The 115,343-nt window shown below is 46.9% G+C and carries 101 protein-coding genes, 1 other RNA gene, 1 pseudogene and 1 other annotated feature (2 of these 104 only partly in view); of the genes and pseudogenes, 90 read left to right on the plus strand and 13 right to left on the minus strand.

Annotation, left to right across the window (positions count from 1 at the left end; all coding sequences use genetic code 11):
• Positions 1–761, minus strand: partial view of an alpha/beta hydrolase gene (locus tag ACEN8J_RS05480; RefSeq protein WP_029515398.1) — the 5' portion only. It extends 214 nt beyond the left edge of the window; 761 of the gene's 975 nt are visible here — the first part of the coding sequence; the start codon lies at positions 759–761; the stop codon falls past the left edge of the window.
• Entirely contained in the window at positions 758–1,387 is a 630-nt protein-coding gene (locus ACEN8J_RS05485; RefSeq protein WP_029515397.1) for a TetR/AcrR family transcriptional regulator, read from the minus strand. Before ACEN8J_RS05485 ends, ACEN8J_RS05480 begins: the two co-directional genes overlap by 4 nt.
• Before the next feature lie 222 nt (positions 1,388–1,609).
• On the opposite strand from ACEN8J_RS05485, the pseudogene ACEN8J_RS05490 reads away from it, so the two are divergent.
• Positions 1,610–1,768, plus strand: a pseudogene (locus tag ACEN8J_RS05490) (sigma factor); the annotation flags it as partial.
• Positions 1,769–1,892: 124 nt separating this feature from the next.
• Entirely contained in the window at positions 1,893–2,354 is a 462-nt protein-coding gene (locus tag ACEN8J_RS05495) for a 2-thiouracil desulfurase family protein (RefSeq protein WP_049816884.1), read from the plus strand.
• A gap of 103 nt (positions 2,355–2,457) precedes the next feature.
• Here ACEN8J_RS05495 and ACEN8J_RS05500 read toward each other — a convergent pair whose 3' ends face one another.
• Positions 2,458–3,207 carry a YdcF family protein gene (locus tag ACEN8J_RS05500; protein ID WP_495594328.1) on the minus strand — a complete coding sequence of 250 codons (750 nt, stop codon included), beginning with the start codon at positions 3,205–3,207 and terminating at the stop codon, positions 2,458–2,460.
• Between the two features lie 216 nt (positions 3,208–3,423).
• On the opposite strand from ACEN8J_RS05500, the gene ACEN8J_RS05505 reads away from it, so the two are divergent.
• From ACEN8J_RS05505 to ACEN8J_RS05525, 5 genes are all read left to right on the plus strand, one after another.
• On the plus strand, positions 3,424–4,311 hold the full coding sequence (locus tag ACEN8J_RS05505; RefSeq protein WP_029515395.1) for a DMT family transporter: 888 nt from the start codon (positions 3,424–3,426) through the stop codon (positions 4,309–4,311).
• A gap of 143 nt (positions 4,312–4,454) precedes the next feature.
• Positions 4,455–5,645, plus strand: a complete 1,191-nt coding sequence (locus tag ACEN8J_RS05510) for a copper amine oxidase N-terminal domain-containing protein (RefSeq protein ID WP_029515394.1) — start codon at positions 4,455–4,457, stop codon at positions 5,643–5,645.
• 207 nt (positions 5,646–5,852) lie between these two features.
• On the plus strand, positions 5,853–6,848 hold the full coding sequence (locus tag ACEN8J_RS05515; protein WP_029515393.1) for an ABC transporter permease: 996 nt from the start codon (positions 5,853–5,855) through the stop codon (positions 6,846–6,848).
• An 18-nt stretch (positions 6,849–6,866) separates the two neighbouring features.
• Positions 6,867–7,760 carry a carbohydrate ABC transporter permease gene (locus ACEN8J_RS05520; RefSeq protein WP_029515392.1) on the plus strand — a complete coding sequence of 298 codons (894 nt, stop codon included), beginning with the start codon at positions 6,867–6,869 and terminating at the stop codon, positions 7,758–7,760.
• A gap of 111 nt (positions 7,761–7,871) precedes the next feature.
• Complete coding sequence (locus ACEN8J_RS05525; RefSeq protein WP_029515391.1) at positions 7,872–9,413, plus strand: extracellular solute-binding protein; 1,542 nt, start codon at positions 7,872–7,874, stop codon at positions 9,411–9,413.
• 76 nt (positions 9,414–9,489) lie between these two features.
• Here the strand turns inward: ACEN8J_RS05525 and ACEN8J_RS05530 are convergent, their stop codons facing one another.
• Positions 9,490–11,751, minus strand: coding sequence for a helix-turn-helix domain-containing protein (locus tag ACEN8J_RS05530; RefSeq protein WP_069010441.1), 2,262 nt, complete (start codon positions 11,749–11,751; stop codon positions 9,490–9,492).
• A 266-nt stretch (positions 11,752–12,017) separates the two neighbouring features.
• Here ACEN8J_RS05530 and ACEN8J_RS05535 point away from each other — a divergent pair, with 266 nt between their 5' ends.
• Together ACEN8J_RS05535 and map are read left to right on the plus strand one after the other, a co-directional pair.
• Positions 12,018–12,737, plus strand: a complete 720-nt coding sequence (locus tag ACEN8J_RS05535) for a TetR/AcrR family transcriptional regulator (RefSeq protein WP_241113378.1) — start codon at positions 12,018–12,020, stop codon at positions 12,735–12,737.
• A gap of 26 nt (positions 12,738–12,763) precedes the next feature.
• Positions 12,764–13,510, plus strand: a complete 747-nt coding sequence (gene map / locus ACEN8J_RS05540; RefSeq protein ID WP_029515388.1) for a type I methionyl aminopeptidase — start codon at positions 12,764–12,766, stop codon at positions 13,508–13,510.
• A gap of 262 nt (positions 13,511–13,772) precedes the next feature.
• Here the strand turns inward: map and exlX are convergent, their stop codons facing one another.
• On the minus strand, positions 13,773–14,486 hold the full coding sequence (gene exlX, locus ACEN8J_RS05545; RefSeq protein ID WP_029515387.1) for an expansin ExlX: 714 nt from the start codon (positions 14,484–14,486) through the stop codon (positions 13,773–13,775).
• Between the two features lie 478 nt (positions 14,487–14,964).
• Between exlX and ACEN8J_RS05550 the strand changes: the two genes are divergently transcribed.
• Positions 14,965–15,681 (plus strand): metal-dependent hydrolase, encoded by a 717-nt coding sequence (locus ACEN8J_RS05550; protein ID WP_495594329.1) that lies wholly within the window; start codon positions 14,965–14,967, stop codon positions 15,679–15,681.
• Between the two features lie 98 nt (positions 15,682–15,779).
• Here ACEN8J_RS05550 and ACEN8J_RS05555 read toward each other — a convergent pair whose 3' ends face one another.
• Positions 15,780–16,859 carry a M42 family metallopeptidase gene (locus ACEN8J_RS05555; RefSeq protein WP_069010446.1) on the minus strand — a complete coding sequence of 360 codons (1,080 nt, stop codon included), beginning with the start codon at positions 16,857–16,859 and terminating at the stop codon, positions 15,780–15,782.
• 185 nt (positions 16,860–17,044) lie between these two features.
• Here ACEN8J_RS05555 and spoVAC point away from each other — a divergent pair, with 185 nt between their 5' ends.
• The 15 genes from spoVAC to ACEN8J_RS05630 all read left to right on the plus strand — a co-directional run bounded on the left by spoVAC (position 17,045) and on the right by ACEN8J_RS05630 (position 29,874).
• Positions 17,045–17,551 (plus strand): stage V sporulation protein AC, encoded by a 507-nt coding sequence (gene spoVAC / locus ACEN8J_RS05560; protein WP_029515384.1) that lies wholly within the window; start codon positions 17,045–17,047, stop codon positions 17,549–17,551.
• Positions 17,548–18,570, plus strand: coding sequence for a stage V sporulation protein AD (gene spoVAD / locus ACEN8J_RS05565; protein ID WP_029515383.1), 1,023 nt, complete (start codon positions 17,548–17,550; stop codon positions 18,568–18,570). Before spoVAC ends, spoVAD begins: the two co-directional genes overlap by 4 nt.
• Positions 18,567–18,923, plus strand: a complete 357-nt coding sequence (gene spoVAE / locus ACEN8J_RS05570; protein WP_013311204.1) for a stage V sporulation protein AE — start codon at positions 18,567–18,569, stop codon at positions 18,921–18,923. The genes spoVAD and spoVAE overlap by 4 nt, the downstream gene beginning before the upstream one ends.
• 215 nt (positions 18,924–19,138) lie before the next feature.
• The gene (locus tag ACEN8J_RS05575) at positions 19,139–20,098 is read left to right on the plus strand and encodes an AAA family ATPase (protein WP_039272322.1); all 960 of its coding nucleotides are present in this window, start codon (positions 19,139–19,141) and stop codon (positions 20,096–20,098) included.
• A gap of 3 nt (positions 20,099–20,101) precedes the next feature.
• Positions 20,102–21,349 carry a DUF58 domain-containing protein gene (locus ACEN8J_RS05580; RefSeq protein WP_318627844.1) on the plus strand — a complete coding sequence of 416 codons (1,248 nt, stop codon included), beginning with the start codon at positions 20,102–20,104 and terminating at the stop codon, positions 21,347–21,349.
• Positions 21,346–23,556, plus strand: a complete 2,211-nt coding sequence (locus tag ACEN8J_RS05585) for a transglutaminase TgpA family protein (protein ID WP_029515380.1) — start codon at positions 21,346–21,348, stop codon at positions 23,554–23,556. The genes ACEN8J_RS05580 and ACEN8J_RS05585 overlap by 4 nt, the downstream gene beginning before the upstream one ends.
• A gap of 108 nt (positions 23,557–23,664) precedes the next feature.
• The gene (locus ACEN8J_RS05590) at positions 23,665–24,195 is read left to right on the plus strand and encodes a YqeG family HAD IIIA-type phosphatase (protein ID WP_013311200.1); all 531 of its coding nucleotides are present in this window, start codon (positions 23,665–23,667) and stop codon (positions 24,193–24,195) included.
• Positions 24,188–25,315 carry a ribosome biogenesis GTPase YqeH gene (gene yqeH, locus ACEN8J_RS05595; RefSeq protein ID WP_069010449.1) on the plus strand — a complete coding sequence of 376 codons (1,128 nt, stop codon included), beginning with the start codon at positions 24,188–24,190 and terminating at the stop codon, positions 25,313–25,315. The genes ACEN8J_RS05590 and yqeH overlap by 8 nt, the downstream gene beginning before the upstream one ends.
• Before the next feature lie 110 nt (positions 25,316–25,425).
• A complete protein-coding gene (gene aroE / locus ACEN8J_RS05600; protein ID WP_495594330.1) occupies positions 25,426–26,295 on the plus strand; it encodes a shikimate dehydrogenase in 870 nt (289 codons plus the stop codon).
• A gap of 68 nt (positions 26,296–26,363) precedes the next feature.
• Complete coding sequence (gene yhbY / locus ACEN8J_RS05605; RefSeq protein WP_013311197.1) at positions 26,364–26,660, plus strand: ribosome assembly RNA-binding protein YhbY; 297 nt, start codon at positions 26,364–26,366, stop codon at positions 26,658–26,660.
• A 17-nt stretch (positions 26,661–26,677) separates the two neighbouring features.
• The gene (gene nadD, locus ACEN8J_RS05610) at positions 26,678–27,268 is read left to right on the plus strand and encodes a nicotinate-nucleotide adenylyltransferase (protein WP_318627846.1); all 591 of its coding nucleotides are present in this window, start codon (positions 26,678–26,680) and stop codon (positions 27,266–27,268) included.
• On the plus strand, positions 27,252–27,848 hold the full coding sequence (yqeK, locus tag ACEN8J_RS05615) for a bis(5'-nucleosyl)-tetraphosphatase (symmetrical) YqeK (RefSeq protein ID WP_029515376.1): 597 nt from the start codon (positions 27,252–27,254) through the stop codon (positions 27,846–27,848). Before nadD ends, yqeK begins: the two co-directional genes overlap by 17 nt.
• Complete coding sequence (gene rsfS / locus ACEN8J_RS05620) at positions 27,845–28,192, plus strand: ribosome silencing factor (protein ID WP_013311194.1); 348 nt, start codon at positions 27,845–27,847, stop codon at positions 28,190–28,192. The genes yqeK and rsfS overlap by 4 nt, the downstream gene beginning before the upstream one ends.
• Positions 28,189–29,097 (plus strand): CvfB family protein, encoded by a 909-nt coding sequence (locus ACEN8J_RS05625; protein ID WP_029515375.1) that lies wholly within the window; start codon positions 28,189–28,191, stop codon positions 29,095–29,097. Before rsfS ends, ACEN8J_RS05625 begins: the two co-directional genes overlap by 4 nt.
• A gap of 3 nt (positions 29,098–29,100) precedes the next feature.
• Positions 29,101–29,874, plus strand: a complete 774-nt coding sequence (locus ACEN8J_RS05630; protein WP_029515374.1) for a class I SAM-dependent DNA methyltransferase — start codon at positions 29,101–29,103, stop codon at positions 29,872–29,874.
• 71 nt (positions 29,875–29,945) lie between these two features.
• Here the strand turns inward: ACEN8J_RS05630 and ACEN8J_RS05635 are convergent, their stop codons facing one another.
• Positions 29,946–30,335: a tautomerase family protein gene (locus ACEN8J_RS05635; RefSeq protein ID WP_165148965.1), complete on the minus strand. Its 390-nt coding sequence runs from the start codon at positions 30,333–30,335 to the stop codon at positions 29,946–29,948.
• Positions 30,336–30,519: 184 nt separating this feature from the next.
• Positions 30,520–30,777 (plus strand) — a binding site (T-box leader).
• Positions 30,778–30,838: 61 nt separating this feature from the next.
• Here ACEN8J_RS05635 and leuS point away from each other — a divergent pair.
• Positions 30,839–33,277 carry a leucine--tRNA ligase gene (gene leuS, locus ACEN8J_RS05640; RefSeq protein ID WP_165148967.1) on the plus strand — a complete coding sequence of 813 codons (2,439 nt, stop codon included), beginning with the start codon at positions 30,839–30,841 and terminating at the stop codon, positions 33,275–33,277.
• Here leuS and comER read toward each other — a convergent pair.
• Positions 33,258–34,103, minus strand: a complete 846-nt coding sequence (gene comER, locus ACEN8J_RS05645; RefSeq protein ID WP_165148970.1) for a late competence protein ComER — start codon at positions 34,101–34,103, stop codon at positions 33,258–33,260. The genes leuS and comER overlap by 20 nt on opposite strands.
• 294 nt (positions 34,104–34,397) lie before the next feature.
• On the opposite strand from comER, the gene ACEN8J_RS05650 reads away from it, so the two are divergent.
• From ACEN8J_RS05650 to holA, 8 genes are all read left to right on the plus strand, one after another.
• Complete coding sequence (locus ACEN8J_RS05650; RefSeq protein WP_165148973.1) at positions 34,398–35,045, plus strand: ComEA family DNA-binding protein; 648 nt, start codon at positions 34,398–34,400, stop codon at positions 35,043–35,045.
• A gap of 89 nt (positions 35,046–35,134) precedes the next feature.
• Positions 35,135–35,653, plus strand: coding sequence for a deoxycytidylate deaminase (locus ACEN8J_RS05655; RefSeq protein WP_069010453.1), 519 nt, complete (start codon positions 35,135–35,137; stop codon positions 35,651–35,653).
• 178 nt (positions 35,654–35,831) lie between these two features.
• Complete coding sequence (locus tag ACEN8J_RS05660) at positions 35,832–35,984, plus strand: hypothetical protein (RefSeq protein ID WP_238794850.1); 153 nt, start codon at positions 35,832–35,834, stop codon at positions 35,982–35,984.
• Positions 35,914–38,487 carry a ComEC/Rec2 family competence protein gene (locus ACEN8J_RS05665; protein WP_340887098.1) on the plus strand — a complete coding sequence of 858 codons (2,574 nt, stop codon included), beginning with the start codon at positions 35,914–35,916 and terminating at the stop codon, positions 38,485–38,487. The genes ACEN8J_RS05660 and ACEN8J_RS05665 overlap by 71 nt, the downstream gene beginning before the upstream one ends.
• A 126-nt stretch (positions 38,488–38,613) precedes the next feature.
• On the plus strand, positions 38,614–38,826 hold the full coding sequence (locus tag ACEN8J_RS05670) for a hypothetical protein (protein ID WP_069010454.1): 213 nt from the start codon (positions 38,614–38,616) through the stop codon (positions 38,824–38,826).
• A gap of 403 nt (positions 38,827–39,229) precedes the next feature.
• Positions 39,230–39,778 carry an RNA polymerase sigma factor gene (locus ACEN8J_RS05675; protein ID WP_013311184.1) on the plus strand — a complete coding sequence of 183 codons (549 nt, stop codon included), beginning with the start codon at positions 39,230–39,232 and terminating at the stop codon, positions 39,776–39,778.
• Positions 39,775–41,232: a zf-HC2 domain-containing protein gene (locus tag ACEN8J_RS05680; protein WP_165148979.1), complete on the plus strand. Its 1,458-nt coding sequence runs from the start codon at positions 39,775–39,777 to the stop codon at positions 41,230–41,232. Before ACEN8J_RS05675 ends, ACEN8J_RS05680 begins: the two co-directional genes overlap by 4 nt.
• Positions 41,233–41,445: 213 nt before the next feature.
• Positions 41,446–42,477, plus strand: coding sequence for a DNA polymerase III subunit delta (holA, locus tag ACEN8J_RS05685; protein WP_029515366.1), 1,032 nt, complete (start codon positions 41,446–41,448; stop codon positions 42,475–42,477).
• Between the two features lie 143 nt (positions 42,478–42,620).
• Here holA and rpsT read toward each other — a convergent pair whose 3' ends face one another.
• A complete protein-coding gene (gene rpsT, locus ACEN8J_RS05690) occupies positions 42,621–42,893 on the minus strand; it encodes a 30S ribosomal protein S20 (protein ID WP_013311181.1) in 273 nt (90 codons plus the stop codon).
• Between the two features lie 198 nt (positions 42,894–43,091).
• Between rpsT and gpr the strand changes: the two genes are divergently transcribed.
• The 16 genes from gpr to ACEN8J_RS05770 all read left to right on the plus strand — a co-directional run bounded on the left by gpr (position 43,092) and on the right by ACEN8J_RS05770 (position 62,022).
• Entirely contained in the window at positions 43,092–44,093 is a 1,002-nt protein-coding gene (gpr, locus tag ACEN8J_RS05695; protein ID WP_029515365.1) for a GPR endopeptidase, read from the plus strand.
• 222 nt (positions 44,094–44,315) lie between these two features.
• Positions 44,316–45,575: a stage II sporulation protein P gene (locus tag ACEN8J_RS05700; RefSeq protein ID WP_069010456.1), complete on the plus strand. Its 1,260-nt coding sequence runs from the start codon at positions 44,316–44,318 to the stop codon at positions 45,573–45,575.
• A gap of 28 nt (positions 45,576–45,603) precedes the next feature.
• On the plus strand, positions 45,604–46,119 hold the full coding sequence (locus ACEN8J_RS05705) for a hypothetical protein (RefSeq protein WP_029515363.1): 516 nt from the start codon (positions 45,604–45,606) through the stop codon (positions 46,117–46,119).
• Positions 46,120–46,190: 71 nt separating this feature from the next.
• Complete coding sequence (gene lepA, locus ACEN8J_RS05710) at positions 46,191–48,005, plus strand: translation elongation factor 4 (protein WP_029515362.1); 1,815 nt, start codon at positions 46,191–46,193, stop codon at positions 48,003–48,005.
• Between the two features lie 335 nt (positions 48,006–48,340).
• The gene (gene hemW / locus ACEN8J_RS05715) at positions 48,341–49,528 is read left to right on the plus strand and encodes a radical SAM family heme chaperone HemW (protein WP_029515361.1); all 1,188 of its coding nucleotides are present in this window, start codon (positions 48,341–48,343) and stop codon (positions 49,526–49,528) included.
• Between the two features lie 156 nt (positions 49,529–49,684).
• Positions 49,685–50,161, plus strand: a complete 477-nt coding sequence (locus ACEN8J_RS05720) for an N-acetyltransferase (protein ID WP_029515360.1) — start codon at positions 49,685–49,687, stop codon at positions 50,159–50,161.
• Between the two features lie 743 nt (positions 50,162–50,904).
• Complete coding sequence (hrcA, locus tag ACEN8J_RS05725) at positions 50,905–51,936, plus strand: heat-inducible transcriptional repressor HrcA (protein ID WP_029515358.1); 1,032 nt, start codon at positions 50,905–50,907, stop codon at positions 51,934–51,936.
• A gap of 121 nt (positions 51,937–52,057) precedes the next feature.
• The gene (grpE, locus tag ACEN8J_RS05730) at positions 52,058–52,630 is read left to right on the plus strand and encodes a nucleotide exchange factor GrpE (protein ID WP_341071011.1); all 573 of its coding nucleotides are present in this window, start codon (positions 52,058–52,060) and stop codon (positions 52,628–52,630) included.
• Between the two features lie 177 nt (positions 52,631–52,807).
• Positions 52,808–54,652: a molecular chaperone DnaK gene (gene dnaK / locus ACEN8J_RS05735; RefSeq protein WP_029515356.1), complete on the plus strand. Its 1,845-nt coding sequence runs from the start codon at positions 52,808–52,810 to the stop codon at positions 54,650–54,652.
• A gap of 247 nt (positions 54,653–54,899) precedes the next feature.
• Positions 54,900–56,030 carry a molecular chaperone DnaJ gene (dnaJ, locus tag ACEN8J_RS05740; RefSeq protein WP_029515355.1) on the plus strand — a complete coding sequence of 377 codons (1,131 nt, stop codon included), beginning with the start codon at positions 54,900–54,902 and terminating at the stop codon, positions 56,028–56,030.
• A gap of 155 nt (positions 56,031–56,185) precedes the next feature.
• Positions 56,186–57,841 carry a DcuS/MalK family sensor histidine kinase gene (gene dcuS / locus ACEN8J_RS05745; protein ID WP_495594331.1) on the plus strand — a complete coding sequence of 552 codons (1,656 nt, stop codon included), beginning with the start codon at positions 56,186–56,188 and terminating at the stop codon, positions 57,839–57,841.
• Complete coding sequence (dcuR, locus tag ACEN8J_RS05750; RefSeq protein ID WP_495594332.1) at positions 57,834–58,541, plus strand: two-component system response regulator DcuR; 708 nt, start codon at positions 57,834–57,836, stop codon at positions 58,539–58,541. Before dcuS ends, dcuR begins: the two co-directional genes overlap by 8 nt.
• Positions 58,542–58,662: 121 nt before the next feature.
• Positions 58,663–60,009, plus strand: coding sequence for a 2-hydroxycarboxylate transporter family protein (locus ACEN8J_RS05755; RefSeq protein ID WP_165148994.1), 1,347 nt, complete (start codon positions 58,663–58,665; stop codon positions 60,007–60,009).
• Positions 60,010–60,072: 63 nt separating this feature from the next.
• Positions 60,073–61,269 (plus strand): NAD(P)-dependent malic enzyme, encoded by a 1,197-nt coding sequence (locus ACEN8J_RS05760; protein WP_495594333.1) that lies wholly within the window; start codon positions 60,073–60,075, stop codon positions 61,267–61,269.
• Between the two features lie 168 nt (positions 61,270–61,437).
• Complete coding sequence (locus ACEN8J_RS05765) at positions 61,438–61,812, plus strand: hypothetical protein (protein WP_069012560.1); 375 nt, start codon at positions 61,438–61,440, stop codon at positions 61,810–61,812.
• A gap of 24 nt (positions 61,813–61,836) precedes the next feature.
• Positions 61,837–62,022 (plus strand): YfhD family protein, encoded by a 186-nt coding sequence (locus ACEN8J_RS05770; RefSeq protein WP_029515349.1) that lies wholly within the window; start codon positions 61,837–61,839, stop codon positions 62,020–62,022.
• An 84-nt stretch (positions 62,023–62,106) separates the two neighbouring features.
• Here the strand turns inward: ACEN8J_RS05770 and ACEN8J_RS05775 are convergent, their stop codons facing one another.
• The gene (locus ACEN8J_RS05775; RefSeq protein WP_152526671.1) at positions 62,107–62,505 is read right to left on the minus strand and encodes a hypothetical protein; all 399 of its coding nucleotides are present in this window, start codon (positions 62,503–62,505) and stop codon (positions 62,107–62,109) included.
• A gap of 39 nt (positions 62,506–62,544) precedes the next feature.
• Here ACEN8J_RS05775 and prmA point away from each other — a divergent pair, with 39 nt between their 5' ends.
• The 5 genes from prmA to ACEN8J_RS05800 all read left to right on the plus strand — a co-directional run bounded on the left by prmA (position 62,545) and on the right by ACEN8J_RS05800 (position 67,042).
• A complete protein-coding gene (gene prmA, locus ACEN8J_RS05780) occupies positions 62,545–63,510 on the plus strand; it encodes a 50S ribosomal protein L11 methyltransferase (RefSeq protein WP_165148997.1) in 966 nt (321 codons plus the stop codon).
• Between the two features lie 2 nt (positions 63,511–63,512).
• A complete protein-coding gene (locus ACEN8J_RS05785; protein ID WP_029515346.1) occupies positions 63,513–64,205 on the plus strand; it encodes a site-2 protease family protein in 693 nt (230 codons plus the stop codon).
• A 188-nt stretch (positions 64,206–64,393) separates the two neighbouring features.
• Positions 64,394–65,158 carry a 16S rRNA (uracil(1498)-N(3))-methyltransferase gene (locus ACEN8J_RS05790; protein WP_029515345.1) on the plus strand — a complete coding sequence of 255 codons (765 nt, stop codon included), beginning with the start codon at positions 64,394–64,396 and terminating at the stop codon, positions 65,156–65,158.
• Position 65,159: 1 nt separating this feature from the next.
• The gene (mtaB, locus tag ACEN8J_RS05795; protein WP_029515344.1) at positions 65,160–66,503 is read left to right on the plus strand and encodes a tRNA (N(6)-L-threonylcarbamoyladenosine(37)-C(2))-methylthiotransferase MtaB; all 1,344 of its coding nucleotides are present in this window, start codon (positions 65,160–65,162) and stop codon (positions 66,501–66,503) included.
• Between the two features lie 104 nt (positions 66,504–66,607).
• Complete coding sequence (locus ACEN8J_RS05800; protein WP_029515343.1) at positions 66,608–67,042, plus strand: NUDIX hydrolase; 435 nt, start codon at positions 66,608–66,610, stop codon at positions 67,040–67,042.
• Here the strand turns inward: ACEN8J_RS05800 and ACEN8J_RS05805 are convergent.
• Positions 67,032–68,054, minus strand: coding sequence for a Na/Pi cotransporter family protein (locus ACEN8J_RS05805; protein ID WP_069012562.1), 1,023 nt, complete (start codon positions 68,052–68,054; stop codon positions 67,032–67,034). The genes ACEN8J_RS05800 and ACEN8J_RS05805 overlap by 11 nt on opposite strands.
• Before the next feature lie 394 nt (positions 68,055–68,448).
• Here ACEN8J_RS05805 and ACEN8J_RS05810 point away from each other — a divergent pair, with 394 nt between their 5' ends.
• From ACEN8J_RS05810 to rnpB, 33 genes are all read left to right on the plus strand, one after another.
• Positions 68,449–69,828: a class I SAM-dependent rRNA methyltransferase gene (locus ACEN8J_RS05810; RefSeq protein ID WP_495594334.1), complete on the plus strand. Its 1,380-nt coding sequence runs from the start codon at positions 68,449–68,451 to the stop codon at positions 69,826–69,828.
• A 236-nt stretch (positions 69,829–70,064) separates the two neighbouring features.
• On the plus strand, positions 70,065–73,631 hold the full coding sequence (addB, locus tag ACEN8J_RS05815; protein ID WP_495594335.1) for a helicase-exonuclease AddAB subunit AddB: 3,567 nt from the start codon (positions 70,065–70,067) through the stop codon (positions 73,629–73,631).
• Positions 73,628–77,647, plus strand: a complete 4,020-nt coding sequence (gene addA, locus ACEN8J_RS05820) for a helicase-exonuclease AddAB subunit AddA (protein WP_495594336.1) — start codon at positions 73,628–73,630, stop codon at positions 77,645–77,647. The genes addB and addA overlap by 4 nt, the downstream gene beginning before the upstream one ends.
• Before the next feature lie 28 nt (positions 77,648–77,675).
• Positions 77,676–78,860 carry an exonuclease SbcCD subunit D gene (locus ACEN8J_RS05825; RefSeq protein ID WP_165149015.1) on the plus strand — a complete coding sequence of 395 codons (1,185 nt, stop codon included), beginning with the start codon at positions 77,676–77,678 and terminating at the stop codon, positions 78,858–78,860.
• Entirely contained in the window at positions 78,857–82,252 is a 3,396-nt protein-coding gene (locus ACEN8J_RS05830) for an AAA family ATPase (protein WP_495594337.1), read from the plus strand. The genes ACEN8J_RS05825 and ACEN8J_RS05830 overlap by 4 nt, the downstream gene beginning before the upstream one ends.
• A gap of 260 nt (positions 82,253–82,512) precedes the next feature.
• The gene (locus tag ACEN8J_RS05835) at positions 82,513–82,917 is read left to right on the plus strand and encodes a hypothetical protein (RefSeq protein WP_029517802.1); all 405 of its coding nucleotides are present in this window, start codon (positions 82,513–82,515) and stop codon (positions 82,915–82,917) included.
• Between the two features lie 328 nt (positions 82,918–83,245).
• On the plus strand, positions 83,246–84,589 hold the full coding sequence (locus ACEN8J_RS05840) for an aminotransferase-like domain-containing protein (RefSeq protein ID WP_029517801.1): 1,344 nt from the start codon (positions 83,246–83,248) through the stop codon (positions 84,587–84,589).
• Positions 84,590–84,751: 162 nt separating this feature from the next.
• Positions 84,752–85,111, plus strand: coding sequence for a histidine triad nucleotide-binding protein (locus ACEN8J_RS05845; protein WP_025722131.1), 360 nt, complete (start codon positions 84,752–84,754; stop codon positions 85,109–85,111).
• Between the two features lie 171 nt (positions 85,112–85,282).
• Positions 85,283–85,456: a 30S ribosomal protein S21 gene (gene rpsU, locus ACEN8J_RS05850; protein ID WP_005547957.1), complete on the plus strand. Its 174-nt coding sequence runs from the start codon at positions 85,283–85,285 to the stop codon at positions 85,454–85,456.
• Between the two features lie 16 nt (positions 85,457–85,472).
• A complete protein-coding gene (locus tag ACEN8J_RS05855; protein ID WP_013311146.1) occupies positions 85,473–85,916 on the plus strand; it encodes a GatB/YqeY domain-containing protein in 444 nt (147 codons plus the stop codon).
• Between the two features lie 279 nt (positions 85,917–86,195).
• Positions 86,196–87,563, plus strand: a complete 1,368-nt coding sequence (locus ACEN8J_RS05860) for an NfeD family protein (protein WP_029517800.1) — start codon at positions 86,196–86,198, stop codon at positions 87,561–87,563.
• A gap of 43 nt (positions 87,564–87,606) precedes the next feature.
• Positions 87,607–88,608, plus strand: coding sequence for a flotillin-like protein FloA (gene floA / locus ACEN8J_RS05865; protein ID WP_029517799.1), 1,002 nt, complete (start codon positions 87,607–87,609; stop codon positions 88,606–88,608).
• A gap of 44 nt (positions 88,609–88,652) precedes the next feature.
• On the plus strand, positions 88,653–89,231 hold the full coding sequence (locus tag ACEN8J_RS05870; protein WP_069010261.1) for a YqfB family membrane protein: 579 nt from the start codon (positions 88,653–88,655) through the stop codon (positions 89,229–89,231).
• Positions 89,232–89,652: 421 nt separating this feature from the next.
• Complete coding sequence (bcaP, locus tag ACEN8J_RS05875) at positions 89,653–91,062, plus strand: branched-chain amino acid transporter BcaP (protein ID WP_165149027.1); 1,410 nt, start codon at positions 89,653–89,655, stop codon at positions 91,060–91,062.
• Between the two features lie 381 nt (positions 91,063–91,443).
• Complete coding sequence (gene yqfC, locus ACEN8J_RS05880) at positions 91,444–91,737, plus strand: sporulation protein YqfC (RefSeq protein ID WP_029517796.1); 294 nt, start codon at positions 91,444–91,446, stop codon at positions 91,735–91,737.
• Entirely contained in the window at positions 91,734–92,927 is a 1,194-nt protein-coding gene (yqfD, locus tag ACEN8J_RS05885) for a sporulation protein YqfD (protein WP_495594338.1), read from the plus strand. The genes yqfC and yqfD overlap by 4 nt, the downstream gene beginning before the upstream one ends.
• A 6-nt stretch (positions 92,928–92,933) precedes the next feature.
• A complete protein-coding gene (locus ACEN8J_RS05890; RefSeq protein ID WP_029517794.1) occupies positions 92,934–93,905 on the plus strand; it encodes a PhoH family protein in 972 nt (323 codons plus the stop codon).
• Between the two features lie 95 nt (positions 93,906–94,000).
• A complete protein-coding gene (locus ACEN8J_RS05895) occupies positions 94,001–96,247 on the plus strand; it encodes an HD family phosphohydrolase (RefSeq protein ID WP_165149033.1) in 2,247 nt (748 codons plus the stop codon).
• Between the two features lie 55 nt (positions 96,248–96,302).
• Positions 96,303–96,800 carry an rRNA maturation RNase YbeY gene (gene ybeY / locus ACEN8J_RS05900; protein WP_029517792.1) on the plus strand — a complete coding sequence of 166 codons (498 nt, stop codon included), beginning with the start codon at positions 96,303–96,305 and terminating at the stop codon, positions 96,798–96,800.
• Positions 96,800–97,174, plus strand: a complete 375-nt coding sequence (locus tag ACEN8J_RS05905; RefSeq protein ID WP_025722122.1) for a diacylglycerol kinase family protein — start codon at positions 96,800–96,802, stop codon at positions 97,172–97,174. The genes ybeY and ACEN8J_RS05905 overlap by 1 nt, the downstream gene beginning before the upstream one ends.
• 49 nt (positions 97,175–97,223) lie before the next feature.
• Positions 97,224–98,126, plus strand: a complete 903-nt coding sequence (gene era / locus ACEN8J_RS05910; protein ID WP_029517791.1) for a GTPase Era — start codon at positions 97,224–97,226, stop codon at positions 98,124–98,126.
• A 508-nt stretch (positions 98,127–98,634) separates the two neighbouring features.
• Positions 98,635–98,772: a YqzL family protein gene (locus ACEN8J_RS05915; RefSeq protein WP_080658633.1), complete on the plus strand. Its 138-nt coding sequence runs from the start codon at positions 98,635–98,637 to the stop codon at positions 98,770–98,772.
• 42 nt (positions 98,773–98,814) lie between these two features.
• On the plus strand, positions 98,815–99,567 hold the full coding sequence (recO, locus tag ACEN8J_RS05920; RefSeq protein ID WP_013311133.1) for a DNA repair protein RecO: 753 nt from the start codon (positions 98,815–98,817) through the stop codon (positions 99,565–99,567).
• A gap of 404 nt (positions 99,568–99,971) precedes the next feature.
• Positions 99,972–100,859, plus strand: coding sequence for a glycine--tRNA ligase subunit alpha (gene glyQ, locus ACEN8J_RS05925; protein WP_023989480.1), 888 nt, complete (start codon positions 99,972–99,974; stop codon positions 100,857–100,859).
• The gene (gene glyS / locus ACEN8J_RS05930; RefSeq protein ID WP_495594339.1) at positions 100,852–102,927 is read left to right on the plus strand and encodes a glycine--tRNA ligase subunit beta; all 2,076 of its coding nucleotides are present in this window, start codon (positions 100,852–100,854) and stop codon (positions 102,925–102,927) included. Before glyQ ends, glyS begins: the two co-directional genes overlap by 8 nt.
• Before the next feature lie 115 nt (positions 102,928–103,042).
• The gene (locus ACEN8J_RS05935) at positions 103,043–103,519 is read left to right on the plus strand and encodes a YaiI/YqxD family protein (protein ID WP_029517787.1); all 477 of its coding nucleotides are present in this window, start codon (positions 103,043–103,045) and stop codon (positions 103,517–103,519) included.
• Positions 103,512–105,386 (plus strand): DNA primase, encoded by a 1,875-nt coding sequence (dnaG, locus tag ACEN8J_RS05940; RefSeq protein ID WP_029517786.1) that lies wholly within the window; start codon positions 103,512–103,514, stop codon positions 105,384–105,386. Before ACEN8J_RS05935 ends, dnaG begins: the two co-directional genes overlap by 8 nt.
• A 43-nt stretch (positions 105,387–105,429) precedes the next feature.
• Entirely contained in the window at positions 105,430–106,563 is a 1,134-nt protein-coding gene (rpoD, locus tag ACEN8J_RS05945) for an RNA polymerase sigma factor RpoD (RefSeq protein ID WP_007431230.1), read from the plus strand.
• 87 nt (positions 106,564–106,650) lie between these two features.
• A complete protein-coding gene (locus ACEN8J_RS05950; protein WP_495594340.1) occupies positions 106,651–107,490 on the plus strand; it encodes a hypothetical protein in 840 nt (279 codons plus the stop codon).
• Entirely contained in the window at positions 107,487–108,248 is a 762-nt protein-coding gene (locus tag ACEN8J_RS05955; RefSeq protein ID WP_029517784.1) for a tRNA (adenine(22)-N(1))-methyltransferase, read from the plus strand. The genes ACEN8J_RS05950 and ACEN8J_RS05955 overlap by 4 nt, the downstream gene beginning before the upstream one ends.
• Positions 108,224–109,339 (plus strand): Nif3-like dinuclear metal center hexameric protein, encoded by a 1,116-nt coding sequence (locus ACEN8J_RS05960; RefSeq protein WP_165149059.1) that lies wholly within the window; start codon positions 108,224–108,226, stop codon positions 109,337–109,339. Before ACEN8J_RS05955 ends, ACEN8J_RS05960 begins: the two co-directional genes overlap by 25 nt.
• Before the next feature lie 61 nt (positions 109,340–109,400).
• Positions 109,401–109,967, plus strand: coding sequence for a flavin reductase family protein (locus tag ACEN8J_RS05965; protein ID WP_029517782.1), 567 nt, complete (start codon positions 109,401–109,403; stop codon positions 109,965–109,967).
• Positions 109,968–110,046: 79 nt separating this feature from the next.
• Positions 110,047–110,445, plus strand: an RNA gene (gene rnpB / locus ACEN8J_RS05970) — RNase P RNA component class A.
• Between the two features lie 415 nt (positions 110,446–110,860).
• Here rnpB and ACEN8J_RS05975 read toward each other — a convergent pair.
• Positions 110,861–112,081, minus strand: coding sequence for an aminotransferase-like domain-containing protein (locus ACEN8J_RS05975; protein WP_029517781.1), 1,221 nt, complete (start codon positions 112,079–112,081; stop codon positions 110,861–110,863).
• Between the two features lie 116 nt (positions 112,082–112,197).
• Here ACEN8J_RS05975 and pdxR point away from each other — a divergent pair, with 116 nt between their 5' ends.
• Together pdxR and ACEN8J_RS05985 are read left to right on the plus strand one after the other, a co-directional pair.
• Positions 112,198–113,673, plus strand: a complete 1,476-nt coding sequence (gene pdxR, locus ACEN8J_RS05980; RefSeq protein WP_029517780.1) for a MocR-like pyridoxine biosynthesis transcription factor PdxR — start codon at positions 112,198–112,200, stop codon at positions 113,671–113,673.
• Positions 113,674–113,761: 88 nt separating this feature from the next.
• Positions 113,762–113,992 (plus strand): hypothetical protein, encoded by a 231-nt coding sequence (locus ACEN8J_RS05985; RefSeq protein WP_080658632.1) that lies wholly within the window; start codon positions 113,762–113,764, stop codon positions 113,990–113,992.
• 57 nt (positions 113,993–114,049) lie between these two features.
• On the opposite strand, the gene ACEN8J_RS05990 is transcribed toward ACEN8J_RS05985, so the two are convergent.
• Positions 114,050–115,343, minus strand: the 3' portion of a protein-coding gene (locus ACEN8J_RS05990; protein ID WP_495594341.1) for a S8 family peptidase. It continues 587 nt past the right edge of the window; only the last 1,294 of its 1,881 coding nucleotides appear in the window; its start codon lies off the right edge, out of view — the gene reads right to left on this strand; the stop codon is at positions 114,050–114,052.

Below are 115,343 nucleotides of genomic sequence, written 5' to 3' on the forward strand. Positions count from 1 at the left end.
TTTTTTACCGCATCCATAGGAGATATGGAATCAAGATCAACCTTAAAGGCCCAATTTGCCATCCATGTCGATGTATAACTGAATGGAAACGCAGGTAAACCTGAAAAGAAGGGCAAACCCTCTCTCAGAAATAGACCAGCATTACGAAAAGGACTATCCGCAATTACGGCTTTGATGTCATCACTTTCACTTGCGGCTAGCAAAGAAGTAGCAGCACCCATTGAAAAACCGATAACTCCAATGTTATCACCCGTATGGTCTCTCGATTTTAAATAGCTTACAGCTCCTAGCAAATCATATTTTTCATTGAGGCCCAGCGTAATCAAATCACCATCGGACTTACCTTGTGAACTGAGGTCAAATGCCAATACATTGTAGCCTTTCGGAACGAAGTGCTCTACTAACTTTTGGGTCCGCCCTTTGACTAAACGATTGCTCGTATATCCATGGACGACAATAATCGTTTTACTACTTGATTTACCAGAAAGACCACTTGCAGGAAAGAAGGAACCTCTAATCGTATTATCATTTTTTTCACTCTTGAACTCGACCTCTTCATAGGGAGTTTTATCGATATTCAATCCGTAGCTGACATTAGTGTCTCTAGGATGGTGCAACAAGGTGTCTACTACTTTATAAGATATAAAAAATACAAGAGCCGTCACAAGCAAAAGCACGATCCCTAGGCTCCATAAAATTTTCTTTCGTTTTTTCACACGAACGTTAAATGTCAGATCGGGTTGTAATGATGCTTGACTCATTCAGACTCCTCCAGTTTTTCTTTAGGTTGTATGGGTGCGAACAAATAAAAGGCATGCCCCTTCAGATTTTCCCACTCGGGATGATGAATAATACTTTCTCCAAGAGTTAAGCCCACTCCATTTAAGAAAGAGATATAGGCACGAGAGATCATTGCTGGAGAAAAGCTTTTGTTGAATTCTCCCATTAACTGTCCCTTGGCATAGACGCATTCGATCGCATCTGTCATTACCTTTATACTTTCAAGGACCTTCTGTGTAAGTTCGGGGAATTTTACTCGTTGTCCTAAGACAGATTGAACAAGCCGCAATTCATTTATATAGGAGTAGATATGGTTGAATTGTTCTGTCACCATGCTCTTAATCAATACGCCCGGCGTCCCCTCTTGTTGTAGACAAGCAAGCGATTTCGCCTGAATATCAGCCAGCGGCTCAAGGACAGCGGCGTAGTATAAAGCTTCTTTGCTGGGGAAATATTGAAAAATGGTTCCAGGAGTCACTCCCACACTCTGCGCTATGATCGCCGTTGTGGTGTTAGAATATCCACTTTCTGCGAACAGGACAACAGCTTCTTCTAGGATACGTTTACGCCGCTCCAGTCTTTTTTCTTCATTGATGGGTCTTGCCAAATGTATTCCCCTCTCTTTAAATTAATTAAATGATCGATTATTTAATTAATAATATATCTTAAATTATGACATATAGCAAGAGTGATTTTATCTTACTTACGAGCAGGATGAACCTCAACATATAAAAATAAGCCGGAGGCTGCTCAACATGCGCCTCCAGCTTGTTTGTTAGGTTATTTTGGATGAGTACACGCTCCGCCTTTCTTAAATTAATAAAACAATGAATATTTGGAGGATCTCATATCCTTCGGTACCATCGGCCTGATGAAGGACATTGAAAGCTTTCAGACTGGGAAAGGCACCAAGCTGGCAACATTTGCAGCCCGTTGTATAGAAAATGAAATCCTGATGCATTTGCGATCTCTGAAGAAACACGCAAAAACGTATCACTCTTACGGAACGCGGACGTAGAGGCGAGTCAAAATTTTCGTACGATGACTCTACGAGGAAATTTGTTTATACTTTAACTACTTAATAGGAATACAATGGATATGAGGTGGAACTAATGATTCTGGTAAGTTCGTGTTTGGCAGGCATGAAGGTACGATATAACGGGACGGATAGCCTGGATGTACATATTCAGAAGTTGGTAGAGGAAAAGAAAGCTGTGACAATCTGTCCTGAGCTTTTGGGGGGCTTTGTGACTCCGAGAGAGCCTGCTGAGATTGTTGGAGGGACAGGCGAGGATGTGCTGAACGGCACAGCTAAGGTGGTCGAGTTTTCAGGCAACGATGTCAGCGATATGTACATTAGGGGTGCGTACGAAGCCTTGAATATAGCCAGAGAGGTTAACGCAACGCATGTTGTTTTAAAAGAAAACAGCCCGTCCTGCGGATCAGCAGCAATATATAATGGGTCATTCGAAAATCGTAAAATAGCTGGTAACGGGGTAACCTCGGCTTTGTTAAAAAAGGAAGGATTTAAGGTCATATCGGAAGAACAAATTTCGGATATTTTCTTGGATTAGAATATGTAATGGTAGATCAAGCGCCTTGCTAGCTTACAGGCTTATACCTGCGAGCGCAAGACGCTTGTTTGTGCTGTGTGATGCTATACGATTAGACATCATATTATTTAAGCTTTAATGCAAGGATTCCCAGGTATTCCTTGAAGGCTGTTCCGGTTGTAGACATGGCCCCAGCAGACGGCGAGAGTTTGCCAGCATACAGTGACAGCTCTTCACTTGCCAGATAGTCGGTAGGATAAGCTACGACCTGCATGTCTGCACGCTGAAATTCCAGTGCAGCACGTGGCATATGGAAAGCGGAGGTCACCAGAACAGGCCTAGTGAGTTGATGTTTTTTTAAAATTTGCGATGTATATACGGCATTTTGCTGTGTGTTCAAAGAACGGTTTTCGATCAGAATGTCCTTTGCCGGAATACCGAGTCCTAGCAACTGCCTTTGTGCAATATTCGCCTCATTACCACTGTCTCCAAACACTTGCCCGCCGGAGAAAAGAATGGGTAAGCCTGTTGCTTCATGCAATCTGGCCGCAGTGAGCAGTCGATTGGCCGCAGATCCTAGCAGATTACCTTGTCCATTGATGTCGGGGGTTCCTTCTGTGGCTCCGCCCCCAAGTACGACAATGACATCGCCTTGAATGGTACGGGGCTGTGGGTACTGTTTTTCTAAGCTACTGATTAACAAATCTCCAGCCAAATTGGTCGAGGAAACATACAGCAGCAATATGACAAGAAGCAGTACGACCGCAGGTTTACGTGCCCTTTTCCATAGCCAAATCACGAGCCCTGCCATCACGAGGATGAACAAACCGGGAGGGAGCACAAAGCTGTACAAAAATTTGATAATATAAATCAAGTGCAGACAACCTCCTATCCTTATAAGCCTTATCTGTCTTTTTGGTATATTGTAACATAGGCAACTGACTGGATTCCTCTGTCCGAAGATATGCCTCGATGAACAAGCGGGCATGAAAGGTGAGCTTTCCACTACATATTTTTTGTTTGATAAAGTTGTTCTGTAGGCGTAGTATATAAAGTCTAGTGATTTTTTTCATAGAGGAGCGATAGCGTCATGGGAGAGTTAACGACAGCCAAGCGGATGATGATGATCGCGCTACTGGTTGTATTGTGGGGCATTTCTTGGCCCATTTATAAAGTTGCATTGGAATTCACACCTCCACTATTGTTTGCAGGACTACGTACACTGCTGGGCGGTCTGCTATTGGGAGTGATTTTAGTACCGAGATGGAATCGCATTCGTTGGAAAGAAAATTGGCGGGTGTATGCTATTTCAGGTATTTTTAACGTGGTATTGTTTTATGGTCTGCAAACGGTGGGACTGATGTACGTCCCCTCTGGCTTGTTTTCTGTGCTGGTATATCTCCAGCCTGTACTGGTCGGCATTTTTGCATGGATGTGGCTAGGGGAAGCGATGTCCAGACTTAAAGTGCTTGGATTGGTCATCGGATTTTTGGGCGTTGCGGCTGTCAGTGTCGGCGGATTTTCAGGACATGTGGCTGTGGCAGGTGTAATCCTCGCCATTATTACAGCCGTGAGCTGGGCATTGGGAACGGTATATGTGAAAAAGGTAAACCAGCGTGTGGATTCGCTGTGGCTGGTTGCATTTCAATGTACACTGGGAGGCATCGTGCTGACGGGAGCTGGAACGGTGACGGAAAGCTGGGCGGATATCGTATGGAATGTCCCGTATGTGTCAGGGCTGATATTCGGCACGGTGCTGGGAATTTCACTTTCCTGGTTACTGTATTTCACACTTGTTAACTCAGGCGATGCGAGCAAGGTTGCATCTTATACGTTTTTGGTGCCTGTGATCTCGGTGTTTGTCAGCTCGTTGGTGCTGGGCGAAGCGATCACGGCTTTCCTGCTGATCGGGTTGATCTTAATCGGGCTTAGCATTTATTTGGTTAATCGCAGAGTGAGAGTAGTACGGCAAGCTTGAAAATAGGATATGGTACAAGCAAGGACTCTGCGCAGGTAGCAGGGTCCTTTTTTAGAGGATTTTAACACCTGTCCGGCGAATTTTTAGGAAGAATGAAACGGGTTCGGCTGAAACGAATTTGATCTATAAGGAGGGGGTCAAGCATGATCCAGCTTCAAAATGTCAAACGGTATAAGTCTGCCAAGCGGATAATAGTTGCATTTGTTTTATTGGCAAGTGTGGCAATCGGACTGAACGATGGAGAGTTTGCTCAGGCAGCGGGAACTTCTGCATCTATAAAGCAAGGTCAGAGAACTGCAAGTGTCCGTGTTTATTTTAACGGAAATATGATGTCGTTTCCCAAAGGAGAGTCATTCATAAACAAGGGACAGGTCATGATTCCTATTACAGATGCTGCTCTGCCAGGAATAGCCACGGATTATGACCCCAAAACACAGACGCTTACACTTACCAATGGTATAGCCAGTCTGGGTTCCGGTCGAATAAAGGCTAACTCCAATATAGGTTTTGTACATAACAGGAAGGTTACTTACGACGTTTCAGCCAGTAGCATTCGTGGAACGCTTTATGTTCCTCTGGCATTTATCAGTGATGTGGTCGGAGGCAAGCTCGAATGGAAGAAAAACGAACGAATGGCTAGCATAAGCTATCCTCAGTTGGTTGGGGAATCGGAGGAAAGCAAGGGCTATTTGCTGGATGCAAGCAGCGGAGTATTGTACCATAAAGAGGATGGCGGCCGTATCCGTGCGCTTAGTCCAACAAATATTAAATTGAAAGAAGATTATTTTGGCATGACGAAAATCATATCAACCAAGGTTACGGAGGATGCAGATTTGGTTACGGTATGGCAAGCGTATGGCGAGCCCATGATTAATGACGATTTTTATACGCTGTTCGTCCAGAAAGGCAAGGTACTTCGTCAGGCAAAGGCTCATTATTGGAATTTTAATGCCAACAATATCAAGCTTTATAATGGTAAAGCAGTCATGAACGATGGACAGACCGTTCGCCTGATTGGCGCTAATGGTTCTGTAAAAGAAATATGGAATATGGGGAAGCTTTCCGGTCGTTTGAAGGACAGCTTTGCGGTGGAAGGCATGGGCGAGGGGTTTATTCTTGCCAGATCGAATGATGAGGGCTTTTTAATATTAATTAATCTTAAAACCCACCAGTCATTGTTGGTGTATGAGTTGCTTCAATTAGCTCCTGAGCAACTGAACGGATTCAGGGAAGATGGTATTAAGTTTATCGGTCAGAACAAAAATGACGGTGAACTGCGCTTCGAGCTACATGATAGTAAAGGACGGCCTCAAACGTTCAAATATGCTTTGTGAATGGGTTTAAGGCGTCGATCAGACGCCTCATATTACATAAAACTTCACAAATATCCGAATTGTTCACTCCTCAGGTCACTCCTTTGTTCATGAAGCATGAGAGGCTTCACTTTTTATTTTGAATGCGCTTACATAAAATATAGTTATACGGCGGCAGTGCTACAAACCTTGCTGTCGGCAACGTATACAGAGGGGGAGTGACTCACATTGAATCAGCCTATGCCCAAAAATTCTGCAATGCTTACAGCGGATTCCCGCCTGAACGGTAAGAGGCTGGGAACGGGTAGAAAACACGGTTTTTTCTATGAACTGTTCCGCAATCGAGTATTATTTCTGATGTTGTTGCCCACTTTAATTTTTTTCTTCATTAATTCCTACATTCCTATGGTGGGTATTTATTATGCATTTACCCAGTTCGACTTTAATACCAGTCTGTTTGATGCCAAGTTCGTCGGACTCCAAAATTTTCGCTTTTTATGGCAATCCGGCACGCTGACAAAACTGACATTGAATACGGTCGGATACAACGCAGCGTTTATTTTACTTGGTAACGTGTTAGCGATTGTTCTCGCTATTTTACTAAATGAGCTGCGAGGCCGCTACTTTAAAAAGATCGCTCAATCTGTGATGTTCCTGCCTTATTTTGTTTCTTTCGTTATTCTAAGTGTCATCGTGTATAACATATTTAATTATGATAATGGTTTTCTGAATACGCTGCTGCTGCAACTTGGTGGTGAACGCGTGGATGTATACAACAAACCATGGGTATGGATTTTCCTGATTATCCTGTTCTATTTATGGAAAAATCTTGGCTACAGTATGGTGATCTATCTAGCAGCGATTACAGGTATCAGTGACGAATATTATGAGGCAGCTAAAATGGATGGAGCCAACATTTTTCAACGAATCTGGTACATTACCGTTCCTATGCTTAAATCGACATTCGTTGTGCTGCTGTTGTTTGCGCTTGGTAGTATTATGAAAGGACAATTTGATCTTTTCTATCAGTTAATCGGCAACAATGGGGTGCTGTACAATACGACGGATATTTTGGACACTTATGTGTACCGATCGCTGAAAGTGACTTTTGATGTGGGTATGGCTTCGGCGGCAGGCGTATACCAATCATTGTTCGGCTTTGTACTGATCATGACCGTGAACTATATCATCCGTAAGTTGAACGACGAGTATGCCTTATTCTAGAAAGGAGGACCCAAACGGATGGCGATCAAAGAGGATGTATACACTCGAATTTTTAAAATTATCTCTTATGTGATTATCATTATGGCTTCCATTGCTTGTTTACTCCCGTTCCTACTTATTATTTCGGCTTCACTGACCAGTAATGAATCGATTATCAGGGATGGATATCACTTTATACCACAGCAATTCTCACTGGAAGGTTACCGGACGGTGTTCACCTTTCCTGAAGAGGTGTTAAGGGCGTACGGGGTGACGATTTTTACCACGGTTGTAGGTACGACGTTGGGCCTGTTCCTGATGACGATGGCAGGATATGTGCTGGCACGCAAAGATTTTAAATACCGCAATGCGTTTTCCTTCTATATTTACTTTACGACGCTGTTCGGGGGCGGGTTGGTACCTTGGTACATTATGCTGACGAAGTATTTAGGATTGCTTGATACGTATACAGTGCTTATTTTTCCGGGATTGATGACTCCGTTTCTGATCATTTTAATGAAAAACTTCATTCGTTCTTCCATGCCGGAAGAGCTGTTCGAGTCCGCTAAAATAGATGGTGCAGGTGATTTTAAAATTTACTATCGAATTGTACTGCCTTTATCCACACCGGGTATTGCCACTGTGGGGCTGTTTCTGGCCTTGGCTTACTGGAATGACTGGTTCTCATCCTCACTCTTTATTAACGATCCGCATAAATACCAGTTGCAATATTATCTGTATAATGTAATTAACTCCATGCAATTTATCGCTCAAATGGGTGCAGGTACTGGCGTATCCCTTTCCAGTGATATGCCGACAGAATCGACGAAAATGGCAATGGCGATCGTGGTTACTGGACCCATTTTGCTGCTGTACCCGTTCATTCAGCGTTACTTTGTCAAGGGGCTGACCATTGGCGCGGTAAAAGGCTGAAGCGACACTAACGGGCTGAGATGGCATAACGTGCTGACGGTATGCCATCAAAGCAGCACTTTTTGTAAGCGTTTTATTTAAACAGACTACCATTTCAAAGGGAGGATTCACATGACATTCACAAAGAAAAGAAAACAACGCATGTCCATCCTGATTGCAGTAATGGTCATCATGGCGCTATTAGCCGGATGTGGAGGCGGTAGCGGAAACAGCGCACAAAAAGCAAATGGAGAGGATGATAAATCCCAAAAAGTGCAGCTGCAATTTTATATGCTGGGTGATGCTCCTAAGGATCTGTCTACCATTGAGGCAGAGATTAATAAGTTGGCGGAAAAAGATCTGAATGCCACCGTCAAATTTAACTATACGACGTGGACAGACTGGGATCAAAAATATAAGCTGTTATTGTCTTCGGGTCAGCCTATCGACCTGATATTCACTGCAGATTGGACGCAGTATCAGGCCTATGCCAAGAAGGGCGCATTCCTGCCGCTAGACGATCTGCTGCCTAAGGCCGCACCTGCCCTGCAAAAATTTGTGCCTCAGGACATGTGGGATGGAGTTAAAATCGGAGGCAAAATTTATACCGTGCCTGGCACGTATAAAGAGTATGTCACTAACGGCTTTGTATGGCGTGAGGATTTACGAGAGAAGTACAATTTGCCTAAACCGACAGATATCAAAAGTTACGAGGCTTATATGGATGGGATACGTCAGCATGAACCAAATATGAAAACCGTATCTCTGAACAGCGATATCAAGGGAAATCTACATGACCGATATACCGAATTAGTAACGAAGAGTATAGGTGCCTTGCCTTATGGCATTGGTATTAAATATGAAAAACCAACAGAGGTTTATAAATTTTGGGGCTCGGATGAGCAAAAAGAAGAGCTGAATACTTACAAACGCTGGGCCGATAAAGGATTCATTCCCAAAAATGTATTAAACGTAAAAGATACGCTTCAGGATCAAGTGACTTCTGGTAAAGCAGCGAGTATTTTCGGTGACAATCCAACCCGGTTTAATGATATGGTCATTAAGCTCAAAGCATCTCACCCGGACTGGAAGCTCGAGTATTACCCATTCCCTTTGACGACAGGTTATGCAACTCCAGTGCATCCGATTCATAACGGCTTTGCAATTCCAAAAAGCAGCCCAAATCCGGCGCGCGCATTAGCTTTTTATGAAAAGCTTGTGACGGACAAACGCTATAACTTGCTCACGCAATATGGTATTGAAGGCAAAAACTACGAAGTCAAAGATGGTTACTACCATATGATAGGTAGCGGCAGTTCTAATGGATTTTCACGCGAAGGTATGAACAGTTGGGCTTGGCGTAACCCGGAATATATGCTGTTTGATTCAGGCTTTGACCGTGTGAAAAAGATTTTTGCTGAGCTGGATAAAATTCAGAAGCCTGACCTGTTTACCGGCTTTGCAGAGGACTACACAACCTACCAAGCAGAAAAAGCAGCTCTAGAACAGGTTGAGAAGCAATATCTGTATCCACTCCAAGCTGGACTGATCGACAATGTAGATCAAGGCTTGCAGACCTTCTTGCAAAAGGCAAACCAAGCTGGTTTGGAGAAAATTCAAACCGAATATACAAAACAATGGGAAGCTTATGTAAAGGAGAAGGGGATTAAATAAAACCTAAAGAATTGTGATAAAGAAGAAAAGCAAGTCTCCAGAAAGTTGGAGGCTTGCTTTCTTGATGTCAGTTTACTTATTGCGCATTTGCTCTAGAACGGCGAAAATCTGTCGGTGTTACGCCCAAGCTACGTTTGAACATGCGATGGAAATAAGAGCTGCTTGCAAATCCGGTTTGTTCTGCTACGTCAGCCACGGACCAGTCGGTCTGTTCCAGTAACTCACAGGCCTTGCGAATACGGAGTTGTTGGATGACGTCCACGATAGTAGACATGGTCTGTTGCTTATATAGCCTGCTGACATAGATCGGCGACATATCCAGCTCTTCCGCAATCTGATTGAGACAAAAATTGGGATCCGTATAGGCCTGCTCCATTCGTTCATTAATTTGTCGCACCAAACGTTCCTGTTTCGTGTTTCGTTTTTCCGATAGACTGGAGCGAATATGATCAAAGACCAATTGATAATGATCAATAAGGTTTTCAGCGGTCTCTAACCGATCTGCGGATGGTAATTCAGGTTTAGATTCTATAGCAAATCCATTGAGCTCACTGATATGCCGAACAGCATTATTCACACTCATGATGAGCCGGGATATCGCCTCTCGAATAGAGGAAAACGGATATTTTTCCATATGCATCAATAATTCTTTGATCATACTGTGTGCATCCTCCGTATGACCAGACAGTAGCATATCCAGCATTTTTTTCTCTTTATCGGCTGGATATACGTAAGTATTTTGGATATCTTCGTCTGTAGTGTTTTGCGCATTAATAATGCAGCCATGTCCCTGAAAAAATCGGTGCATAGATGCGTCTTGTACCTGGCGGTACAGCAAATGTAGCCGTTCTGGTTGACTCGTGATGGCACTGTAAGTCAGTGAAACGCTCAGCTTCAAATATTCAAAGCAAGCTTCGCGTATTTGGCGTAATAAAGTTTCTAGTAGTACAGTGTCTGTATGTTCTGCGGGATCGAGAATGTTAAGCATCAGCAGTACACTGTCCTCATCCATATCAACAGTCTCCACCCGGTACGTCTGTCCGCATATTTCAGAAGCAATGTTCATAATTGCAAACTTATAGGGTAGCAGATCAGGTCCACGTTCGCTTTGCCATCGGGTATATTCATCTATGCGTAGCAGCACAAGGCGGTAGTCTTTGTCGAACTGGAACGTAATCCCAAGCTCGCGCAATCGTTCCGGTTCTTCACTGGCAGGGATATTTTGAATTCCCCGAATCACATTTCTTAAAATGTTTTGCCGGATCGTGTACATACTGTTTCGTTTCTCCGATTCCAGTGAATTCATATGCACAACGATTTGGCCAATAGGCGTATACAGCATTTTGGACAGCAGCCACGAAGCCACGAATCCTGCCAATGCAATGATGGCGGCTATCAGTAACATCGCATTACGAATAACACTCGCCATTTTGATAACGCTTTCATATGGTGTGACACTAATATACTGCCAACCTAGTCCGTCCGGGGAGGTGTAGGAAATGAGTGATCTTTTACCATGAAAGTCTTCTACAAAATAGCCTGTTTCTTGTTTTTTGACTCTCGTATGCAACCATAGCTGCTCTTTTTCGTTCAAAGTTTCGTCTGTCAATGTTGTACCAGACAACAGCCTGCCCTGATCGTCTAAAATATAAGCGGTCCCGCCTGAGATTGGATTCGCCGCCATTTCCTTGTTCATCCAGGCCGCCGACACATTCACAATCACAGCCGAATTTATCGCTTCGTTCGAGTTAATTGCGTCATAACATAAATACGTATAGGCTGCGATATCTGGGCTTGCTTGCTCTACTCCAGCTCTGGAGTCTGAGGCAGTCAGCAGCGGATACGTGCGTGGAATAGGCGTAAAGGGTTTATAGTCCTGATAATGATCCAGTACGCGAATGATATCTGTATCAGCCAGTTCATGTTTGCTAAATAACCCGTTTTGACCTTGTGAAGACGCAATGTAGAAGGTGCCGCTTTTAGGGTTAAACACGTAGATGGATTCGATATACGGCATGGAGTTAAGATAATTGTTCAATTCGGTCATGGCGGCGGTTACATCATATACATTAGGTTTGGGATAATACAACAACTTGGATAGGGTACTGCTGCGATACATTTGGAATGCCAACGATTGAGCGATAGATGTCATGTTAATAACCTCTCTGCTTCTCAACGTCAAGCTGTTGTGATTGGCCTCGAATGCCTGCTCCTTTTCCACACGAATATAGTAAAAATAATACACAGTGGTGGATACCAGCAACGTTAGCGTAATACATAACGTAATGCTGACCAGCAATTTGCTGTGAAGCTTATGATGCTTTTTGAAATTGCTCATTTGAACAGGCCTCCTGTCTGTGTGCACGTAGCTGTAAAGTACACCCTATTTATGTATTCATTATACGTGTGATCTTGTGAACAGGACAGTGAACAAACCGATTCTTTGTGAAAAATAATGATTTTTCGTTAAGCAGCTAACCCGTTGGTCAAGTACCGATTTCTAGGTTGAGCCGGAAATCCTTCAGCTAATCTCTTGTTATTTGCATGCCAATGTTTTATATTGACATAATAGTAGGTCAAAAATAAAAGAGGTGAACGGACGAGATGAGTCCACGCACGAAGGAACAAAACGAAGAGATTCGACTGCGGCGTCTGGAGCAAATCCGGAAATCCGCTGCCGATGTATTTTTGAATAAAGGGCCTTTACTGGAAATCCGCGATGTGGCTGCGCAGGCAGGACTCGGCTATGGCACGGTATACCACTATTACAGCAATAAGGGCAATTTGCTCTACGATCTGCTATGGGATGCGTTGGAGCGGGCCGGGGGATGGCTGGAGGCCTCGTTAGAGGCTCCGCTGAAGGTTCCGCCGGAGGTCCCGCACGTTTCGGCTTCGGGGGAGGCGCCGGCGGGCGGGCATTTTGGCTTGGCTGATGCGGCGGACACTGGGAACTTGGCTGTCGCAGAGCTTGGCCCCGTTGCCGCTGCCAGCGTCCGGCTGCTGCAGCTTTGGGCGGAGGACCACGCCCTGTACCTGCTGAATAAGCTGGCCGGTGAGGGCTTTGCCTCGCTACCTGAAGCGCGCTCGGCCCCGCTCTCGGCCGCCTTTCTCCGGGAGGTGCTCGCGCCGTTTGCCGCGCTGCTGGAAACCGGGTGTGTGGCGGGCGGGTCTACCGCTTCCGGCGAAAACGCGACGGAGCCGTCGTATCGGCTACAACGCGCGGAAATGCTGCTGGCCGCTTTGGTCGGTTGCGCCGCGCTTTCGCTTCGCCGCGGAAAGCTGCACGAGGAGGCCAGGGATATCGTCCGACTTTTAAAATTATAGAATGGATAAGGAGCGAACAAACAAAGATGATTATTTTAAAATCACCTAGGGAAATCGAAGAGATGAAGCCGGCGAGCCAAATCGTTGCGGACTGCTACCGCGAGGTGGCCAAACTGATCGAGCCTGGGATCACCACCCGGGAAATCAATGACTTTGTTGCCAGACACATCACCAAGCTGGGCGGCAAGCAGTTTACGAAAGGGTACAACGGTTTCCCCGCCGAAACCTGCATTTCGGTCAATGATGTGGTGGCTCACGGCATTCCTTCGAACCAGATGCTTATGGACGGCGACTTGCTGAAGCTCGACATCGTCGTGGAATACGGCGGATGGTTCGGCGATTCGTGCTGGTGCTATGCGGTGGGCAATATCCGGCCGGAGGCGCAAAAATTAATGAAGGTGACAAAGGAATGCTTGGATCTGGGGATCGCCCGGGCCCTCCCTGGGGGCCGGCTCGGCGACATAACGTCGGCGATTCAACAGCATGCGGAAGCGAACGGGTTTTCGCTCGTACGCGATCTGCTGGCCCACGGGATCGGACGGAGCCTGCATGAGGAGCCGAGCTACGAGCATATCGGCGTAGCCGGCAAAGGCATTCGGTTAAAGGAAGGCATGGTGTTTACGATTGAACCGATGGTCAACGAAGGTACGTTTCGTATCACGATCGACGACGATCAGTGGACGGCGAGGACGGCCGACGGCAAGTTGTCAGCGCAATATGAGCATACGATCGCAGTCACGCCGGACGGACCGCTGATTTTAACGGCCCAGTAAGAATAAAGGCGAACGGACGGGAATGCGTCATTTCAGGAAATAAGTCGCCAACCCGGCCTGTTTGGCCTGACGAAAGTTCGTAATCCGAAACCACGAAAAAGCGCTGGGCCTACCTGGATCAGCGCTTTTTTTGCCTGGTTTGAAACTTTTACCGATTTACGGAAAACCGTTTCCCCGGGGAAAATGGCCTAGAAGTAAAACACTCCCATTAGCCTAGGGGATCGATCCTGAAATAACGTAAGCAAAGAGAGGCAGTACTTCATCAGTCTGGAAATTGAACGTTACCTTTAACGATATAGGCTTGGCCTGTGCCACTTTCCGCTAGAGCTGGGATGGTATCGTTGAGCACGGCACCACGAATGTCCGTAATCCTTATTTTCAGAGGCTGTTTTCCTAAGTTGGTACCCAAAAAGTGGTTGTAATCCTGTTTTTCGAGATTGAGCCATTGTCCGTTTTGTTGGACTTCCATCTTCAAGACCGGATATTTATGATTGCGTACTTGAATGGCTGCCCACCATTGGCTGCTGCCTTCTTTGATACGGTAGGAGACATTGCCGCTAACAGGAGCTTTGACAACTTTCCACGAAATATTAATTTTTCCGTCTAATTGATTGCCAATCAGGTTGAACGCGTTCGGGGACAGATCGAGTGCGCCACTTGGACCTTCGGGGTAAAGATCAGTTACATATACGGTTGTTTTCCCTTTGGGACCTTGAACTTCCAAATAGGCTCCGGCTAATGCAGCTTTGATTCCGTTATAATTCAGTTGTGTGCGGTTAAGCGCTGTGATTTTGGCATCCGAAGGGATGGGATCAAGTAGTAATGCCCCTCCAGAGTAACCTGATCCCGTATATGTGGCGTAGCCTGTGTATGTATCATTCCAAGCAGCTGAAGCGGGAAGGGCGAATAATACAAGACTTAACAACGATGTCAGACCGAGGGTTTTGAACTTTCGGAACGTCGATTTTTTTTGCATAATCATTTCCTCCTTATTCATTTAATAGATTCATATAGTAAATATAAACACTATATTACCTAATATTTCAAATTGTACAATAGGACTTTAAGGCAAAAAGAAAATATTGAAGATGTTTGTCAACTTACTCATAGGCCATATGTCTTGTTTTTTTGAATATGGTTGAACAGTGCTCTTTTTCGCAGAAAGTTTGCAGGGCAGCCGATAAGTTCAGGAAGATGTATCCTTATAACACAGGACAGGGCTGACTGGAGAGTAAGGACAGAGGAGGGGGTTAATAATAAGGACGAATGTCTTCTATGCACCGCCAGTAAAATACTTTAGAGCGATTAAACTAGGACTTTTGAATGAAGTCTTTTAAATAGAATAAGCGAACTATTGTTCTCCTTTTGTTTGTCGTATACAATCGAATCATGCTGATTCAAATGGAGTGATGTTGAACTCTGTTGTATGCTGCAACGAAAGGATGTTTTGCACCATGATGGGAAGAGCCCATTTGATTATTGGAACCGGGGTCTCCCTGTCGGTATTAGCTCTAAGTGGATACGAAGTGACCCCGGCTGCCGTGGCAGCTGCTGTGGTCGGTTCACTGTTGCCGGATATTGACGAGCCTAACTCCATGCTCGTGAGCCGTGCGCTGCCAACCAAAATGCTTAGATTCGTACAGCTTCTAATGATTGGGGCTGCTGGTTGGGTATTTTTCACCCGTTTGGCTCCGCCGCCATGGAATCTTGTTCTGGCTTTGCTGATGATTAGTGCTTCTTTTATGCCTTCACGAGCCATGCGCAAGGTTATTATCTTTCTAATTGGTATCGGCCTCGCCTGGTATGGAGAATCATATGCACCGTGGAATTATATCGCTGGGTGTCTGCTGATCATTTGTACGCTAGTCCCACACCGGGGGTTAACTCATACGGTATACGGGACAGTCGCATGGACTGCGCTGCTTTATGGTACAACACGTTTGCACGGTGACAGCATATGGCTGGCTGGAGGTATGGCGTACTTGCTGCATTTACTGGCAGATTCCTTGACGAATAATGGAATTAAACCTTTGCCGCCGTTCAAATGGAAGCTGCGATTTAAATTGATGAGTACCGGAACCCGGAAGGGAGCTAAGGTAGAAAACGTCTGCATTGCTCTAACTGCTGTACTTGTAGTGATTGCTTTGCTTCGTTATAAGCATTTGATTTGAAATGTTCTATCTTTTGTTTCTATTAAATTAAAAAAACAGTCAATGCACGTTGTACGTGTCTTGACTGTTTTTTATAGATAGCGATTCTCTATTACACCTTAAGCTCGTTCAATAATGGTATTCAGCGTTGTACGATCCAGGTTTTGAACCAGCTTGATGATCAGCTCTTTGGCTGCATCATAATCATCAGTGTGAATAATAGACGAGGAAGTATGGATGTATCGTCCACAGATGCCTATGACGGTGGATGGCACGCCAATTCCGCTCAAGTGCACTTGGCCTGCATCGGTTCCCCCTGTGGAGATGAAATATTGATACTTGATTTTGTGAGTTTCCGCCATGTCTTGCACGTATTCCACAATCCCGCGGTGTGTAATCATACCCGGATCAAATACCCGCAGCAGTGCGCCTTTACCGAGGTGTCCGTAAGCATTCGGGTCACCGCCCATATCATTGGCTGCACTGCAATCCAGTGCAAAGAAAATATCGGGCTGAATCAGATTGGCCGCTGTGCGTGCACCGCGCAGTCCTACTTCCTCCTGAACAGTGGCCCCCGCATACAATGTATTGGGAAGCTTGTCTTTTTCTTTATGTAACGCTTCAAGCAGTTCAATAGCCAAGCCTACACCGTAGCGGTTATCCCACGCTTTAGCCATGATTTTTTTAGGATTTGCCAGTGGTGTGAAATCACAGATTGGCGCTATGGCTGTTCCTGGTACGATCCCCAGATCCTGAGCTTCCTGTCTGCTGTCTACGCCAATATCCAGATACATATGCTTGATGTCCATAGGTTTACTGCGTTGCGATTCATCCAGCAAATGAGGCGAGATAGAGCCAACTACACCGATAACTGGGCCTTTTGGAGTCAATACTTGAAGACGTTGTGACATGATGGCTTGACTCCACCAGCCTCCAACCGGCTGAAAACGAATCATTCCATTTTCCGTAATACCATTCACGATAAAACCGACTTCATCCAGATGGCCTGCCACCATTACACGTGGTCCACTCTCTTGACCGCGTAGCACCCCAAAAAGACTGCCCAATCGATCTTGCACGATTTCATCGGTATAGCCGGATATCCGTTCCTTAACCCATGCCCGTAACTCTCGCTCATGCCCAGGAATGGAAGGAAACTCCGTTAAGGTTTTAAACAATTCCAATGTTTTTGATTCCATGATGTATACCTCACTCCTTATTAATTAACCAGTGGTCGTCATGTATTTAGTATGAATGGATTTGTACGGAATGTCCACGATATCATTTTCCTGACATAACATTTCTCCAAAAAGCTCATAATGAAAAAGACCCAAGCAATTCGAACCGCCAAGCGCGAAAACTTACAGATAAGGGGTGGTGAATGATGCCAGCTAAATCCGGGCAGCGCGGTTTTCGTACCAATACGTCGCCGCTGTCCATAAATGAGAAGGACTATCAGAATATTTCACAAAAGCATGAGCCCTCGAGAAAAGTATTTGCCAATTGTGTGCGCGCTTTTCTGGTTGGAGGCGGGATCTGTGTGATTGGACAGGCGATTCAGGAGGCTTTTATGGCAGGGATGCACATATCAGCCAAGGAGGCCGCCCCGCCGACCTCATCTATGATGATCTTGCTGGCGGTCATATTAACCTGTATCGGGGTTTACGATAAGGTTGCCCAATGGGCGGGAGCGGGAACCGCTGTGCCAATTACAGGCTTTGCTAACTCCATGTGTTCGGCTGCATTGGAATATCGTTCTGAGGGGCTGGTGCTCGGAGTGGGCGCGAATATGTTCAAACTGGCAGGCTCGGTTGTCGTATTCGGGGTGGTGGCTGCATTTATCATAGGCGTTATATATGCCATCCTTGGTGTAGGAGGCAATCACTTATGAGAAGACAGGGAGGACAAACCTGGAAGTTTGAATCGAGACCACGCATCATTGGAAGTGCCACTGTTGTGGGCCCGGATGAAGGAGAGGGGCCGTTGTCCACAGATTTTGATTATATTTATGACAATATAGAAATCAACGAGAAAACGTGGGAAAAAGCGGAACGTAGATTGATTGAGCACTCTACAGAGCTGGCGCTAATTAATGCCAATTTGAACAAAGAAGAAGTGCAGTTTTTTATTAGTGGTGATCTGATGAATCAGATTGTCAGTAGCTCCTTCTCGGCTAGCAAGCTGGCCATTCCCTATTTGGGTGTTTTTGGAGCATGCTCAACATCCATGGAAAGCTTAGCCTTAGCCGCACTTATTGTGGACTCAGAGGCCGGTGACTACGTGATGGCGGGTACGACTAGCCATAATTGTACTGTGGAAAAACAATTCCGCTATCCTAATGAATACGGATCGCAGAAGCCTCCTACGGCTCAGTATACTGTTACCGGTTCCGGCGCCGCAATAGTGGGCCATGCCAAGTCAGGGACGGTGGTGGATTGTGCTACCATTGGACGTGTAATGGACATGGGCATTAAAGACCCCTTTAATATGGGTGGAGCCATGGCTCCCGCGGCTGCGGATACGCTGTTGTCTCATTTTCGAGATACTGGCCGTGACCCTAGTTACTATGACCTCATTGTAACGGGCGATTTAGCCTCTGTGGGGCTGCCGATTGCCAAGGAGTTGCTCAAAAAAGATGGGTTTGATATGAATCAGACGGAATTTAATGATTGCGGTTTACTGATTTACGACATTAATAAGCAAAAGAAAGTCATTTCAGGAGGCAGTGGTTGTGGCTGCTCGGCTGTTGTAACCTACGGGCATTTGTTGAAGCGGATCGAAAAAGGAGAGCTACAAAAGGTACTGGTGGTGGCGACTGGAGCGTTATTATCTCCTTTGACTACACAGCAGGGTGAGAGCATTCCTTGTGTTGCACATGCTGTAGCTTTTGAGGCGGGAGGAACAGTATGATATTTCTATGGGCTTTTTTAGTGGGTGGTGCCATTTGTGTCGTGGGCCAATTGATGATGGATGTGTTCAAAATGACGCCGGCACATACGATGAGTACGTTGGTAGTTGCAGGTGCAATTGCTGATGCTGTTGGGATATACGATCCGCTTATTAAATTTGCAGGGGCGGGTGCGACCATTCCAATTACCAGTTTTGGTAACTCACTTGTACACGGCGCATTAACCGAATTGGAGAAGGACGGATGGTTGGGTGTCATTACAGGGATTTTTAGTCTGACAAGTGCAGGGATTTCCTCTGCGATTATTTTCTCTTTTCTGGCATGCTTGTTTGTTCGTCCAAAAGGAAGCATATAAAAGCAGCGTACTTTAGATTTGACATCGTAAGATAAATAATTGTATACATGTGCCCTTCGGATCTAATGACCGAAGGGTTTTTAATTGTTCTGCACATGAGAGATCGAAAGAAGGATGGAGTTTGAATAATATGGGCAGGGGGTTGAGTGTACTCTGTGCCTACCTTCATGTACAATAATAGGAAACAGGTTGCTATCTAGGAGGTTTACAGAGCTATGCCCGTACGTCAAGAATCTGTGCAGATTGTATCTGCAATCCGTTCTAATCTGGAATCATGTATATTAGGTAAATCCTTTGAAATAAAATTACTGCTTACGGCTATGCTGGCGGGTGGACACATTCTGATCGAGGATGTTCCGGGTACGGGAAAAACGCAAATGATCAAGGCTCTTGCCAAATCCATGCGCGGTGATTACCGCCGTGTTCAATGTAATCCTGATATTCTCCCGAGTGATATTACAGGGGTATCCATATTTCATCCACGGGACGAGCGTTTTTATTTCCGTCCGGGTCCTGTGATGACTAATATTTTGCTGGCGGATGAAATTAACCGAGCGACGACGAAAACCCAGTCAGCTCTGCTGGAGGTTATGGAGGAACGCAGTGTGACGGTGGATGGGGACACTCATATGTTGCCTCATCCTTTTATGTTGTGTGCGACACAAAACCCGATTGATTTTGAAGGCACTTATATGCTGCCGGAAGCACAGTTAGATCGTTTTATGCTCAAAATCAGCTTGGGTTATCCTGATATGGAGACGGAGCGAAACATGCTGCTCCATCATCAGGCAGGCCAGCCAGCAGATCGTCTGGAGGCTGTAGCTCATATGGAGCAGATTGCTGACATCCAGCAGGAAATTAGAGGGATTTATATGGACAAAGCAGTGACGTCCTATTTACTTGATATCGTACGTGCGACAAGAGAACATCCATCTGTGCTGCTGGGAGCTAGCCCTCGGGCGGCCCTTGCTTTTGTAATGGCTGCGAAGGCATACGCTTTTCTGGACAACCGTGACTATGTGCTGCCTGATGATGTGAAGGCGCTGGCACCTTATGTGCTAACGCATCGTTTGTTGCTGCGTCCCGAGGCGCGCCTGGATAGTTCCAATGCCCAGTCCGTGCTGGAGGCTGTCCTTCGGCAGGTACATGTACCCGTACGAATGGAGCGTCCTTAGGTAATGAATATGGTCAAAAGGAAGCGCAGGCTTCCCCGGCTGTCAGGCCGCATCTGGCTTCTGATGGTCATATGGGTGGTGTGCCTGCTATATTTGTTGTTTCAGGGCGGCAAGACGTCGGTCATGCTGTTGTCTATGGTTACGCTGTTAATCGTTTATTTATGGATCGTTGGTCTGAGCGGAGTTCGCCGTGTGCAAGGCTCCCGGCAGCTTTCGCAAGGCTCGGATTTTGGAGAACTGCTGCATGCAGGAGATCAGGTGCATGTAAAGCTGAGCCTCAGCATTCCTGGATTTCTTCCGTTACCCTATGTCATTGTCCGTGAGGTCCTTAAGCGACATACAGGTGAGTCCTGGTCGTTTGAGGATAGTGTCATTCCCAGTCTAAAAGGGGGCGGTAAGCTTACATTTCAGACTCCCGCTTTAGAGCGAGGAAGCTATCACTTTGAGGAAACGGAATGTGTGAGTGAGGACATCTTCGGTCTGTTGGAGCACAAAGGCAGCTTGAACGCACGCGGTGAATTTCGGGTTCTGCCCCGAACGGTATTCATTCCGTATTGGCAGATGAATGACCGTCGCTCAAGGATGTCTGGACCGCAGACCGTTCAAACTCGTACGCGGCGTGAAACGACACAAATTAACGGTGTACGGGATTATGTATATGGAGATCGGTTTTCGCGCATCCACTGGAATGCGACGGCGCGTACAGGTAGCTGGAAATCCAAGGAATTTGAGCATGAGACCGTTCCTAAAACGATGCTTGTGCTGGACGTACACATGAAGCATTATGTGAACGCCGAACAGTTTGAGCTAGCTGTATCCTCTACCGCTTCATTGCTGGAATATGGTGGACGGGAGCGAATGGGGGTTGGATTGTGCACAGCTGGAGAGAAAGGCACCGTCTTTCAACCAAGTGAGCAGACAATGGAACGACAACGAATGATGCATCACTTGGTAGACATACACACCACTTCACAAGGTAGCTTGAAATCCGCTGTAGAAAGCAGTGTGCGCCAGTTTCCGCAAGGCTGTTATTTTATACTGATTAGTCCGCTGAAGGATTATCAGGCGATGGAGCTTCTTCGCTGGGCCGATACCCGGGGGATGACTCCGTGCCACGTTTATATCGGAGAAGGTTCTGCTGAGGGAGAAGTTGAAGAATGGATGAGCATGCTTCGTGCAAGGGGAATTAAGGGCTACGATGTTGAGAGCCTTGAAGAGCTCCCGGCTGTAATGGGGGGAGGGACACTATGAAGAGCTGGTTACAATCGTTAAAGGGTTCCTGGGTCCCCGCTTTTACATTTTTATGGATTATTATTATTGCCATGCAATGGGTTTCTTTTGCTTCCGAATTATGGTTGGAAGAGACAAGAGCACTCGTACTAATGACCATTACAATGCTGGCTCTGGTGAAGATTGTACTACCAGTTCGTCCCTGGATTGAATTTATTGTTAAGGCGGCGGCGCTGTTTTTTATTTTGTATCGGACATTGGTGTCTTATTCAATCATTATCCCCTTCGGAGGGGTAGCCAATCGCCTGGACCAGTTTATTTCCAATATGTCACCTTATATTTGGTTTTCCCTCATTGCTTGGCTAGTTATTGAAATGGTGCCGCTCATCGTTACAACGAAGCAGCGGATTCTTGTTTTTGTGGGTATTAACATTGCCGCGCTGGCAGTACTTGATTCCTTCACGCCAACTGTGCTGTGGGAGGAGGTTGCTTGGATCGTCTTTGCTGGTATGGGTTGGCTGGTGACACAGCATCTGCAGTATTTTCGGCAGCATTATCCTCAAGGATGGAAGCATATTCGGCGCTATCCATATAAAATAGCAGCCAATATTGCGGTCATTTTTGCGCTCATTATTATGGCTGGTGTCAATATGCCCGAGGTACAGCCCGCTTTGACGGATCCCTATACAGCGTGGACCCAGAGAAATAGCTCAACTACCGCCGGGATCAACAATGGATCTGGGGCACTGGATCAGCGGATGAACACTGCATCGGGTTATAGTCGCCAGGATAATCGGTTGGGGGGAGGTTTTAATTTTGACTATTCTCCTGTCATGACCATCACGACCACTCAACGAAGCTATTGGCGGGGGGAAACGAAACGAACCTATTCCGGTACAGGCTGGAGTGACAAGGGCAACGATGATCAAACGTTAAATGATGTTCCAATGACCGCAGAGCTTGAAAACACACAAGAAACGCGGCATTCGACTGAGCAGGTCGTTCAGACCATTACGATGCAAAACGACCAAAGCTATCCTGTTCTATTTGGCGCTTATTCGGTGCAGCGTGTTCAATCGGTGGACAGAGATTCACGGGCAGACGGGTTACGTTGGAAGCCGGAACAGGCGGAACTGCTTTGGAATCCATCCTCCCGAAGAACTGCTTATCCTAAAACGTATACTCTGGTATCGCATGTCCCTGTGATCCCTGAGAAAGAGCTACGCACAAAAACTTTTAATGAGTTGTACGGAAAAAACAAACAGGAAGCCTATCTACAAATTCCAGATGAGTTGCCACAGCGGGTTCGTGATTTGGCTCAGAACGTAACGTCAACGGCGAAAACGCCATATGAAAAAGTCGGATTACTACAGCAGTATTTGCAGCAAAATTATGCATATACGAACAATCCGGATCTCTCACGGAAAAGAAGCAGAGATTTTGTGGATGCCTTTCTGTTTGAGATTCGGGAGGGCTATTGCGATTATTATTCCACCTCATTAGTCATGATGGCTCGCTCCGTTGGGGTTCCGGCCCGTTGGGTTAAAGGGTATGCACCTGGTCAGCAGACGTTTTCAGATGATGCAACAACGGGTGAAGGTGACGAAAATATGTCCTCTTACTCCGTGACAAATGCGGATGCTCATTCCTGGGCGGAAGTATATTTAGGTGAATACGGTTGGGTTCCTGTAGAAGCAACGCCTGGCTTTGATATGCCGCTGCTTACGGAACAGGAGGATTCAAAGACTCCAGAAGCCCCAGAGGTTAAAGATCAGTCTGAACCGGAACAGCCTGAGCAGACCCCGCAGACTAATCCGGAGGAAGCTTCAAAGATTCATCCTGTAATTATAGGTTCTGCTGCTGCAATTCTGCTGTTGTGGGCTGCTTATGTCGTCTGGCGTAATCGGGCAGACCTTCACTTTTACCTGCTGCGTTTACGCAGAGGTAAGCCGTTGACTCCGGATGAAAAGGTGGTCGTCGAAACTGAGCACTGGTTAAGGTACATGCGAAGAAGGGGATTTGTCCGCGCCAGTCACGAAACACTGAGGGAATCAGTTGATAGATGGTCGCTAGAAGTACCGGAACAGGCTTCAATTTTACATCAGCTGCTTGGACGATTTGAACAGGCGCGTTATAGTCCCTCATCCGTAACCGCAGAAGATTGGCATATGGTTCGCAAGCAAGCCTCTCTGTTACACAAAGAAGGCTGGATAAAACGTCTATTTTAATCTTTAGCTATATATTTAGTGAAAAAGCTGTCCGTTTGTTGCGGATAGCTTTTTACTAAGCCATAGTAATATGGTATAGTTTGTCGTATGAAACTGAGGTGACCGACGTTGTTTGAAATGCTGATGCCCAAATTACGGGTGAATACCGTCTTTGATATTGATCTTGAAGGCTTATATGCTCAAGGATATCGCGGCATTATTACGGATCTGGATAACACGCTGGTCGGCGCAAAAGCGCCGAATGCAACTCCCGAGCTGGTGGCCTGGTTTGAGAAGGTCAAACAGGCGGGTTTTAAGCTTGTCATCGTGTCTAACAACAATATGGACCGTGTATCCGTGTTTGCTACGCCTTTGGACATTGAATTTATACATGCCGCACGGAAGCCCTCCAACTCGTCTTTTCGTAGAGCCATCCGTATGATGGGGCTGACTCCGGAAGAAACTATTATGGTCGGAGACCAAATGTTGACGGACGTATTGGGAGGTAACCGACTGGGGTTGCATACGGTGTTGGTGCTACCGATATCCATTCATGATGAAGGAGTCATGACTCGATTTAATCGGCGGTTGGAGCGAATCGCGCTCACAAGGTTACGTAAGAAAGGCTTATGGCTTGAGGAGGAAAAGAAGAATGACTGAAAGACCTGACGGCGGCACTGCCGTCAAATGTAGTGGTTGCGGTATAACCGTGCAGACCACTAGCCCGGAGCTTCCGGGATTTATTCCTGAAAAATTGCTTACTCGCGAACCTGTCATCTGTCAGCGTTGTTTCCGAATCAAAAACTATAATGAGACGTCTTCAGTGACGGTGGATCAAGATGAGTTTTTGAAGCTGCTCAGCCAGATTGGCGACAAGGATGCACTCGTTATCCACATTGTAGATATTTTTGATTTTGAAGGCAGCTTGATTTCCGGTCTGCAACGCTTTGTAGGCTCTAATCCGGTTATACTGGCTGTAAACAAGACCGATTTGCTGCCTAAGGTAACGAATTGGAACAAGATACGTAACTGGGTACAAAAGCAAGCGAAGGAACAAGGGCTTCGCACGGAAGAAATCGTACTGTGCTCAGCTAAAAAAAATCAGGGCTTTGACCGTCTTTTGGATGTGGTATCTGAGCTCCGTGGTAACCGCGATGTATATGTGGTTGGAGCGACAAATGTGGGTAAATCCACGCTCATTAACCGTTTGATTCGTGATTATAGCGACATGGAGCAGGAGCTCACAACGTCCCGTTACCCGGGAACTACACTCGATATGGTGAATATTCCGCTCGACGACGGCAAGCACATTATTGATACTCCGGGTATTGTATACCCTTGGCGATTCAGTGAGATCGTCTCCCGTCAGGACTTGAGCGCTATTATGCCGGACAAGCCGCTGAAGCCTGCTGCGTATCAGCTTGATGCCGGACAAACATTGTTTTTCGGCGGTATGGCCCGATTTGATTTTGTCGACGGTCAGCACCAATCTTTTACCTGCTACATTAACGGTGGTCTTAAGATACATCGCACGAAGCTGGAGCGAGCTGATCAGTTGTTCGCTGATCATGCCGGGGAATTGTTATCTCCGCCAACACGCGATCAATTGGCAGAGATGCCGGAATGGACAAGACATGAGTTCCGCGTGCCACGCAAGTCTCCATCGGACATCTATATTTCCGGCTTGGGATGGATCAGGGTAAATAGCGAGAACGGAGCTCTGGTTGCGATTCATGCTCCTCGGGGAGTCCGTGTGCTTTTGCGGCCTGCGTTGATATAACGTTGCTGTAACCATGTTATAGGGCGGCAAGGAACAGGTACTGTACTGGTTCCTGCCGCCATTCATGTATTTGTGCGGCCTAATATTTTGCAATATGGGGGAGAGCGACGATGAACAGCGGGGAGTCTGAAGCGACTGAACAAGGTCTTGTACTATTGGGCGTATTGGGTGATCCAATCAAGCACTCCAAATCGCCTCTTATGCATAAAATAGCTTTGCAGGCAGCGGCGATTGAAGGAGATTTTGTACCTCTTCATGTAAAACCGGATCAGCTGGAAGATGCCATGAAGGGGATTCGCGCTTTGCATTTCCGCGGAGTCAATGTGACGATTCCCCATAAAGTCGAGGTTATGAAATATCTGGATGAGATTGATGAAGGTGCCAGACTCATTGGCGCTGTCAATACGATAGTAAATGATAATGGACGGCTTAAGGGGTATAACACGGACGGAATTGGCTACGTACGTTCCCTCAAAGAAGAGACTTCTGTTGAGTTGAATGGAGCAAGAATTGCTGTGCTTGGAGCCGGAGGGGCTGCTCGTGGCGTGATTCATGCTCTGTTGGAGGAGCAGCCGGAATCGGTCATTATTTTGAACCGAACACGTGACAAAGCTGAGCAACTGGCATTAGAGTGGACGACGGAAGCGATCCCAGTGAGGGGTTATTCCAACGAGGATGCCAAGAGCGTGCTCGCCACAGTGAATGTTTTGATTAACACAACCTCGGTGGGAATGTCTCCTTTATCGGATGAACTTCCACTGGAAACGAGCTTGATTCCGGAGGGAATCATTGTGAGTGATTTGATCTACAACCCGTTGGAAACGAGACTTTTACAGGAAAGCCGTGAACAGCGCGGCTGCACTGTACATGGGGGCTTGGGCATGTTCGTGTACCAGGGGGCTGTGGCTTTTGAGTATTTTACAGGGGTTGTCCCTGCTGTAGAGCAAATGAGAGCGGCTGTGCTGAGTAGCCTGTCGTAAGTAAGAGGGTACATTAAAATTATGGAAATGCTGCATTGCATATGTGGCGACGAAGGGGTTAAATATACATGTTAACAGGTAAACAAAAAAGATATCTGCGCTCAATGGCGCATCATTTGGACCCGGTTTTTCAAGTAGGCAAAAACGGTACGAATGAGCATCTTATGCGTCACATCAACGATGCGATTGAAAAGCGTGAGCTGATGAAAGTACAAATTTTGAACAACTGTTTGGACGACAAGCATGAAATTGCGGAAGAACTGGCCGCGGAGACAGGTTCTGAGCTTGTACAGATCATCGGGAGCACTATTATTTTGTACAAAGAATCCCGTGACCATAAGGAAATTGAGTTGCCTAGAGGATAACATGCGGGGAGAAAATTATGAAAATCGGTATTATGGGTGGTACATTTGACCCGATTCATATTGGACATCTGCTGGCTGGAGAAGCGGCAAGAGATGCCTATGGGCTAGATCAAGTATGGTTTATGCCTTCTCATATTCCTCCGCACAAGCATCAGGCGGGGGCGAGCGGTAAAGAGCGTCTGGAGATGACGAGTGAAGCGGTGGCGGGTCATCCTGCTTTTGAAGTGCTGGATATTGAAGTGCTTCGCGGGGGAGTATCCTATACCATTGACACGATCAAGGAGCTTCAGGAGTTGCATTCTGCTGTGGATTTTTATTTTATTATTGGTGCGGATATGGTGAACTACTTGCCTCATTGGCAGGGAATTGAGGAACTGGTGCAGCGAATTTGTTTCATTGGTGTTCGGCGCCCAGGATTCCAGCTTGCAATGGATGAGTTGCCACAATATTTGCAGGACAAGGTACTGCTGGCAGATATGCCAGTGGTGGACATTTCGTCCACGGATATTCGAGAGCGTGCTGCGGAAGGGCGCACTATCCGTTATCTTGTGCCTGATCGAGTGCATGACTATATTACAAGGGGCGGTTTGTATGAAGTACAGCCGTGAGCAATTAATGGAAGCCGTATCTGGTCAAATGCCTGAAAAACGCTGGAAGCACACACTAGGTGTTATGCATACCTCAGTGGAGCTTGCGAAGCGTTATGGAGTAGATCCGGATAAGGCCGAACTGGCGGCTATTTTGCATGATGTAGCGAAATATTGGCCTGTTCAGCAGATGGAAGAGGTGATTCGCAGTCATCCCGAATGTGATCAGGAGCTTTTGGAACATGACAAGCAGCTCTGGCATTCAGAGGTAGGATACTGCGTTGCAGCAAGAGATTACGGAGTGGATGATTCTGAAATAAGGAATGCGATCCGCTGGCATACGTCAGGACGCGTAGGTATGAGCCTGCTGGACAAAGTCGTGTGTCTCGCTGATTACATCGAACCGGGACGGGATTTTCCCGGGGTTGAGCATATCCGTAAACAGGCAAAGAAAAGTTTGGAGCAGGGCCTTGTCGCTGGATTTGACTCCACAATTTCATTGTTGCTGGAGAAGAAAAAGGTTATTTTTCCACTGACAGTCTTGTCGCGCAATGACTTGATTCAACAACTAAAACAGAGAAAAACGGAGGTTCATGAATGACCCTAACTAATGAGCAATTAATGCAAACAGCGGTTGATGCCGCAAATGATAAAAAAGCAATGAATATTGTCGCACTGGATTTGCGGGGAATATCACTAGTAGCTGATTATTTTGTCATCTGCCACGGTAATTCGGATACACAGGTACAGGCGATTGCAACAGAAATTCGCAAACGCGCTCATGATGAAGGTGTAACTATCAAAGGAATCGAAGGGATGGATTCCGCCCGTTGGGTTCTAATGGATTTGGGGGATGTCGTAGTGCATGTCTTCCATCGCGACGAGCGCGAATATTACAACATTGAACGACTCTGGTCGGATGCTAAGGTTGTGGAAAAGGTATGAGTTTGATCGCCGGTACTTATGTCACCATTATGGTGGATCGTGAGGTATCTCCTTTCGGCTACTTTCTCACTGTTGGTGAGCAGGATGTGCTGCTGCACTATACGGAGCTGACACGTGAAATTGAAGTTGGTGAACGGTTGGAGGTATTTATTTTTCACGATACAGAGGACCGTTTGGCCGCAACCATGAAAAAGCCGTTCTTGTCGTTGGGCGAAATGGCTAAGCTTGAGGTGGCCGATGTGCATCCGCGTTTGGGTTGTTTCCTGGAGATGGGATTGGGTCGTCAGCTTTTGCTGCCGATTCGTGAGTTGCCAGAAAACCGAGATTTGCATCCTCGGGTGGGCGACTACGTGTATGCCATTATGGAGCATGACAAGCAAGGCAGATTGCGGGCTAAGCTGGCAGGGGAACAGGAACTGGCTCCGTTGTGCTTCCACGCCCCTGATTCGTGGCTGAATACGTGGGTGCAGGCGACTGTGTACAAGCCGCTTCAAATGGGCACATTCGTTCTGGTGGACGGAGGGGTGCTTGGTTTTGGCGCGATTGGGATGATTCACTCCTCAGAACGCAACCGGATGCTTCGCTTGGGCGAAGAGGTTAAGGTACGGGTCACGCTTGTTCGCGAAGACGGTCGGGTCAATCTGGCAATGTCGCCACGCAAGGAAGTGGGCCGTGATGAGGATGCGGATCGATTGATTGCTTTTCTGAAAGAGCGTCCGGGCGGCGGTATGCCTTACTCCGACGCAACACCGCCGGATATTATCAAGCAACGGTTTGGTATTAGTAAATCCGCCTTCAAGCGTGCGATGGGCAAGCTGATGAAGGAAGGAATGGTTACACAAAAGGAAAACTGGACCTACCTGGTGGAGAAAATGCCGAAACCGAAGGACGGGAATGGGGAATAAAAAATGGCTTCTTACCGGAAGTTTGCCTATGTGTATGATGAGCTGATGCAGGACATGCCGTACCCGGACTGGTTGCGCTTTGCACGGCAGGCTTGGGATCAGTACGGGATGCCGCATACAGTGGCCGAGCTGGGCTGCGGAACGGGTTCAATTACGATTCCCCTGGTTAACTCAGGGTTCGAAGTGGCTGGAATCGACTTATCCTCTGACATGCTGGCAGTAGCCCGTCGCAAAATGGAAACCACTCCACAGGGACAGCGATTGTTTCGTGAGGGAAGCGTTCGCTGGATACAGCAGGATATGAGAGAATGGATTTTACCCGAGCCTGTGGATTCTGTAATTTCTTTTTGCGATTGTCTGAATTACTTGTTGGAGGAAGAAGATATCATTTCTACTTTTCGCAGAACGCATGTTGGTCTGAAGCCTGGCGGAACCTTTTTGTTCGATGTGCATCATCCCCAGACGTTTTTACGTTATGATGAAGAGCAGCCTTTCGTACTGGACGAACGCTCTATCTCATATATCTGGACATGTGCGTTGGACACTCCCCGTTGTGAAATTGAGCATCATCTTAGTATCTTTGCGAAAGCAGAACATGAAGGACGCGATCTATACCAGCGTTTCGAGGAAATACATGTACAACGTGCCTATGACCCAGACTGGATGAAGGCAGAATTGTCCAAAGCGGGTTTTCGCGATGTGAAGGTATATGCGGATTTTGAATGGGTAGAAGCAGAAGATGACGCGGCGAGACTGTTTTATGTTGCTGTAAAATAGCAAAGATTCATTGAACGAATATGGGAAAAAAAGACGCTTTTCATGATGACATGAAGGGCGTCTTTTTGCACTTATATATTCACTTTATAGTTCAACTGAAGCTCATCACCCGGTACACCTCGAATGCCCCAGTTCTGTTTGGGTGTTTCAAATATAGTAATCTCAAGATCCTGTGGAGAAATACCCAAAAGATCGTTAATTCTTTGGAATAACAGGCTAATGAGTTGCTTCTTAGCTTCTATCGTTCTGCCTTCAAAGATACTGATTTCAATAATGGTGTACGCCTCAGAGCGACCATCGGCATATATAAAATCTTCCTGATCCATAGGAAAAAAACGATGAAACCTCTTGTCAGGAGGATATTTGAGCGCATCCATCACAGCAGAATGAATCACCTCTGAAAGTTGCTTTTTGATTGGATTTAGAGTCTCTTTTATTCCGTAAATTTTAATCTGTGCCATTTCTCAGCTCACCTTTCTTATCTCAACTCATCTCAATTTGAAGCGATTTAACTCGGAATTATTATAAAACATTCGTATGCATGTGTCATGAACAATTAGTATGGAGAGGGCTCTTAACACCAAAGGTAGTCCTTATTTGACTTTTTTCGCGGTTTTCAATATAATAGTGCCATTATTAACGGTTAAACAATCGCTGATGAGGAATAGTAGCTTTGTCTGGACATGTAGAGAGCCGGCGGGTGGTGCAAGCCGGTTGACAGCACAAAGTGAACTCGCCTCGGAGATATGCGTCCAACGCAGGAACGCCCTATACTGGTGCTTGTATCCTGTTATTAACCCGCATCGGATCACCTCCGTTATCAGGTGCAAAGGGAGTAGAACGCGAAGAACGCTTTCTGCTAACTAGGGTGGTACCACGGGAATATAACCTCTCGTCCCTAGCGCTGACACGCTACGGGATGCAGAGGTTTTTTTGTTGCATACCGTTTGAGGAGGAAAAGACAATGACAGACACACAGCCGAAGCACGGCTATCAACCGCAAAGTATTGAACCAAAATGGCAGAAATATTGGGATGAGAACAAGACGTTCCGCACCGGGGAAGAACCGGGCAAACCGAAGTTTTATGCTTTGGATATGTTTCCGTACCCATCTGGAGCCGGCCTGCATGTAGGCCACCCGGAGGGCTACACAGCTACGGATATTGTTTCACGTTATAAAAGAATGCGCGGCTACAACGTACTGCATCCGATGGGTTGGGACGCCTTCGGTCTGCCTGCGGAGCAGCATGCGCTGGATACAGGGGAGCACCCACGCGAAATTACGGTGAAAAACGTAAATAACTTCCGCCGTCAAATCAAATCGCTCGGCTTCTCCTACGACTGGGATCGTGAAATCAGCACGACGGATCCTGATTATTACAAATGGACACAATGGATCTTCATCCAGCTGTACAAGCGCGGCCTTGCATATGTAGCTGAAGTACCTGTGAACTGGTGCCCAGCGCTGGGAACGGTGCTGGCGAATGAAGAAGTTATTGACGGTAAGAGTGAGCGTGGCGGTCATCCGGTCGTCCGTAAACCAATGCGTCAATGGATGCTGAAAATTACGGAATACGCGGATCGTCTGCTGGATGATCTGGAGGAACTGGATTGGTCTGAGAGTATTAAGGATATGCAACGGAACTGGATCGGTAAGTCTACCGGGGCAGAGGTTCGTTTTCCGATTGAGGGCTATGACGAGCAACTCACAGTATTTACAACTCGCCCAGATACACTGTTCGGCGCAAGCTACTGTGTGCTGGCACCAGAGCAGGAATTGGTGGATATTATCACTACGCCTGAGCAAAAGGATGCTGTACAACAGTACCGTGAACAAGCTGCTCGTAAAAGCGATCTGGAGCGTACGGATCTGGCCAAGGATAAAACAGGCGTATTCACAGGAGCTTATGCAGTGAACCCAGTGAACGGCGAAAAGCTGCCGATCTGGATTGCTGACTATGTACTGGCAGGCTACGGAACTGGAGCGATTATGGCTGTACCTGCTCACGATACGCGTGACTGGGAATTTGCCAAGCAATTCGGATTGAATATCATTGAGGTTGTCCAAGGTGGAGATGTGGCTAATGAGCCATATACTGAGGATGGACCGCACGTGAATTCAGGCCCGCTGAATGGACTTACCAACGAGGAAGCGATTCCGAAGATGATTGAATGGCTGGAAGCCGAGGGCAAAGGACACGGCAAAGTCACCTACCGCCTGCGTGACTGGCTGTTCAGCCGTCAACGCTATTGGGGCGAGCCGATTCCGGTAATTCATCTGGAGGATGGAACGATCAAAACGGTTCCTGAGGACCAACTTCCGCTCGTACTGCCGGAGATGGACAATATTAAGCCTTCAGGTACAGGTGAATCCCCGCTGGCGAACGCAACAGATTGGGTGGAAACCATTGATCCTGAGACAGGTATGAAAGCACGTCGCGAGACGAATACAATGCCGCAATGGGCAGGAAGTTGCTGGTATTACCTGCGCTTTATTGATCCGAAAAATGACAAAGAGCTTGTATCCAAAGAGAAACAACGTGAATGGATGCCTGTTGATTTGTATATTGGCGGAGCTGAACATGCGGTTCTTCACTTGCTGTATGCCCGTTTCTGGCATAAGGTATTGTATGATATCGGCGTAGTGGAAACGAAAGAGCCTTTTTATAAGCTGGTCAACCAGGGTATGATTTTGGGCAACAACAATGAAAAAATGAGTAAATCACGCGGTAATGTCATTAATCCTGATGATATTGTCAATACGTTTGGCGCCGATACGCTGCGTATTTATGAGATGTTTATGGGGCCGCTGGAAGCGACCAAGCCATGGAATGAGAATGGGGTAGAGGGAGCACATCGTTTTCTGTCCCGCGTATGGCGCCTGTTTGTTTCCGAGGATGGTAGCCTGAACGATAAAATTACAAATGACGGCGGTAGCGATGAGTTCAATCGTACTTGGCATAAAACGCTGAAAAAAGTAACTGAAGATCTGGATGCACTGCGCTTCAATACAGCGATCAGCCAGCTGATGATCTTCACCAACGATGCATATAAAGCAGACCTTCTGCCGCGTGCAGCAATGGAAAACTTCGTGCAAATGCTGTCGCCGCTTGCACCCCATCTGGCCGAGGAATTGTGGCAGCTGCTGGGGCACAATGATAGCATTACCTACGCGGCTTGGCCTGCTTATGATGAAGCATGGACGGTGGACGCCGAAGTGGAAATTGTTGTGCAAGTGAATGGTAAAATTGTGCAGCGTGCAACGATTGCCAAGGATCTTGATGCTAAAGCGATGGAAGCATTCGCTGTGGCGTTGGACAATGTTCAGCAGGCACTGGCCGGCAAAACGATCCGCAAGGTAATTGCTGTTCCAGGTAAGCTGGTTAATATTGTTGCCGGTTAATTGGCTTTAATCCGAAGGAGACATCTATCTTTTGCATGTCCTCTTCATATTTGTTGTGCGTTACCTGTATCAGCTCGGGAAAGACACTATGCAGGCTGATGTCCAACAGTGCGAGAGCTTCGGCGGTAATACCTCCGGGAACCGCTACTCTGGCCTGTAACTCGGCTGGTGTCATCCCGCCTTCCGTGAGCAGCTTTCCAGTGCCGATGATCATTTCACCGGCCAGAGCGCATAGCTCCGTACGGTCCATACCTGTAGCTTGAACTGCGGCTTGAATCCACTGGTCCATAAAAAAGGCCAAGAAAGCAGGACCGCAACTCGAAAAATCCGACGTGATCCGAGTATAAGATTCTTTAACCCGAATCGGCCTGCTGATGTGGGACATAAGCTCTTCCAGAAGGAAGCGGTCCTCCTCTGTAATCCGGCTTCCATGGATGCATAGTGAGGCTCCGCTGCCTACTTGGTGGGTGATACTGGGGATAATTTTGGACACTTTAGCTTTCATTGCATGCTCTAAAATACGAATCTGCACCGGGCTTGTGATAGATACGACGATTTGCTCTTCTGTAATGACGTTGCGTATTTCATCCGTTACGGCTTTTGATTCCAGCGGCTTCACACAGATAAACAGAACATCGCTTTCCGCTGCCGTTTCACGGTTGCTTTGGGCTGCATGCAAACCTGGATAACGACGGGCTAGCTCGGTTACCTTGGAATGCGTTCGATTACTTGCTGATATTTGCTGCGGCTTGAGTGCGTTAGAATGAATAAAAGACTCAATTAGCAGACTTCCCATGCTGCCAGTCCCGATAAATCCAACTTTCATTGTTCAACGTCCTCCTTTCATACTTTGCGGTATAGACGCTGTGCTGTCAGCTGTCATTCTTCTTAGTGTATGCGCCTGGTCTTGGCCGACATGACGAATTTTATGTCTGAGCATGTTAGATCGTGCCCGGGGTCGTACCACTTTATTGTAAAAATGCTCTCAGCGAGACCGTATGGAGGTTGTTTACACCCTCCGGCTAAACGGGAATTGGACAGACTTGCTCTGTTTGATAGAGGCGGTGTTTTCAGTCGGCTCAATTTCTCGAATCCATGTGGAGTAGGGGACGATACGGAAATGAAACGCGTATGGACAGGAACAGCGATAACGCTTGCTGTAATCGGCAGTGGACTTATTTTATTTGCCGGAGGACAGCGTTCTGAGCCGCAAGAAGAGTGGACTTTACTTAACCATAAGGTGGAGCAGGCTGTGGCGATGGATTCAGAGCCAAATGAGTCGCAGCGCAGCAGTGACTTTGCCCAGGAAAAGCCTGCTGTAAAAGAACCTTCAGACAAAGCTGAGCGTAGTAGGATTGCTGAAACCGCTGATAAAGTGATACGCGATACTGTGCAGATTTCTACTGGTGCATCTGCTGCTGTGAGCGAAAACTCTATTGCGGGAAATTCGAATACCGAGAAGCAGTCAGGTGTTGCAGATCCAAGCTCAGACACAGGTATTGTCAGTTCGAGTGGTGCAACGACGAGTAGGACCAATACGGTAAGTGATTCGGTTACTACACCCGTTTCCGGCGAAAAAAAGGTAAACATCAACACGGCGACTGCTGCTGAGTTAATGGAGCTACCAGGGGTTGGGGCTAAAAAAGCCGAGGCTATTTTAAACTATCGTAATCAACATGGGGTGTTCAAACGTGTGAACGATTTGGATCATGTAAAGGGAATCGGAGCTAAAATGTTGGCGAAAATGAAGCCGTATGTCAGCTTGTAACTTATATAAGAATTACAATCTACAGGCTCTGAGAACGGCAATAGCGGAAATGTTTTACGTTTTAACTTGTTTATACGGGAGAGATGGAAATGAGTGCAGATGTACGCAAGGACTGGGACACCTACTTCATGGATATCGCTTATATGGTATCCACCCGTTCGCGCTGCGCGCGGCGTCATGTTGGAGCCGTACTTGTACAAGGTAAAAAGCTCTTGGGGACGGCCTATAATGGAGCACCATCGGGGGTGCCTGACTGTTCAGAGGCAGGTTGTATGATTTCAGAGGAGTATGAGGTCGTTCACCGTGATGGGCACGAGGAAATGGTTAAAAAGCAGCGTTGTATTCGCACTATTCATGCAGAGCAGAACCTGCTGCTGTTTACTGACCGAATTGATCGTGAAGGCTCTTCAGTATATGTCACCGACCAGCCATGCTGGACGTGTGCCAATATGTTGGCGAACAGCGGTATTGTGGAGATTGTATACCACCGACCTTATCCCAAAGATGCCGACAAGGTTCGTGCTATGATGGAGGAAAAGGGCATCGCTTTTCGCATGCTGAAGACCTATCATCCACCAAAAGAAACGCTGATGGATGTTATGAATTAAAAAGTAAACGAGGAAGAACCTCTGACGAATGCTATTTTGTCAGAGGTTCTTTTTGTTTTGTGTTTTTAAACAGAAAGCAATGTTTGCTACCGGAAGGTGATCGTATTCAAGCTAAGCTTGTGTTAACTAGACCTATATTGACCCTTACTGTTTGTTGGATTACAGGAAGTGCAGGAGCATGTCTGTATTCTGGACGTATGCTTTTGTTACTCTGGGCGGGGATTACTCTGATCTTTCCGCTTATAGCTTTATTGATGAAAATCCCCATCCGGCATATGGTGTTACTTTGGCTTGTATTCAGCGGAGGTGGATTTCATTGGTTTTGGCATGATATGCATAATGTTAGCAGTATTCCCGATGCTCTTCATGTATCGTCATCTATGGTGGAAGACATGCCTGTTCAAGCAGCAGGGTTTATCGCTTCTGAAGTGCAGGTAGATGGTGATCGAACACAGTTTGAGATGAGAGTTACTTCAATCAATCACTTCGGAAATCATTCGAACAAGGACGAGAATCGTGCACCAATTTCTGAACAGGTCATTGTTCATATCAAGTTGGCTGCCAAGCAGGAACAGCAACTTGCGGCAGCATGGCAACGTGGAGATGCGATCCTACTGCGTGGCACCTTAAAGGCTCCTGCAAAAGCGGGGAACTTTGGTGGCTTTGATTACAGTGAATACCTGCACACACAGGAAATCCACTGGTTTTTCAAAGGCGATGGGGCAGCCTCGTTACAGAAGCAGGATGCTTCACTATGGAACCGCTACACTTTGTTCAGGTGGAATGACCAGCTTAGGGAGCAGCTAGGACAGAGAATGGAACTGGCATTTACATCGCTTCATCACGCAGGATATATGAAAGGACTGGTACTTGGGGTAACAGATGAGTTGGACCCAGCAACCTATAACGAGTTTACGCAGCTTGGTTTAACGCATATTTTAGCAATATCGGGCATGCATGTGGCGGTATATGCAGCTACACTATTATATCTACTCAGGCTGTTACGAGTTAGCCGCGAGACATCTCTTACGGTCGTGATGATACTCATTCCGGCTTATGTCCTGCTGACTGGTGCTTCTGCCTCTGTTGTGAGGGCAGGAATTATGGCGATGATCGGCTTGTTTGCAGCCCGACGAGGGTTGCTCAAAGACGGACTTAATATTCTAAGTATATCCGCGCTGCTCATGCTGATTTGGAATCCATATTATCTACTTAGCGTCAGCTTTCAGCTTTCCTTTTTGGTGACAGGTGGGTTGCTCATTTATATGCCGCTTATGAAGCCGTTTTTCGCCAAATGGCCTTTCCTGATCGGCGGTGAAGTTGCGATTACAATTACGGCACAGCTTGTTTCGTTTCCAATGACGGTATTCTACTTTAATCAATTTTCGCTGCTATCATTTGCGGCCAATTTTGTGCTTGTACCTCTTATTACATATATCGTGCTTCCATTGGGTACGGTGGCGATGGGAGTTGCCTTTTTGTGGGGGGATGGGGCTCGCATTTTTGCTTGGCCGGCAGAGCAATTGAACGATTTGACCTTTTTACTAGTAAAATGGCTGAATGTGGATGATGCTTATGTGAGTATTTGGCCGTCTTCCTCCATTCTGTGGGTCATAGCGTATTACGTAGCTTTGTACAGTGTTTTGTACTGGCTCACAACATGGCTGACATCCCGCAGAAAAACGAACGACATTACCGTCTTGGACTCTACTCCCAATTCATCAACTATCTATACAGGATTAGCAGCTTCTTCAGAGTGGGCGGCTATATTGCATACGGCTCTTGAACCTGAGGGAGCAGGGAGATTTGCGCGTCGACAGTGGAATGGTTATCGTCATTTGGCACTGGCTCTAAGTGTTATTGCTTGGCTTGGAATATTGTATACAGGTTACCAATCTCCTGGTGAGGGGAATACGGGAATTGTTCAATATCTGGATGTGGGCCAAGGTGACAGCATTTTAATCACAACGCCGGGCGGGAAACATATCTTGGTTGATGGCGGGGGAACAATGGACTTTGCAACAGGGAAAAATGCTTGGCGCAAGCGTGCAGATCCCTACGAGGTAGGTAAAGATACGCTTGTACCCTTACTAAAGCAACGAGGTGTGCATCGACTAGATGCTGTCATTTTAACACACGGAGATCATGATCATGCCGGAGGATTACAAGCTGTGCTTGACCAGATTCCCGTATCTACCTTGTTTTTTAATGGTACCCTGACAGATAAAGCTCCATTCCGTAAGCTGTTGAACACGGCTTTAGATAAGCAGATCAAGCTGTACGGGGCACATCATAGCATGGAATGGGAACCAGACCAGGCTACGAAAATCCGCTTTCTCTATCCGTTTACGCTACCGGATAACGAATCTGAACAGCTGCCTGTTATGAAGGAACAAAATCATTACTCTGTTGCCATGATATTGGAGATGGAGGGAGCCTCCTTTTTGTTCACAGGAGATATGGATGATGCAGCAGAGTCATTGTTGCTTGCTGAATTAACCCCTTCTTCATTCCGTTTGAAAGATGAGGGAGCAACGGGAGGGGCAAGGAATGCTATAGATGTCATGAAAATAGCACATCACGGCAGCAAGTATTCTACCTCGGAAGAGTGGTTATCCTACTGGCGACCGAGAGTATCTGTCATTTCGGTCGGTGCGACCAATACTTACGGACATCCGAATGAAGCGGTATTGGAACGTTTGTCAGCAGTTGATTCTGCTATATATCGAACCGATACGATGGGAGAGATACAGATTCGAGCACAGCAAGGAAAACTGAGTGTGCGGTACCAACGCAAACAGTACAAAACAGATACGAATACAACAACACACTAAAACGGGTGCTCACTCTTAGGAGTGTGTTGTTTGCTTTGAATCCAATCTACATGGACAGTAGCTGTAAGCTTTGATAGAATCAAATGAGTTATGAAAATGAGAATCATTATTAATAGGGGAAATATTGTGAGTTATTTTAAATTTAGAGCTTCAGCTTGTTTGTTCATCATTTCGTTAATGCTGGTATTGAGCGCAATGCTACAAGTGGGGGTGAGACTGCAACGGAAAGCGGTCAATCGGCTGCTGCCAAGACCACATCAACTGGAGATGAAGCTGCCACGCGTACATATGAAAGTGATAAAGGTACAATTACTCTTCTTATTTAATGTTGGGTATTAGAGGTGATGGAGCAGCCAAGGAAAAGATATTTTATCTAAAAGCGTGTGAAGAACCTTTCTGCCGTTAAATCAGGTAAAGTATATCAATACTCAATCGAAGATTTTTATTTTCAAGATCCGATTGCTCTGACTTATCAATTAGAATGCATATCGGATTTTTTGATTTCCAAGAAGTAACAATATGATCTTGCAGCTCGATAGGCTAGCATTTAGATGTAGTAGGAGCTAAGGGAAGGTGACTACCTTCCCTTTTTCTGTTATTCTAAGGGAGGATACGCTGGGGATTCTGGGCTTTTTGGTATAATTTTTTTTGTTGAAAAAATAAAATTAGTGTCAGACGTCTATCCTGCAACAATTTGTAAAAGGGATACGTCTGTAATATTGCAGGGAGAGGGGGATCCTTTGTGGTAGAGCAGGGACTCATTCGAGCCGCTCAATCGGGCGATCGCGACGCTCTCATTACCCTATTAAGAGAGATAGAACAGCATGTGTACCGTACGGCATATTACATTCTAAACAATGAGCAGGACGCCATGGATGCTTCACAAGAAGCCCTCATACGGATCTATTCCAAAATTAACTCTTATGAGGAAAAAGCGCAGTTTAAAACCTGGGTCCAACGCATTGTAACGAATATATGCATCGACAAATTCAGAAGAACGAAGCCCTCGGTTTCCATTGACGAGCACGACATGATATTCAACGATCCCCAAAATGTGGAGGTCGAGGTGTTGACCTCTTACATGGCACAGGATGTTCGTGAGGCTATACAACAGCTTCCGGAGCACCACCGGACGGTAATTGTCTTAAGATATTTGCAGGATTTCTCCTATAACGAGATTGCAGATTCTCTGGATTTGCCGCTAAATACGGTCAAGTCATACTTATATCGTGCAAGACAGCAATTGCAAGGGCTACTTCAGGAATATCAGAAAGGTGGTGTATCAGGATGAAGTGTGGGGAAGAGGTGATGGATTGGATGCAGCGTTATGTGGATCATGAGCTGGGCGAAGAAGAGACGTCCCAATTAATGAACCATATTGCGACTTGCCCGGACTGTGCGGAAAAATTTCTTATTCTTCAGACACTCTCTCGCGAGCTGGAGGAATTGCCTGCGGTTTCCCCGGCGTTCAGCCTGGTGGATTCCATCCTGCCTCAGCTTGATGCCATTGACCGCGCACGTGAAGAGCAGGGAAGTGCGCTTCAGGAAATGCAGCCTGTGGCTGTAGAGCCTGGACCAGTGCCTAGACAACGTACCCAGCCTATACCTTGGTGGAATCGAATGGCTGGGCGCGCTGCTATAGGCGTGGCTGCCGCTGCTGTTGTACTGGGGATTGTAGTATTTAACTTCGAGCCTAAAACAGTACAAGATGCGGAAGGCATACTTACTACCCAGTCGCCCGAAGTGACGAATCCGCAGAATCAGACGGAAACTCTTCCAGGTACAGCCAATGGCAGTGGAGGACATGATACAGCCATTGGTTCGGATTCTACAAAGCAGCCGTCAGAGCAGGGGCAAGAAACGGATGCATCTCAGCCACCTGCGGATAAAGATCCTGGCCTGAGCAAACAAGGTGCAACTAATGCAGACGATGAAAAGAACTCTTCCAAACGGGATGCTGGGGAACGTGACGATCAGCGAGCTGGGGAGGAAGATTCGACGAAGTCTGCACAAGCCGAACATTCTTCTCGTCAGGATGAAGGGCATGGACAGCTACGTACGGATCGTCAGGTGACAAAGGAAAATCCGTCTGCTGGAGATGCTCCTAAATCTGAGGACAAACAGCTAAGTCAGGAAAAATCTGATCAATCCACGATTGCTCCTGATGAACAGTTGGAACCGAAAATGGAAAAAGCACCCCTAGCGGGTACTGCTCAGGACGATAATAATGGTAACACAAGTACGAATGATTCATCTTCGTCGCTTAGTCAGGATTTGAAGGTACAGGATCGAATTGCGTCAAATGAAGCGTCGAAAGAAGCGACTTCCAGAAGCATCACCAAGGATTCGGGCAATGCCTTGGGAACGGATAGCAGCAATGCAGCTTCTAATGATCAGCAATCATCCGTGTCACAAGACCCGGTTCGTAAAGAAGGCTTTGTATCTAATTCACTGGTCTCTCCGGACAACAATAATGCCTCCAACTATAGTGCCCAATCTGTCTCTACAGATCAGCTCAACTCGCCTGATGGTAGCTATGCGGTGGCTATTGAGGGCAAAAAGCTGAAAGTGTATAAGCTTTCCGATAACGGTGTAGACCGAACAACACTGGAAGTCCGTACTCTAAAAGGTGCCTGGGTCAAAGGAAGCTGGTCGGAAGACAGCCAGACCTTTATGTATGAGACGGAGCAGGATGGGACTGCAAGTAAATATACGTACACCGTTCCGCGCAGCACTGGAAAATAGTTTCCCGAAGTTGACACACTTTTAAAAACAGGGAATAAACTATATGAACCGACGTCGTATCCCGACGGCCGAAAGTTTCTAGAGCTTTCTGCTGCCGTGTTGATATAGATGGTGGTGAAGGGATCCTGCCTATAGGTAGGGTCCCTTCGTTTGTGTCATGACTTGCCTTCCGCTCGGATGTCAGGTACGATCAGTGGGTGGGGGGAACGGAAAATGGATGTAAAAACAGCCTCTAAGGCTATTCGCAAAGGCGACATTTCGCCAGTGTATTTGCTATACGGTAGTGAAAAATACCAAATGAAGCAGTTTGTTGAGATGCTTAAAGAGAAAGTGGTGGAAGAGGAGCATCGTGACTTCGCCATCATTCCTTATGATTTAACCGAAACGCCAATTGAGGTGGTTGTGGAGGAGGCGGAAACAGCGCCTTTTCTGGTACCAAAGAAGCTGATTATTGTACGGGATACCAGTGTATTTGCAGCAGGCAAAGATAGCGGTAAGATAGAGCACCGGCTTGAGACGCTGTTGACTTATATGGATAACCCGACTGACTATAGCGTCATCGTTTTTACGGTTCAGGCTGAAAAGTTGGATGAACGGAAAAAGATTGTCAAAAAGCTAAAAAGTGATGCTTCGGTTATTGCCTTTGCTCCAATGGGTGGAGATGATCTTGTGGCTTGGATCCATAAGCGTGCAGGAGAAAGAGAAGTGCAATTGGCTGCAGGAGCTGCTGAAAGCCTCATTCAATTCACAGGTACTGGGCTGCAATCCTTGGCTGCCGAGATAGACAAGCTGTGTTTATACGCAGGAGCACAGGGAACGATTTCATCCGCTGATATTGAATCCCTGGTGCCTCGTAACACAGAGCAAAACGTATTTGCGATGGTTGAGGATCTGGCTAATTTGCGGCTGGATAAGGCGCTCAGTATTTTTTATGAGTTGCTTAAGCAAAAAGAGGAACCGATCAAGATTGCCGCTTTGATCACGCGACAGTTCCGTATTATGTTGCAGGTCAAAGAACTGGCAGGTCAAAGCTATTCCCAGCAACAAATTGCGAGTCAGCTTAGTTTGCATCCTTATGGGGTGAAAGTTGCGGGGGACCAAGCGCGGAGGTTCCGCCCTGAGCAGCTACGTCAGCTTCTCTACGAATTGGGCGAGCTGGATTATCATATGAAAACAGGTGTCGTTGACAAGGTACTGGGACTGGAGCTATTTTTGATGAAAATGGGTGCGGGGGCTTCGATCTAATTCCACTCATGTGCTGCTAATAGAGTCAGCTTATGTAGCGCAGAATGCTGATGCTGTAAACGAATAAAAGTTATAAACTAAAAAAACCTGATCAGCCAAGGCTGGTCAGGTTTTTTTCATTAACGTATGAAAGTAGCTCTTGCTTACGCTTGAGCTGTAAGAGCGTTAAGTTTTTTCGCCAAGCGAGATTTCTTGCGAGCAGCTGCATTTTTGTGGATCAGACCTTTAGTTACAGCCTTGTCCAGCTTTTGGGAAGCTACTTTGAAAGCAGCAGCAGCAGTTTCAGCTTCGTTACCTACCAACGCTGTATCGGCAGCTTTTACTGCTGTACGAAGCGCGGATTTTTGGGAAGCGTTCAACGCACGGCGTTTGTCGCTAGTTTTAACGCGTTTGATAGCGGATTTGATGTTTGGCATTACATTCACCTCCTGTAAAGGCATTACTTATGAACACAAACGTTTCACAACTTAAAATATTTTAGCATGCCACACCTCAAATTGCAATAAGAAAACATTCTGAGGCGATGCGAATTACAGGATGAAAATGGATGTGCATAAACCTGTTGGGTGTCTCGCACACTATAGTCAAAGATGGCATCCAAGGAGGCTCAAAAGATGGATCTGGATTTGCAGAAGTACGCGGTACGCACGGATTTGGCATTAGAGGCAAGAGAATTGGCCGAACGGGATCAGCCTGTACCTCTGGCGGGCATCAGTGAGAACGTGGAGGAAGATGACGGAATCAAAATCACACGGCTGGATGTACTGAATGAAGAAGGAGCCAACCGTATTGGGCGGGTACAAGGGCATTACGTCACACTGGAAGTACCCGGCTTGCGTGAAGGCGATACGGGGCTCCAGCAACGTGTAGCTATTGCATTTGCAAAAGAAATGGAGCATTTTATACAAAAAATAGGGATTTCTAATACGGCAAAGGTACTGGTGGTAGGTCTGGGCAACTGGAACGTCACTCCCGATTCACTGGGTCCGCTTGTCGTTGAGAATTTGATGGTGACTCGTCAATTTTTTGAACTGACACCTGATCAAATCAACCCGGGCTATCGGGATGTGAGCGCAATTGCGCCGGGCGTCCTGGGTATTACGGGGATTGAGTCCAGTGAAATCGTTCAAGGCATCGTGGATCGCACAAAGCCAGAACTGATTATTGCCATTGACGCACTGGCGTCACGTTCACTGGAGCGTGTCAATACGACCATTCAGGTGGCCGATATCGGGATACATCCGGGTTCAGGTATTGGCAACAAGCGGCGCGGTATCACCAAGGATATTATGGGTGTTCCGTGTATCGCTATCGGCGTTCCAACGGTATGCTACGCTTCGACCATTGTCAATAACGTAATTGAACTGATGAAAACACATTTTACCAAAGAAAAGGCTTCTACAAAAGCAATCCTGGGGATGCTGGACGATATTTCAGAACCTGAGAGACTTGGGCTGGTGAGAGAGGTACTGCAACCGCTGGGACATGATCTGATTGTGACTCCTAAAGAAATTGATGAATTTATTGAAGATATCGCGAACATCATTGCTACTGGATTGAACGCTGCTCTGCACGAAGCTGTGGATCCTGGCAATGTCGCCGCATATACGCATTAATCAAGGGTTGATAAAATCGTATTTCCCACAAAAGTCTCTATTTAACAGGAATCTAATCTCTTTCAAAAAGGGAGGTGATATACCTGTGGTAGAGATTTTTTGTGTTCTAGTAATTGTTCTCCGTTCATAGAGTTGAAATATAAGAGATTTCCGCAGCAGATAGGAACCCTATGTTCCAAGTATAAAGCGGGTTTCGACGGGACGAAGGAGGACAAGGCTCACATGAAAAAAATTCAGACCTGGAACGTCGGAAGATGGAGAAGAAAAGGGATCGAAATTTTGGCGATGGGACATACGCTTGTGCTGCTGATCATGGGCTCGGCGCTTTTATTTGTCATTTTGGGGCTAGGGGGATTGGCAGAAAATCGTCTACAAACATCTCCTGTTTCTTCGATGAAAGGATTGGCAGGCTCGGTGTCCAGCGGTTTTTTTGCGGATATGCTAGGTATGGAAGTACCTCATTTGGCACAAAAGAAGCAGCAATCTTCGTTGTCGGGTGAACAATGGTCGCCTTTTGTTTTTCAGATGCTTACAGGCATTAATCCGCAGGATCCCAAAAGTCTCATTTCTCGTGAGATTCCTGGCATGTCTGCAGGAGCACCTGTCTTGCTGCGCAAGGGTTCGGGGAACATCAAGGTAGAGGGTCCTACGGATTATCAGCCCGATCAGGGAACGACGGATGCTCCTGGTGGCTCAGATGCATCTGAGAACCCACCGACTAACACGCCGAATATTCCGACAACGCCGGAAACAGATCCGGTACGTGAGGATCATCCAGGTGATACGGCCAAAGGGGACAAGCGCATATTAATCTACCATTCTCATCCCAGAGAAGCATATAACCCACTACTCAGCAAAACTAGTTCCAATCCCAATTCAGGTTCTAAATCAGCGAATGTGTCAAGGGTAGGGGACTTTGTAAAGAAGAGGCTGGAAAAGCAAGGGATATCCACACTGCATATAAACAAGGATTATGCTACTACAGTTCAAAATTACAATTGGAACTATTCCTATAAATATTCACGCGAAACGGTTAAGGAAGCTTTAGCTGGAAATAAAGGTTTAACTTATTTGCTTGATATCCATCGGGATTCACAACGTCATGGAAAAACAACAGCAACCATTAATGGACTTTCTTATGCCAAGGTGTATTTTATTATCGGACATGACAACAAAAATTGGCGCGAAAATGAAGCTTTTGCTGCTCGTATTCATGAAAAGCTGGAAAAATCGTATCATGGCGTATCACGTGGTGTATGGGGGAAAGATGGTGGCAAAGGCAACAACGGTGAATACAATCAAAGCTTGTCTTCGCATAGCATTTTAATTGAAATCGGGGGTATTGATAACACCGAGGAGGAGTTGAAACGGACCTCGGACGTTTTGGCGGACATGATCGGTGAAGTGTATTGGGAAGATCAGAAAGCTCAGAAAGCGGGCACTAATGTATCGGATACAAAAAAGAGCAACAGCGATAATTAAATGAGGTAGCAGTAAGGGGGGGAAGGTAATGTCTGGACATTTTCGTAAGAAAGCACTTGGATTTGTACTGCTTATGGGGGCAGGTATTCTTCTTGGTATGCAACTGGCAGGATCTGGTCTGCGTTCAGTGTATGGGCCGGAATGGAACGGAGGGAATACGATTCAATCGGTAAATCAACAGAAAGTTGGATATGAACAGACGATTATTGAGGACACACCCGCAGCTAACACTCGTGCATATAGCGGTACGTATAGCACAAGTGGAGAAGTTAAGGTTGAGCCGAAAACGGAAGCGGGTATAAATGAAGCTGGTGGAAGGGAAGAAAATGAGGAACAGACGCAGCTCGGAGCATCCAGATGGTATTCGACGACTGCGCAACATGTCAATACTCAGGGTCTGGAGACACCGCGTGAACTGCTAGCCGTCAAGGGACAGCAAGCCTCGGTGGATACTATGGCGGACAAAACAGCTGGGTTGCTTCAAAACCTGTCGAGACAGGGCATTCGATGGGTCGTATCTGTATTTGATGGAGTAACAGAATAGAAATATTGCTGACCCCCCTTACAACTGCTATAATAAGCTGATTGACACTAGGCATTGTGTGGGGGTAAGGCATGACTGACATTTTGGCAAGACAACGTAAAATTCGGAACTTTAGTATCATTGCACATATAGACCATGGTAAATCCACGCTGGCTGACCGGATTCTAGAATATACCGGTGCACTCACTTCCCGTGAAATGCAGGAGCAAGTGCTTGACCAGATGGAGCTGGAACGGGAGCGCGGAATTACGATCAAGCTCCAGGCAGTGCGACTCACTTATAAGGCCGATGACGGCGAAGAGTACATTTTGAATTTGATTGATACACCGGGACACGTCGATTTTACGTATGAGGTATCCCGTAGTTTGGCAGCCTGTGAAGGTGCTTTGCTGGTAGTAGACGCCGCGCAGGGAATCGAGGCACAGACGTTGGCTAACGTATATTTGGCGTTGGACAACAATCTGGAGATTTTGCCTGTGCTTAACAAGATTGATTTGCCAAGTGCTGATCCTGAGCGGGTAAAGCAGGAAATCGAGGATGTTATCGGCTTGGATACGAGCGAGACCGTACATGCCTCAGCCAAAGCTGGAATCGGCATCAAAGAAATTTTGGAACAGGTGGTCAGAAGTGTGCCTGCTCCGCAAGGTAATCCGGATAATCCGCTCAAGGCACTCATTTTCGATTCGCACTATGATCCTTATAAAGGCGTTATCGTATATGTTCGCGTTGTGGATGGTAGTATCCGAGCCGGTTCGAAAATTAAAATGATGGCGACTGACAAAACGTTTGAGGTTATTGAAGTTGGTGCTTTTATGCCGCGTATGAACATCGTGGACGAGCTGAACATCGGTGATGTTGGCTTTATCGTTGCCGGTATCAAGCATGTGGGTGATACGCGTGTCGGGGATACAGTGACAGATGCAAAAAATCCAACATTAGAACCGATGCCAGGTTATCGGAAAATTAATCCGATGGTATATTGTGGCTTGTATCCAATCGAAACATCGGAGTATAACGATCTACGTGAGGCGCTTGAAAAGCTACAACTGAACGATGCTTCGCTCAGTTTTGAGCCGGAAACATCAAGCGCGTTGGGTTTTGGCTTCCGTTGCGGCTTCCTTGGTCTGCTTCATATGGACGTTATCCAGGAACGGATTGAACGTGAATTTAACATTCCGCTGATTACAACGGCACCAAGTGTTATTTACCGCATAAAGTTGACGAATGGGGAAACGATCCAGATCGACAATCCATCGAATTATCCGGAAATCGGACGGATTGAACATGTGGAAGAGCCCTATGTAAAAGCAGGCATTATCGTCCCTAATGATTACGTGGGTACGGTGATGGAGCTTTGTCAAACCAAACGTGGTGAGTATGTAAATATGGAATACCTGGATACGACACGGGTAACCATTACGTATCAAATTCCACTGTCTGAAATCGTATATGATTTCTTCGATCAGCTTAAATCAAGTACCAAAGGCTATGCTTCCTTTGATTATGAGATTTCAGGCTATCGCCAGTCCAACCTGGTGAAAATGGATATTTTGTTGAATGGCGAGCAGGTCGATGCACTGTCGTTCATCGTGCATAGAGATCGGGCTTATCATCGCGGACGTATTATCTGTGAGAAGCTGCGCGAGCTAATTCCGCGTCAAATGTTTGAGGTGCCGATCCAGGCATCTGTAGGAACAAAGGTTGTGGCGCGTGAAACCGTTAAGGCGATGCGTAAAAACGTCTTGGCCAAATGTTATGGCGGCGATATTTCTCGTAAACGGAAGCTGCTTGAAAAGCAAAAAGAGGGCAAAAAGCGTATGAAGCAGGTCGGTAACGTAGAAGTACCTCAGGAAGCATTTATGGCAGTACTGAAAATAGATGAGTAAAGTTGTTTGAAGTATTCGTCCATTCTTTCATGGGGCATTTGCCGTGCATGGAGAATGGACGTTATTTATTTGAGCAAGCTATCCAGAGATGGAGTGTTTGTTATCTCAGTTGCAAAAATAGTATAACAACAGTATCTTTAGCGTATTTCTATAGATGCTTTACTCTTACTGCAACACCTACATTACAAAAAAATGATCGATGGTGGTAGGCAGCAGCGGAGTGGTCCATTTGAATCTGGAGTAACAGCGATCAGAAGATCAAATGGAACACGAAGCGGTTGTCGAGACCTCGGCGCATTTTTTCACTATTCCCTGAATTGACAAGGAGGATCGGTATGACCGCATCCATACAAAAACATGAACATTCATCCGCGCCTCAAGCGGTTTACCTGCATATACCTTTTTGCACGAATAAATGCTTTTACTGTGATTTCAACTCTTATGTGCTCAAGGATCAACCTGTTATGGAATATCTGTATGCACTGGAACGGGAGATGGAACATACAGTTAAGCTTCACCCACCAGGAGAGATTAAAACTATTTTTGTCGGGGGTGGAACACCAACTACCCTAAATCCGAAAGAAATGGAATATTTCCTGAAGAGCGTCCGAACCTACTTCCCGCATTGGGCGGAAGATATTGAGTTCTCCATGGAAGCTAATCCAGGTACCACTGATTTTGAAAAACTCTCTGTGATGAAAGAAGGCGGCGTCAATCGACTCAGCTTTGGCGTACAGGCTTTTCAGAATGAGCTACTCACAGGCATAGGTCGTATTCACAGTACAGATGACGTATATCGTAGTTTGGAAAACGCACGTAAGGTTGGCTTGGACAACCTGTCGATTGACCTGATGTTCGGTTTGCCGAATCAAACAGTGGAGATGCTGCATGAAAGCGTCAGTAGAGCGCTAGAGTTGGAGCTTCCTCATTACTCTATCTACAGTTTGAAGGTTGAAGAAAACACGCTCTTCCACACGCTGTACCAGAAAAATCAGCTACCGCTTCCACATGAGGATGACGAACTGGAAATGTACTTACTCCTCATGCGTCGCATGAAAGAAGCGGGCTATGAACAGTATGAGATTAGTAATTTCGCAAAACCAGGCTTGGGGAGCAAGCACAACATGACCTATTGGCGAAATGAGGACTATTACGGTCTCGGAGCTGGGGCACATGGATATGTTGGCAGAGAGCGCCATATGAACATTAAGGGCATTAACCCTTATGTGGAGGCTAGTCGTAATGGTTTGCCGCGTCTAGATAGCTTTGAGGTGCCAGCGGCGGAAGCCATGGAGGATTTTCTTATGGTCGGTTTGAGAATGCTAGAGGGCGTTTCCAAGTCTCGCTTTGAAGCTCAATTCGGTCAGGCGTTGGAGGATACGTTTACTGCTCCTCTTGGAAAAATGCTCAATGCGGGGTTAATCGAATCGATTGAGGACGGTTATCGTTTGAGTGAACGTGGCATTTTATTCGGAAATGATGTATTTGCAGAGTTTATTGGTTCAATCACGGTAAATTCATAAGTCGTAGCTTCAATACAGCGCGTTTCAACTTCGTAAGCTGGGACCATCATTTTATTACACCATTCTGTCACAGCAGGGTAAATGGAGTATTGCGATTCTATGCGTGATGTTGTATATTTATTCATTATATGCGGCAAGCGGTAGGAGGAGAGCAAGATGGCTTCAGTGTGTAAAGATGTATTGTGCAGAAGTGCGGTTCCTGAGGATGTGGAGCCTTTATATCAAATGATTAGCGGCTATGCAGAGCGGGGGATTATGCTGCCACGTTCGAGGGAAGTGCTAACGCGCCAACTGGAGCTGTTTATTGTTGCAGAGGTGGACGGCGAAGTTGTTGGTTGTGGTTCTTTATGCAAATTGGGCGCTGACCTGGTAGAGATTCGCTCCCTTGGCATCTCTGAGGGACACAAAGGTATGGGTATTGGCTCTAAGCTCGTGGAGGGCCTTATGATAGAAGCACGGCGGCAACGTATTCCTAAAATTATGGCATTGACCTACGAGGTCTCCTTTTTTATAAAAAACGGTTTTGATGTAGTAAGCAAAGAGATTTTCCCTGAAAAGGTATGGACCGACTGCATTCACTGTAGTAAACAAAACAATTGTGATGAAATCGCAGTGTTGAAAGTACTGAACTGACCTGTCAATAATGAGGTCAGTTCTTTTTTCATCAGGACCTAATCATGCGTATATTATACAGCCTACATTGTTTAATGCGGGTTTATTTCTCATATGTTTTGAGCAACCACCAAATGAATTGATGATGAGGCTCCAGCTCGGAAGGTATTCCATTCAGGCTTCTTATGGGATGGTCCTTATGATAATCAGTATCATTATAAAAATATGCAGTGCCGTCTAATGGAACTCGGTGTTTATATTTATACAAGGCGACAACATATCTTTCAGACTCTCCGCTTCTGCTTGGACTATGTGTATATCCTTCCCAATCGGCTAGTGTTAAATCATCGTAATGTTGCATTGCCGATCTGAAACATACAAATTGTAGGTAAAAGTGCGATCGATGCGTATAAAAGGTTGCGGCGATTAGTTCTCAAATTTAATTCCTCCTCAAGGACAAAGAAGTTATAATGGTATGGAGACATAGTCTCGAATTTTTCTATTTTCTGTGTCACTATACATAAATACGGTTTTTATACACTGGATATTGAGGTTTTTCGTGAAAAAGTGTAAACGTTCTGGATTCATTCCAGTAAACTAAACTGTTGTGATAAATCTTGTTTATTGAAAATACTGATCTGACTTGACAATGATCAGGTCGGTTTGGTATTTTTGTATTATCGGTTAGCACTCAACGCGAACGAGTGCTAATGATTCCATTTAACAATCATGCTATTATGGATAAACAACAAGGGGGGATTCGCTTGTTAACCGAACGTCAGAGACTCATTCTGAATGCGATTATTGATGACTACATTCGTTCGGCTGAGCCAGTGGGTTCCCGCAGCATATCCAAAAGGCAGGATGTCGGATTCAGCCCGGCCACGATCCGTAATGAAATGTCGGATTTGGAGGAACAGGGCTATCTGGAGCAACCCCATACTTCTGCGGGACGCATCCCGTCTCATAAAGGCTATCGTTATTATGTGGACCATCTGGTACCACTGAATACACTGAAGCCTATGGAAATGCGGGAACTGAAAGCCTTTTATGCCGAAAAGCTGAATGTAATGGAGCAAGTGATCCAGCATGCGTCAGGCATTCTGTCCCATATGACCAATTATACTTCCATCCTGCTTGGGCCGGAGGTTTTTCATACTTCATTGCGTCATTTTCAGCTACTGCCGCTCAACGAAACGACGGCTGTGGCGATAATCGTGACCAATACCGGTCAGGTGGAGAATAAAACGGTAGATATTCCACCGGGAATTTCGATTTCCGAGATGGAGAAGGTTGTGAATTTACTGAACAGCAAGCTGGTCGGTGTGCCGATTTATCAGCTTAAATCACGCCTTTACACCGCACTTGGTCAGGAGATGGAGAAGCATGTGTCTCATTTTGAGGACGCTATGAAGGTGCTGGATAAAGCACTGGATAATGAATCGGATCAGCGCTTGTATTTGAGCGGTGCGACAAACATGCTTAATCAACCTGAATTTAAAGATGTAGAAAAGGTTAAACATATTCTCGATCTGCTGGAGGAAACACCAACGCTGCTTAAACTAATGACACCTGTTGTCGGGGCACCTGAAATTCAAGTCCGCATCGGCACTGAAAATGATCATGAGGCGTTTGCCAATTGCAGCCTGATTACTGCTACGTATGCAGTAGACGGAGAAGCGTTGGGCACTATAGGCATACTGGGTCCGACACGGATGGAATATGCGAGAGTTATTAATATTTTGGGTATCCTGTCTAAGGATTTGACCGCAATGCTAACGCAGCGGTTTAAATAGAACAAAGCCGCATAGGTTGCGGTACTACATGTTCCGCGTCTGGATACGGTTCGTATCCTGCGCGGGTGCATTGTTGCGTGTTTTTGTAAAGGTAGTTATGACTTGAAGGAGGTGAAACATTTTGAAGGAAGAACAAGCGTTCCAAGAAGAAAAAAAACAAAATGTAAGCACAGAGGAAGCCGCCGAAGCGAGCCAGCAGGAAGAGCCGGTTAATGAAGCGGCGGCACTGGAAGACCAAGAAAGCGAAACAGAGCTGAATAAGCTTCGCGCTCAGGCGGAAGAGCATCAGCAACGGTTTTTACGCGCTCAGGCGGATTTTGATAATTTTCGCCGTCGTACGCTGAAAGAAAAAGAAGACCTTGCCAAATATGCATCTATGAAGCTGGTTACCGAGTTGGTGCCTGTTTTGGATAACTTCGAGCGTGCGCTGGCAACGGCACCGCAAGGAGCGGAGTCTGAGTCATTCAGCAAAGGCGTGGAAATGATTTTCCGCCAGTTTGAGAGTGTGCTCCAGGCAGAAGGAGTAACGGCCATGAATTCGGTGGGACAACCGTTTAATCCTGACTTCCATCAGGCTATTATGCAGGTGGAGAGCGAAGAGCATGAGGAAGGCATTGTTGTTGAAGAGGTACAAAAAGGGTACATGCTGAAGGACAAGGTGCTTCGTCCAGCGATGGTAAAAGTGAGCATGTAGCTTTTTCAATATACATGAGGATTTTGCAAAAATCCCATAAGCGACTTTCAATGAACAATATTGCACTTTGGAGCGACTGGAATCGAATTTTGCAAAATTATGACATTAGAAATACATCATTTTGATTCAACCATTCTGGCCTGCGGGCCTCGTATATACAGAAGGAGGAATTGTCCGATGAGCAAAGTAATCGGTATTGACTTAGGTACAACCAACTCTTGTGTGGCTGTTATGGAGGGCGGCGAAGCAGTCGTTATTCCAAATCCGGAAGGCGCACGCACAACCCCTTCCGTTGTTGGTTTCAAAAAAGATGGAGAACGTACTGTAGGGGAAACAGCAAAACGCCAAGCAATTACAAACCCGGATCGTACAATCATGTCCATCAAGCGTCACATGGGTACAAATCATAAAGAAAGCATCGACGGCAAAGAATATTCCGCACAGGAAATTTCCGCTATGATTTTGCAAAAGCTGAAATCCGATGCTGAAGCTTACCTGGGACAAACCGTTTCTCAAGCTGTTATCACTGTTCCAGCTTACTTCAATGACGGTCAACGTCAAGCAACCAAGGATGCAGGTAAAATTGCCGGTCTGGAAGTTCTGCGGATTGTCAATGAGCCAACAGCAGCTGCATTGGCATATGGTATGGAAAAATCCGAAGACCAAACGATCCTGGTATATGACCTGGGTGGCGGTACATTCGACGTATCCATTCTGGAACTGGGCGACGGTTTCTTCGAAGTTAAAGCAACAAGCGGCGATAACAAGCTGGGTGGCGATGACTTTGACCAAGTGATTATTGATTACCTCGTAAATGAGTTCAAAAAAGATCAAGGCATTGACCTGAGCAAAGATAAAGCTGCTGTACAACGTCTGAAAGACGCAGCGGAAAAAGCGAAAAAAGAACTGTCTGGCGTACTGACAACGACGATTTCTTTGCCGTTTATCACAGTAGCTGATGGCGTTCCACAGCATTTGGAGTTGAACCTGACTCGTGCGAAATTTGAAGAATTGTCTGAAGGTCTGGTAGAACGTACTTTGGGACCTACTCGTCAAGCGATGAAAGATGCAGGCATGAGTGCCAGCGACATCGACAAAATCGTTCTGGTCGGCGGTTCCACACGTATTCCGGCTGTACAAGAAGCAATCAAAAAGCTGACAGGTAAAGAGCCTCACAAAGGCGTAAACCCTGATGAAGTGGTAGCTTTGGGCGCGGCAGTTCAAGCGGGTGTACTGACTGGTGATGTGAAAGACGTCGTTCTTCTTGACGTAACTCCACTGTCCCTCGGTATTGAAACCGCAGGTGGCGTATTTACTAAAATGATTGATCGTAACACGACGATCCCTACGAGCAAATCGCAGGTATTCTCGACATATGCCGACAATCAGCCTAGCGTAGAAATTCACGTGCTGCAAGGTGAACGTGAAATGGCAGCAGGCAACAAAACACTGGGTCGCTTCCAATTGGGAGATATCCCTCCAGCACCACGTGGTGTACCGCAAATCGAAGTTACCTTTGATCTGGATGCGAACGGTATCGTGAACGTATCCGCTACAGATAAAGGCACAGGCAAAAGCCAAAAGATTACGATCACATCTTCCAGCGGCTTGAGCGACGAGGAAGTAGAACGTATGATGAAGGATGCCGAGTTGCATGCGGAAGAAGATAAAAAACGCAAAGATTTGGTAGAAGCGAAAAACGCTGCGGATCAACTGATCTACTCTGTAGACAAAACGATTAAAGATCTGGGCGAAAAAGCGGATGCAGGCGAAGTCGAAAAAGCAAATGCAGCAAAAGAAAATCTGCAAAAAACGCTGGAAACCGACAACCTGGAAGATATCAAAAAGGCTACTGAAGAACTGACTGAAATCGTTCAGCAATTGTCAGTAAAGCTGTATGAGCAAGCTGCTCAAGAAGCACAGGCTCAACAAGGCCAAGACGGCGCAGCAGACAGCAAAGGCCGTGACAATGTGGTTGACGCGGACTATGAAGTTGTTGACGAAGACCAGAAGAAAGACTAAGTTACGGATCGGGTAGTGGTAGCTTTACGGTACACCGATGCGTTATGATATACTGAATAGTAATTGCAGCGTAGCTGCCTTGATAAATAACAATTAGCCGAAGGGTAAGAGTTATTTCCAAGATAAATAAGCATATTACGGGTTGTACTGCCTTGAAATGATGGGAAGGTCAAAGCCGGGTCATCCCGTGCCTTTGGCTTTCCTTTTATATGTAGTGCAGACACGTTGTAGGCATGGGGGTGGAACATTGGCTGATAAGCGTGATTATTATGAGGTGCTGGGCGTCGCGAAGGGCGCTTCGGATGATGAAGTCAAAAAGGCTTACCGTAAGCTTGCGCGTCAGTATCATCCGGACGTGAACAAGGCTGCGGACGCGGAAACTAAATTTAAAGAAGTGAAAGAAGCTTACGATGTTCTCAGCGATGGTCAGAAGCGGGCAAGATATGACCAGTATGGTCATGTAGACCCGAACCAAGGCATGGGAGGCGGCTTTGGTGGTGGTGCCGACTTCGGTGGCGGGTTTGGCGATATTTTTGATATGTTCTTTGGTGGCGGCGGTAACGGCCGACGCGATCCGAATGCACCGCAGCGTGGGAACGATCTTCAATATACGATGACGATTGAATTCAAGGAAGCAGTGTTCGGTAAAGAAACCGACATTCATATTGAACGTACGGAAACATGTGATACGTGTCACGGTACGGGAGCCAAAGCGGGTACTCAACCACAAACCTGCTCCGTCTGCCACGGCAGCGGACAGGAAGAAGTGGTGCAGAATACACCGTTTGGTCGTATGGTTAATCGACGCGCCTGCTCTAATTGCGGCGGTTCCGGTAAAATCATTAAAGAAAAATGTACGACTTGTAGCGGTTCCGGTCGGGTACGCAAGCAACGTAAAATTCATATTCGCATTCCAGCGGGTGTGGATGACGGCGCACAGATGCGTATTAACGGTGAAGGCGAAGGCGGTGTCAACGGAGGACCGGCAGGTGACTTGTACGTCGTGTTCCGTGTGAAATCGCACGACTTCTTTGAGCGTGAGGGAGACGATATCTACTGCGAAATTCCGCTGACGTTCTCACAGGCAGCATTGGGAGATGAAGTCGAGATCCCGACGTTGACCGAGAAAGTGAAGTTGAAAGTTCCAGCAGGTACGCAAACAGGTACTTACTTCCGTCTTAAAGGAAAAGGTGTGCCAAAACTGCGTGGCGTTGGTCAGGGTGACCAGCATATTAAGGTAGTTGTGATAACGCCTAGCAAGCTGAGTGAGGAACAAAAGGATTTACTGCGTCAGTTCTCTTCGCTTAGCGGAGAACAGACGCATGAGAATGAGCAGTCTTTTTTTGACCGTGTGAAGCGCGCCTTCCGAGGCGACTAAGCCCAATTAGAAATCGCGGAGCTTCAACCATGAATCAAAGGAAACTATTCCGCAATTGCGGGGTAGTTCCTTTTTTTATATTCAGGTAAACACATACATAACCATTTTTGTATAGGCATGTTGAACTATCGAGACTTAATATCAAGTAGAAAGGGGTGAGTTCCATCGGAAATGTACAGCTCAAGCTGCGTCGGGGTAAACCACTATTAAAGCTCAGAGGCCTAATTACACTGCTAGTATGTCTAGTTATGGCACTTGTGCTTCTGCCTGTAACCCTGTTATTTGCGGAGAGAGTGGAGCAGGAAACTGAGAAGGGACTGGAAGAAAAGGCAATGTCCATCGCGCGTACACTCGCCCATACGCCGCTTATTGTCGAGCAATTGCAAGGGACGGGTTTGTCTCTTTCCATGCAGGAGTATGTAAAGAGGGTCTCAGCAGCAAATCACATCCAGTTCATCGTGGCTATGGATATGAAGGGAATTCGTAAAACGCACCCGGATGCTAGGATGATCGGCAAAGCTTTTGTCGGCGGAGACGAGTATACTGCACTTCATGGCCATGAGAGCGTGTCCGTTGCGAAGGGTACATTGGGCTTGTCCATGAGAGCCTTTTCCCCCGTGTTCAGTTCAACGGGGAAGCAGGTAGGGGCGATTGTTGTTGGTATATCCATGCAAGATGTACAGATGGCTCAGGAAGGCAACAACCGTCTTATTGCTATCGCCCTTGGCATCGGAATATTGATCGGCACTGGAGGTGCGGTAGTGCTGGCTCGTAAAATCAAAAATATGCTGGTCGGTCTGGAGCCGCCGGAAATCGCACGCTTGCTGGAGGAACGCAGCGCTATGCTGCAATCCATCAAGGAAGGAGTTATTGCGGTAGATGAATTCGGTCACGTCATGCTGATGAATGCAGAAGCGATTCGTCTACTTAGACAAGCGGGGATTGAAGATTTCTCATTCTCCGGACAGGAAATTACCGTTTATCTATCCGCTTTTCGATTGCAAGAGGTCCTGGAAGCGAGTACTCCACAAATGGATGAGGAAATGGAGCTGGGTGGAATAACTTTGCTGACTACCAGTGTTCCGATACGGGTCAAAGGGGAAATTGTGGGAGCAATTGTAACCTTTCGAGATAAAACCGAAATGAACCAGCTGGCAGAACGTTTGACAGGAGTGTCCCTGTACACGGAAGCACTACGTGCGCAGGCTCATGAATTTATGAACAAGCTGCATGTCATTATGGGGATGGTGCACTTGCGAATGTATGATAAAATGGAGCATTACATTATGGATGCCGTCGAGCATCATCAAGTGGAAATTGGCTCTATCACCCGGCAGATTAGGGACCCGGTTATGGCAGGGTTTGTGTTGGGAAAATTAAGCCGGGCCAGAGAGGTAGCGGTAAGTTTTGAACTGACTCCAGGTAGTTACTTGCCCGAATCCAGTCAAACTCAAACGACACATGAACTGATTACTATTCTTGGCAATCTGTTTGATAATGCGGTGGAGGCGATGGAATCTTTGGAGCACAAGCGGATTACCCTTTCACTTTATTATGAGGAAAGCCAGAAGAACGGTTATCTGACCTGTATCATGTGCGACAATGGTCCAGGTATACCGGAAGGGCTTGTGAAGGCTATATTTGAAAAAGGTTTTTCGACCAAGGGAGAGTCACGAGGGATGGGTCTTTATCTGGTGACGCAAAGCGTGAAAAGATTACAGGGAAGTATAAAGTTGATCCCAGCCGAGCAAGGGTGCTGTTTTCAGATTACGATTCCATACATTATAGCGGGGAATGATGAACATGATTAATGTCCTGATTGTAGAAGATGATCCGATGGTTGCGGAATTTAACCGAAAATATACGGAGCAGGTGGAAGGTTTTCGATGTGAGGGTTGGGCTTCTTCTGTGGAAGAGGCGAAGAGATATATAGCTGAACAGGCCATTGATCTGATATTGCTAGATGTGTATATGCAGGAAAGCAATGGCCTCGATTTACTGTCATTCATACGGGAGACAGGTGTAAATATAGATGTCATTGTCATCTCGGCTGCAAGTGACATGAACAGTGTCAAAAAAGCAATGAACTTCGGCGCGGTGGATTACTTAATTAAGCCGTTCCACTTTAACCGTTTTTTGGAGGCCCTCACGGGGTACCGAGAGCACATTAGCATCGTGCGTGAGCGTAGTCTACTTTCTCAGGAGGAGTTGGACCGACTGATTTATCATAAAAGCTTGACTAAAGACTTGGCACGATTGCCCAAAGGCATAACTAAATCCACGCTGGCTATGATATGGAATTGTATTCAGCGGCATAACAAGGTGCTATTTTCTACCGAGGATATTGCGGAGAGTGCAGGAATATCCAGGGTGTCTATGCGCAAGTACCTGGCTTTTATGACAGAGATTGAGGCTCTTTCCATGGAAACCATATACGGAACCATAGGACGCCCTGTTTACCAATACCGAATATTGCCACAGGCAGAAGACATCATGAATAGTTTTATTTAAGCCTTCTTTCCGATTACTTTAATTACAAAAGTGAATTATTAGTTTTAAAACCAAATAAAGCGTTTTCCAAGGTGTAGAATGGAAACATGATCATCATTCTTCACTTTATGGAGGGAGATTTATGGAAAATGCTACGAACCAGCCTGTCATTCAAAAGGGGCAAAGATGGAGCAAAAATCTTGTAGATGGCATTAGAATGCTGGGCAGGGTAAAGGTGGGGGTTATTCCTCTTCCGCTCTATGCCGTGATCGCGCTGATTGTTTATGCAGCTGCAATCACTGAAAGACTTCCGAACGATCTGTTAGGCGGGTTTGCCGTCATCATGATTTTAGGTATACTGCTCAGTGATTTAGGGGCCAAACTTCCTTTGCTTAAGCATATTGGCGGGCCGGCCATTTTATCTCTTATGGTTCCATCGTTAATGGTATTTTGGAATATGTTCAGTCCATCTGCGATGGGTGCTGTACACACGCTTATGAAAACCTCGAATTTTCTTTACTTCTACATCGCATGTCTAGTAACGGGTAGTATTCTTGGTATGGATCGGAAAATGCTGATGAACGGAATTGTCAAGATTTTCGCCCCCATTATTATAGGATCTATTGCAGCAGTTGCCGTGGGGATGATAGTGGGTATGGCTTTTGGCTATAGCGCCTATCATACATTTTTTTTCATCATCATTCCGATTATCTCCGGTGGGATTGGGGAAGGCATTTTACCGTTGTCCATTTCGTATGGATTGGTGCTGGGCAAGGATTCGGCAATATTCGTGTCTCAATTTATCCCCGCTGCAATTATCGGGAACATTGTTGCAATCATAGGTGCGGGTATTCTGAAGAGATTAGCGGAGAAAAATCCAAAAACTTCAGGTAACGGGAGGTTATTGAAACTAGAAAAACATGCAGAAAAGCTAGCCCCGGCAAGTCTGGAACAATCGATTTCTTTTCCATTGATGGGAGGAGGTCTGCTGTTAGCTTGCACTTTCTTTATTGTGGGTAAGTTGCTGGAGCCGTATCTCCATATTCCAGGTCCGATCCTCATGATTCTGGCGGCTGCGTTAATTAAGTGCATTCAGATTATGCCGAACACATTGGAGCAGGGAGCTTTTCACTTATACAAGTGTATAACGGCAAGTCTGACATGGCCCTTGATGGTGGGATTGGGTATTTTGTATGTACCTTTGGATAGTGTGGTTGGGATCTTAACGGTTCCTTATGCCATCACCTGCGCATCTGTTGTAGTTGCATTGATTGTTACAGGATACTTCACAGGAAAATGGATTCACATGTATCCCGTAGAAGCTGCTTTGGTGACCAGTTGTCGCGGTGGATTAGGGGGCACGGGAGATGTAGCCATTCTGTCTGCGTCCAATCGGATGGAACTGATGCCTTTTGCGCAAATTGCAACACGTATTGGTGGGGCAGGCACGGTCATTTTAGCAACTTTGTTACTCCAATTATGGAGCTGATGAGTTTTATACACAGGATTAGGTTTCATATCCAAATAGAGACATGAAAGGATGGAGAAAAATATGAGCAGTTTAATAGATGAAATTAGAGAATTACACGCAGGTGGCAAAATGGAGACCTTACCAAAGAAGCCAATTGAAACGATGGAAGGGTTGTCCAAAGTGTATACGCCGGGTGTAGCTGAAATTTGTATGGAAATCGCCAATGACCCAGCCAAAGCGTATCAATTAACGATCAAAAAGAATACAGTAGCAGTCGTTTCAGACGGAACCGCGGTACTTGGATTAGGAGATATCGGACCGGAGGCCGCTATGCCTGTAATGGAGGGTAAAGCGGTGTTGTTCAAACAATTTGCAGGTGTCGACGCCTTTCCGATTTGTCTCAACACGAAGGACGCTGATGAAATTGTTCAAATTGTTAAAATGATTGCTCCTGCTTTTGGCGGCATTAATTTGGAGGATATATCTTCGCCACGCTGTTTTGAAATCGAGAGACGGTTGAAGCAGGAACTGGACATTCCAGTATTTCATGATGATCAACATGGTACGGCAGTCGTTGTGTTAGCGGGTCTGGTCAATGCATTAAAGGTATGTGGCAAAAAAATGGAGGATGTCAAAGTCGTATTTGCAGGAATCGGTGCAGCGGGTATGGCCTGCTCCCGTATGCTGCTTAAGGCAGGTGTGCGCAATCTGATTGGCGTTGATCGACAGGGAGCTATTCACCGTGATGTGGAGTACAGTAATCTGCATTGGACAGAGTATGCGAACATGACTAATCCGCACAATTTAAGTGGGAGTTTATCCGAGGTGATTGTGGGAGCTGATGTATTCATCGGTGTGTCAGGCCCGAACATACTGACTGTAGAGGATATACAGAGCATGGCAACTGATCCTATTGTGTTCGCCATGGCGAATCCGATTCCGGAAATCGATCCGGCTGTAGCTGCACCTTATGTACGTGTGCTCGCTACTGGCCGCTCCGATTTTCCAAATCAGATTAACAATGTGCTGTGCTTCCCGGGAATTTTCCGGGGTGCTCTAGATTGTCATGCTACGACGATTAATGAGGAAATGAAACTAGCTGCCGGACTTGCCATCGCTGATGCGATCTGTCCTGAGGAGCTAAGTGAAACTTATATCATACCGAATGTCTTTAATCCGAAGGTGGTTCAAAAGGTACGGGATGCAGTTATTCGCGCTGCTTGGGAGACAGGAGTAGCTAAGTCAGGTGAAGCTCCAGCAGCTGTTTTACACCCGTAAAAGTTATGCTCTTCACAAACTCTGGTTCACTGTCTTGGCCTACTGTTCTTGATATCGTCTGCATCCGTCGGAATATAAAATCGTGCCAATGAGCAGGATATAACAAAGCGTAACGCTCTATGCTCTTGAAGAGCAGTTGCGCTCAATACTACACAGGGAGATTTTGAGATGGGCGAAAAAAATATTTTGGCGTATTTCAAAAGTCCTGAGGAAGCACAGGGAGCTGCTAGAAAACTGGAAGCTCTCCGGGCAGCCGATGTGTCGATAGACCGATTTAGCCGGTATCCGCGGCAGTCTACTGGCAACGCCGGATTGCCTGTATTTTCAGGACAGATTAGCAGCTTGTCCTCATTGACACAGGGCGTGGACTTTACAGATGCAACTCCAGCAATACTGGCTGCGGCTGATCCGTCCGCCAGTGGCATGAGTGATGGAGGACAGGGCGGACCGACAGGCCGCGATATTTTGTTGACTGCTGTGGTGGATGAATCCATTCATCATCAGGCAATGTCCATCGTGGAACAAGCGGGTGGAATGCTGTGAAAAGTTTGGAAGGGGCAGTGACCGATGTCTAAAAACAAACGGTTTGATAAAGTGCTAACCAAAACAGAGAAAATCAAACGCATGCAATCTGCTAAAAATGAAGATGTTGAGTTCTCAGCAGATCAGGCAGATGCTGAGGATCTGGAAGCGATCCGGCGTAGCGAAGGAGCTGACCGTCGTCAGCAGCGTATCATAAACGACAATGAGTAGAATTTAATAAGACGGGTTATCTCCATCAATAGGATGATTTGTGGGATAGCCCGTCTTATTTGTGTTCTTTCCTTTTTCTATTCATTATCTGCTGTATGCTGTTGCACTAAAAACAAGAGGACCGGCGACGAAAGCAGTAGTCGCAGGCGTTTGATTTTCAATAATTAGTTGGTAGTTTTGCACGCCCAGAGGCGCAACGTCTACCGTTTCGACATTAAGAATAATATTGTTATCGAAGACATTGGATTCCAGTCCGTAATAAATTTCCTTGCCGGCTCTCCATATACGTACAAGTACTCGAATGTTGCCGACACCGACGAAACGTAGTCCAATCGAGGCTTTTAACTCTACACGGTTGTTGACAGCACCAGAAATAGCAGGATCAATAAATACAGACGTCGTAGCAATTCCAAGTCCGGCTGGAGAAATCGGAAAAGGACGATTACCAGCTTTTTTGAACTCCTGTGCATGTATATAGTACAATGTAATGTATGCATGTGAAATGAGGAGGAAATGAAAACCATGTTGTGGAATGAAATTACAATACATACAACCGAAGAAGCCATCGAAATGATTTCGAATTTTCTGCACGAAGCAGGTGCAGGAGGGGTTTCCATTGAAGAATCCGGTTCGCTCAACAAGCCGCGGGATACGTCCTATGGACAGTGGTATGATCGACCTTTGAACGACATACCTGAAGGACAAGCGATCATCAAAGGCTATTTTGCCGAAGAAGTGGACATGGATAGTATTCGTTCGCAAATTGAGCCGCGCGTCAAAGAATTGAGAACTTTCGATATTGACCCTGGTGAGGTTCAGTATGAACTGAAAACAGTTGATGAGGACGACTGGGCAAATGCTTGGAAGCAATATTTCAAGCCTTTGCGTGTGTCGGACCGTCTGACGATTAAACCCACTTGGGAGGACTATGAGCCTGCGAGTGAAGAGGAAAAAATCATTGAGCTGGACCCTGGTATGGCCTTCGGGACTGGAACGCATCCTACGACATCCCTTTGTCTGAGAACGCTGGAATCTGTAATTAAGGGCGGGGAAGAAGTCATTGATGTCGGCACGGGTTCCGGTATTTTGGCCATTGGAGCTGTAAAGCTGGGAGCGAAGCATGTACTTGCCTTGGATCTGGATCCGGTGGCAGTATCCAGTGCGCGGGAAAATACGCGTCTGAACGGGCTGGAGGAACGCATTACCATTAAAGAAAGTGATTTGCTATCGGTGCTTAATGCAAGCGATCCAACGCTGGGTATCCAGTTACCCGTCAAGCTAGTGGTAGCTAATATATTGGCAGAGATTATTTTGCTGTTCATTGACGATGTATATAAAGCCCTGGAACCAGGTGGTATTTATATTGCTTCAGGGATTTGGAAGAACAAAGAAGAAGTTGTCGAAACTGCGTTGAAGGCAGCTGGCTTTGAGATTGCCGAAATAAGCCGGGATGAAGATTGGCTGGCGTTTGTGGCGAGAAAGAGGTAAGTATGGATTTTTTACAAAATATTTTTCGTGTAAATTTAAATGTTCTTCCATTTTATTTGCTGGCCGTGATCATATCGTTCACGGTTCATGAGTTTGCACATGCATTTTATGCCAATAAATTTGGTGACCCTACAGCCAAGCTACTTGGGCGCGTGACTTTAAATCCGGCAGTGCATATTGACCTGCTGGGTACGCTACTGCTGCTGATCGGAGGCTTTGGCTGGGCCAAGCCAGTTCCGGTTAATCGTGATAACTTTAGTCGTCCGCGCCTCATGGGCATTATTGTATCGGCTGCGGGTCCGCTCAGCAATCTGCTGCTTGCATTTGTTACTACTTTAATCTATGCCGTGCTCCTTCATTTTCAAGTATTGCCGGGGATGGAGAACCAACGGGTGGCTCAAGCAATCTATTTGTTTATCAATGCTTTGATCAATTTAAATCTGTTTTTGTTTATCTTTAATTTGATCCCACTGCCTCCACTGGATGGATACCGGATTGTGGAAGATGTGGCCCCCACTCCTGTACGTCGCAAACTCCAGCAGTTTGAACAGTGGTCGATCTTTATTTTTCTGCTTATCCTGGTCATTCCACAGGTTCGAGTTGTAACGATTGAACCTCTTTACACGCTGGCCCAGATGATTTATATACAGTTTTTGCAGTTCTCTTTTTATATCACTGGATTGTTCGGAGCCTAAGGGCTCCTTTTTTTACGAGAATGGTAGGTATACCTTGAATAGAAGAGTGAACAGACTGGTCATACAGGCGCAAAAGATGATATGATGTTGCTTGGTGATTTATTCGGATTTTGTACGGAACATTAGTGGATAACAGTTATTTTTAGAATGAGGATTTTTGCAAAATCCAGGAATAGGTGTGAGAGAGAATGCAGCGTTATTTTATTCCGGCAGAGCAATTTCTAGAAGATCACGTGATTGTTGCGGGTGAGGACGCGCGGCATATCGCTAAAGTCATGCGGGGCCGTAGTGGTGACAAAATTATAGTCAGTGACGGGGTATCTAGGGAAGCACTGGCTGCATTAGATACGATAGAGCAGGATCATGTTACGGCGACGATTATTGAGCCGCTGAAGATGACCTCTGAACCGCATGTGCAGGTCACCATCGCTCAGAGTCTTCCTAAAGGAGACAAGATGGAGACGGTGATGCAAAAATGTACAGAAATCGGAGCAACCGGGTTTGTACCGTTTTTGTCCGAGCGTACGGTCGTGCAGTATGATGCCAAAAAAGAAGGCAAGCGACTGGAGCGTTGGCGCAAGATTGTGAAGGAAGCGGCTGAACAAAGCCACCGTAACCGAATTCCAGAAATTAGTGCGCCAATGACGTGGAAAGAACTTCTGGCTTCTTTTGCTGGGTATGATTTGATATGTTATTGTTATGAAAAAGAGCAGGGTCAGCAGCTACGGGATGTAATCCAGCCATTGGTAGGACAATGGGCGTCGACGGACATGCCGCGTGTTCTGCTGGTGGTAGGCCCGGAAGGCGGCTTTACTGAAGCGGAAAGCCTGGAGGCCGAGCAGGCTGGGGCCCAGTCTACAGGACTGGGAAGACGTATTTTGCGTGCTGAGACCGCAGGAATGGCTGCATTGGCTTGCATTTTATATGAGACAGGAGAAATGGGAGGGGTTTAATATGCCGTCAGTGGCATTTTACACATTGGGCTGTAAGGTAAACTTTTATGATACAGAAGCGATCTGGCAGCTGTTTAAAAATGAAGGTTATGAACAGGTGGACTTTGATGAGCAGACCGCGGATGTCTATCTTATTAATACATGTACCGTTACGAATACCGGTGATAAAAAGAGTCGTCAGATCATTCGCCGCGCGATTCGCCGGAATCCAGATGCCATTGTGGCAGTGACGGGCTGCTACGCCCAAACTTCTCCTGCCGAAATTATGGATATTCCTGGCGTTGATCTCGTTATCGGGACTCAAGATCGGGACAAAATCATTCCGTTCGTGCAGGAAATTCAAGGGACGCGTCAACCAGTGAACGCCGTGCGCAATATTATGAAAACGCGTGTATTTGAGGAAATGGATGTGCCTGATTTTGCTAATCATACTCGGGCCTTTTTGAAAATTCAGGATGGGTGCAACAACTTCTGTACCTTCTGCATCATTCCATGGTCGCGGGGGCTATCCCGCAGTCGTGACGCTGCGAGCATTATTGCACAGGCGCGTCAACTGGTACACGCAGGCTACAAGGAAATAGTACTCACTGGTATCCATACTGGCGGTTATGGTGACGACATGGATAATTATGACCTATCTGATCTGCTGTGGGATCTGGAGAAAGTGGAAGGGCTGGAGCGTATCCGCATCAGTTCGATTGAAGCCAGCCAGATTGATGAAAAAATGCTTGATGTACTGAACCGTTCCACCAAGCTGGTTCGTCATTTTCATATACCGCTTCAGGCGGGGGACGACACTGTATTGAAACGGATGCGTCGTAAGTACACCACAGAAGAGTTTTATAACAAAATGCTTATGATTCGCAAAGCAATGCCCGATGTTGCGATTACAACGGACGTAATTGTCGGCTTCCCTGGGGAGACGGATGAAATGTTCCGCAATGGCTATGAGCTGATGAAAAAAATCGGTTTTTCAGAAATGCATGTGTTTCCGTACTCCAAGCGTAGTGGAACTCCTGCGGCGCGTATGGAGGATCAGGTGGACGAAGACGTGAAAAATGCACGAGTGCATGAGCTGATACAACTGTCAGAGCAAATGCAACTGGCGTATGCTGAGAGGTTTGTAGGTCAGGTGCTGGAGGTCATTCCGGAAGTTGCGCCGAAAGGGACCGAAGATAGCGGCATACTCCATGGATATAGTGACAATTATATTCAACTGGCGTTTGAAGGTACTGAGGATCTGGTTGGCAAGGTATGCCGCGTGAAGCTAACGAAGGCAGGCATTAATGAAAGTGAAGGCCAATTGGTTCGCGTACTGGAGAATGGGCTGCAAACAGCTCTGTAAGAACAAAAAAAGCCTGAAAAGGCAATAGAGATGGCAAACAAGGATTTCGCCTTTCCTTACAGAGAGGACGGAATCCTTGTTGCGCAAGGAAGGGAGATTACAGGATGGCAGCAAAAAAGGAAATTTCAGCAGGCGGTGTTGTGTTTCGCAAACAGGGGGAGCAACTTGAAATTCAGCTCATTACTGACCGATATGGCAAGGTATCCTTGGCTAAAGGAAAAATGGAGTTGGGAGAAACAATCGAACAGACGGCTTTACGTGAAATTCGCGAGGAAACAGGGTTGAACGGGCGGATTATCCAGCATGTAGATATGATTGCTTATACGTATCAGCATCCGGAATTTGGGGAAGTGGATAAAGAAGTACACTATTATCTTGTAGAGGCACTAGATGGGGATTTACAGGCACAAATCGAAGAAATTAAGGGAGTTGCATGGCATAAGCCTGAGGAAGCATGGCTTCTCCAGCGCCAGGGCGGATATGACAATAATGATGTCATTTTGAGCAAGGCGCTGTCCATGCTAGGAATTAACGTTTGATTCTGTGGGGAGATATACGATCCTCTAAACGCGTCCATACAGGTAGGTAGCACAGAGGCAAGACCAGCAGAGAGCTAATGACGTTAAACAGGGTTTGGGCATGGGCTACCTTGGCTCCGGGCTCGGTAGATATCCAGGCGGCGGCCATTTCTAGCCCAGGGATCAACGGCATAAAGAGCAAGGCTCCGCCTACGTTCAGCAGCACATGGGACCAGGCTACAAATTTGCCGGACACGCTGCCACCAACAGCGGCAATCAGGGCGGTTACGCAGGTGCCTACATTGGAGCCGATGACGATGGCGATCCCCACATCGGCTGGCAAGGCACCCGCAGCGGCAAGGCTGATCGCCATGCCAATAACGGCTGCGCTACTGTGAACCAGTGCGGTCAGGCAGGCACCCGCAGCGAAGGCCCACCACATGTTGGCCGCAGCGTGATCAAGAAACCAGCGGAATAGTCCGGCCTGCTCAATCCATGGGCCGACCGTTTGCATTACGCGGATACCCGCCAGAATCAGCGAAAATCCAGCAAATACGAGGCTGATATATTGTACAGCCTGCGGACGGCTAAGCCCATTGGAGCCGGGTGAAATTCCGGCAGACGCGTACTGGCGAACGGAGACGGATTCTCCCCACAGTACGGCGGCGCTCCAGCAGAGCAGTGAGCCGCAGAGCAGCGGAACAGCCAGCTTGCCAAGCTGGAGCCCCATCAGCTCGGTGGTGAGACAGGTACCGATATTGGTGCCAAGAATGATGCCGAGCGTACGGCCATAGGTCAATAGCCCGGCGTTGACCAGTCCGATCGTCAGCACCGTTACAGCGGTGCTGCTTTGCAACAGGGCGGTAATGCCTGAACTGAACAGCATACCCCGCCAAGGGGAAACGGTGGCGCGGTTCAGCCAACGGGTGAGGAAGGGGCCAGCCAAATGCCGGAGGGCTGCTTCCATCAGCTTCATCCCGCCCAAAAAAATAAACAGTCCGCCGCACAGCGGGAGTATAACATGTATAAGCACGGGCATAGCCCCCTTTTCTAGGTGAAAATACTTATGTAACAGCCTATGATCTGTCGAGGACAGCCATGACAAGCATGGCTAAGCTCTTTTTAGGAAAACGATAATTTTTGTAGTATCTTCACAAGCTTTAAAAGCGTGACGCCGATATACAGGCGGGCAGTAGCGAAGCGGATCATTTGAATCTGGAGAAGCGAGAGCGTTCGCCTGAAAGCTTTCCAAAGGAAAGCTGCTTCGGAAGTATAAACCTAGGGGGATTCTTACCATTAAAATCATTTATAAAATCCAAAGAATCCCCGTGCAACAGCGATCGTAAGATCAAATGATCCGCAGAGCCGCGCCCCTATCGAACAACGTTTTAACACTTTGAGTAATCCAAGAATGGGAGTGAAGGATTTTGCCTTCAGTAATATTAGAACGCAGCCGTAAAAAAAGGCTGGAGCACGCACACCCTTGGGTGTTTAAAAACGAAATAGCCAAGATCGAAGGAGACCCAGAGGCAGGCGATTTGGTCACTATCGTTAACCATCAGGGGCGTTATTTGGCGACAGGTTACTATAATCCGGCTTCACAAATTACAGTGCGTGTGATGTCCTACGAGCCGCTAGAAGCAATGGATCAAAACTTTTTTGCCCAACGCTTTCGCAAATGCCTGGAGCACCGCGAACGTTTTGTGACCGGGGGAGACGCTTATCGGTTGGTGTACGGCGAGGCTGATTTTTTGCCTGGACTGATTGTAGATCGATTTGGTGATGTGTTGGTCGTGCAGTTGTTAACGCTTGGCATGGATCGGCGCAGGGAAGAAATCAGGGATGCGCTCGTTGAAGTAGTGGGTCCTGTTGGTATATATGAGCGCAGTGATGTATCCATCCGTGAGTTAGAAGGATTGGAACAAACGAAGGGCCCTTTGTACGGTGATTGCCCGCGTCATGTAGTGGTGACGGAAAATGGCCTGCACATCAAGGTTGATATCGTAGAGGGCCAGAAGACGGGTTATTTCTTTGACCAGCGTGAAAATCGTGCGGCCATAGCACCGTTGATGACAGGTTGGGGAGCACGTAGTGGAATTACGCTACAAGAAGTTGCTACAGACTCAGGGGACGCTGGCACAACGGTCATGAAGCCAGTGAATAAAAGTGGTAAGGTTGTTGAATTCCCATTCTGGGACGGCGCAACCGTATTGGAATGTTTTTCACATACGGGAAGCTTTACGCTCAATGCCTGTAAACATGGTGCTAAAAAAGTAACTTGTCTTGATATTTCTGAGCATGCGATTGAAAGTGCGCGGGATAATGTCAAGCTGAACGGTTTTGAGGAACGCGTCGAGTTTGTCGTCGACGATGCTTTTCAATATTTGCGTAATCAGGTGAAAGGTGTAGAGGAACGCAATGCACGAGCCGGGGGCAAAGGAGATACGTCTAAGCCGCTGACAGCGGGTGGCGGACGCACCTTTGACGTGGTCATTCTTGATCCGCCAGCCTTTGCCAAAACGAAGAACGCTGTCAAAGGGGCTACACGTGGATATAAAGATATCAACCTGCACGGGATGAAGCTCGTTAATGAGGGCGGCTATCTGGTGACAGCGAGTTGCTCGTTCCACATGCGGCCGGAGTTGTTTTTGGACACCATTAAGGAAGCAGCGGCAGATGCCGGCAAAATCCTTCGTCTGGTAGACTGGAGAGCAGCTGGTAAGGACCATCCTCAAATTTTGGGTGTGGAGGAAGGCCATTACTTGAAATTCGCCATCTTTGAGGTGCGCAGCCGGACACAGTTGTAGTTTCATACAAAGTCAAAGTCAATCGCCCTTTTGGTGATTAAATAGGTAAAATAAACTCGTTTTAGGTATAAATCAGTCCTGTAGAGAAGGCGTGCACCAAGCCAATCTGCGGGACTGATTTATTTTTTAGAGGGAGAAAGAATTGCTACAACATGGCAAACGTACGTTCTTTTCTCTCTTGCCTGATATGCTATACTGTTTAATAGAATGTTGTTCGTTGGAAAGGAGGCCGCATCATGTCGGTCCGTTTGTTGATTGGCCGCTCTGGGAGTGGTAAAAGTACGTTAATCCGCAATGAAATGACGTCTATGTTACGCGAGGAGCCGCTAGGTAAGCCTATGCTGTTACTTGTACCGGAGCAATCGTCATTTGCTTCTGAGCATGCGTTACTTACAGAAGCCGGAAACGGTATTCATGGGTCGGTGCGCGCCCAAGTGATGGGATTTCACCGTCTTGCCTATTTAGTTATGCAGGAAACTGGGGGTTCAGCGCTGGTGCCTGTAACGGAAGAAGGCAAGAAGATGCTTTTATATAAAATTATTCGTCGTCGCAAGGATGAACTGAGTTTGTTTAAGGATTCGGGAGACCAGCTCGGCTTTGTGGATCGGTTGAATACATTGTTCACGGAGCTAAAGCAGTATGGAAATGATACTCGGTCTGTACCCGAGCAACTGGAGCGAATGAACGCTGCTGGAGAGTCAACTCCGATTTTGCGCGGCAAGCTCAAAGATATCAGTCTAATCTACGAGGATTTTGAACGAGAGCTGACGCTTAAATATATTGACGGTGAAGATACGCTGCGCATGCTGGCAGAACAGATTGCAGAGTCTTCCCTTGTGCGTGGAGCAGACATTTGGATGGATGGCTACCGTAGGTTTACACCACATGAATATAAAGTGGTGGAGCAACTTATGCTGCATGCCTCTTCGTTGACAGTGGCGCTGACTTGCAACCGCAGCTACGAGAGCGGACAGCTTCCGCATGAGCTGGATTTGTTTCATCCTTCGGCGGCTACGTATGTAAAGCTCAAAGGAATGGCAGACGAGCTGATGATAGAGACGCAGACACAATTACTTCGCCCTGATCCGCCGCCGAGATTTAAGGAGCGTCCGGCGTTGGCGTATTTGGAGGCTAACTTTGAATATCGTACAGGGTTACGGAATCAGGAACAACGGATGCGGCTGCAGCAGCTACGAGAGCAGTGGACAGAAGAACAGCCGGAAGGCATAAAACTGTATGCTGCGGCGAATCGCCGCGCTGAGTTGGAAGGTGCTGTACGCGAAATGCGTCGTTTAGCCCGAGATGAGGGCGCGCGTTATCGGGAGATGGCCCTGTTTGTGCGTCATATTGAAGATTATGAGTCATGGGTGGAACCGATATTCAAACAATATGAGGTTCCAGTATTTCTGGATCAGCGGAGAAGTGTATTGCATCATCCCTTAGTGGAATTGATTCGGGCTTCACTGGATATCGTGCAGCGACGCTGGCGATATGAGGATGTATTCCGTGCGGTCAAAACAGATCTTCTCCTGCCGCTGGATGGTCGGGTGAGCCGCGAGGAGATGGATCGTCTGGAAAACTATGTACTGGCCTGCGGAATACAAGGTAGCCGTTGGACAGACGGTCGCCCGTGGCAGGCTGTGCCCAGCTTGTCACTGGAGCTGGAGGAGCAGGAACGGAACCGTAGGCGGGATGAAACGTTGGATTTGATGGAGCTGTGTCGGGATGTAATCGTGACGCCTTTACGTGCGTTTGAGAAACGTGTGGGCAAGGCACGAACTGCACTTGAGAAGTGTGAAGCGGTATATCTGTTACTGGAGGATGCAGAAATTGGCCACAAGCTGGACGCCTTCATTCATCAGGCAGAGGAAGCAGGAAATCCTGAGCAGGCCAAGGAGCATCGTCAGGTATGGGATGCAGTGCTTGAACTACTGGATCAAATCGTCGAAATGATGGGTGACGAGAGGCTGGATACCTCTTTGTTTGCGGGTGTGCTGGAAACGGGATTGGCTGAATTCCGTATGGGACTTGTTCCGCCAGCTCTGGATCAGGTTCTAGTCGGAAACACGGATCGTACACGTGTGACCGGTATTCAACATGCTTTTGTGCTAGGTATGAACGAAGGTGTGATGCCGGCTGTGTTCCATGAGGACGGTGTGCTGAATGAGCAGGAGCGTACGGCATTAAACGAACGAGGCGTAGAGCTGGCGCCGGATATGACAAGACGTCTGCTGGACGAACGTTTTCTCGCTTATACGGCCCTTACTTCAGCCGGTAGAAGCCTGTGGATGAGCTATGCCGTGACTGATGAAGAAGGCAAGTCATTGTTGCCGTCTGAGTTAGTACGACATGTGCGGCAATTGTTTCCTAGTCTGGACGAACGCCCACTGGCTGGATACCCTTTGCCTGGGGATGCTTGGACGACGCAATGGGAGTATGCTTCTCATCCGTCCGAGGCTTTGCCGCAGCTTATTGCGCAATTACGACAATGGCGACGTGGCGGTGACATTTTATCTCCTTGGTGGGAGGTATATAACTGGTATGCCAGCCAGCAAGGGCGTGAGAAGGACAAGCTGCGTCAGCTGTTGACCTCACTTTTTTACGAGAATCATGCCGAAATGCAGAAGGAAACGAGCCGTCGTCTGTACGGCAGCAAGCTGCGTACCAGCGTATCTCGTATGGAACGTTTTGTGGCATGTCCATTTTCGCACTTTGCCTCTCATGGTCTTCGTTTGAAGGAACGTCAAATGTATCGCCTGAAGGCCCCGGATATCGGACAATTATTTCATGCAGCGCTTGGAGAGATGGCGATCAATCTGCGTAATCGCAATGTCAGCTGGGGCAGTCTCAGCACGGAGGAATGCCGCCAAGAGGCGGAAAGTACAGTGGAGCGTTTGGCTCCTCGTCTGCAAGGCGAGATTCTAATGAGCTCCAAGCGGTATGGGTACATTTTGCGCAAATTGAAAGATATCGTGAGCCGTGCTTCGTTGATTTTAGGTGAACATGCGCGAAGAGGTAGTTTTGAGCCGATTGGGCTGGAGTTGGACTTTGGGCCGGGTCAGCAGCTTCCTCCGTTAAGCTTCCGGTTAGATAACGGTGTTGTGATGGAAATTGTCGGACGGATCGACCGTGTAGATGTGGCAGAGGGAGAAAAAGGTTTACTTTTGCGTGTCATCGATTACAAGTCCAGCCAAAAGGATCTCAAGCTGCATGAAGTGTACTATGGCTTGTCCTTGCAAATGCTCACGTACCTGGATGTGCTGCTGAATGCGGCGGAGGAATGGTTGGGCGAGACTGCTTATCCGGCGGGTACGCTGTATTTTCACGTCCACAATCCGATGTTACAGTCGCCTAACGGTCTTAGCGAAGAACAGGCCCGTCAGGAGCTTTTGAAACGTTTTAAGATGAAAGGATTATTGCTTGCGGATCGGGATGTAGTTGGGCAGATGGATACATCATTGGACAAGGGATATTCTTCTATTTTACCTGTTGCGGTGAAAGCAGACGGTAGTTTTTATAGCAGTGCCTCGGTTGCTTCGCCGGAACAGTGGGACAGCCTGCTAGCTTCGGTGCGTAATAATATTCGGACGATTGGTACACGGATGACAGAGGGCGATGTGGCCATTGAACCGTATCGTATCCAGCAAGAGACGGCATGTACCTTCTGCTCTTTTAAGCCTGTTTGTCAATTTGACGACAGTCTGGAGGGCAGTGGCTACAATCAATGGGGTAAACCCGGTAAGGATCAGATCTGGAATCTGCTGGGTCATACACAGGAAGGGAAAGGAGGAATGGACCAATGATAGGCATGTCAAACATTAAAGGTTTACCGAAGCCGGAAGGCAGTATGTGGAGCGATGACCAGTGGCGTGCCATTTCGGAATCTGGTAACAACATGCTGGTTGCGGCAGCGGCAGGGTCTGGTAAAACAGCGGTGCTTGTAGAGCGTATTATTCGTAAAATTGTCGATCCCCAGCTTGGCTTCAGTGTGGATCGGTTACTGGTAGCGACCTTTACGAAGGCAGCCGCCGCCGAAATGCGTCAACGGATACGCGAAGCGTTGGAACGTGTATTGGAGCAGGAACCGGAAAGTGAACATGTACGCCGTCAGCTATCGTTGCTGAATCGGGCCTCGATTACGACGCTTCACTCATTTTGTATGGAGGTCATCCGCAGGCATTATCAGGCCATTCCCCTTGATCCTGGTTTTCGGATTATGAATGAGCATGAGACAGAATTGCTGCGCCAGGAGCTTCTAGAAGAACTGTTTGAGGAGAAATATGAGGCTCATGATGAAGGCAGTACATTCCGCAGACTAGTCGACTGGTTTAGTGGAGAACGCACCGATGATGCGATGTATGTGCTTGTTCAGCGGCTGTATGATTTTTCTCAAAGTCATCCTTGGCCGGAGCATTGGCTGCGGGAGACAGCAACTGCATTTCGTGTGCAGGATGTAGCGGCTCTCGGAGAGACGCCTTGGGTTCGCAGCATTTTGGCGGATGCTGCACTTTCATTGCGCGGAGCAGCGAGCTTGCTGGAACAGGCGCATGAAACTGCTATGCAGCCCGGCGGTCCTGCACCTTATGCATTGACGCTGCAAGAGGATACGGCGATGGTGAAGGGATTGCTGCAGGAATTGGAGACGCAGCCGTGGGCATCTCTATATGATCATTTTCAGGCAGCTGCCTTCGGTAAGCTCAAGCCGGTCAAAAAAGATCAGACTGAGCCTGCATTGCAGGAACGGGTTAAGACGCTGCGCGAAGCAGCCAAAAAAATGATTACAGATATGAAGGCTTCCCTGTTTGGCAGGAGAGCAGAAGCCTATTGGGAGGAGCTACACGCCGCAGCTCCGTTGATGGACGAATTGGTAGAAACCGTGATTGTATTCGGGGAACGTTTTCAACAGCACAAGCAGTCAAAAGGGTTGGTGGATTTCGGGGATTTGGAACATTATTGTCTGAAAATATTACGACATCCCGATTCTACTCCGTACAAGCTACTACCTTCCGACGCTGCGCTCGAATACAAGGCGCAATTCGACGAGGTGCTGTTAGATGAGTATCAGGATACGAATACCGTACAGGAAGATATCGTTAGGCTGGTATCACGGGAGGAACCAGGTAACCGTTTTATGGTGGGCGACGTGAAACAGAGTATTTATCGGTTTCGGCTGGCGGAGCCGGGTCTGTTTTTGAATAAGTATCAACGGTACGGCATGCAGGAGCAGGAAGATGGATTTTTAATTGATTTGGCGCGTAATTTCCGCAGTCGGGAGGAAGTTGTCGATGCGGTCAATTTGGTGTTCCGCCAGATTATGAGTGTGGATGTGGCGGAAATTGAGTACGATGAACGAGCGTGGCTGGTACACGGCGCATCCTATCCCGACCCGTCGGATCAAGACACCGCATCTGTATACGCACCTGAGCTGCTGTTAGTAGATAAGGGTGGCCATGGTCTTTCCGAGGCTTCGGAGCTGTCCGAAACGGAGGACGAATCTGTTTTTCAGGAAAGTGAGCTGGCTGAGCTTGTGGAACTGGAAACGGCACAGTTAGAGGCTCGTGCGATTGCGCAACGGATTAAAGAACTGACCGGAGATACCGGACAACCACTGTTGATTTACGACAGAGGATTAAAAGCGATGCGCCCGGCAATCTACGGCGATATCGTCATTTTGCTTCGTTCGGCAAGCGTGTGGGCCCCCCTAATTGTAGAGGAACTGCGGCTTGAGGGCATTCCGGCCTCCGGGGAGCAGACGACAGGCTTTTTTAAAGCAACGGAAGTTGAGGTGATGTTGTCTCTGCTGCACATTATTGATAATCCGCAGCAGGACATCCCGCTTGCATCCGTGCTTCGTTCGCCGATTGTCGGCTTGACCGAAGATGAACTGGCACAAATTCGGTTGGAAAAGCCGGATGGATTGTTTTATGGCGCATTGCTGGCGGCGGCAGAGGCGGACCCACTGAAGGAGAGCGAAAAAGGGACCACTGCTGACATCATGGAGTTGGATCTTTTCCCTGAGGACTCTTTATCTTCATCTGACTTTGGTAATAGAAATAACGGGAATACGTTGTCTGCCCGACTACGTTCATTTTTGCATAATTTGGAAGCCTGGCGGCAGGAAGCCCGACAAGGTAGCTTAAGTGCATTGATTTGGAATGTGCTGGAGGAAACAGGGTATCTGGATTGGGTCGGTGGACTGCCTGGCGGCTCACAGCGTCAAAGCAATTTGCGGGCGCTATATGACCGAGCGAGACAGTATGAGACTTCAACGTCCAACCGAGGATTGTTCCGATTTCTGACCTTCATTTCCCGTCTACGGGAGCGAGGCGGTGATTTAGGATCCATTAGCGGGGGGACCGAACCCGATCAAGCTGTCCGCATTATGACCATTCATAAAAGTAAAGGACTTGAATTCCCTATCGTGTTTATAGCCGGGACGGCAAAAATGTTCAATCAACAGGATCTCAATGCGCCGTTTCTTATGCACAAGGAGTTGGGGTTTGGTCCTAAATATGTGGAGGAACAAAATCGTGTCAGCTACCCTACGCTGCCCAATTTAGCGATCCGCCGACGCTCACAGCTGGAGCTATTGGCTGAGGAAATGCGGGTGTTATACGTGGCGCTTACACGGCCGCGTGAAAAGCTGATTATGACCGGAACCGTGAAGGATCTAGCTTCACGCGCAGCGGGTTGGGCACGTGCCAAAGAGCATACAGAAACGGTCTTACCAGACTATATGCTGGCGGCAGGCCGCAGCTATCTGGACTGGGTAGGTCCCGCTTTGATTCGGCATCCTTCTGCTACTTTGTTGAGGGAAGCGGCAGGTGATCAAGATGGGTACTATCACAAATTGGAACATATGTCGGGAACAGACTGGTTATTTAAAATTGTGGCCTCGGAAACATTATCCGGCTCTCGTGTGAACTCAGATCATGAGGAAGAGGTGTCGGGCGAAGAGCGCCAAAAGAAGACAGAAGCACTGAGAAATGCGGAGCTAATTGACTTGAACGAAGAGAGTGAAACGGACATTGAAGCTGCTCTTTCCTGGACCTATCCATATGAGCGGGCCGGCAAGACGGCAGCCAATACATCAGTTACTGAGATGAAAAGATGGCTAGAAATGCAGGAGATGGGATCGGACGACTGGTTGAATCTATCTACCTCCGTACTAGCAGAGTTACCGGAGGATCGGGAGGATTCTCACACTGGGGGCAGTCAATTACACTTGCGCAGACCTAAGTTTATGGGGAATCAGCGACTGACTCCAACGGAACGAGGAACGGTCTATCATACGTTGATGCTGCATTTGCCACTAGATGGGGGGATGTGCGCCGAAGTTATTGAGGAAACAAAGGCTCGTTTGCTCAATCAGCGTATGTTACTGAATGTCCATGCAAAGGCGCTAGATACGAATAAAATATTACGCTTTTTCACTAGTGAGCTGGGTAGCAGAATGTTGGGGGCATCGCATGTTCAAAGAGAGCTTCCGTTTACTTATACCATGCGGGCAAACGATTACTGGAACCACAGCTTACCATCGATGTCACCAGGACAAGAAACAGATTCGGAAGGTGGACAGGACGGAGATAAAGTGCTGATGAACGGCATTATTGACTGTCTATTTGAAACTCCCGAAGGACTCGTGCTGGTGGATTATAAAACAGATCGGATATCTGAGTATCGTACACTGTCCCATTTAACAGACCAATATCGTTTTCAATTGGAGCTGTATGCCCGTGTGATCGAAGAAATTACAGGCAAAAAGGTTGCTGAGAAGTGGCTGTATTTTTTAGAAGCTGGAGAGAGTGTACAGCTGTAGTTATATAGCTAGGGAGAGGAGGAATAACATGCGGATTTTGCATACAGGTGATTGGCATTTGGGTCGCACGTTGGAAGGACGCAGCCGTTTGAAGGAGCAGGAGGCGTTTTTGGAAGAACTAGCGAAAATGGCTGACGATCAGCAGGCCGATTTGATAATGATGGCTGGAGACGTATACGACTCAGTCAATCCTTCGGCCGCAGCCGAGCAATTGTTTTATGAAACGTCTGCCCGTCTTACGGCTGGAGGAAGACCTCTAGTCGTCATTGCGGGCAATCATGATCAGCCGGAAAGGGTATCCTCGGTCACACCACTGGTGAGCGGGCGCGGAATTACATTGCTGGGATTGCCCCATGGGGAAGCGGTACGCGTTCGTACACCACGAACGGGTGAAATGGCATGCATTGCAGCCTTGCCATATCCCTCCGAGTCTCGTCTGAACGAGCTATTGTCTGAAGACGGAGATGAAACAGTCTTGCGCGAGGCATACAGTCGCCGTGTGGGCTTGCTGATGTCACAGCTGGGTACAGCATTTCGGCCTGACACCGTCAATTTGTCAATGAGCCATATTTATGTGCTCGGCGGGCTGGAGTCGGACTCGGAACGCCCGATTCAGGTCGGGGGGGCGTATACCGTAGATCCGTCTGCTTTGAGCATTGGGGCACAGTATACGGCTCTAGGACATTTGCATCGTCCCCAATATGTAAAAGGAGACGGGCTGATGCGTTACAGTGGCTCGCCGCTGGCTTATAGCTTTTCCGAAGCCGGACAAGCCAAATCGGTTACGTTAATTGACGTGGTTGCTGGCAAGCCTGCTCAGGTCGAGGAACTGTATATTACCAGTGGACGCCCATTAGTGAGGTGGCACGCACGGGGAGGTCTGGAGGAAGTATATCGCTGGCTGGACGAAGGACTAGATGCCGATGCCTTTATTGATCTGGAAATTACGCTGGATGAAGCAATGTCAATGGGAGATATTCAGCGGCTGCGCAAAAGCCGTGAAGGTATCATTCATATTCGCCCCATGTATCCAGAAATGGCTGCCGCACAGCTGGAGCACCAACGATCAGAACTGCCAGTGCATGAGCTGTTCCGGGCATTCTATCAGCGGCAGACAGGCGGAGCACAGCCAGATGACGGATTAGTGCAGTTGTTTCTGGAGCTGGTGGAACAGGATGATGCAAGAGATCACGCTGAGGAGGAGGACGCATGAAACCAATCCTTCTAAAACTGGCGGGGTTGCAAAGCTACCGGGAGTCGCAGGAAATTCGCTTTGACGATTTGACCGAAACTGGATTGTTCGGAATATTCGGCCCAACGGGTAGTGGTAAATCAACGCTGCTGGATGCTATTACGTTGGCTATGTACGGTAAAGTGGAGCGGGCAGTGAATGGTACACAAGGCATTATGAATCATGCCGAGGATACGTTGTCTGTTGCATTTACGTTTGAATTAATGTCAGCTCAAGGACCTCGTCGTTACCGTGTAGAACGACGTTTCAAACGTGCTGGAGGCGTATCGGTTAATAATACGCTTAGCCGTTTTATTGCGTTAACAGAGGATGGCGAGGAAGTGCTTGCCGATAAGGTGCAGGATGTGACGCGCTGTGTGGAGGAGTATATCGGCCTGAAAATGGACGATTTTACACGAGCTGTCGTATTGCCGCAGGGAAAGTTTGCGGAATTCTTGTCCTTAAAGGGCAGTGAACGCAGACAGATGCTACAGCGTTTGTTCCATCTGGAGAAGTACGGAGATCAACTTGCACAGAAGCTAAGCCGTCGTGTGAAAGATAACGATATCGCACTGAAAGCATTAGAGGCGGAGCAGCAAGGGCTGGGGGATGCGAGTGCTGAAGCACTTGAACATGTAGAGTTGCGTCTCAAAGAGGCGATTGCCAATGCAGAAGCTTCGCGTCACGAGCTAGAGCGTGTCTCACGTGAATCGGAGGCGCTAAACAAAACCCGTGAGCTGGTCATCGAGCTCAGCCAAAGATTGAACGAGCTGGAGCAGTTGGCAGCACAGGAGCCGGGCATTGCTTTACTGGAGCGTAAGCTTCGACAAGCAACTTCAGCCGAGGCATTGCTGCCTGCACTGACGGATTGGAAGGAAGCCATTGCTGAAGCGGAAAAACGGCATAAGACTGCCGAAGAAGTGGCAGTCCTGGCCGCTACCGCGCAGGAGGCTGCGCTTGTCTCTGCGCAAGCAGATGAGCAGGCCCGGCAAGCACTCAGTGCCGAAGAACCAAAGCTATTGCTTCGGATCGACCAACTAGAACAGGCGCTTCAACTGGAGCGTGATACGGAAGCGTTGCGGACCGAACGGGACCGTCTGGCGGCCGAGCTTGTGCATAGCGAACAAATCCTTACTGAACATGCAGAAGGACTCGCAAAGGAACAAGAGCTACAGACGCGAGGCTTGAAGCGACAGCAGGAGCTTCAACAAGAGCTAAAGCAAAATGAAGTGCGGGCAGATGAGCGGCGTATGCTGCAAGAGGCTGTGCAACGATTGCAACAGCTGGAAATCGCGAATGAGCAATTGCGTGAAGCTGAACTGGAGTACACCGCTCAGGAGAAACGGCTTGCGCAAGCTGACGAACGTCTAAAGCTGACGGACCAGGAGACACAGGAGACGGAGGCACGGCGTTCTGCCCTTGCTGCACAGGCAGCTGATGGCATTGAGGCATTGCTGACGTTGGAGGCAGAAATCACCGCCGATATGTCGTCACTGGCTGCCGAGGAGGAGCAGCTGCGCCACGAGCTCCGTGCCGAGGAGCTGGGGCGTCTCGCTCAGCATCTCGCTGCCGAGTTGCGCGAAGGCGAGCCGTGCGCAGTGTGCGGCTCGCTGCATCACCCCGCGCCTGCCGTTGCCGCGGCGCATAGCGCGGATGCCGCTGCGCCGGATGAGCTGCAACGCCTGCGTCTCGGTTTGCAGGAGCTGCGCCTCATACTGCGCCAGCAGTTGCACGAGCAACGCAGCTTTCTGGCGCAGCCCGCCACCGCAAACAGTGGCGCTGCCGCCACGGGCGAGCCTTTCACGCCTGCGGCAGCGCCAGCAGAGCCGCGTGGTGCCGCAGCATGGGCGGAGCGCTGCGCGGCGCTGGAACGTGCTGCAGCCGAGCTAGCCGCACGTGCGCATGCGCTGCCTGCCGAGGCACAGGCGCTGCGCGAAGCAGACGCCGCTGGACAGCAGCGGCGTATCCGTGCCGCCGCCGAGCAGGAGGCAGCAGCTGTAGCGCTGACGCAGGCACAGAGCAAGCGCGAGGCATGCACCACGCGCAGCGAGGGGCTGCGCGCCGAATGGGCGGCGCAGCTAACGGATGTCGCTCCGGACGAAGCCGCGGAGCGTTACCGCGCCATGCAGGAGCGCGATGGGCGCGCGGAAGAGCTGCGGTCCCGGCTGGAGACGAGTGTGACCTTCCTCGAAGAAAAGGCGGCGCGTGTTCAACAGATACAGCAGAGTATCATCGAGGAAGACAAAATCATTATTGCCCGTCGTACAGGGCTCCAAAGCAAAGATGATTCGCTTCGCGAAAAGCTGGCCCAGCTCCGAAAGTGGGTTGGAGATGGCCAAGCGGCTTCATTGCTGGAAGAAGCGACCTCGCGACTGTTGGGGCTGAAAAACGGAGCCGAAGTCGCGGCACGACAACGTACTGAAGCGGAAGAACGCAAGCAGCAAGCCGTTCATGCTTCACTGATTGCCCGGCAGGCCTCCGACTCGGCAGAAGAAAGACGTCAGATGGCAGAGTCCCGTTGGGGCAGTCGTCTGGAAGCCTCCTCTTTTGCTACGGAAGCAGAGGTTATGGAATGCTGCCTGGGACCGGAAGAAGCCGCACGCTATGAGCGTGAAGTGAGTTTACATCGAGAACGGGAAAAGGAGATGTCTTCCCGCTTAAAGCATGTCGAAGAGCAGCTGAATGGAGCAACGGTAACAGAGGAACAGTGGGAAGCGGCCACTGCACAGCTACGTGATTGCCGTGCACGCGATGAAGAGGCGCTTCAAAATCGCGCCAAGGCTGAGCGTGATTTAGAGGACTTGCAGCGTCGGCACGTCCGCTGGATGGAGCTGGAGTCCAATCGTGTACATTTGCGTAGTGAAGCGGAAAAAATGTCCAAGCTCCAGACTGTTTTTCGCGGCAATGCCTTTGTTGAATATATTGCTGAGGAGCAGCTCATGCAGGTCAGTCAATCGGCTTCACGCCGCCTGCGTTTTCTGACCAAGCAGCGATACGCGCTAGAGGTAGATTCCAGCGGTGGTTTTGTCATTAGTGACGATGCCAACGGTGGGGTCAAACGTCCGGTATCGACCTTGTCCGGTGGCGAAACGTTCCTGACCTCCTTGTCGCTTGCGCTTGCGCTGTCGGCTCAAATTCAATTGCGGGGCCAGTACCCTCTGCAATTTTTCTTTCTGGATGAAGGCTTTGGAACGTTGGACCCTGAGCTGCTTGACACGGTGATCACCTCACTGGAAAAGCTGCACCACGATCAATTGTCTGTTGGTGTGATTAGTCATGTGCCTGAACTACGGGCCCGTCTTCCGCGCAAGTTGGTTGTTCTTCCAGCAGAGCAGGCTGGAGGCGGATCACGTGTGGTTATGGAAACTTTTTGAAGTAATGTGATACAGGTCACAGATACAGTTTCAAACTATTGTTATAATACAGCCAAGCCGACAAGTTAATCATACAGCACCCCGGCGGACGTATGCTGCGGAAGAAATCTTCCCATCATACGTCCGTTCAGAGGGGCTCTGCCAAGAGCTCCCGGGGTGCTTCTTTTTTTGCAAGCCGGAATTCGCCCAATTTGATGTAGCAAATGGCCCGTTTTTGAATAACATACGGTATACATGCAAGAGCCTAGGAGGAAACAACCATGGAAAAAAGCATGACAACCGAAAAAGTTACAGCACCGGAACAGACGGATGCTAAAACACTATGTCAAAAGCATATGCATCGTTATGTATGCGTATGGGTGAAGGACGGGACAATGTATGATGGCATTGTAGAGCATGTGGATGATGAAAAGATATACTTAGCCGTTCCTATGGGTGGAGACGAGATGGAGAATGTCAATGTTAATCTCCCGTATCCGCCTAACAATTGTGGCTGCGGTTCCCGTGCTTATGGTGGCTATGCATCTTATCCTCCGTATCCGTACCCGTACCCGTATCCAGTACCTGCTTATGCATATGGGTTCCCCTACGGACGCCGTCGCTTTAATCGTTTGATTCTGCCACTTGCAGCCTTGACAGCGATCAGCTTGCTGCCTTATTACTAATCCTAATTTCTTAGTCGCCAGATATAGTGAATTCTCTGCTCTCTCCCGCCTACAGCTCTTGTACAGTACAAGTGACTTTAAGGCGCATCCATACATCATCACCATGCAAGGCTGTTTCTTCCATCATGAAGAAACAGCCTCTTTTTCACATATTCTATCCCCAATATGATCCAATAATTGAAACTGTATCAGTACAGTTCAATGAAATGAGGTATCCTGTTTATCCATAAAGCATGGTAACATCTAGCGTGTAAAGAAACATAAGAGGAATAAGCATGTAATGAAATGAGCATGTAATGAGTATGTAAAGAGCAGGTGGGTGGATATTGTGAAAAAATATGTATCAATTTTATTGGATATAGAGCTTAAAATTCGCGAGGGACAATATAAATCAGGTTACAAGCTACCGTCGGTCCGTGAGGCTTCAGAATTATATAGATGCAGCAAAAGCACGATTCTGCGGGCATATTCTGAACTTGAAAAGAAACACGCCATCTATTCCATACCGCAAAGTGGATACTATGTAGTGGAAAATTCGGGCGATTTACACCATAATCATATGCAAGACTCCGTTGATTTTGCTTCGGCCTCCCCGGATTTAAATGTATTCCCTTATCTGGATTTCCAACATTGTTTGAATCAGGCTATTGATACCTACAAATATCATCTATTCACTTATGGCGATTCGCAAGGACTGGAAACACTGCGTCATACGTTGGTTTCCCATTTGGCTAATACTCAGGTGTTTGCAAAAATGGATCGGATTATCGTTACTTCGGGTGTTCAGCAGGCATTGGAGATACTCGCTAAAATGCCGTTTCCCAATGGCAAAGAAAAGGTTTTGGTCGAGCAGCCAAGTTACGATATTTATTTGCGATTTCTGGAGGAAGAGAACATACCCGTCAGTACCATCGTCCGGACAGCGAAAGGTATGGATTTTCACGAATTGGAGAATCAATTTAAGAACGAGAGCATCAAGTTTTTTTATACCATGTCAAGATATCATAATCCATTAGGGATCTCATATAACACAGAGGAGCGAAAAGCGATAGCTGCCTTAGCCGCCAAATATGATGTGTACATCGTAGAAGATGACTATATGGCAGATTTGGGGGCCGATCATCTTTTTGATCCCATTTATGCATACGACCATTCGGACCATGTTATTTATTTGAAAAGCTTCTCGAAAATCATTTTCCCAGGCTTGCGATTAGGAGTTGCGGTATTGCCAGAAGTCCTATTAAAGACGTTTAACGCTTATAAAAGATATGTCGACACATCTATGTTGTCTCAGGCGGCGCTTGATATTTATATTAAAAATGGAATGTATGAACGCCACAAGCACACGATATGTAAACTGTATTCGGAGCGCATTCGTACTCTGAACAAGGCCGTGGAACGATACAATCAGGCCGGATACGTTCAGACTTCAGCTGTAACCTCAGGAGTTTATATGCAGTTTAAACTGCCTCGGACAGTGAATTTGGAACGCTTGGTACAGTGTCTTTCTGCGAGGAACATCCAGGTTGTAGCTGGCAAAGGTTTTTATTTATCAGGCTATAGGGAACAAGAGAAGTTTTTGCGCATAAGTATTTCGCGCGCGCAGCTGGATCAAATTGATGGAGGGGTGAAAGCCATTGTAGAGGAAGTTAGTAAGGGAAACTGGTATTAAGACCCTTTTTCCGTTATGATACATATAGAAACATAAGTATAACCAAACATGGCTGTATATGTTTCTATTCAGTGTGGGAAATACATAACTTTGAATGCCGAGAGCAAGGGGGGGTTGTGTCTATTTGCTTAGGATCGGCTCACTGCCAAAGGAGGGTTTTGAATGGACGATCTGTTTTTGAAAATTGTGGATGGAACCATCCCCAGCAAGAAGGTGTTGGAAACCGACAATGTGCTCGCATTTCATGACATCCAGCCTGCGGCGCCAGTACACGTGCTCATTATTCCCAAAAAATATATTCCTTCAATGAACGCTGTGACGGAGGAGGATCTTCCTCTTATCGCGGAGATTCATCGTGTTGCGGTTGAGGTTGCAAAAAAGTTAGGAATCGCCGAGTCTGGTTATCGGTTGATTAACAACTGTGGCCCGGATAGTGGACAAGCGGTGGGGCATCTGCATTATCACTTACTGGGCGGCGCCAAATTGGGTGCCCTGACAGGTATTTCGGACTCACATTCTTAAAAAATGACAGAGCTTGTCTTTTCAGTAATACGGATGTGAATGGAGAAAAGTGGCCCTTTATGTATTCATTTTTTCTTATAGGTTGACACCTGGTTTCCGTTTCACCTATAATAAAATTTGATGAACCGTGTTATTGCTCTTGGACGGTCTGGTCGGAGGGAGGGAAAACTGGTGTCTGAAACTAAAGTTCGCAAAAACGAGACAATTGATGCTGCACTTCGTCGCTTTAAACGTTCCATTGCTAAGGATGGCGTATTGGCTGAGGTGAAGAAACGCAAGCATTATGAAAAGCCAAGCGTAAAGCGCAAGAAAAAGTCCGAGGCTGCTCGTAAGAGAAAGTTCTAGGAGGATCTAAGCAATCATGAATTTGAGCGAACGATTGAACGAAGATATGAAGCAAGCAATGAAGAGTAAGGACAAGTTCAAACTCTCCACCATTCGAATGGTTCGTTCTACGATTAAAAATCTTGAAATAGATTTGAAACGGGATTTGGACGACAACGAAGTGCTTGATATTCTGAGTCGTGAGATCAAACAGCGAAAAGATGCCCTCCATGAATTTGAAAAAGCCGGTCGTGATGAACTTGCGACAAGCACTAAAGCAGAAATAGAGATCATCGCTCAGTACCTTCCCGAACAACTTTCTGAGGAAGAAATTAAAGTTATTGTACAGCAGACCATCCAGGAAACCGGTGCTTCTTCGAAAGCCGAGATGGGGAAAGTAATGACGGCCTTGATGCCTAAGGTAAAAGGCCGCGCTGACGGTAAGCTCGTGAACCAAGCGGTTCAGCAATTTCTGCAATAAACCTGCGACAAACAGGAAAACACAACACCCTCTGTTTACAGAGGGTGTTATTTCTATATATGTGTTCCCTACCATAGAATGTAATGATGAGAAGATTCTTATATGTAAGCGCTATTGTTAATTATGTGAAACGTGATGTTCATTGGGTGCGTAAAGTATTTGGCAGCCGTCAGGATTAGCAATATACCCAATAATTTCACATTAAATCCTGAAAACTGTATAGTTTGTCTAACAAAGTTTGGTATGCTGTAACATAGAGAGATCGAAAGGGGGAGAGAAATGCATAGAGAACATCACCACTCCAGTCGCAAATGGATCCTTTTAACGTTGTGGATTATGGTATCCGTTTTGCTGTTGCCCTTAGTTCATTCCGAATCAGCGGCGGCCCAAACTAAAGGTGGAGCTGTGTTTGTTATACCAGTCGATCAGGAAATTGAGCATGGCCTGGGCAAATTTATGGAACGTGGATTTGCAGAAGCAGCAGATTCCAAAGCAGGTCTGATTTTACTGGATATTAACACTCCCGGTGGACGGGTAGATACAGCGGAGAAGCTGGGCAAACTGATTAAAGACAGTCCAATTCCGACCGTAGCCTATATAAGGGGCGAAGCGGCCTCAGCGGGTAGCTATATTGCGTTGAGCGCAAACAAGATTGTTATGAAACCGGGGAGTATTATCGGAGCAGCAGCGTTAGTAGACGGCGGGGGGCAGGCTATCACAGATCCAAAAACGATAGCCTGGTGGAAGAGTAGCATGGCATCTGCCGCAGAAGCTGGCGGACGTAATCCGGATATTGCCAGAGGTATGGTTGACTCTAAAACGACCATATCTATTCCTGAGATGAACTTTAACAAGGAAAATGGTCAGATCATTTCTTTAACCAGTGAGGAAGCGCTGAAGTTGGGTTATGCGGATCACATCGCGTCTTCCGAACAAGAGGTTATTCAGTGGATGGGTTACAGCACGGATGATGTCATTCATGTGGAGCGAACATGGGCTGAAAAAGCAGCCGAGATATTGACCAACCCAATTGTACAGACGTTGCTTTTATTTATCGGTATCGCAGGTATTGTTATTGAGTTGATCGTACCCGGTTTTGGTGTACCGGGAATTTTGGGCATACTCGGATTTGGTTTGTATTTTTTCGGCAATTATATCGCTGGTTTTGCAGGTTCGGAGACGTGGTTGTTGTTTATTATCGGTCTGGCTCTGCTTATACTTGAAATGTTCATCCCGAGTTTTGGTATTTTGGGCATTCTGGGTTCCGTCAGCCTTGTCGCCGGAGTTGTTCGTGCAGCATACAACATGCAGCATGCGTTTATATCTTTGGGCATTGCCTTTGCAGCTGCGGTTGCCGTGGTGGCGATCATCGCGGTTGTATTCAAGGACCGAGGGATATGGAACCGTTTTATACTTAAAGAAAGTTTAACGGCTGAACAAGGTTTTTCTTCAGTTGTGAACCGGGAAATGCTATTAGGTCAAAGAGGTGTCAGTCTGACTCCACTTCGTCCAGCCGGAACGGTGCTGATCGCTGATGAGCGAGTCGATGTTGTAACGAACGGCGAGTTTATTGCTACAGATATGCCGATTATAGTATCCAAAGTAGAAGGCGGGCGAATTGTGGTCAAGGCAGACACTAGCGTCTAAACAAGCAAATAACAAAGAATTAGATTAATGGAGGATGATGCGAGTGTTCGAATCGGGTATTGTCAGCGTTTTGCTGATTGCCGTTGTAGTGATTATTGTATTGAGCGTATTTTTTAGTTTCTTCCCGGTGATGCTGTGGATTTCAGCATTGGCTTCGGGTGTGCGCATTGGCATCATTACGCTGGTAGCTATGCGTTTACGGCGCGTCACGCCAAGCCGAATTGTCAATCCACTCATTAAGGCAACCAAGGCGGGTCTGGGCTTGAACATCAACCAGCTGGAAAGCCACTTTCTCGCAGGAGGGAATGTAGACCGAGTGATCAATGCGTTGATTGCTGCGCAGCGTGCTAACATTCCGCTTGAGTTTGAACGTGCGGCAGCGATTGACCTTGCTGGACGGGATGTTCTGCAAGCGGTCCAAATGAGCGTTAATCCGCGTGTTATTGAGACACCTATTGTTGCTGCGGTCGCCAAGGATGGTATTGAAGTGAAGGTTAAAGCTCGTGTTACGGTGCGTGCCAACATTGATCGACTTGTTGGGGGTGCTGGAGAAGAAACGATTATTGCACGGGTCGGTGAAGGTATTGTTACGACCGTAGGTTCCAGTAACTCGCATAAGGACGTGCTGGAGAACCCGGATTCAATTTCAAGAACCGTATTGTCCAAAGGTTTGGATGCCGGGACAGCATTTGAAATCCTGTCCATTGATATTGCGGACGTTGATGTAGGTAAAAATATCGGTGCTTTTCTGCAAACAGAGCAGGCGGAAGCCGACAAACGTATTGCGCAGGCAAAAGCGGAAGAGCGGCGTGCGATGGCTGTAGCGCAGGAGCAGGAAATGAAGGCGCGTGTTGTAGAAATGAGAGCACGCGTGGTGGAATCCGAATCCGAAGTACCGCTGGCAATGGCTGAAGCGCTACGCGGCGGGAAGCTTGGTGTCATGGACTATATGAATTTGAAAAATATTGAGGCGGATACGCAAATGCGTGGCTCCTTAGGCAAACCGAATGAGAACTCGGGGAATGACAACAAGAACCGGGATTAATAACGGGACATAGCCGATGAATTACGGCAGCTAGGTGGTGAGTAATGAACTTTATCAGCTGGATCTTTGAACATTTGTATATCCTGATCGTGATTGGCTTTGCTTTGGTGTCTTTTTTGGGGAAAAGCATCCAAGGTACAGGGCGGAAATCACCGCCGCGAAAAGGTATGCCTACCTTTGGTGGTGATCATGGTTCTCGTGGACCCTCGACGTCATCCAGACCCTTCACAATGGAACATGGGCAAGAGCAACGTCAGCAGGATATTGCTGGAGAGTTGCAACGTCAATTTCCTAATGAACGACGGACGGTTATGGAAGCTCGTCGCATAGAAGAAATGGGCGATCGGTCGGAAACCGAAGAACGGATGGACCGGGATTTATTAGATAATGGTTCGACTCTAGAGGATCGGATCCGTGCTATGGAAGAAGAACGAAAAATGGTTTTAGCCCGTCTCGATCGTATATCCAATGCGAGGGAGTCAGGGGAAATTACAGATGCGCCAGAGATAGCTTCGCAAGACCGTAATACGGTGGATACGGCTGATCTGCGCAGAGGTGTGATTTGGGCAGAAATATTAGGTCCTCCACGTTCCAAGCGCTACATGGGTGGAGGAAGACGTTAAAATGATAGTGGATCCGTCACGGCTTTGGCTGTGGCGGATCTTTTTTTGTGATGCTTTAGGAATACATAACCATGCTCGGAATAAAAAGTGAATTAACGACAAATGCTCTAATTACCTGACAACGAATGTGATAATCCCTTGTGTGCTCTAGCTTTCTCACATTTGTTGTCATCTAAAATGGTGGCATTTTGTCTAATTTAGCGCCTCATTTATGAAAATATATTCCTGAAAAATGATCAAATGTAACAATATGAATGGAGCTTTCCGAAAGCAGTTTTCATTTTTTCTTTTTTATATATAATGTTCTCAATGATAGATACTTATGAAATTCACTCCAATTTTACCTAAAATTTTATTTATATCGAGGTGATACAACAAGGTTATAAAAATGGAAAAATTAATTTTTAGGAGGATGGGATCGATGGGAAATAGCTTGTTTAGAAAGAAAAGCATTGATCAGTTGATTGCCGCTACGCGAGGGGAAAAAGCACTCAAAAGGGAGCTGGGTGCGTTTGATTTAACGATGCTTGGAATTGGAGCCATTATCGGAACGGGAATTTTTGTGTTGACAGGTACAGGAGCAGTTACGGCTGGTCCAGGCTTGGTTCTTTCTTTTGTGATTGCGGGACTCGCGTGTTTATTCGCAGCATTGGCTTATGCGGAGTTTGCATCCACCGTTCCAGTATCCGGTTCTGTTTACACCTTTACATATGCTACGATGGGGGAGCTATTGGCCTTTATTATTGGATGGGATTTAATTTTGGAATACATGCTGGCAGCCAGCGCCGTTTCCGCAGGTTGGTCGGGTTACTTTGTATCATTTTTGAACGGAATTGGCCTTCACATTCCGCTTGAATTCACTGCCGCACCGGGGGCTTTGAAAGACCAAACTACTTATTTTAATCTCCCAGCTTTTTTAATTTTGATGGGTATCACGTTCTTGCTTTATTTAGGGATAAAAGAATCAAAACGGATAAACAACATCATGGTAATCATAAAAATTGTTGTTATTTTATTATTTATCATTGTTGCTTTTAGATATGTGAAGCCAGATAATTGGACACCGTTTATGCCGTTTGGGTTCAGTGGGGTGTTTGGAGCCGCAGCTCTTGTGTTTTTTTCTTTTATTGGTTTTGATGCTGTTTCATCAGCGGCTGAAGAAACTAAAAATCCCACTACTAATTTACCGCGAGGCATTATTTTCTCTCTCATTATTTGTACGTTTTTGTATGTCATTGTTAGCGCGATTATGACTGGTATAGTACCGTTTATGCAATTTGAAGGTATCTCTCACCCCGTGTCATTGGTATTGCAGGTTGCAGGCCAGAACTGGGTTGCAGGTATTGTAGATATAGGAGCCATCTTAGGGATGACAACGGTCATGCTGGTAATGCTCTATGGTCAAACTCGTATTATGTTTGCTATGTCACGTGACGGCTTAGTCCCCAAAGTATTATCCAAGGTTCATTCCAAATACAAAACGCCCTACATTAACACGTTGTTTTTCGGCACTTTATCTGCATTAATGGGTGGACTGATTCCGCTGGATGAGTTAGCAAGTTTGGTGAACATTGGAACCTTGTCAGCATTTATTCTGATTTCGGTCGCCGTTATCGTTATGAGAAAAACACAACCTGACTTGCCAAGGGCCTTCCGATGTCCTGGAGTTCCGTATATCCCGATCCTGGCTATCGTTTCATGTGGGGTGCTCATTCTTAATTTGAATGGCCAGACATTTATTCGCTTTATTATTTGGCTTGTCATTGGTATGGCTGTTTACTTCTTATACTCTAGAAAAAACTCTCTTTTAAATCGAGATAGCGAAAAATAACCGTGTCATTTAATGAAATTCAAAAGAAGACAACCTTTGTTTTCAATATGAAAATGAGGTTGTCTTTTTTGTTGTGAATTTTGAAAGGACACATCTTTTTCCTCTGCAATATAGTAGCTACTACGAATTGTAAGTTTAGCCTCATAAATGCCGCGACTGGATCATAAAATGTACAGTACAGATATCTGTGGCGCTGGTGTAATGGTGTTCACTGATAATAAGAATATAAGATGGAAAGCCAGCAGCGTAGCTGCCTTGAAACATCTATGGGTACCGGATGGCAATAACAGAAGATGAAAAAATAGCAGCGTGCTGTCATCAAAACAACTCTAAGCCGTTGGATAACAAATATTTTGATGACAGGAAGGGAGATTTCGCCGTATGAGCAGGATGAGCCGCAAACTGCGAAAGTGGGCCAGCGAGACGCTGGAGCTTCCGCAGGACATTCTATTTGACCTGCCGCGGTTAACCCTCATCGGCAGCCGTCAGCTTTATGTGGAGAATCACCGGGGCGTGGTGGATTTCACGCCGGATCAGCTCGTACTTGCACTTGCGCAAGGCAGGCTGAGGGTGTCCGGCCATGATCTAGTCATTACGTCTATTCTGCCAGAGCAGGTAAGTGTGGAGGGACATATAACGGATATCCAAATGGAAGGAACGGAGGAAGGCTCGTGAAACATCCTGCTTTAGCAAAGCTGCGTGGTACGGTTACCCTTGCTATCAAGGGCGAAAGTGTGGAAGCTTTCATTAATTTACTCACCGATCACCATTTACCTGTGTGGAACGTGCGGCCGATGGGTACTAGACATGCAGAAATGAACCTTCTACTGCCGCACGTCTTCCTCCTACGCCCGCTTTTGAGAAGGACAGGCTGTAAAATGCATGTTCTGAAGCGGCAAGGGCTTCCCTTTACTGCTGCACGACTTGCCAAACGTAAGTTTTTCCTGGCTGGATTGGCTTTGTTCTGGATAGGTCTCCTGCTGATGTCTTCACTTATCTGGGACATTGAAGTAAAGGGGAATGATAAACTATCGACGGAATCCGTTCTCAAAGCCGCTCGACAGGAGGGTCTGTATCCATTTCAATGGAGCTTTCGTCTATCCAGTCAAGACAAGCTTTCACGTGCGCTCATGCAGAAGCTTCCAGAAGCATCCTGGATCGGTGTGGAAAAGCAGGGTACTTTGGTGACGATTCAGGTTGTTGAAGCTTCACAGCCTACCCCTGCGCCGCTCTACAGCCCTCGTCATATCATTAGTAAGGCAGATGCGGTAGTTACTGAAATTTTTGCCGAGCAGGGTCGTCCTGTCGTGCATAAAAATACGCGTGTCAAAAAAGGAGCCATCCTCATCTCTGGAACGCTTGGAGATGAGGAGAACCAACAGCAGGTCGTAGCCAAAGGAGAGGTTAAGGGTCTTGTATGGCATGAATACGAAATTAGCAGTCCCATGGTGCAACGCAGCAGCACGTATACAGGTACCAGTCACGACCACTTATATCTGGTATTAGGCAACCGTGCGATACAATTATGGGGATATGGGAAAATACCTTATTCTACACATAAAACAACAGTTGAACATGATCCGCTAACATGGCGTTCCTACAAACTTCCGGTGGGTTGGATGACCGAAAGTGTGAGAGAGACAAAGATACAGGAGCAGAAGCTTACGGAAACAGAAGCGAAAATGTCAGGTTTAGAAGGCGCGCGAGCTGATATTTTAGCTAAATACGGCAAAGGAACGAAAATAATGAGCCAAAAAATTTTGCATGAGAAGAGAGAGAATGGTAAAGTTTATATGAAAGTGCTTTTTGAAGTGGAGCAGGATATTGCGGAAGAACTTCCGTTAGTTCATAACCAAGGAGAATGAGGCTATTTGGCAGAACAACAACGCAGCATACAAATTGCATTGAACAATGCGGGAGAAGGACAGGCGTTATTTGGCCCGCAGGATTCCTTTTTGAAATTAATCGAAGCAGCTATTCCCGCAAAAATAGCATCTCGTGAGGCAGAAGTTAATGTTTTTGGTAATGCTCACGAGGTGGAAGTGCTCGAACAATTGTTCGACGTATTACTCCAGTTAATTCGCAATGGGTATATACTGACCGAAAGGGATGTCCATTATGCGATTGAACTGGCAAAAGATTTGCGCGCTGATCAGCTGCTCGATTTGTTCAAGGGTGAAATTACGACGACGTTCCGGGGTAAACCGATTCGCGTCAAAACGATTGGACAAAAGCACTATGTAACCACGATTAAGAAACGCGATATTGTATTTGGAATTGGCCCGGCGGGTACTGGTAAAACCTATCTGGCTGTAGTGCTGGCCGTAGCTGCCCTGAAGGAAGGTTCAGTCAAGCGCATTGTACTGACTCGTCCTGCGGTGGAAGCAGGTGAAAATTTAGGTTTTTTACCAGGGGATTTACAGGAAAAGGTTGATCCGTATTTACGCCCATTGTATGATGCCCTATACGATGTGATGGGCCCAGAGCAGACTGCAAAGGCACTGGAGCGCGGATTAATAGAAATTGCACCTTTGGCTTATATGCGGGGACGTACGCTGGATGACTCTTTTATTATTTTGGACGAAGCGCAAAACACTACACCCGAGCAAATGAAAATGTTTTTGACTCGACTTGGCTTCGGCTCCAAAATGGTCATTACCGGCGATGTCACGCAAATTGATTTGCCTCGTGGCAAAAAATCCGGTCTGATTGAAGCAAATGCGATTTTACAAGGGATTGAGGAAATAGGCTTTGTCCAGTTTGCAGAAGAGGATGTTGTCCGTCATTCCCTGGTTCAAAAAATTATTGTTGCTTATGACCGAGTTGCCGAAAATCAAGGATAGTCATTCAATCACGAGTATGTCGTGTACGACCAGAAAAAGTATAAAATGAGCAGTGTAGCTGCCTTGAAAAAGATGATGGAGAGGGATTGTTTTAGATGATCTCGAAGGAATTATCTAAAGGGAAAACGTTCCAGCATAGAATGAATGGATGGAAGTATAGCGTGGCGACACGCTATCTTCTGTTTTTATTTTTGGTGGTTCTTTTTTATGTAGGCTTTGCGTCCAAGCTGCTTCCCGAGCGTTATGATATTCGGGTAAATCAACCGAGTGAAAAGGAAATTGTCGCCCCGATGCAGCTTCCTAACAGTAAGGCGACTTTGAAGGCTCAAGAGGAATCAGCTGAACGTGTGCAGCCCATGTATACCATTGTGCCCGTTCGCAACGATAACCTGATTACTGGTATTTTGGATCGAATTGAACGGCTCAATCAGGATGACCAGGTCTCCAGAGCAGATAAGATTTCGATTTATAAGGATGAGATTCCGCAACGTGCACGGGAATTTGTACAAAATTTTGTGAATAACAGCCGTAATGCGGATGCCTACCCAGATAAGTTGCTGGATGAAGTGCTGGAAAAAACGAAAGAGCAAACGTACCGAATTCCAGAGGAGACATTCATTAAAATTCCGCGCCTTACATCTGAGGATATTGCTGAAATGCGGCCTGTTGCCCGTGAGATTGTGACAGGGTTGATGAATGATCAAATTACGGATGCTCAGACAGCCCGAGCGAAAGTAGCTGAGCGGGTTAGTACAAGCTCGCTTACTAAGCGTACTTCACGGGAGGTTGTTCAGGAACTTGCAAGGCTTGTGATTACCGCCAACAAGTTTTATGATGATACAGCTACGAAGGACGCAAAGGTACAGGCTCGTGAAGATACACCGACAGTTTACATTAAACAGGGTGAAGTACTCGTCAAGAAGGGTGAGATTATTACCCAGGAAATCTATACACTGCTTGATGAAAATGAATTGCTCAAGGATAAAATCAATTATTGGCCACAATTTGGACTGCTGATGTTGTCTATGATGCTGGCATTGGGCCTGTTTATGTATATTCGTCAATTTCAATCACGAACACGAAACTTCAAGTATAATAATGCGCAGTTGCTCATGCTAGTATTAATCTTTGTGATAACAGTTGGAGCAATGATGTTAATTTCCATACTGCAGAACAATGAACGTTCCTATCTCGGCTATCTGGCGCCTATCGCGCTTGGAGCTATGCTCGTAACGCTGTTGCTTGATATGTCGTTGGCTTTCGTATGTGCCGTTATATTCAGTATATTGGCAAGTGTTATTTTGAATGTCCGTCAGGGACAAATTTTCGACTTTAATTTTGGATTTTTTGCTATTGTGGTCTGTCTGGCAGCGATTTTCTCTACTCATCGAGCCAGCCAGCGTTCAACACTGTTCAAAGGGGCGATTATGGTATGCCTGTTCGGTGCCCTGTCTGTTTTTTCTCTGGCACTGATTGACCAAGGGAATTGGACTCAAACGACGACGCTCTATGGGGTAGCTTTTGCTTTTGCAGGTGGTCTGATAACAGCAATACTTGTTATTGGGCTAATGCCATTTTTTGAGTCTACCTTTGGTATCTTGTCGGCACTGAAGCTTGTTGAGCTGTCAAATCCCAATCATCCATTGCTCCGCAAGCTGCTTACGGAGACACCGGGAACGTATCATCATAGTGTAATGGTGGGTAATCTGTCAGAGGCCGCAGCGGAGGCTATAGGGGCAAACGGCTTGTTGTGCCGGGTTGGTTCGTATTATCATGATATTGGTAAAACCAAGAGGCCTTCGTACTTCATTGAAAATCAAAATGGGTTGGAAAATCCACATGATACAATAGAGCCCAAGCTGAGCAAATCCATCATTATCGCCCATGCTCGTGACGGCGTGGAAATGCAATTGGATTACAAGCTACCCAAGCCCATTCGCGACATTGCCGAGCAGCACCACGGAACGACATTCTTACACTATTTTTATCACAAGGCGTTGCGCGAAGCTGAAGAGCGGGGGGTGGAGCCTGACTTCACGGAGGATGATTTCCGTTATCCGGGACCGAAGGCTCAGTCTAAAGAGTCTGCTGTGGTGGGAATTGCTGATAGCGTGGAGGCAGCAGTTCGTTCCTTACGGAAGCCGACAGTGGAACAAGTGGAATCCATGATTGAGAAAATTATTAAGAGCCGTCTTGATGATCACCAATTCAACGACTGCGAGCTGACCATGCGGGAGCTTGATATCGTGGCTCAAACCCTCAAGGAAACAGTAATGGGGATTTTCCATTCCCGTATTGAGTATCCGGAGGAAAGGCCCAAGTCTGAAAACGGAAAAGCTTAATATAACTTGTGCATGAAGTACGGTTAGAGCACTAGAATTAAAAGGAGCGGTTGGCATGGGCCTTCAATTAGCTTGGAATAATGAACAAAACGATATGGTAATTAACGAATCCTTGATTACGCTGCTGAACACCTTATTAGAGGAGGCAGGCAAAGTGGAAGGAGTCACTGACGGTGAGGTAGCCCTTACCTTCGTTAATGATGAGCAAATTCATGAGTTGAACAGGGACTATCGGGGAATTGATCGTCCCACCGATGTGTTGTCTTTTGCTATGAAGGAAACACTGGATGAAGAGCTTGAAATTATTTACGAACCGAATGATGAAAATTCATTGAATGATGTACCTGATGTTTTGGGGGATATTATAATCTCTGTACAAACAGCGCAAGCTCAGAGTGAAGAATACGGACATTCGATTGAGCGTGAAATCGGTTTTTTGTTTGTTCACGGCTTTCTTCATCTGTTAGGCTATGATCATCAGGATGATGTGAGTGAAGCTGAAATGATGGGCAAACAGGAAGCTGTACTGGCTCAAGCGGGGTTGACAAGGTAATGAGACGTCAGCCTTGGAGAATGACTTTTCGCTATGCGGCAGAAGGCGTGATGTACGCTCTGCGTACGCAAGTAAATATGCGGATACATGTGGCCGTGGCGCTCCTTGTCATTGTAGCAGGCTTAACTCTGCACATCTCCCGGCTCGACTGGTTATTCGTCTGCGTGGCTATCGCTATAGTCATTGTAGCCGAACTGTTCAACACCGCTGTTGAAGCAGCGGTGGATCTCATCTCACCTGATATTCATCCGCTGGCCAAAGCGGCTAAAGACACCGCCGCCGGAGCCGTGCTCCTGGCAGCGGTTTTTGCTGTAATTATTGGTATATTTGTGTTTTATAGGCCTATGTTGACGTTAATTAGTTCGCTGTTTTAATGGAAAAACCCAAATAAAATAGGTGCTTAATCGCGCTGGAGGAAATGAAATGGCTAAGAAACACTTTAAATCAGGCTTTGTTGCAATTGTTGGCAGACCTAATGTCGGAAAATCAACACTGATGAACCACGTCATTGGGCAGAAGATCGCCATTATGTCAGACAAGCCACAAACTACACGCAACAAAATTCACGGCGTATTTACTACAGAGGACACGCAAATTGTATTTTTGGATACACCCGGGATTCATAAGCGTCAGTCAAAATTAGGCGATTACATGAATCAGACTGCTTTTAATACGTTGGGTGAAGTAGAAGCGGTACTTTTTCTTATTGACGCTGCTGAAGGTCTAGGCGGTGGCGACCGTTTTATTGCGGAACAGCTTAAACAAGTAAAAACGCCAGTTATTTTGGTGCTGAATAAAATTGATCGTATTGAGCCAGAAGCATTGTTACCCCTGATTGAGCAGTATCGCAAGTTGTACGACTTTGCAGAAATCGTACCCATCTCGGCCAAAATGGGCAACAATGTAAACACCCTGCTGGAGCAGGTGCAAAAATACTTACCAGAAGGTCCGCAATATTATCCGGATGATCAAATTACCGATCATCCAGAACAGTTTGTCATTGCCGAGCTGGTGCGTGAAAAAATTCTGCATATGACACGTGAGGAAGTACCCCATTCTATTGCGGTTATGATTGAAGATATGAAAGTGCAGGATAATGGTGTAGTGCATATTATGGCTGTTATTTTTGTAGAACGTGACTCCCAGAAGGGGATTATTATCGGCAAACAGGGAGCCATGCTCAAAGAAGTGGGCAAACAGGCACGCCAGGATATCCAAAACCTGTTAGGCTCCAAGATTTTCCTGGAACTTTGGGTTAAGGTCAAAAAAGACTGGCGCAACCAGGAACGCGTCCTTCGTGACCTTGGCTTTCATCGCGACGCTTAAAAACAGAACTCGATTCTACGTCACTTTAGTTCAAGGGTTTATTGAGGTTAAAAATTGATATTAAATAAATATGTATAGTTGTAGTAAGCATCATAAAAAAGCCGTCCCGATCTCTTGGCTGAGATAGTAATAGTCTCCTGATCATTTAAAGCGCCGCGTATGTGCGGCGCTTAACTTCTTGCTCTTTTTATCCTTTTCTTCCAGCGATGAAATAGGTGTGCTTTAAAAAAGGCCTTGTATGCACGATGTAGCGGAGCGAAGGATTTGAATCTGAAGAAGCGATAGCGTTCGCCTTTACCCCCGAATTTAACCCTTTGTATGTTTTACATTCAAATAAATTCGGGGGTAACAGCGATCGTAAGATCAAATCATTTGCGAAGCGTATTCCATTCTACATACAGCAGCCTTTTTTAACGCAATCCATTTATTTCATCGCATACTTGCCTTCTCTTCGCATCATCCTAATTTTGAGATGCAAACGTCATTTCCGAAGAGAGGATGAATACGATTGCGAGATTTTTCGTGGAAGTATTTTGCGATGACTGGAGATGTCGGTGCGTATCTGTTATACCGGGAGAGCGCCATGACAAGGGAGCAAGATACGGATGAAGGAGAGTCGGACGAGCATGAAGAAGCCCGTGAATAGTACAAGCCACTGGCTTCTTCGCGAATGTTTGGGGGAAGAGGCATGCTTTACAGGGTGGAAGGAATCGTCATCCGCAGCATGGATTACGGTGAGGGGAACAAAATTATTACGCTTTGCACCGAAAGCGGAGGTAAAGCAGGCGTGCTGGTCAGAGGTGCAAAAAAGTCCAAAAGCCGTCACGCTGCTTTAACGCAGCCGTTTACGTACGGTGAATTCGTTTTTTTTCGAAATACAGGCTTAGGCACGTTGAATGCCGGTGAAATCATCCAATCCCACCATACATTACGCGAGGATATTACTAAGGCTGCTTACGCTTCTTATGCTTGTGAATTACTCGATCGGGTGTTACAGGATGAGGAAACAGGTGCGTTCTGGTTTAAGCAGCTAAAAGCATGTTTGGAGGCGCTCGAGAGTGGCAAAGATCCGCTGATCGTCATGAGTATTTATGAATTTAAAATATTGCAGGCGGCCGGATATGCTCCTCAGCTTGATGCATGTATTTCAAGTGGTCAACAATGTGCTGATGAGGATATGTTCGTCAGTCCGAGGCTGGGCGGAGTTTTGTGTCGGAGCTACAAGCATTTTGATCCAGCTGCATTAAGCGTGACTCCACGTACACTGAAGTTGCTGCGCTTGTTCGCCAGAATGGATTTGAATCGGCTCGGCAACATTGACGTGAAGGACTCCACTAAGCTGGAGATCAAACATGTCATGCGTCAGTTCATGGATATGCAGTTGGAGGTCAAGCTAAAATCCCGCAATTTTTTGGATCAGCTCGACAAGTACGATATGTGAAACGCCCTATTCTCTTGACTGTATTGCTGAAACCGTGTAATATCCTACTATATATCTCCTTCGGGAGCAGATGCATTGAACGAGAAAGTAGCGGGATGTATTCTCTGTTATTAGCGAGTTGGGGACGGTGTAAGCCCAGCGGGAATTCTTCGTGAACAAGGCACTCGGGAGCGTCTGATTGGACACGGAAAAGAGGATTACGATCTGATTGGTGATATAGGATCGCAATCAAGTAGGGTGGAACCGCGGGAGTCAGCTCTCGTCCCTACGTCTGTACAGGCGTAGAGGCGGGGGCTTTTTGCTGTCTCTAACAAGGCTCTTGAGATAAAATAGCCCTGTACATACGAGCTTAAATGAGAAGAAATCACCAACATTTGAGGGAATTGGAAAGGGAGCGTGTACCAATGAATTTTCAGCAGATGATTTTAACGCTGCAACAATTTTGGGCTGAACACAACTGTATTATTGTACAGCCGTATGACACGGAAAAAGGGGCAGGCACGATGAACCCGATGACGTATTTACGTTCGATCGGACCTGAGCCGTGGAATGTAGCTTATGTTGAGCCTTCTCGTCGTCCGTCAGACGGACGTTATGGTGAGAACCCAAATCGCCTGTATCAGCATCATCAGTTCCAAGTAGTTTTGAAGCCTTCGCCGGATAACATTCAGGAATTGTATTTGGAGAGTTTGAGCCGTTTAGGCATTAACCCTCTGGAGCATGATATTCGTTTCGTTGAAGACAACTGGGAAGCACCGACGTTGGGAGCGTGGGGCTTAGGTTGGGAAGTATGGCTGGACGGTATGGAAATTACCCAGTTTACCTATTTCCAGCAAGTGGGCGGTATTGATGCCAGTCCGGTTGCCGTAGAAATCACGTACGGTATGGAGCGTCTTGCTTCCTACATCCAGGACAAGGAGAATGTGTTCGATTTGGAGTGGGTCAACGGAATCACGTACGGTGATGTCTTCCACCAGCCTGAATTTGAGCATTCCAAGTATACGTTCGAAGTATCTGACGTCAAAATGCTCTTTACTCTTTTCAATATGTACGAAGAAGAGGCAAATAAAGCGATGGCGCAGCATCTTGTATTTCCAGCCTATGATTATGTGCTGAAATGTTCTCATGCGTTCAACTTGCTGGACGCTCGCGGAGCGATCAGTGTGACGGAACGGACTGGGTTTATTATACGAGTGCGTAATTTGGCGCGTCAGGTGGCTGCGACCTATCTGGAGGAGCGCGAGAAGCTGGGCTTCCCGCTGTTGAAGAAAGGAGGTGCGGCAAATGTCTAAGGATTTATTGTTTGAGATCGGATTGGAAGAAGTCCCTGCACGTTTTATCCCGAATGCGATTCAGCAGTTGAAGCAGCGTATGACGGCGTGGCTTGACAGCTCGCGTATTGCTTATGGTGCTGTAGAGGCTTATGCTACACCTCGCCGTTTGGCGGTACTTGTGAAGGAAGTAGCGGAGAAGCAAGAAGATATTAACGAAGAGGTTAAAGGTCCTTCCCGCAAAATCGCACTAGACGAAGCTGGTAACTGGAGCAAGGCTGCACTGGGCTTTGCTCGCAGCCAAGGTGTTGATCCTGAACAGTTCACGTTCAAGGAGCTTGGAGGCGTGGAATATATTTACGCAACTAAGAGCAGCATAGGTGTTCCAACGGCGGATGTACTGTCCGAAGGTTTATTGCACATTTTACATGCCATGACATTCCCAAAATTTATGCGCTGGGCGAGTTATGACTTTAAATTTGTTCGTCCGATCCGCTGGTTGATTGCCTTGTTTGGTAACGATATTGTTAATTTGGAGATTGCCGGCGTGCAGTCAGGAAATGTGACAAGAGGGCATCGTTTCCTGGGACAGGATGCCGTAGTAGAAAGTCCAGCCGACTATGTTGAAGTGCTTCGCAAGCAGCATGTCATTGTGGACATTGAGGAACGTCAATCGCTTATCGTGAAGCAGATTGAAGCGCTGGCTGCCGAAAAAGATTGGACGATTGCGGTAAAAGATGATTTGCTGGAAGAAGTGCTGTATTTGGTGGAAACCCCAACAGTACTGTTCGGAGGTTTTGATCCTGCGTTCCTGAACATTCCGAAGGATGTACTCATTACTTCCATGCGTGAACATCAACGCTATTTCCCAGTGCTGGATCGCACAGGAGAGCTACTGCCATATTTTGTTACGGTACGTAACGGAGGAAGTCAATCGCTGGAAGTCATTGCTAAAGGGAATGAAAAAGTATTGCGTGCGCGGCTGTCTGATGCCAAATTCTTTTATGAAGAAGATCAGAAGCTGGAAATTAAGGATGCACTCTCCAAACTGGAAAGTATCGTCTTCCACGAAGAGCTGGGAACGGTTGGAGACAAAGTGCGCCGGATCCGCCGTATTGCTGATGCTCTGGCAGAGAAGCTTCGCGTTTCTCCAGATACACAGGAATCGGTTAGTCGAGCAGCGGATATTTGTAAATTTGACCTGGTAACACAAATGGTATATGAGTTCCCGGAACTGCAAGGTGTGATGGGTGAGGATTATGCTCGTAAGGCTGGAGAGAAGGAAGAAGTGGCAAGAGCGGTGTTTGAGCATTACCAGCCGCGTTATGCAGGAGAAACGGTTCCTTCAACGAATGCTGGAGCGATTGTAAGTATCGCAGACAAGATAGATACTATTACAGGCTGCTTCTCCATCGGTATTATTCCAACAGGTTCACAGGACCCTTACGCGCTTCGTCGCCAGGCAGCAGGTATTGTGCAGATTTTGTTGGATCGTAAGCTTTCAGCTACGTTGTCTGATGTGTTCAATATCGCACTCGATGTGCACGGCAACCTTGGAAATATGAAACGTTCCGCGGATGAAATACGTAAAGAATTACATGAGTTTTTTGGATTACGCGTGAAGAAACTATTGTCTGAGACACTTCGTTATGACGTTGTGGATGCTGTGCTTGCAGCTGGATATGACGATGTTGCTTCTGTTGTTAACCGCGGAGCTGCGTTAATGACTGCCATACAAACAGGTGAGGTATTCAAAGCAACAGTTGAATCCTTTAATCGTGTAGGTAATCTGGCTGCTAAAGCAGTGCATAAGTCAGTTAATACGGGTGAGTTTACGGAACAAGGCGAAAAAACGCTTTACGAAGCATGGTATAGCGCTTATGAATCTTACAGCGTAGCTTTAAAGGAAGGTGATGCGACACGGGCGTTAGCGCTAGCTTCATCCATTACCCCTGCGGTAACGGCGTTCTTTGATTCCGTTATGGTTATGGCTGAGGATGACGCTGTTCGTAATAATCGTTTGGCATTGCTGGCTGTTATTGACTCAGAACTGAAGCGTTTTGCCGATTTTTCCAAGCTTGTAGTTTAAACGTCAGTTGTGGTAGTATGAACAACTTGAAAAAATGGGTATAAATATACGGAACGGTGTAAGAGTAATCTTGCAGCCGTTCCGTATTTTACTCGAATGCGGATGGGGGATGCTTATGGGGGGAACCGGAACTTTACTGGGTGTGAGGATCGTTGTTGACGGGGACGCTTGTCCTGTTAAAAGTGAAATTGCGGAGATAGCTTCCCGTTTTCATATTGAGGTTATTATGGTATCTTCATATGATCATCTCATTCAGGGCAGCAAAGGTGTAAGCGTCGTTAAAGTAGACCGAAGCGACCAAAGTGCCGATCTCTATATTGCCAATCATATCCGCCGCGGAGATATTGTAACCACCAATGATTATGGTCTTGCTGCACTTGCCTTGGCAAAAGGTTGTGAAGTGATGTCTTTTCGCGGAGCTATGTATCGAAACGATTCGATAGATTTCATGCTTGACCGACGTCATACTTCTGCCAAAGAACGGAAAAAAGGACGTTATGGAAAAGGTCCTAAACCGTTTTCATTAGAGGATCGTGAAGTTTTTCAACATAAACTGACAAAACTTTTACTTCGCTTGCAGGAGAATGAGTAACGGTATCGAATTATATTTACGTGCTAAAGAGATGAAGGTGGTTAATATGAGTGCCGGACAAGGTAACATACCGGACGATATCATTGAGTCAGTTTTACAACATCATGATATTGTAGATACGGTAAGCAAGTACGTGCATTTGACCAAGCAGGGGAAATATATGAAAGGCCTCTGTCCTTTTCATTCCGAAAAAACCCCTTCATTCACCGTGACACCGGATCGTCAGATTTTTTACTGCTACGGCTGCGGCGCGGGAGGCAATGCCATCAAGTTTATGATGGAAATCGAAGGACTATCCTTTCCCGAAGCTGTCAGGACAATGGCAGAAGAAAGTCATATCCCGCTCGGCGAATGGCAGGGACGTGATTCATCGCATCAGCATCCTGAGTTGGACAGGCTGTTGCAAGCGTATGAGTTAACTTCTAAGATGTACCATTTTTTGCTTAAAAATACGGAGCACGGCAAACCAGCTATGGAATACTTGCGCTCACGAGGATTCAGTGACAAGATCATTGATCAATTTCAAATTGGCTATGCACCCAACCGATGGGATACGATCGTTCAGTTTCTGGATAAGCGTTCTTTTGATCCCGTGGAGATGGAAAAGGGAGGGCTTATTTCTCCCCGGCATGAGGGTGATGGATATGTGGATCGATTCAGAGATCGTATCATGTTTCCCATTTGGAATCGCAACGGAAAAGTTATTGCCTTTGCAGGCCGTATACTTGGTGAGGGACAGCCGAAGTATTTGAATTCACCGGAGACCAAGCTATTCAATAAGAGCCGAACGCTGTACAATCTCCATCATGCTAAAACCTCAATTCGCAAGCTTCGCCAAAGTGTTCTTTTTGAAGGCTACGGTGATGTCATCTCGGCATGGGAAGCTGGCGTACAAAATGGGGTGGCCGCCATGGGCACTGCTCTAACAGAGCACCATGCTACGATGTTAAAAGGACTGTGCGACGAGGTCATTATTTGTTATGATGGTGACCGGGCAGGACAAGCTGCTGCGCTTAAAAATTTTCCGCTGTTGGAAAATGCGGGGCTTCACGTGAAAGTAGCGCTGGTCAGTGACGGTATGGACCCGGATGATTTTATCCGGCAATACGGCGGCGAACGATTCCAGCGCCAAATTATCGAAAGTGCTGTTTCAACGGTGAAATTTAAGCTTATATATCTGAAAAAAAACCATATACTGCAAGAGGAAGAAGGAAGAATCGCGTATTCCCGCGAAGCATTAAATGTCATTGCACCTCTGTCATCCCCGACCGAGCGGGAAGTGTATCTGCGCGAAGTGTCAGCCGAAGTCAAGGTGGATTTTGAAACCTTGAAGCAAGAATGCAATTTACTGCGTCAATCCCTGCAAAAAAAACAGAACTTTGGGGATAATAACGAAAATGGGTGGAATAATGGTAGGCATAAAAAAGGGCAGGTCTCCACACCTAATCTGTTGCCGGCTTACCATGTGGCTGAACGCAGACTGCTTCACTGGATGATGCAGGATTTAGAAGCTGCAGAGTATGTAGAAAAGCATCTGGGCGACGCCTTTAATATTGAGGATCATGCAGCAATTGCTGCTTATCTATATGCCTATTACGCGCAAGGGAAGTTACCGGATACAAGCCGTTTTATTTCATCTTTGCAAGACGACCGACTGGAGAAGAACGTAAGTTCGATCATGATGATGGATGCTCCAGGCGTATGGGCACCGCACATTTTGGATGATTATATTCATCAAGTGCGAAAATTTCCATTGCAGGAGCAACTGGATTTGAAGAGGGAAGAAATGAGAGCCGCTGAGCGCTTAGGTGACTTTTTGCGCGCAGCACAAATTGCAAGTGAGATTATAGCCCTAGAGAGACAATGAACACACAGAGGTCGGATGTTTCTAGGGAGGAGGGAGTCGAAAGATGGCGAATGATCAGCATACTGAACTGGAGACGGAACTAACACTAGATCAGGTTAAAGATCAACTGATTGAGTTGGGTAAAAAAAGTTCTTCTCTGAACTACAAAGATATCATGGAAAAACTATCGCCGTTTGATCAGGACCCCGAGCAAATGGATGAGTTTTATGAGCAGCTGGGTGACTTGGGGATTGAGGTTGTGAATGACAACGACGAAGAAGTTACCAGATTGCGTCAAAATGACGACCCGGAAAACAATGATGGGGATGATTTTAATTTCGATGACGATCTGAGCCTGCCTCCCGGTATTAAAATTAATGACCCAGTCCGGATGTACTTGAAAGAAATCGGTCGTGTACCGTTGCTTTCTGCTGATGATGAGGTGGAGCTTGCCAAACGGATCAATAACGGCGATGAAGAAGCTAAGCGCCGGTTGGCAGAAGCGAACTTGCGTCTGGTTGTAAGTATTGCCAAACGTTATGTTGGTCGCGGAATGCTTTTCCTGGATCTGATTCAGGAAGGTAATATGGGTTTGATTAAGGCAGTAGAAAAATTTGATTACGAAAAAGGCTTTAAATTCAGTACCTATGCAACCTGGTGGATTCGTCAGGCCATTACGCGCGCGATAGCCGATCAGGCGAGAACGATTCGTATTCCGGTGCATATGGTGGAAACGATCAACAAGCTGATTCGCGTATCGCGTCAACTGTTGCAAGAGCTGGGGCGCGAACCTACGCCCGAGGAAGTGGCTGCCGAAATGGAGCTGAGCGTGGAAAAAGTACGGGAAATTATGAAAATTGCCCAAGAACCGGTTTCATTGGAAACACCAATTGGTGAAGAGGATGACTCACATCTGGGGGATTTCATTGAGGATCAAGAAGCGTTGGCGCCTGCAGATGCGGCTGCCTATGAACTTCTGAAGGAACAGCTCGAGGATGTACTGGATACGTTAACCGAACGGGAAGAGAATGTTTTGCGTCTCCGCTTTGGTTTGGACGACGGAAGAACCAGAACCCTTGAAGAGGTGGGTAAAGTGTTCGGTGTTACACGTGAACGTATTCGTCAGATTGAGGCCAAAGCGCTACGTAAGTTGCGCCATCCAAGCCGCAGTAAGCGACTGAAGGATTTCCTCGAATAGAAGCGTTACATTGCGGACCTTCTGCGGCTTGAAGCGCGCAGGAGGTCTTTTTTTATCTCATGGCAGTCTTGGTGGAGGGGAAGAAGCTTGGACCAGGAGAAAAAGCGGGCAATACTGTTACATGAAATTGAGCATTGGCGGCGAAGTCGGCTGCTCCCTGAGCAATATTGCGATTTTTTGTCTAACCTGTATCGGGAGGAAGAAGATCCGTCGCAGAGCCAGAACCGTAACAACACCGGGCTGCTTACATATCTTAGACACGGGCATGGGATCGCCTGGCTTCTTGGTTTTGTCATTATTTCCTGCATTTGTTTGATCGGTTTTTATTTTACCGCTTTTCCGTTGGCAATGCAAATATTCTCGGCGAGTGCAGTTACTACGATTTGCTATGGAGTGGCCGCATTTTGGCGGTCTTCTGAAAAGAGTATGAGCGCGATGTTGAGCACTTTTGGCAGTGCGATTATGTTGGGTTCGGGTGTATGGATCATTCAGCTCCATCAAGGTGAAGCTAAGGTTTGGTTTCTTTTGCTCGTAGGCCTATGCGGTGTGGTATGGTGTCTTGTGGGATTAACTTTGCGGATCAGCTTGCTTCATTACTGTGGCATTGCTGGGCTACTTTTAGTGTACGCGATCCTTATAGGCCGCTACTGGCCTACAGCAACTTTAGTGATGCTTGAGGCATTTTGGATTTTGCACGCAGTATTGTTGATCTGGTTAAGCTGGTGGGTACATCGCCGCTTTCCGCGTCTCGCTTTGGTTTATTTCGCTATAGGCATGACACTAGCATTCATGGCTGAAGCAGACACGTTTATCCTGCGCCATCAAGCGGCGGGAGATGTGGTGTTTTACAGCATACTGAAGTTGGCATTTGTTGTTGGAATTTTATTTTGGACTCGAAAAAAATGGATTACGTGGGTGACGTTATGAAACTTTCTCAACGATTACAATATATTATGGAACAAATACCTGCCGGGAGCAGACTTGCGGATATTGGCTCGGATCATGGACTACTCCCCGTGGCCGCAGTGCGTAGTGGCAGAGTACCGCAAGCTGTGGCGGGTGAAGTCAATGATGGACCGTTGCGTGCGGCTCAAAAGCAGGTGGCCGAAGCAGGTCTCACGGATCGCATTGCGGTTAGAAAGGGAGATGGCTTGGCTGTAATTAAGGTCGATGAAGTTGATGTTATTACGATAGCCGGGATGGGTGGTGCCTTGATCGCTACCATTTTAGAGCAAGGGAAAGACAAGCTTGTTTCAGTGAAACAACTTGTTCTACAGCCTAACGTAGGAGAGGATATCTTACGCCGTTGGCTCATCGAACATCAATGGGTACTAACAAGTGAACATATTATGGAAGAAGACGGGAAAATATATGAGATTCTGACGGCAGTACCTGATTCGGTAAGCCCACTGAAACAGGATGCGCTGTATCAACCATGGAAAATTCCCGATAGTTCGCTGGTACTGACACCGGATTTGTTGATGCAACTCGGACCACTATTGGTCAAAGCACCGAATGAAATCTTTTTTTATAAATGGAAATTGGAGATTCGCAAGCTTGAGGATGTGCTGGCACAAGTGGCACGATCAGATCAGGAATCCGCACAGCATAAGCGGGAGCAATTGCGCAAGCAAATTGAACAGCTAGAGGAGGTACTTGCATGTTTGCCAAAGGACAGACAGTAATTAGCTATATGGAGCAGCTGGCTCCGAAATACTTGGCAGTTCCGGACGATAGAATCGGGCTTCAGCTGGGTAGTCTGCAAAAGGAAATCAAAAGCATATTAGTAGCCCTAGATGTTAATGATGAGGTTGTCGAAGAGGCACTCCGCATAAAAGCTGACCTCATTATTGCGCATCATGCGATTATATTCCGCCCACTTAAAGCTTTGAACACAGATCAGCCTGCGGGTAGATTGTATGAAAAACTGATCAAGAATGATATTGCTGTCTACATCAGTCATACGAATCTGGATACAGCTGAGGACGGCATGAATGACTGGATGGCAGAAGCACTGGGTATTCAAAGTGAAGGTACGCTTGAGGATGTTCACACCGAGCAATTATTCAAGCTTGTTGTTTTCGTACCCAAAACACATCATCAACGGGTACTGGATGCCATACTGGGGGCGGGAGCTGGACATATCGGCAACTACAGCCATTGCAGCTTTAACATTGACGGCTATGGAACTTTTGTGCCGGGTGAAGGCACACAGCCGTTTTTGGGTGAGCAGGGTAAAATGGAACGTAGTGAAGAGGTTCGTATTGAGACCATTGTACCGCAGGGTGTACGCAATAAAGTTGTTCAAGCGATGCTGAAGGCTCATCCTTATGAAGAGGTGGCTTATGACCTGTATCACATGGATTTGCAGGGCCGTTCCTTTGGTTTGGGACGGGTGGGCAAGCTTAAGGAAACTCGCACGCTACGGGAGTTTGTCGATGTTGTGAAAAATGGCCTCAACGTGGAGCATGTACGTGTGGTGGGCGACTTGGACCGTATGATCAAAAAGGCAGCCGTGCTTGGGGGCTCAGGCAGCCGCTATGTGAATAAGTCGCTTTTCAAAGGTGCTGATGTATTGGTCACAGGGGATATTGACTATCACACGGCTCACGATGCCCTGATGGCGGGGATTGCTATTATTGACCCTGGACATAATGCTGAAAAGATTATGAAGCCTAAAACCGCAGAATGGATGCGCAAACGCTTGGTAGAAGGTCGTTATTCAACGGAAGTACATGTATCTCAGGTAGAAACCGAACCTTTTCAATTTTTGTAAAATCTCAACATCTATGAGAAAATGAAGATGCTCTATTATTTTTTTCGTAGGGAGAGGTTCTATGCGGACGCTGATAGCTGATTCTGCAATTCATGCCTATCCAGGCATGGTCGCTGTTGTTACTTCCCGCTATGAGGGGGAAAATAATGTAATGGCCTCAGGCTGGCATACCTATATCGGATCATCACCGGGCATGTATGGCATTTCACTGAGGAAGGAAACATATTCTCACGGACTGATCGAGAAAAGCGGAGGCTTTGGTATTCAGTTTCTGCCTGCGCACAGATCGGAATGGATTCAGGCTGTAGGTACCTTTAGTGGTAAAGATGTAGATAAGTTTCAGCAGTTTGGCATTGCATATGAGGATGGAATTTCAGTCAATGTGCCTATATTGCTGGAGGCTTATCTTGCTTATGAGTGTAAAGTCGTGGATATTCATACCTATGGAGATCATGATTGGATCGTCGGTGAAATACAGCAGACCTACCGAGATGATGAACTGTTCCTAGATGAGGACGTTCCTGATTTTAGTAAGCTTTCTATCCCGCTATACGTGGGAAGGTCTGCTTATTATGTGGCGGATGATTCATTGCAGAGAAAGGTACATCCGTTTTATTTGGGCAAGTAAACAGAGATCTATACGTTTTACAATATTTTCAGGGTTGTATCATGCGCGCGTTCCCTGTATACTATGTAATGTTGTTCGGAAAGTTTGACAGACAATCGCTGGTGGCGTAAGCCGCGAGAGGAAAGTCCGGGCTCCATAGGGCAGGATGCTGGATAACGTCCAGTCAGCGCGAGTTGAAGGATAGTGCCACAGAAATGGACCGCCGATGGCCGCTTGCGGCACAGGCAAGGATGGAACCGAGGTGTAAGAGACCCCGAGGAACGCTGGTGACTTCGTTCCTGGTAAACCCCATCTGGAGCAAGACCTAATGGGACACAGCTTCTTCGCGAAGCAGCCTTAGCCCGAGGCGTGTCTAGGTTGGTCGCTGGAGCTGGATAGCAATGTTCGGCCTAGATAGATGATTGTCGCTTGTAGTGGGAGGGTAGTTCCCGTCTGTACCACGAATAGCACAGAACCCGGCTTACGGAAAACTTTCCCCACTGCAACACCTTAAAAAGTATGAATTTAACTTTTGTAAATGACCTGTTTGCATGAAAGCCTTTAATCCAAATGTATTTATTGAATTAAAAAGGGTGTGTCATATTCCTGTGGGAATGATGGCACACCCTTTTTAACATACCGTACTTACGCAGATATAGTGCATTCTTAGAATGAAGCCCCCAGCATAATTACTGTGGGCTTTCATCCTAATTTTTACTTCTCTACCGTAAAACCGTTCGAGAATGAGGCACGTAGTCAGCGTAGCAAACGCATTTGAATCTACGGAGGCGAGGCGTACATCTTTGTCCCAGATTCCAACATGCTATTCAAATTCCAAACGAATCAGAGGGAACAGCGATCGTAAAATCAAATGATTCGTGAAGCGGCCTCACGTACGTGTCCTGCCAACTCCATCATCGCACGCTGTTTACAACACTTTCCTCTGTGTACATCTTCAGTGCCCGATCCAATCGGTCAACTGCTTTTGGAAGCAAGGAAGGATCCGTATGCGTGAAGTTGATTCGCATATGGTTGCTGCCACTTAGGTCAGCATAGAAGACTTGTCCAGGCACAAATGCCACTCCTTCCTGAATTGCGAGTTGCAGCAACCGATCAGAACGGAATCCCTCGGGTAAAGTAACCCACATAAACATACCGCCAAGTGCATCATTCCAGGTGATTCCTTCCCATTGGCGTTCTTTCATCAGCGACGTGAGACGTAGCATACGAGTATGGTACTCAGCAGACACAGTACGAATATGTCCGTCCAAGTCAAAAAAGTCCAATAACTCATTCAAAGCACGTTGATCAATACTGCTGGAGTGCAGATCGGCAGATTGTTTGGCATTGGCGACTTTAACGACAATCGCTTGATTAGCTACCAGCCAACCAGATCGAACACCAGGAGCGACGGTTTTGGAGAATGTAGAAGTGTACATCACATGACCGTCTCCACCTAGCTGTTGATCGATTGAGAAAAGGGATGGAAAGTTAAGGTTTTCGTCAAATTTAAGACGTCCGTAAGGATCATCTTCAAAAATCAAAGTGCCGTATTTACGGCATATTTCAACAACGCCTGTTCTTCGTTCCATACTCCAAACACTTCCTGCCGGGTTGGAGAAGGTTGGGATGACATACACGAATTTAGGCTGATGTTTTTTGATCTTGGCTTCAAGATCTTCTAATCGCATACCGTTAGAGTCTGTATCTACACTTACAATGTTGGCACCATAGGAATTAAATACCTGAAGAGCTGCCAAATAAGTAGGGGACTCCACCAATACAGTATCCTGCGGATCGAGCAATACACGCGAAACCAGATCAATGGTCTGCTGTGAGCCCGTCGTCATGATGATGTTATCTCTGGTGACGGAGATGCCTTGGGATGACATGATTGCTGCAAGACGTTCCCGTAGAGGAATGTAGCCCTCGGTTAGGCCGTATTGAAGAGCGGTAGTACCGCCGAGGCGAAATACCTGCTCATAGGCTTTAGCAACAGCTTCGATGGGGAAAAAGGCATCGGCAGGAAGGCCGCCTGCCAGAGATAACACATCTGTTCCCTGTGTCAGCTTTAAAATGTCCCTTACCATGGACGAGCCCTGAGTACGAGCCATACCCGAAAATTTGTGTTCCAATCCAATCATCTCCTGTGTTCTATACTGTACTATGAAATTTGTTGTATTATATCGATAATGAAGTATAACAGTAAACGTCTAAATGTAACAGTTGATTTTTGGAGGGGACGGTTCCGATGCATATTGATCTCAGCCGCAATAGCAGTGTTAAATTATATTTACAGATTGCCAAAACATTAGCAGATCGCATCCAGTCTGGACTGTTGCCTCAGGGCACAAAGCTTCCCTCTGTCCGTCATTTGTCCAGTTTGCTTGCGGTAAGTCCCGTAACTGTAAGCAAGGCATATGCTGAGCTGGAGTCTATTAATCTGGTTACCTGTACACAGGGAAAAGGTTGCTATGTAGCAGAGCCTTCGGTAGCTGTTCAACGTGAGGGAGCGCAGGATTTGTCATGGCAAATGTCGCTGATCGATTATTTGCCACGCGCACAGTTATGGAGAAACTTTAACCATAGCAGACAGGTTCCCTATTCTTTTCATATAGCAGCAATTCAACCGGAGCTTCTTCCTACACGCGAAATCATCGCTGATACTCAACGTCTATCCTCTGGAAATCCTGATGCAATGGCAGCATACGGTACTTTTGAAGGTGATTTAGCGCTGAGGGAAGTGTTTGTAGATCACCTGAACGAACGTGGCCTATGCACTGTTGCAGAACAGCTGCTCGTGACCAGTGGTGCCCAACAGGGCATTGACCTGGTGGCACGTACTTTTGTTGGTTCTGGAGATGTTGTCTACATGGAGGCTCCTACATATACGGGGGCCATTGATGTATTTACCAGTCGTGGTGCCAAAGTAATTATGATTCCGATGGATGAGCAGGGCATGCGGATCGATATCCTCACGCGTCTTTGTGATACTCATCCCCCAAAACTGATCTACACGATACCCACCTTTCATAATCCTACCGGAGTAACTTTAACGACGGCCAGACGCACACAATTATTGGATCTAGCTCAAAGTTATCATTGCCTCATTGTTGAGGATGATCCATTTTCTGACCTCTACTATAAAACAAAGCCGCCACTCTCTATCAAGGCACATGATCAATCCGGACATGTGATATATATCAAAAGCTTTAGCAAAACCGTTGCTCCCGGCTGCCGTATAGCTTGTGTAGCGGCCACTGGCAGTGTAATGGATCGTTTGGTGGCTGCCAAGTCTACTACGGATTTGGGGAGCCCTCTATTAACGCAAAAAGCGCTATTGCCCTTTATCAGGAACCGTCTTGATCGACATCTTGTCTGGTTGCGGGAACAAATGCGGGATCGGTTGACAGTCGCATTGTATACGCTCCAGCGCTATGCTCCGCCAGAGGTTAGCTGGTATGCTCCCGAAGGCGGCTTAAATGTGTGGATTAAGCTTCCTCCTAATGTTGATATTCCAGAATTGGAGCGGCTGGCTGACCGAGAAGGCGTTTCCTTTTTACCTGGTGCAGTGTGCTATGCAGGTGGTATGGACAGTAATCATATCCGTATTTCTTTTTCGTATGTGGACAAGGAAACACTTATAACAGGTCTTCACAAACTGTGCCGTTTGTTGGGCGAACTGCTTGATCATTCGGTCATTGTTGAACGGAAGCCTATTTTATAAGGGATATTTGTATTAGGGGGTAAACATCCAAGCACAGCACATGCCTTCTTAATATGCTGTACTAATTCACCGAAAGGAGTTGCACATTATGAGTCATTGCCCTTACGACCCGATCGTGTGCCCGCCGATCCAATTTGTAAATCATCAATTTTTCCCACAAGTCGTGCCTGTGGTTCATCCAATTGAAATTGTTAATCAGACGCACATTGTACCTGTACCACATCACGTATTTCCGGTGAGTATAAAGGATCCTGGAGAACCTTGCTGTCATACTCGCAGTCATAGCAAGCGTCCTGTTCGCAGCAGTTCCAAGCGTTAATAAAGCCCAAAAAAGCAGCCATGGAGCAACATGGCTGCTTTTTTCCAATAAGGAATCTTACGTTTCCAGTTTCTTTAAAATAGATTTTAACTTGTCACTTAAATGCTGTGGATAGAATTGCAAAGGAACATATGGACGTTGTGCTGCTTTCAACGCTTTATACACGTCAATTTGACCATATCCGAAATATTTGTCATGCCCTGGTGTGCCCAAGTCAATTACGCTGCTTCTCATTAAATCCATAACCTCTTTGTTGGTCAGATCGGGGTTAACGGATCGAATCAGGGCAGCAAGTGCTGATACATGGGGACTGGCCATTGAAGTGCCCGACAGTGCAGCATATTGATTCCCTGGGTACGTACTGGCAATACTTGCACCTGGAGCCATGACGTCTACATAATCTCCATAGTTAGAAAAGGATGCACGGTGCATAGAAGAATCTGTAGCGGAAACGGCAAACACTTCAGGATACGCTGCTGGATAGCCAGGTCGTTCCGTATTGTCATTGCCTGTGGCTGCGATTAATACGACATCTTTATCATAGGCGTATTTGATCGCATCATGCAAAAATTCAGCTTGTGCGTAATTGCCCAGACTCAAATTGATAACCTTGGCACCGTGATCAGCTGCCCAGATAATACCTTCTGCAACCGAGTAAGTCGTGCCGGAGCCGGATTGGTCAAGTACCTTGATCGGCATGACTTTGTTGTACCATGTCATGCCAGCGACCCCCTCACCATTATTCACGAGGGCAGAAATGATGCCGGCGACGTGCGTTCCGTGACCGACGTCATCATAAGGCTTTTCAGACGGGTTTACCACGTTACGACCTGAAAGGATTTGACCTTTTAGGTCGGGGTGATCCAAATCTACTCCCGTATCTACGACAGCGACAATTACGTCCTTGCTACCTTTGCTTAATTTCCAACCTCGGTTGGTTTCAGTTGCCGGCAGATTCCATTGATAGCGGGAAAAGAGTAAATCATTGGGAATAGAGCTGTCCGCTTTGATAGGTGTGTTCTCATTGGTTAGATACATATAGTGAGGTTCCGTATAAAGCGGGTTCCACTTTCTTGAAAAATATTGCTTTAGCTCCTTAAAGTTCATCTTATCCGAATGAAATACATAGGTATAACCAAGCTTGCGGCCTGGCGCACAGTGTAAATCTGCTGCAATTTCCTGCAGTTGTCGTGAATCAGGATTATGACGGAAGCGAACGACAATTTCGTTTTCGAAATAATGGCTTGCATTTTCGTTGTCGTGGCCCGTCTTGACAGTAATATCGTGCAATGTGTCGGGATGTACGGATTCGATTTTGTAACTGCCTTCTTTTGGATAGGGAATCAAACGC

The sequence above is a fragment of the Paenibacillus sp. Paensp38 genome (genome assembly GCF_059491915.1).

What these genes read in the sequence shown, in the direction of transcription:
- ACEN8J_RS05530 (WP_069010441.1), bottom strand. Translation starts at nt 11,751, where the DNA reads ATGAGCAATTTCAAAAAGCATCATAAGCTTCACAGCAAATTGCTGGTC.
- aroE (WP_495594330.1), top strand. Translation starts at nt 25,426, where the DNA reads ATGAACAGCGGGGAGTCTGAAGCGACTGAACAAGGTCTTGTACTATTG.
- map (WP_029515388.1), top strand. Translation starts at nt 12,764, where the DNA reads ATGATTATTTTAAAATCACCTAGGGAAATCGAAGAGATGAAGCCGGCG.
- spoVAD (WP_029515383.1), top strand. Translation starts at nt 17,548, where the DNA reads ATGAGAAGACAGGGAGGACAAACCTGGAAGTTTGAATCGAGACCACGC.
- ACEN8J_RS05510 (WP_029515394.1), top strand. Translation starts at nt 4,455, where the DNA reads ATGATCCAGCTTCAAAATGTCAAACGGTATAAGTCTGCCAAGCGGATA.
- ACEN8J_RS05660 (WP_238794850.1), top strand. Translation starts at nt 35,832, where the DNA reads ATGTCTGTATTCTGGACGTATGCTTTTGTTACTCTGGGCGGGGATTAC.
- ACEN8J_RS05650 (WP_165148973.1), top strand. Translation starts at nt 34,398, where the DNA reads ATGAAACGCGTATGGACAGGAACAGCGATAACGCTTGCTGTAATCGGC.
- leuS (WP_165148967.1), top strand. Translation starts at nt 30,839, where the DNA reads ATGACAGACACACAGCCGAAGCACGGCTATCAACCGCAAAGTATTGAA.
- ACEN8J_RS05870 (WP_069010261.1), top strand. Translation starts at nt 88,653, where the DNA reads ATGAACTTTATCAGCTGGATCTTTGAACATTTGTATATCCTGATCGTG.
- ACEN8J_RS05985 (WP_080658632.1), top strand. Translation starts at nt 113,762, where the DNA reads ATGAGTCATTGCCCTTACGACCCGATCGTGTGCCCGCCGATCCAATTT.
- ACEN8J_RS05830 (WP_495594337.1), top strand. Translation starts at nt 78,857, where the DNA reads ATGAAACCAATCCTTCTAAAACTGGCGGGGTTGCAAAGCTACCGGGAG.
- ACEN8J_RS05770 (WP_029515349.1), top strand. Translation starts at nt 61,837, where the DNA reads ATGTCTAAAAACAAACGGTTTGATAAAGTGCTAACCAAAACAGAGAAA.
- comER (WP_165148970.1), bottom strand. Translation starts at nt 34,103, where the DNA reads ATGAAAGTTGGATTTATCGGGACTGGCAGCATGGGAAGTCTGCTAATT.
- spoVAE (WP_013311204.1), top strand. Translation starts at nt 18,567, where the DNA reads ATGATATTTCTATGGGCTTTTTTAGTGGGTGGTGCCATTTGTGTCGTG.
- era (WP_029517791.1), top strand. Translation starts at nt 97,224, where the DNA reads ATGGCTAAGAAACACTTTAAATCAGGCTTTGTTGCAATTGTTGGCAGA.
- ACEN8J_RS05800 (WP_029515343.1), top strand. Translation starts at nt 66,608, where the DNA reads ATGGCAGCAAAAAAGGAAATTTCAGCAGGCGGTGTTGTGTTTCGCAAA.
- ACEN8J_RS05525 (WP_029515391.1), top strand. Translation starts at nt 7,872, where the DNA reads ATGACATTCACAAAGAAAAGAAAACAACGCATGTCCATCCTGATTGCA.
- rsfS (WP_013311194.1), top strand. Translation starts at nt 27,845, where the DNA reads ATGACCCTAACTAATGAGCAATTAATGCAAACAGCGGTTGATGCCGCA.
- ACEN8J_RS05845 (WP_025722131.1), top strand. Translation starts at nt 84,752, where the DNA reads ATGGACGATCTGTTTTTGAAAATTGTGGATGGAACCATCCCCAGCAAG.
- pdxR (WP_029517780.1), top strand. Translation starts at nt 112,198, where the DNA reads ATGCATATTGATCTCAGCCGCAATAGCAGTGTTAAATTATATTTACAG.
- dnaK (WP_029515356.1), top strand. Translation starts at nt 52,808, where the DNA reads ATGAGCAAAGTAATCGGTATTGACTTAGGTACAACCAACTCTTGTGTG.
- ACEN8J_RS05705 (WP_029515363.1), top strand. Translation starts at nt 45,604, where the DNA reads ATGTCTGGACATTTTCGTAAGAAAGCACTTGGATTTGTACTGCTTATG.
- glyS (WP_495594339.1), top strand. Translation starts at nt 100,852, where the DNA reads ATGTCTAAGGATTTATTGTTTGAGATCGGATTGGAAGAAGTCCCTGCA.
- glyQ (WP_023989480.1), top strand. Translation starts at nt 99,972, where the DNA reads ATGAATTTTCAGCAGATGATTTTAACGCTGCAACAATTTTGGGCTGAA.
- spoVAC (WP_029515384.1), top strand. Translation starts at nt 17,045, where the DNA reads ATGCCAGCTAAATCCGGGCAGCGCGGTTTTCGTACCAATACGTCGCCG.
- ACEN8J_RS05535 (WP_241113378.1), top strand. Translation starts at nt 12,018, where the DNA reads ATGAGTCCACGCACGAAGGAACAAAACGAAGAGATTCGACTGCGGCGT.
- holA (WP_029515366.1), top strand. Translation starts at nt 41,446, where the DNA reads ATGGATGTAAAAACAGCCTCTAAGGCTATTCGCAAAGGCGACATTTCG.
- ACEN8J_RS05580 (WP_318627844.1), top strand. Translation starts at nt 20,102, where the DNA reads ATGAATATGGTCAAAAGGAAGCGCAGGCTTCCCCGGCTGTCAGGCCGC.
- ACEN8J_RS05785 (WP_029515346.1), top strand. Translation starts at nt 63,513, where the DNA reads ATGGATTTTTTACAAAATATTTTTCGTGTAAATTTAAATGTTCTTCCA.
- yqeH (WP_069010449.1), top strand. Translation starts at nt 24,188, where the DNA reads ATGACTGAAAGACCTGACGGCGGCACTGCCGTCAAATGTAGTGGTTGC.
- lepA (WP_029515362.1), top strand. Translation starts at nt 46,191, where the DNA reads ATGACTGACATTTTGGCAAGACAACGTAAAATTCGGAACTTTAGTATC.
- ACEN8J_RS05935 (WP_029517787.1), top strand. Translation starts at nt 103,043, where the DNA reads ATGGGGGGAACCGGAACTTTACTGGGTGTGAGGATCGTTGTTGACGGG.
- addA (WP_495594336.1), top strand. Translation starts at nt 73,628, where the DNA reads ATGATAGGCATGTCAAACATTAAAGGTTTACCGAAGCCGGAAGGCAGT.
- ACEN8J_RS05635 (WP_165148965.1), bottom strand. Translation starts at nt 30,335, where the DNA reads ATGGCACAGATTAAAATTTACGGAATAAAAGAGACTCTAAATCCAATC.
- gpr (WP_029515365.1), top strand. Translation starts at nt 43,092, where the DNA reads ATGGATCTGGATTTGCAGAAGTACGCGGTACGCACGGATTTGGCATTA.
- ACEN8J_RS05520 (WP_029515392.1), top strand. Translation starts at nt 6,867, where the DNA reads ATGGCGATCAAAGAGGATGTATACACTCGAATTTTTAAAATTATCTCT.
- ACEN8J_RS05505 (WP_029515395.1), top strand. Translation starts at nt 3,424, where the DNA reads ATGGGAGAGTTAACGACAGCCAAGCGGATGATGATGATCGCGCTACTG.
- ACEN8J_RS05755 (WP_165148994.1), top strand. Translation starts at nt 58,663, where the DNA reads ATGGAAAATGCTACGAACCAGCCTGTCATTCAAAAGGGGCAAAGATGG.
- ACEN8J_RS05825 (WP_165149015.1), top strand. Translation starts at nt 77,676, where the DNA reads ATGCGGATTTTGCATACAGGTGATTGGCATTTGGGTCGCACGTTGGAA.
- prmA (WP_165148997.1), top strand. Translation starts at nt 62,545, where the DNA reads ATGTTGTGGAATGAAATTACAATACATACAACCGAAGAAGCCATCGAA.
- ACEN8J_RS05835 (WP_029517802.1), top strand. Translation starts at nt 82,513, where the DNA reads ATGGAAAAAAGCATGACAACCGAAAAAGTTACAGCACCGGAACAGACG.
- ACEN8J_RS05790 (WP_029515345.1), top strand. Translation starts at nt 64,394, where the DNA reads ATGCAGCGTTATTTTATTCCGGCAGAGCAATTTCTAGAAGATCACGTG.
- ACEN8J_RS05895 (WP_165149033.1), top strand. Translation starts at nt 94,001, where the DNA reads ATGATCTCGAAGGAATTATCTAAAGGGAAAACGTTCCAGCATAGAATG.
- ACEN8J_RS05680 (WP_165148979.1), top strand. Translation starts at nt 39,775, where the DNA reads ATGAAGTGTGGGGAAGAGGTGATGGATTGGATGCAGCGTTATGTGGAT.
- ACEN8J_RS05550 (WP_495594329.1), top strand. Translation starts at nt 14,965, where the DNA reads ATGATGGGAAGAGCCCATTTGATTATTGGAACCGGGGTCTCCCTGTCG.
- dnaG (WP_029517786.1), top strand. Translation starts at nt 103,512, where the DNA reads ATGAGTAACGGTATCGAATTATATTTACGTGCTAAAGAGATGAAGGTG.
- bcaP (WP_165149027.1), top strand. Translation starts at nt 89,653, where the DNA reads ATGGGAAATAGCTTGTTTAGAAAGAAAAGCATTGATCAGTTGATTGCC.
- ybeY (WP_029517792.1), top strand. Translation starts at nt 96,303, where the DNA reads ATGGGCCTTCAATTAGCTTGGAATAATGAACAAAACGATATGGTAATT.
- ACEN8J_RS05965 (WP_029517782.1), top strand. Translation starts at nt 109,401, where the DNA reads ATGCGGACGCTGATAGCTGATTCTGCAATTCATGCCTATCCAGGCATG.
- nadD (WP_318627846.1), top strand. Translation starts at nt 26,678, where the DNA reads ATGAAAATCGGTATTATGGGTGGTACATTTGACCCGATTCATATTGGA.
- ACEN8J_RS05860 (WP_029517800.1), top strand. Translation starts at nt 86,196, where the DNA reads ATGCATAGAGAACATCACCACTCCAGTCGCAAATGGATCCTTTTAACG.
- recO (WP_013311133.1), top strand. Translation starts at nt 98,815, where the DNA reads ATGCTTTACAGGGTGGAAGGAATCGTCATCCGCAGCATGGATTACGGT.
- yhbY (WP_013311197.1), top strand. Translation starts at nt 26,364, where the DNA reads ATGTTAACAGGTAAACAAAAAAGATATCTGCGCTCAATGGCGCATCAT.
- ACEN8J_RS05765 (WP_069012560.1), top strand. Translation starts at nt 61,438, where the DNA reads ATGGGCGAAAAAAATATTTTGGCGTATTTCAAAAGTCCTGAGGAAGCA.
- ACEN8J_RS05575 (WP_039272322.1), top strand. Translation starts at nt 19,139, where the DNA reads ATGCCCGTACGTCAAGAATCTGTGCAGATTGTATCTGCAATCCGTTCT.
- dcuR (WP_495594332.1), top strand. Translation starts at nt 57,834, where the DNA reads ATGATTAATGTCCTGATTGTAGAAGATGATCCGATGGTTGCGGAATTT.
- ACEN8J_RS05700 (WP_069010456.1), top strand. Translation starts at nt 44,316, where the DNA reads ATGAAAAAAATTCAGACCTGGAACGTCGGAAGATGGAGAAGAAAAGGG.
- hemW (WP_029515361.1), top strand. Translation starts at nt 48,341, where the DNA reads ATGACCGCATCCATACAAAAACATGAACATTCATCCGCGCCTCAAGCG.
- ACEN8J_RS05655 (WP_069010453.1), top strand. Translation starts at nt 35,135, where the DNA reads ATGAGTGCAGATGTACGCAAGGACTGGGACACCTACTTCATGGATATC.
- yqfC (WP_029517796.1), top strand. Translation starts at nt 91,444, where the DNA reads ATGAGCAGGATGAGCCGCAAACTGCGAAAGTGGGCCAGCGAGACGCTG.
- ACEN8J_RS05960 (WP_165149059.1), top strand. Translation starts at nt 108,224, where the DNA reads ATGTTTGCCAAAGGACAGACAGTAATTAGCTATATGGAGCAGCTGGCT.
- addB (WP_495594335.1), top strand. Translation starts at nt 70,065, where the DNA reads ATGTCGGTCCGTTTGTTGATTGGCCGCTCTGGGAGTGGTAAAAGTACG.
- ACEN8J_RS05625 (WP_029515375.1), top strand. Translation starts at nt 28,189, where the DNA reads ATGAGTTTGATCGCCGGTACTTATGTCACCATTATGGTGGATCGTGAG.
- mtaB (WP_029515344.1), top strand. Translation starts at nt 65,160, where the DNA reads ATGCCGTCAGTGGCATTTTACACATTGGGCTGTAAGGTAAACTTTTAT.
- ACEN8J_RS05495 (WP_049816884.1), top strand. Translation starts at nt 1,893, where the DNA reads ATGATTCTGGTAAGTTCGTGTTTGGCAGGCATGAAGGTACGATATAAC.
- ACEN8J_RS05585 (WP_029515380.1), top strand. Translation starts at nt 21,346, where the DNA reads ATGAAGAGCTGGTTACAATCGTTAAAGGGTTCCTGGGTCCCCGCTTTT.
- ACEN8J_RS05630 (WP_029515374.1), top strand. Translation starts at nt 29,101, where the DNA reads ATGGCTTCTTACCGGAAGTTTGCCTATGTGTATGATGAGCTGATGCAG.
- exlX (WP_029515387.1), bottom strand. Translation starts at nt 14,486, where the DNA reads ATGCAAAAAAAATCGACGTTCCGAAAGTTCAAAACCCTCGGTCTGACA.
- ACEN8J_RS05955 (WP_029517784.1), top strand. Translation starts at nt 107,487, where the DNA reads ATGAAACTTTCTCAACGATTACAATATATTATGGAACAAATACCTGCC.
- ACEN8J_RS05760 (WP_495594333.1), top strand. Translation starts at nt 60,073, where the DNA reads ATGAGCAGTTTAATAGATGAAATTAGAGAATTACACGCAGGTGGCAAA.
- rpsT (WP_013311181.1), bottom strand. Translation starts at nt 42,893, where the DNA reads ATGCCAAACATCAAATCCGCTATCAAACGCGTTAAAACTAGCGACAAA.
- rpoD (WP_007431230.1), top strand. Translation starts at nt 105,430, where the DNA reads ATGGCGAATGATCAGCATACTGAACTGGAGACGGAACTAACACTAGAT.
- ACEN8J_RS05720 (WP_029515360.1), top strand. Translation starts at nt 49,685, where the DNA reads ATGGCTTCAGTGTGTAAAGATGTATTGTGCAGAAGTGCGGTTCCTGAG.
- yqeK (WP_029515376.1), top strand. Translation starts at nt 27,252, where the DNA reads ATGAAGTACAGCCGTGAGCAATTAATGGAAGCCGTATCTGGTCAAATG.
- ACEN8J_RS05905 (WP_025722122.1), top strand. Translation starts at nt 96,800, where the DNA reads ATGAGACGTCAGCCTTGGAGAATGACTTTTCGCTATGCGGCAGAAGGC.
- ACEN8J_RS05855 (WP_013311146.1), top strand. Translation starts at nt 85,473, where the DNA reads ATGAATTTGAGCGAACGATTGAACGAAGATATGAAGCAAGCAATGAAG.
- ACEN8J_RS05555 (WP_069010446.1), bottom strand. Translation starts at nt 16,859, where the DNA reads ATGGAATCAAAAACATTGGAATTGTTTAAAACCTTAACGGAGTTTCCT.